The sequence below is a fragment of the Massilia sp. YIM B02763 genome (genome assembly GCF_030412015.1).
In the GTDB taxonomy this organism is placed as follows: Bacteria; Pseudomonadota; Gammaproteobacteria; order Burkholderiales; family Burkholderiaceae_D; genus Telluria.
The window spans coordinates 57,672-171,066 of the sequence record NZ_JASNRD010000003.1 but is presented as its reverse complement, the minus strand read 5'-3'; the positions used below and the strand labels follow the sequence as shown (position 1 = coordinate 171,066).

Here is a 113,395-nt window from a genome sequence, read left to right as displayed (position 1 = left end):
CGAGCCAGATGCTGACGACCGCGCCGAGGTCGCCGCCCTGGGCGCCGAAGCGCTCGTAGCCCAGCTGCGCCATCAGTTCGGCCCACAGCGCCGCCGTCGCCCAGGCACCGACGCCCTTGCCCCGCGGCGCCGGCGAAAAGCCGTAGCCCGGCAGCGAGGGGACGACCACGTGGAAGCTGTCGGCCGGGTCGCCGCCGTGGGCACCGGGATCGGCCAGCAGCGGAATGATGCGCTCCATCTCGATGAAGGAGCCGGGCCAGCCGTGGGTCAGCACGAGCGGCAGCGGAGACGGGCCGGTGCCGGGTCGATGCACGAAATGGATGGTCTGCTCGCCGATGCGCGCCAGGTACTGCGGCAGCGCATTCAAACGCGCCTCGTGGACGCGCCAGTCGAATTCGGACGCCCAGTATTCCAGCAGGTCGCGCAGGAAGCCGGGCTCGATGCCTTCGCTACATCCCTGGTCGTCGATGCCGGATGCGAGGCGGACGCGCAGCAGGCGTTCGTCGAGGTCGACCAGGTCCTTGTCGGAGATGGCGATGCGGAATGGCTCAATGCGAAATGGGTCAATGCGGGATTCGGTATTCATCGGCGCACCTCGCGGTATCGTGGCAGCTCATTGTAGACTGCGTTCCCGCGCGTCTGCGCACGGGACGTCACGCCGTCGGCAGCCAGCGTGGCTTGGTATCCGTATAAATTTCCCGCTCAACAGGCCCGTCATAGTCCGGGTCGAGCGTGCCCAGCGTGACGGAGATGACGTCCGGCTCGGCCTCGCTGCGCCAGTACAGGGTCGAACCGCAGGTGCGGCAGAAGGCGCGCCGCCCGTGCTCCGACGATGCGTATTCCGCCACCAAGTCGGCGCCGCGCTCCAGTGCGAAGCCGGCGCTCGGCACGTTGGCGTAGGCCCCCGCGGCCGCGCCATGCTGCTTGCGGCACATGGTGCAATAACAATGGCTGGCGTCGTTGACCGGAGCGTCGACCCGGTATGCCACCCCACCGCACAGGCAACTGCCTTTCAACATGTCGATTCCCCTCCGCTGGTCCACACCACTGATCGTCTTAGTTTATTCCACTTGGCGACCTTCGAGCCACGCGCTCATGATGTTTGCCAGCACTGGCGCAAATGCTTCAAGCCGCCCCTCTTTGGGTTGCAACAGGTCGGCGATGACGATCCGGATGAGTTCCTCATCCTCGAGCCCCTGTTCCGGATCGATCCCGTTCGTCCACAACAAGGCATTGCACAAAGCCTTGCGCTTTTCTATGAGTGCCTTGTTTGCCTGTTCCGCATCCCCAAGGTTCAAGACACGAATGGCTTCCCTTGCCCTATCCGTCAGACCCTCTACCCTTCCGCTGATCTTGTAGCGAAGTTCGCTCTCGCATTCGGCCATCAGGGGTGTCAGCGGCAAGGCTTGCGAACCATGCGCTTTGTCGCAATGATGCAGGGCTGCGCAACTCGCAATGATATTGCTGAAATCGACAGTACGGTGCGGAGCAAGCTTCTGCGCTTCTACATGCTCGTTGGTAGTATCGCTCGCCTCTCCTGATATCGCATCACAGCAATATCCACACAAGTAGTACTGCTCCAGCGCACAGGCTTGTCGGATGGCTTGCCGTTCCTCCGGAGGGAGATCGGCATAGGTGCCGTGCTGGTGCGCACGCTTCCATGCCGTGAGGCTGCGCGGCTCCACCCCCTTGTCAATTCTTCGCAAGACGCAATTCCTCCTTACGCAAAAGCAGCCTTGCTTTCGCGAGCTCGACATGCTGGGCCGGAAGCTCCGCTTCCAAATCCCGTGCCATCCTCCTGGCGTCGTCCAACTTGCGGTCATGGATTGCATCCAGAAGGTCGTTCAGGCGCTGCGCTACCAAGGCATTCCGCACATGCGTATCCATTGCTTCGAGCAAGACGGTGTTCACGTCCTGCCCGTAGAGCGGTGGCACCTTGACCAGTTCACCGTTTTCCAGCGCATAGACCAATATGTCCTTGCTGTCGCTGATGACGAGTGGAGAATGGGTCGTCAGCACGAACTGGCAGTTCGGGAACGTATTCGTCAATCGCTGAACGATGCTGCGTGCCCATTTTGGATGCAGGTGCATGTCGACTTCGTCGATCAGCACAATACCTTCGCCCTCCAGTGGATTCGCCAGGCCGGGATTCATCATGGCCAATCGACGCGCGATATCTCCCACCAATGCCATCAAGGATTTCTCGCCCTGGGACAGTTGAGATACGTTCAGGGTTTCCGCTCCCTTGTCGATCGACATGTACAGCCGCGGCTTGCGCCGCACTCTCAGGTTGCTGAATCCGGGCATGAAGTGGGCGATCGCTGCACGCACAGCGGTCAACTGACGGTCCCTCGGCGAGATGAGGCCTCCTTTGACCAGTGTGTTCCAAGTATCCGCATCGAGCGTACTTTCAATTGCTTTTAATGTTTCCTCAGGAATGCTGCTTTCATTTTCCGAATCCTCACGTTCTCGAAACCACTCGAAGAAACGACGAAAATCGACGCCTTGACTCAGGGAGTTGTCATACCCATCCAACTGTTGAAACGTATGCTTCTCCCTGATTTTCAGTGGAATATCAAGCACGACACGCTCGACCGGATAAAACGCGATGAGTGGGACATTCGCCTGTTCATTTGAAGACAAGGAAGTGCGATAGACGTCGGCAAGCCGCGTCGCATTGTTCAACTGCGACGGATGACCATTCTTGCGACCGATGCGCGTCTTGGAAAGTGTCCATTCATACGGCTCGCCCCCGTCCACGACTGCCATGGCAACGGAAGCAGCGTTGGCGCCGTTGAGTATCTGTTCCTCGTCGATCGCGCTACCGCTCCCTTTTTCGCTGCGAAAACGTGCAACGAACCAGCTCAGCGAGGTAGCCAAGGATTTGAGGATGGTCGTCTTGCCGGCACCGTTATTTCCGATTAATACGGTCACGGCTGCATCAAGCTCGACCGCAAGCGAACTGAATGGCCCCACATTTTCTAGACGAAGCTGCTTGATTTTCATGCTGATCCTGATCCGTAGTGGCGGACGTCGAAACCAACATTCTAAGTCATCATCAAGTCATCAATACGACATCGTCGGTCGGCCTGCGCCAAAAACCGGGCTGCCGTAAAATATGGCATTTAGACCAGTTTAGCCATACGCCATGCACATCAATCCCGAACGCAGCACCCGCCCCGACTACGACCTGCTGGTACGCCAGGTCGCCAGCGTCCTCGAAGGCGAGCGCGACCTCATCGCGAACGCCTCGCAATTCTCGGCCCTGGTCTACGACACCATCGCCGACCTGAACTGGGCCGGCTTCTACCTCACCGTGCCGAGCAAGAAGGGCGAGGGCCAGGACCTGCTGGTCGGCCCGTTCCAGGGCAAGCCGGCCTGCGCCCGCATCCCATTCGGCCGCGGCGTGTGCGGCACCACGGCCGTCGAGCGCAAGACCATCGTCGTGCCGGACGTGCACGCCTTCCCGGGCCACATCGCCTGCGATTCGGCATCGGCCTCGGAAATCGTGATCCCGCTGGTCAAGAACGACAAGCTGATCGGCGTGTTCGACATCGACAGCCCGACCCCGGACCGCTTCTCGGAAGAAGACAAGGCCGGCCTGGAAGCGATGGTGCAGGCGTTCCTGGACGGGACCGATTGCTGACCGGACTGAATCACCTGACGCTGGCGGTGACGGACGTCGAACGCAGCGTCGGCTTCTACCGCGACCTGCTCGGTTTCCGCTGCGAGGCCGTGTGGGATGCCGGCGCCTACCTGGCGCTCGGCGAATTGTGGCTGTGCCTGTCGCTCGACCCGGCGCGTGCCGCCGCGCCCCCGGGCGCGGACTACACGCATTACGCGTTTTCCATCGCCCAGCAGGATGTCGCGGCCTTCCGCACACGGCTGCTGGCGGCTGGCGTACAGGAATGGCGGCGCAACCGCAGCGAGGGCGAGTCCGTCTATTTCCTCGACCCGGACGGGCACCAGCTCGAAGCGCACGTGGGCGACCTGGCCAGCCGGCTGGCGGCCTGCCGCGAGAAACCGTATCCAGGGATGCTCTTTGCGTAGGGTGGACGGCTCCGCCGTCCACGCGGTGATAGGCACAGGCGCCGATGCCGTGCTCGATCAGGGCGCCGACAACAATCGCCGCATGGACGGCAAGCCGGCCACGAAATGCCGCCGGACCTGCCGAAGGCGTACAATATCGCCCTAATTTCCACCCCTCCCCTTCCCAGCACCATGAATCAACTCGAACAGCTCAAGCAATTCACCACCGTGGTGGCCGATACCGGCGACTTCCAGTCGATCAAGGCCTACGCGCCGCAGGATGCGACCACCAACCCGTCGCTGATCCTGAAGGCCGTCCAGAAGCCGGAATACCGTCCGCTGCTGGAAAAAGCCGTCGCCGATTCGCCCGACGGCTCGATCGAGGACGTCGTCGACCGCCTCCTGATCGCCTTCGGCGTCGAGATCCTGAAGTACGTGCCGGGCCGCGTTTCCACCGAGATCGATGCCGCCCTGTCGTTCGACACCGAGGCGACCGTGGCCAAGGGCCGCGAACTGATCGCCCTGTACGAAGCCGCCGGCATCTCCCGCGAACGCGTGCTGATCAAGATCGCATCGACCTGGGAAGGCATCCGCGCCGCAGAGATCCTGGAAAAGGAAGGCATCCGCTGCAACCTGACCCTGCTGTTCTCGCTGTGCCAGGCGATCGCCTGCGCCGAAGCGAACGTGCAGCTGATCTCGCCGTTCGTCGGCCGCATCTACGACTGGTACAAGAAGTCGACCGGCCTTGAATACACCGGTTCGGACGATCCGGGCGTGCAGTCGGTCAAGCGCATCTACCAGTACTACCGCAAGTTCGGCTACAAGACCGAAGTCATGGGCGCGAGCTTCCGCAATACCTCGCAGATCCTGGAACTGGCCGGCTGCGACCTGCTGACGATCTCGCCGGACCTGCTGCAGAAGCTGGCCGATGCCGACGGCGCCGTCGAGCGCAAGCTGACCGCCGACGCGGGTGCGGACATCGAGAAGATCGCGATGGACGAAAAGACCTTCCGCTTCATGCTGAACGAAGACGCGATGGCCACCGAGAAGCTGGCCGAGGGCATCCGTGCGTTCTGCGCGGATTCGGCCAAGCTGAAGAAGATGATCGAAGAGATGCGTTGATCGCATCATTTTCGATCGTTAAACACCGTCGCCCCCGCGCAGGCGGGGGCCCAATTTGCACGCATTGCGATACGCATGCAGACATTGGCCCCCCCGCCTGCGCGGGGGCGACGTTTCGGGACGCTTTTTCTTACTTGACTGCGTCTGCCAGCTTGCCGCACCCCACCCGCAAGCCATTCAGATAGGGATCGATCATGCACTCGCCCTGCTTGATCAGGTCGAAACCCTGCGGATCGAACATCCAGGTGCGGATCAGGCCGTCGATCATGATCCACATCGACCGCGCCACCGTGCGCGCGTCGCCCGTGCCTTCGATCTGGCCCTTTTCCACGGCGCGCGCGACGCGCCGCTCGGCGCGGCTCATCCAGTCGTTGATGTTGTGCTGGCGCCGCTGGCGCACGGCATCCATCTCGTCGACGAATTCCACTTTCAGCGTGGCGATCTCGAACACGCGCCGCGCCTGCGGGTCGTTCACCGTGCGGCGCAGCACCGCCATCACGTAGTTGCGCAAGTCATCCAGCGGGTCGGCGGACTCGGATTCGTCGAGCACCTGCAGTTCGGCTTCGAGCGGCAACCTCACCCGGTCCATCATTGCATTGAACAACGCGCTTTTGTCGTCGAAATGCCAATAGATCGCGCCACGCGTCGCGCCGGCTTCGCTTGCGATATGCTGTAGCGTGGTGCGTGAAACGCCCTGTTCTACAAACAATTTTTCAGCTGCATCCAGGATGCTGTCGCGGGTGGCAGCCGCCTCTTCTTTCGTTCTGCGGGCCATCAGCCACGTTCTCCAAATGTAGTAGACAGAAACATTTAAACATACACTCGTGATAGTATAGCCGGGTTTTCATGAAGCCAGCGATAAAACCGTATTGCCGTACCAGAGAGTACTGCAGGACGGTTTTATCCTTTTTCTAACAAAAAGGAAGCATTAATGCGCTCTGCCCCATCCTCTTCCCTGTCATTGACCGGATCGCCGGCCGCCCGTCTCGCCGCGAGTACCCTGGTTGCCGTGGCCCTGCTGTCCGCCTGCGGCCCCAAGGATGACGCCAAGGCCGGTGCCGGCGCCGGCGCCAAGATGCCGCCGCCGCAGGTTGGCGTGATCACCACCAAGTTCCAGCCGGTGGCGCTGGAAACCGAACTGCCGGCACGCGTCCAGGCGATCCGTACGGCCGAGGTCCGCGCCCGCGTCAACGGGGTCGTCCTGAAGCGCCTGTTCACCGAGGGCAGCATCGTCAAGCAGGGCCAGTCCCTGTTCCAGATCGATCCGGCACCCTACCAGGCCCAGGTCAATGCCGCCAAGGCGGCAGTGGGCAGCGCAGAAGCCACTCTGGTCTCGACCTCCGCCGTCGTCGAGCGCTACAAGCCGCTGGTCGAGGCCAATGCCGTCAGCAAGCAGGAGTACACGAACGCCGTCGCCGCCGCCAAGCAGGCCGAGGCGGAAGTCAACTCGGCCAAGGCCCAGCTGAAGATCGCCCAGATCAACTACGACTACGCCAACGTCTACGCCCCGATCACGGGCCGCATCGGCCGCGCGCTGGTGACCGAAGGCGCCCTCGTCTCGGCGACCGAGGCGACCCAGATGGCGCTGATCCAGCAGACCGATTCCGTATACCTGAACATTACCCAATCCGCGCTGGAACTGCAGAACCTGCGCAAGAAGGCCGGCGGCAAGGGCATCGACGCGGCGCTGCCGGTCACCGTCGTGCTGGAAGACGGCACCACGCTGAACCGCAAGGGCACCCTGCTGTTCTCCGACGTCACCGTCGACGAGAGCAGCGGCCAGGTGACCCTGCGCGGCCAGGTCGCCAACCCGGACAATGCCCTGCTGCCGGGCCAGTACGTGCGCGTACGCCTGTCCCAGGCCGAGCTGCCGTCGGGCATCCTGGTGCCGCAACAAGCCGTTACCCGCGGCGGCCAGAATGGCGATACCCTGATGGTCGTCGGCGCCGACAACAAGCCGGTCAGCCGCACCGTCAAGATCGCTTCGCAGCAAGGCGAGAACTGGGTCGTCGTGGACGGCCTGAAGGAAGGCGAGAAGGTCATGGTCGACGGCTTCCAGAAATTGCAGATGATGCCGCCGGGCACGCCGGTGCAACCGGTCGCCTGGACCCCGGCCGCCGCGCCGCAAGCCCCGGCAGCCGCCGGTGCGCCGGCGGCCCAGCCGAACGCCGCCGGCGCCCAGGCCACGGCAGCGGCCGGTGGTGCACGCACCCCGGCGACCGGCACTCCGCCGGCCGGCGGCCAGACCCCGGCCAACGGCAACCGGTAAGTTGAAAGGAACAGGACTTTCCAATGGCACGTTTTTTTATTGACCGCCCAATCTTTGCCTGGGTGATCGCACTGTTCATCATGGTGCTTGGTGGCGTTGCCATCAATCAGCTGCCGATCGCGCAATACCCGACCGTGGCGCCGCCGTCGATCGTCGTCAGCGTCACCTACCCGGGTGCGTCGGCCCAGACGCTGGAAGATTCCGTCATCTCGATCATCGAACGCGAGATGAATGGTGCCCAAGGCATGATCTACATGGAATCGACCAGCCAGGCCAACGGCACCGGCTCGATCACCATCTCGTTCGAGACCGGCACGGATCCGGACCTGGCCCAGGTCGACGTCCAGAACCGCCTGTCGCGCGCGACCCCGCGCCTGCCGCCGGCCGTGACCCAGCAGGGCGTGCGCGTGGACAAGGCGCGCTCGAACTTCCTGCTGTTCACTATCCTCTCGTCGGACGACCCGAACACCGACTCGATCGCGCTGGGCGACTATGCCTCGCGCAACGTGCTGCCGGAGATCCAGCGGATCAAGGGCGTGGGCCAGGCCCAGCTGTTCGGTACCGAGCGCGCGATGCGCATCTGGATCGACCCGGCCAAGCTGGTCGGCTTCAACATGTCGCCGGCCGACGTGACCACGGCGATCAGCCAGCAGAATGCCCAGGTGGCTTCCGGCACCATCGGCGATCTGCCGCTGGCCAAGGGCCAGCAGATCAGCGCGACCGTCGTCGTGACGGGCCAGCTGTCGAACATCGAGCAGTTCGGCAACATCGTGCTGCGCGCGAATCCGGACGGCTCCACCGTGCGCCTGAAGGACGTGGCACGCATCGAGATCGGCGGCCAGGCCTATACGACCACCGCGCGCCTGAACGGCAAGCCGTCCGCCGGTATCGGCGTGCAGCTGTCGCCGTCGGGTAACGCGCTGGAAACGGCTAACCTGATCAAGGCGCGCATGAAGGAATTGCAGAAGTACTTCCCGCAAGGCATGAAGTATTCGATTCCCTACGACTCGACCACTTTCATCCAGATCTCGATCGAGCAAGTGGTGCACACCCTGTTCGAGGCGATCGTGCTGGTGTTCATCGTGATGTTCATCTTCCTGCAGAACCTGCGCTACACGATCATCCCGACGATCGTCGTGCCGGTGGCGCTGCTGGGCTCCTTCGCCTGCCTGCTGGCGATGGGCTTCTCGATCAACGTGCTGACCATGTTCGGCATGGTGCTGGTGATCGGTATCGTGGTCGACGACGCCATCGTCGTGGTGGAGAACGTCGAGCGCATCATGTCCGAGGAAGGCCTGCCGCCGCTGGAAGCGACCCGCAAGGCGATGGGCCAGATCTCGGGCGCGATCATCGGCGTGACCGTCGTGCTGATGGCCGTGTTCGTGCCGCTGGCCTTCTTCGCCGGCGCCGTCGGCAACATCTACCGCCAGTTCTCGGCCGTGATGGTGACCTCGATCGGCTTCTCGGCCTTCCTGGCGCTGTCGCTGACCCCGGCGCTGTGCGCGACCCTGCTCAAGCCCGTCGAAGCCGGCCACCACCACGAGAAGAAGGGTTTCTTCGGCTGGTTCAACCGCAACTTCACCGCCGGCGCCAAGCGCTATGAAGGCCTGGTCGCCAGGATCCTCAAGCGCGCCGGCCGCTGGATGGTCGTGTTCGCCGTGCTGGTCGTCGTGGTCGGCTGGATGTTCACCCGCCTGCCGAACTCCTTCCTGCCGAACGAAGACCAAGGCTATGTGATCGCCAACATCCAGCTGCCGCCGGGCGCCACCGCCGAGCGTACCGGCACCGTGCTGCGCGCGATGGAAGACTACGTCATGAAGCAGCCGGAAGTGGCCAACATGGTCGCCGTGACGGGCTTCTCCTTCTCCGGCCAGGGCCAGAACATGGGCCTCGCCTTCATCCCGCTGAAACCGTGGGACGAGCGCAAGGGCAACGGCCATACGGCGCAGGACTTCGCCGGCCGCGTCACCATGCACATGGGCGCGCTGCGCGACTCGTTCATCTTCGTGGTGAGCCCGCCGCCGATCCCGGAACTGGGTACCGGCACCGGCTTCTCGTTCCGCCTGCAGGACCGCGGCGGCAAGGGCCACGAAGCGCTGGTGGCCGCGCGTAACCAGCTGCTGGGCATGGCGATGCAGAGCAAGGTGCTGACCGGCATGCGTCCGGAAGGCCTGGAAGACGCGCCGCAGCTCAAGCTGAACATCGACCGCGACAAGGCGCAAGCCCTGGGCGTGACCTTCGCGGCGATCAATACCGCGCTGTCGACCTCGCTGGGCTCGTCCTACGTGAACGACTTCCCGAACGCCGGCCGCCTGCAGCGCGTGATCGTGCAGGCCGATGCGCCCCAGCGCATGCAGCCGGACGACCTGCTGCGCATCAATGCCCTGAATACCCAGGGCAGGCCGGTGCCGCTGTCCTCGTTCGCCAGCACCTCGTGGGTGACCGGCCCGATGCAGACGATCCGCTACAACGGCTATCCGTCGATGAAGCTGACCGGCGAACCGGCCCCGGGCTATTCGACCGGCCAGGCACTGGACGAGATGCAACGCCTGGCAGCCCAGCTGCCGGCCGGCTTCGCCTACGAGTGGACCGGACAGTCGCGCGAGGAGATCCTGTCGGGCTCCACCGTGTTCATCCTGATCGGCTTCGCCCTGCTGGCCGTGTTCCTGGCCCTGGCCGCGCTGTATGAAAGCTGGTCGATCCCGGTCGCGGTGCTGCTGGTGGTGCCACTGGGCGTGCTCGGCTCGCTGCTGGCGGCCTCGATGCGCGGCCTGTCGAACGACGTGTACTTCAAGGTCGGCCTGATCACCATCATCGGCCTGGCGGCGAAGAACGCGATCCTGATCGTGGAATTCGCCAAGGACCTGCAGGCCGAGGGCAAGTCGCCGTTCGACGCGGCGCTCGAAGCGGCGCACCTGCGTTTCCGCCCGATCATCATGACCTCGCTGGCGTTCATCCTCGGCGTGCTGCCGCTCGCGATCTCGCGCGGCGCCGGCGCGGCGTCCCAGCACGCCATCGGTACGGGCGTGATGGGCGGCATGATCACCGCGACCGTGCTCGGCGTGATCTTCGTTCCCGTGTTCTTCGTCGTGATCCGGGGCTTCTTCAAGGGCAGCAAACGCCAGCAGGCGCTGCACAAGCACCAGGAAGAAGATAAACTTGCTGAATCGAAAGTCTGATCCGGAACATGAAACCAATCGCACTCATCCCCCTGACCCTGGCCCTGACGCTGGCCGGCTGCATCAACCTGGCGCCCAAGTATGAGCGCCCGGCCGCCCCGGTCGCCGCCGGCTTCCCCACCGTGGAAGGCACGGTCAACAGCGGCAACCCCGTTGCCGCCGAGGCCCCGGCCGCCATGGCCTGGCAGCGCTTCTTCACCGATGCGCGCCTGCAGCGCCTGATCGACATCGCCCTGGCCAACAACCGCGACCTGCGCGTGTCGATCCTGAACATCGAACAGGCGCGCGCCCAGTACCGCATCCAGCGTGCCGACCAGCTGCCGACGATCGACGCGGCTGTCACCGGCAACCGCGCCACCACCGGCCGCGACCAGCCGATCACCAGCTCCTACCGGGCCGGCCTGGCGGTATCGGCGTTCGAACTGGACTTCTTCGGCCGCGTGCGCAACCTGACCGAATCGGCACTGGCCCAGTACCTGGCCACCGAGGAAGCCCGCAAGACCACCCAGATCAGCCTGGTCTCGCAGGTGGCCACGACCTACCTGGCCTACCTGGCCGACGAGGAACTGCTGGGCCTGACCCAGCAGACCCTCAAGACCCGCGAGGAATCGCTGCGCCTGACGCAACTGCGCTTCGATAACGGCGTGTCGTCCAAGCTGGACCTGCAGCAGGCCGTGTCGCTCGTCGAACAGGCACGCACGACGCTGGCGCAAGCCCAGCGCCAGCGCGCCCAGGACCTGAACCTGCTCACGCTGCTGATCGGCGCGCCGATCCCGAACGACCTGCCGCAAGGCGCCACGCTGGCGACGACCAACCTGCCGGACCTGCCGGCCGGCATGCCGTCCGACCTGCTGGCCAGCCGTCCGGACATCCGTTCGGCCGAGCAGCAGCTGATCGCCGCCAACGCCAACATCGGCGCGGCGCGCGCGAACTACTTCCCGAACATCACGCTGACCGGCACCGCCGGCAGCGCGAGCACGGAACTGTCGGGCCTGTTCAAGAGCGGCACCTTCGGCTGGACCTTCGCACCGCAGGCGATCGTGCCGATCTTCGACTACGGCCGCGTGCGCGCCGGCGTCGAGAGCGCCCGCGCCGGCCGCGACATCGCCGTGGCCCAGTACGAGCGTTCGATCCAGACGGCGTTCCGCGAAGTGGCGGACGCGCTGGCCGGCCAGGCGACCTACAGCGAGCAGCTGCGCGCCCAGCAGGCCGTGGCGACGGCCGAGTCGGACCGCTTCCAGCTGTCCGACCTGCGCTACCGCAACGGCACGGCCAGCTACCTGGACCTGCTGGACGCCCAGCGCTCCCTGTTTACCGCGCAGCAGCAGGCCATCGAGGCCAACCTGGCGCGCCTGCAGAACCAGGTGGTGCTGTACCGCGTGCTCGGCGGCGGCTGGAGCGAGCCCGTCAACCAGGCGACGGCGGCGCGCTGATCGCAGCCGGCTGCCGTCAGCCGGCTGAAGCACTTTCCGCGCACCATTGCACGACCCCGACCGGGGCCGGCTTCGCGATTTCGGTATGATGGAATCGCGGACCGGCCCCGATCTTTTTCGTGGCCGAGGAACTCGAGCGAGCGGACCCGGTCCATCCGGTGCGGACGCCTTTTGCGCCGCCCGCCACCCATGCGCAGCTTTTTCCGATCACACTGGAAAGCCATCGTCGCCATCATCCTGCTGGTCTTGCTGGCACTCGTCACCGTGAACCCCGGCGCGGCCACGCTCGAGCCGCCGCTGGCCGTGCGCCTGCGCGCCCACGTGATGGCGCTGCAGTCGCCCGGCCCCATCGACGCGCGCCGTGCCGATACCGCCGCCTACATCGGCGGCGTGCTGCGCATGGCGGGCTACCGCGTCAAGCGCCTGTCCCCGCCGGACGGCGGCGGCCACGACCTCGAGGCAACGCTCTCCAACATCCCCGCGCACGGCAAGCCGGAACGCACCTTCGTCATCGGCGCCCGCCTCGATCCGCTCCGGCTGGACCCGCCGCCGGACGGCGCCGGGGACAGCCTTCCGGTGGCCACGCGTGACGATGCCGGCGGCGCCGCGGCCGTGCTGGAACTGGCGCGCCTGCTGAAGGACGTGCGTCCCAGCCCGGGTACGGCAATCCGCTTCGTGTTCTTCCTCGATCCCCGCCCAGCCGCCGCATCGGCCGCGCCCGCGCGCAAGCGCCATGGCCGGCTGGCCGGGCCGCCATCGCAACCGCCGGCCGACAGCGGCAGCTTCGTCGCCTACGTGGGTACGCTGGGTTCGGCACGCCGGGTACAGGATGCGCTGGCGGCGTTCCAGGGCGGCGCCGAGACCGACGATCACGGGCTGGCGGCGCCCGCCTACATGCAGGGCGTGACGCTCTCCGGCGGCGCGGCCTACGGCCAGGCCGGTGCCGGCGCGCCGGCGCTGACGGTGACGGACACGGCGTTCAACCGCTTCCCGTACCGCCCCATCCAGGACGACGACCGGGAAGGCATCGACAACGAAGGACGGCGCGACCCGCGCGACTACGACGGCATCGCGCGCGTGGTGGCGGGAATGGCGCGGACGTTGACCGCCTTGGCGGCGGGGCAGCGGGGTTGATCGAGCCTTCAGCTCAGGTCGTGCAGGTCCTTCTTCAACGCCGCCGTCACCACGAATTCGCTGAACGCGACGTCGAGCCCCTTGCCTTTCGGTGTACAGCACATCGGACCGACGGCGTAGTGGGCCGCCTCCGGAAACGGCGCCAGCCGGAGCATCGGCCAATTCTTCTTGTCGACGGAATATTGGGCACGTACGACGCCGTCGCTGACGGTAATGCGGATCCAGAATCCATCCTTGTTGTCGGGCGCAGGCATTACGCTCCAGTCCGACTTCCCATTCGTCAGCACGGTGCTGAACATGGGTTGTCCGTCCGAAAATTCAGCTCCCACCTTGATCCACGTTGTCTCGTCGATGCGGACCATTAATCCGGCCTGATCGTACAACTCCTTGAAATCAGCATGGATCCGGACCTGCGCCGTAAAGCCTCCGTCGACTTTTTTCGCGAAAAAGTGCCCGTTATCGTGGATGAAACCGTAGCTGGTGATCCGCCAGAAATCGGTATCGTGAGCCGTCGTCACATGAAGCGTGTCGTCGACAATACGCGATTTCGGGGGAGGATTCGTCCACCCGCAGCCTGCGAAGCTGGTTCCGGACGTGTCGAGGTTCTGCGGAGTCGATGATGGCATTGTTTTTTTGCTGGATCGGGCGTGTGCGGAGAAGGCCACAATGGGAAGAACACGTCATATTGTACGACGACGCATGGAAGGTTCCTTCAACCTGGATTGGCTAGCCGCGACCGCATCCGGCGGAGATCAGGTTTTTTCGTAGCGCCCTGCCACGCGCACGTCCTGGTTCGGCCTCGAACTTATCGGCTTCAGTCCCGGGACTTTGGCGAAGCACCGGAAGGATTTATGACCGTCTACATGCGCTCTTTTCTGATAACAAGTAGAAATAGCGACACCGGCTATATCATCAAGTAGATGCGAAGGCTCATTGGGCTGGTGGCGGGCCTCGTGACACTCTGTGATCTTTCCTTGAGTACAACCTGTTATTCTGAGGCTAACGGCCGAGATCGGCCAGGAGCGGACGCTCCCGCCCTAATGGTCTAACGATCCTGTCATTCGAGGAGTCCAATGCAATCTGCCTACGACATAGCTAGTGGATTCGCTCTGCCTGCTGAGTACGTCCACTTTTTAGTTACCCGTAATGGCGGTACCTGTCGACAAGATCGCAGCATCAGACTGAGCGACGGAACCGAGGTGCTATGCGACTGCCTGTTCGGGTTCGATCTTCAACCGAACCTTGACTTCCAATTCTGGCAGAGGGAGCTTGCGGAAGATATCCCAAAAGACGGCGTGGTGATCGGTAATGACCCTGGCGGGGCCTTTTTCATCTTGTTGAAGAAGGGAGAGGCATGGAAGCTCATGTACTACGACCATGCTTATAGGTTGTCCTCATCAAGCGACCAACGAAATACCTACGAGTGCGAAATTAGCTTGCACGACCTACTCGCCTTGGTGACGGAAGAATTTCAGGCCAAGGCTTAGCGGTTCTTCGTCCGCTTCGGGTCGGTTGCTGCCGTACACTAGAGGCAGGAAACGGCCAGAAGCGGACATTGGCTTGCTACGAAACCCGCGCCTTACAAGGGATGTTCGATGAGTGAACTACACATTATCTTCACTAGAAACGAGGAAGTGCTGATCTCTCGGAAGCCTTACGCATCGTGGCGAGAAATCCAAGATGAGTACGATGGGTACATGGCGTCGCTCGGGCCTTGGGAGGTCGACACTGTCGTATCCTGGTTAGAAGATGAATATAGCAATCTTGTCCCGTCAGCACAGGAGCAGGTCGATGTCCTACTCACGAGCGGACAAGTAGTCCGACTTCTTTCTTTCAAAAGAAAAAATTAAATCGAACGCCATCGTCCGCTTTGGGTCGAAAGCGGACGTTGCCGAAGCCCATAAGTCGCCTACATCGCAGCGAGCCCTTTGTTGCAAGCAACGGTGCAATACCGCTCACCGCGATGTTGGAGCAAACATTATTCGCATGAACAATATGCCGGAATTGATCCAGCTCGTACGAGAGCTTGTGGCAAATTTTGTTGTTCTTCCAAAGTCGAGCGATCGATCCATCGGGTGGGCGCAGCCGCTGCAGCCATCACATGCCCGCCACGTTACTCGGACAGGAACATCTCCTGCAAATCGTTGAGGAAGCGCTGGCCCAGCGCCGTCGGCCGGATCACCTTGAAGTCGCGGTACAGCAAGCCCTTGCCTTCCGCCTCATCCAGCGCCTTCTCGATCGCCGTGATCGACAGGCCGGTGCGCTCGCCGAACAGGTTCGGATCGAAGCCGTCCGCCAGGCGCAAGGCGTTGAGCATGAACTCGAAGCCCATGTCGGCGCGCGCGATCTCGTGCTCCTCGGCCACGGCATTGCCCTTCTTCGCCGCCTCGATGAACGAGGCCGGCTGCTTGTAGCGGGCCTGGCGCAGCACGCGGTGCGGGAACGACAGCTTGGAGTGGGCGCCGGCGCCGATGCCGAGGTAGTCGCCGAATTCCCAGTAATTCAGGTTGTGGCGCGCGCGGTGGCCCGGTTTCGCATAGGCCGAGACCTCGTAGTGCTCGTAGCCGGCCCCCGCCATCTTCTCGAAGATCATGTCCTGGATGTCGGCGCTCTCGTCGTCGCTGGGCAGCTGCGGCGGGTACTTGGCGAACACCGTGTTCGGTTCCATCGTCAGGTGGTACAGCGACAGGTGCGGCGGCGCGAACGACAGCGCCTTGTCGAGGTCCTGGCGCGCTTCCAGCAACGTCTGGCCGGGCAGCGCGTACATGAGGTCGAGGTTGAAGTTGTCGAAGTGCGCGTGCGCGATCTCGACGGCGCGCATCGCTTCCGCATCGTCGTGGATGCGGCCCAGCGCCTGCAGGTGCTTGCCGTTGAAGCTCTGGATGCCGATCGACAGGCGGTTGATGCCGCTGGCGCGGAAGGCGCGGAATTTCTCGGACTCGAAGGTGCCGGGATTCGCCTCCATCGTGATCTCCGCCGCCAGGTCGAGCGGCAGCAGCGTGCGCACGTCGGACATCAGGCGGTCCAGCGCCGCGGCCGACATCAGGCTGGGCGTGCCGCCGCCGATGAAGATCGTCTGGATCTTGCGGCCCCAGATCAGCGGCAGCGACATCTCCAGGTCGGCGCGCAGCGCCTCCAGGTATTCCTGCTCGGGAATCGGGCCGTTCGACTCGTGCGAATTGAAATCGCAGTACGGGCACTTGCGCACGCACCACGGCCAGTGGATGTACAGCGACAGCGGCGGCAGCGCCTTCAGGTTCAGCGAACCGGGTTGCAGGTATTGCAGCGCCGCCGTCGCCGGCGAGCGCGGTTCCACGCCCGGCAGGTCGGCGACCGGTTTGATCGGAATCATTTCAGTTTTTCTACCAATGCACGCAGGGCCTGGCCGCGGTGCGACAGCCCGTTCTTTTCGCCCGGCGCCAGCTCGGCCACGGTCTTGCCCAGCGACGGGATCAGGAAATAGGGATCGTAGCCGAAGCCGTTGGCGCCGCGCGGCGTGTCGACGATCTGGCCGCGCCACATGCCGTCGGCGATGACGGGCTGCGGATCGTCCGCATGGCGCACGTACACGAGCACGCAGTAGTAGTACGCGGACTTGTCCGCGTGCGCGGCCAGGTCCTTGACGAGTTTTTCGTTGTTGCGGGCATCCGACTTCGGCTCGCCGGCAAAGCGCGCCGAGTAAACGCCGGGTGCGCCGCCGAGGGCGTTCACGCACACGCCGGAATCGTCGGCCAGGGCCGGCAGCCCCGTCAGGCGCGCCGCGTGGCGGGCCTTCTGCAGCGCGTTCTCGACGAAGGTGCCGAACGGTTCCTCCGCTTCAGGAACGTTGAATTCGCCCTGCGGATGCAGGTCGAAGCCGATCGGGGCAAGCAACTGGGCGAATTCCTTGAGCTTGCCCGCGTTGTTCGAGGCAAGGATGAGGCGTTGGGTCATGGTCGGTATCTGTTCGCGGTATCTGTTCATGACGGCGCAGCGGGCGCCGAAAGGCGTCATTCTACCTGCGCGGCTGCCCGGGTGCTGGCCTTGCCTGCGCTTTCGCGCTTTGTGCACGCTGCGTCGGTTAGTTGCAAAATATTGGACTGTGCCCTGATGGCCTGCGCTGGTATCGGCAGCCGTATCGATCGCAGGCCATCGTCCGCCGTTACAGTGTGTGAGTTTTGACGCGCGTCACCCCGCTAGAATGATCCGATGAGCCAAACCGCCAGCCTGTCCAGTACCATCATCTTGCAGCGGCCTGCGACGCGCCGTTCCATGCTTGGCCTGGGCATCAGCCTGCTGCTCCACGTGCTTGCCGTGGGCTGGCTGTGGCATTCCGGACTCTCCCCGCGCGCCGACGAGGACACCGGCCCGACCAGGCAGATGGAGGTGCGGCTGGTGCCGGCTGCGCCCAAGCCGACTCGCGCTGTGCCTGTGCCTGTGCCTGTGCCTGTGCCCGCGCCCGCACGTGCGTCGAAGGAGGCCGCTCCGCTTTCTAGTCCCACGCAGGCACGCGCTGCGCCCAAGCCGGCGCAGCCACGGCGCCAAGCGCATGCGGATACGCCATCCTCCGGACCGGCAGTGACGGCCATCGAAACGCCGGACGAGGCTGCCAACAGCGCGGACGCCAGCACCCGCCCCGCCACCGATCCCGGCGCCGCCGCGCCGGCCGTCGACCTGGCCGCCGCGCGCGCCACCGCACGCCTGGTCGCGCGCGAACACGGCAACGCCATGCTGGCGGCGCAGAGCCGCAAACCGGTCGTGGATCCGAACGCCGACCGCCGGGTCGTCAGTCCCCTCGAACGCGCGCGCCGCGTCGACTGCCAGACGGCCCGTGCCGAGAGCACCAACCTGCTGGCCAACGTGGTCTTGCTGGCCGTGGACCTGGCGAAAAACGCCGTCGACGACAGCGGGTGCAAGTGGTAGGCGCAATCTTTCCGGCCTTGCATTCGACGGACGAACGGAGAACACCATGGGCCTGTTGACCTTCAGTATCAACGTGACGCTGGACGGCTGCGTCGACCACCAGGAAGGCATCGCCGACGACGAAACGCACGCCTTCTTCACCCGCCTGATGGACGCGTGCGGCGCGATGCTGTGGGGCCGCGTCACCTACGAGATGATGGAGAACTACTGGCCGGCGGTCGCCCGCGGCGACACGGCGGCGCCACCGGCGATGCGCGAATGGGCGCGCAAGCTGGAAGCCAAGCCGAAGTACGTCGTGTCCTCGACGCGACAGGATTTCCCCTGGACGAACAGCTACCACGTCGCCGGGGACCTGTCCGCGGGCGTACGCCGGCTCAAGGATGCGACGCCGGACGGCGTGCTCCTCGGCAGCGGCAAGCTCGCTGCCGCGTTGGACCGGCTGGACCTGGTGGACGAGTACCGGTTTCTCGTGCATCCCAGGATCGCCGGCCACGGCCCCACCCTGTACGCGGGTGGCCTGCCCGGCACGCGGCGGCTCGCCTTGGTCTCGGCGACGCCGCTGCGCAACGGCGCCGTCGCCATGCACTACCGGCGCGCACCGTGAGCTTGCGCTGTCGTGTCAAGCCGGGCGCGCCGCGCCTGCAATGGGAAACACCCGGTCGTAAGCGATGTTGAACAGGAACCCGTACACGAGGTAGAACGTCACGATCGCAATGTCCATCAACAGCGCCGCCCACAGGCCGATGCCCAGGTACCACCCGATCATCGGCACCAGCATGGCGACCAGTCCCGCCTCGAACAGGAAAGTGTGGGCGACCCGGATCGGCATCGTCTTGTGCACGCTGCCGCGCAGGCGCAGCATGGCGCGGTCGAAGCCGACGTTGAACACGAAGTTCCACAGCGTGGCGATGGTCGCCGAGGCGATGCCGATCACGCCCATATGGGCCAGAGGCTCGCCGAACAGCAGGGACGAGCCGGGAATGAAGATGGCGAGGGCAACGGCCTCGAACAGGAGCGCGTGTCGTACGCGATCGCGGAATGGTCGCATGGGTATCCTTAAAGGGTGCCGCGATCACGGTGCCGATGGCCCGGATGCGCGATGAGTCATCGGCACGCATGATCGCATAGCCAAAAATGTATTCATACGGGCAAAATTGAGGCATGATGCTTCAGATATGAAACACCTGAACTGGGATGACCTGCGCCTCCTGTCCTTTATCGCGCAGGAAGGAACGCTGCGCGGCGCCGCCAGGAAGGCCGGCCTGAGCGCGGCCACGCTGTCGCGCCGGCTCGACGACCTCGAGGAAGCGGTCGGGCAGAAGCTCGTCGAGCGTTTCCAGGGCGGCTGCATCCCGACGGCGTTCGGGACCGACGTGTTCGCACTGGCCGAGCAGATGGGCGAGATCGCGCTGGAAGTCGAGCGCACGCGCGACCGCAAGGACGCGCATGCCGTCTCCGGCCTCGTGCGCATCAATACCGACGAGTGGCTGTCCTATTTCCTCACCACCCGCTTCGCGCGCTTCCACGACCGCCATCCCAACGTCGACGTGGAAATCGTCACGTCGCACCGCCCCTACAACCTGGCGCGGCGCGAAGCCGACATCGCGATCCGGCCGTATCGTCCCGAACAGCTCGACCTCGTCGCGCGCCGTATCGGCACCTTGTCGTTCGGCCTGTACGGCAGCCGGGCAGTCACGGTGCGCCATGCCGGCGCCATCGCGCAAGGGGAATGGGCGGGCGTGCCGTTCGTGGGCTTCGACGAGCCGCGCGCGGAGTTCCAGTCGGACCGGTGGCTGCGCGCGCTGCCCGGCGCGCAGGCGCCGTGGATGCGCTGCAGTTACGGACTCGGTATCCTGGACGGCGTCGCCCATGGCGCCGGCCTTGGCGTGCTGGCGACCTTCCTGGCGGACGACCAGCCGCATCTCGCCGCCGCGATTCCCCATATCCCCGAGCTGGACCAGGAGATCTGGCTGTCGATGCACGGCGGCCTGCGCAAGAGCGCGCGCATCCGGGCCGTCGTCGATTTCATGGAAGCGGTGTTCGGCGAGTACGGGCAGGGCCTCGCAGGCAAGGGCGAATTTACTCGCGACACCATGACATGAAAGGACAAACATGATGACAAAAGTGATCTTGATTACCGGCGGCGGCCGCGGCATCGGCGCCGCCTGCGCCCTCCAGGCCGCCGAACAGGGGTACCGGGTGTGCATCAACTATCTGGCCGACGAACGGGCCGCGCGCGGCGTCGTCGACGCCATCGCCGCGCGCGGGGGCGTCGCGATGGCCATCAAGGCCGACGTGTCCGACGAACGCCAGGTCGAGGCAATGTTCCGCACCGTCGACGATGCCCATGGCCGGCTGGACGCGCTGGTCAACAACGCCGGCGTACTGTCGCAGCAGATGCGCGTCGAGCAGATGAGCGCCGCGCGCATCCACCGCATCATGGCGACGAACGTCGTCGGCAGCATGCTGTGCGCGCGCGAAGCGGTGAAACGCATGTCCTTGCGCCATGGCGGCCCGGGCGGCGCCATCGTGAACGTGTCGTCGCGCGCCGGCGTCCTCGGGGCCGCGGGCGAATATGTCGATTACGCCGCGTCGAAGGCGGCGATGGATGCGCTGACGGTGGGCTTGTCCAAGGAAGTCGCCGGGGAAGGCATCCGCGTCAACGGCGTACGGCCTGGCCTCATCCATACCGACATGCATGCGAGCGGCGGCGAGCCGGAACGCGTGGCGCGCCTGGCGGGCTCCGTGCCCATGGGACGCGGAGGGCAGCCGTCCGAAGTCGCGCATGCCATCCTGTGGCTGCTGTCCGATGCCGCCTCGTACACGACCGGGTCGTTTATCGACGTCTCCGGCGGGCGTTAACCGGACCTGATCGTTAGCCCGGAAACCGCATGCTCGCCTCGAGCCCCGGTCCCGCGTTGCGCAGCCTGAACGCGGCGCCGTGCAGCTGGGCGATCGCCGTCACGATCGACAGCCCCAGGCCGTTGCCCGGCAGGTGGCGGCTCTGGTCGACGCGGTAGAAGCGTTCCGTCACTTTTTGCAGGTCTTCTTCGGGCACGCCCGGGCCATAGTCGCGCACGCTGACGACGGCGCCCGCTTCCGCCTGGCGAACGTCGATGTCGACGTACTGACCCGTGCGCGCATACTTGATGGCGTTGTCGATCAGACTGGCGAGGGCGTTGGCCAGCAGGTGGCGGTCGCCCGGCACGCGCACGTTCTCGCCGTCGGTGACGCGCAGTGTGACGCCCTGCTCTTCCGCGGTGGCTTCGTACAGCTCGGCCATGTCGCGTGCGATTTCCCCGAGGTCCAACGGTTCGAAGGACCGGGTGCGCATGCCCGCTTCGGCGGCGGCGATCTGCAGCAGCTTGTCGAACAGGGAGATCAGGCCGTCGATGTCCTCGATGGCCAGGCGCGCGTCGCCCACCAGGGCCTGCGGGTCGGCGCTGGCCTGCAGCGCGCGGTCGAGGCGGTTGCGCACGCGGCCCAGCGGGGTGCGCAGGTCGTGGGCGATGGAGTTCGAGACGTGGCGCACGCCTTCCATCAGCGACTCGATCCGGTCCAGCATGCGGTTGATGTCGGCGCCCAGGCGCGCGAACTCGTCGTCGCCCTGCACGGCGATGCGGCTGGACATGTCGCCGCCGGCGATGCGCGCGGCGGTGCGGCGGATGCGGCCCAGGCGCGATTCCAGGCTGCGCCGGAACACCAGCGCCCCGATGAAGGCCAGCAGCACGGAGACGGCGGCGCTGGCGGCCAGCGCGCGTTCGATCACGCTGCGGATCGCATCCAGCTCGCGCAGGTCGCGTCCCACCAGCAGGCTGCTGCCGTCGTCCAGCGGCAGCGCCACCAGGCGCACCGAGACGGGGGCGCCGTCGCGCTCGATGGTGGCGAAGGCCAGTTCGCCGGATGCCGGCAAGGGCCTCTTCCAGCGCGGGATGTTGCCCGCCATGACGCGGCCGCGGTCGTCCACCAGGCCGACGATCTCCACGTCGCTGTCGATGCTGTCGTTGAGCTGGAGGTCGATCTCGTGGCGCAGCGCCTGCGAACCCTGGCTGTGCCAGGCCTGCGCCATGCGCGTGGCGATCGCCGTGATCTGGTTGTCGATGGCGCGCTCGAACACGCCCACGGTGCCGAGGTAGAACACGAGCGAGACGGCGGCGACGGTGGCCGCCAGCAGCAGGCCGTAGCCGACCGCGAGGCGCGCGGCGATGGAGCCGCGCAGGCTCAGGCGCGCATCAGCGCTTCCCATCAGCGCTCCGCATTGGCATGGCCGAGGACGGGCGTGCTGCTCAGGACGTAGCCGGCTCCGCGCACGGTGTGGATCAGCGGCGTGCCGAAATCCTTGTCGACCTTGCCGCGCAGGCGGCTGATCTGGACGTCGATGACGTTGGTCTGCGGGTCGAAGTGGTATTCCCACACGGATTCCAGCAGCATCGCGCGGGTGACGATTTGTCCCTCGTGGCGCATCAGGTATTCGAGCAGGCGGAATTCGCGCGGCTGCAGGTTGATCACGGTGCCCTGGCGCGACACGCGCTGGGTGCGCAGGTCCAGCTGCAGGTCGGCCACTTGCAGCTGGCTGACGTCGCGCGACCAGGCCGAGCGGCGCGCCAGGTTTTCCACGCGCGCGAGCAGCTCGGACATGACGAAGGGCTTGGACAGGTAGTCGTCGCTGCCGGCGCGCAGGCCGTGCACGCGTTCGTCGACGCTGTTCAGCGCGGACAGGATCAGCACGGGCGTGGTGTCGCCGCGCGCGCGCATCTGTTCGAGGATGTCGACGCCGTCGACCTGGCCCGGCAGCATGCGGTCCAGGACGATCACATCCCACGGTGCCTCCTGGATACGGCGGTTGCCTTCGATGCCGTCGAGGGCGACCGTGACGGCGTAGCCGGCGGCCGCCAGGCCGGTGCAGAGGTAGTCGCGGGTTTCGGTGTCGTCTTCGATGACCAGGCAGGTTGGCATAACGGATAGGGAAATACGGGTGAAATCAGGAGGCGGCTGACGTCCGCCCGACTATAACATGGTGCCCAGGCGCGCCATCGTGTCGACCACGTGGTCGATCTGGGCACGCGTGTGGGCGGCGTTGAGCATGAAGCGCAGGCGCGCCTGGCCGACCGGCACGGCCGGGAACTGGATCGCGTCGACATGGATGCCCTCCGCGCGCAGGGCGCGGGCGAACCGTTGGCAGCGTTCGGCCTCGCCGATCATCACGGGCACGATCGGCGTCTCGGTCGCGGTCAGGGTATAGCCGAGGGGACGCATGCGCTCGACGAAGTAGCGCTGGTTGTCCCACAGGCGCAGGCGCCGCTCCGGCTCTTCCTGCAGCAAATCGAGCGCGGCCAGCAGCGCGTTGGCCTGGTCCGGCGGCGGCGGGCAGGTGAAGCCGTAGGCGGAACTCGTCAGGCGCAATACGTCGGCCATCTCGCGTTCCAGCGCGACGAAGCCGCCGATGGAACCGAGCGCCTTGGACAGGGTCCCCATCTGCATGATGGTCTCGCTGTAGCAGCCGAAGTGTTCCGAGGTGCCGCCGCCGTTGTCGCCCAGGATGCCGGTGGCGTGGGCATCGTCGATGTACAGGATGGCGCCGTATTTCTCGGCGAGGGCGGTCAGCTCGGGCAGCGGCGCGATCGTCCCTTCCATGCTGAACACGCCGTCGCTGACGATGATCGGGCTGACGCCGTCCGCGCTTTTCAGGAGCGACTCCAGGTGATCCATGTCGGCGTGGCGGTAGGTGTGCTTGTCGGCGCCCGACATCAGGATGCCTTCGCGGATGCTGATGTGGTTGTACTCGTCCGTGAAATAGGCGTACTTGCGCCGCTTGCTGGGACGGAAGCCGTGCAGGCGCGCCAGCAGGCCCGCCTTCACCAGCGTCGACAGCACGCCGATGTTCGTCATGTAGCCGGTGACGAACAGCACGGCATCGCTCTTGTGCTTGAGCGCGCCGAGGCGCCGCTCCAGTTCGCGGTACACGGGCAGGTCGCCGCCCAGCAGGCGCGACTCGCAATTGCCGACGCCGTAGCGTTCGAGCCCCGCCTTGGCCGCCGCCACCAGGCGCGGATGGTTGGCCAGCGCCAGGTAGTTGTTGGTGCTGAAGGACACGGCCGGCTCGCCGCCCACGCGGAACACGGGATCGGGCAAGGTATCGTGCACCGCGGACTCGTGGTGGATGGCGTGGCTGTGCAGCCAGTCGGCGATTTCGCTGATGTCGTGCATGGCGGTCATGGCATGGATTCGGGCTGATGGGAAGCGGTAGTGTCAATCCAGTATAGGTGAGGGCCCGCCTCCCGGTTATTACAGTTCGGTAATATCCAGTGCCTGCGCGGCGCGCCTGCATCCCTGCCAAGCCATCATTACCAAACCGTAACCCACTGCAAGGTCCATGCGGACTATCATGGCTTCCATTCCGAATGCGCCGGCACGGTCAGTGTCGGCGCCACCGGCATCGCGCCGGACGGAAGCACCCTTTATCGTTTTTTATGGAGTCCCTTTCATGGGCACTTGTTCGAGTGGCAGTTGTAGCCGGCGTCGTGCCGGCCGCGCCCCGGCAAGATAACGCAGGTTCTCTCCCTGCCGTCGTCTCGCCCCAGCGCGAGTGACGGCATTTGCGTCCCCTTTTCTCCCCGGGGGACGCTTTTCTACACGTCGACCCGGCACACGCCGCCCTCCACGGAGGGCGGCCCGCGGTCGCGCCCCGCAACGGGCGCACTACCGATCGAATCACGCACTGAAAGGGTTCCCGCACCGCCGGAGAACCCGATGTCACGCATCCGTCTTGCCGCCGTTCCGGCGGCCATGCCCAACCGCTGGGACTGGGCGCTGCTGCCGCTCGTGCTGGCGCTGCTGGCGATCGTCGCCTGGGGCGCCATGCAGATGGACCGGCCGTTCGTGCTGGGCCAGCAGGCGCCCATCGTCCTCGATCCGGCCCTGCTGCCCTGGTACCTCATGCGCACCATCCTGCGCATGTTCGCCGCCCTCGCCTGCGCACTGGTCTTCACCTGCGCCTTCGCCGTGGCCGCCACGCGCTGGCGCGCCGCCGAGAAAGTGCTGGTGCCCTTGCTGGACGTGCTGCAGTCGGTGCCGATCCTGGGCTTCCAGGCGATCGCCATCGCTCCGTTCATCGCGCTGTTTCCCGGCCGCCTGCTCGGCGTCGAATGCGCCGCCATCTTCGCGATCTTCACCTCGCAGGCCTGGAACATGGCGTTCAGCCTGTACCAGTCGATGAAGACGATCCCGCCCGAGCTGGCGGAGGCGGCGCGCGTGTTCCGCCTGTCGGCCTGGCAGCGCTTCTGGCGCCTCGAACTGCCGTACGCGCTGCCGGCGCTCCTGTGGAACATGATGATGTCGATGTCGGGCGGCTGGTTCTTCCTCGTCGCCGCCGAGGCGATTTCCGTGGCCGGCCAGGACATCAAGCTGCCCGGCATCGGCGCCTGGATCGCCGTCGCCATCGAGCATCGCGACGGCGCCGCCATCGCCTGGGCCATCGGCGCCATGTTCGCCGGCATCGTGCTGTACGACCAGCTGTTCTTCCGCCCGCTGCTGGCCTGGGCCGACAAATTCCGCTTCGAGGAGGCGGGCGCCGAAGGCGAGGCCGTGCGCCGCTCCTGGCTGCTCGACTGGGGCCGCCGCAGCAAGTGGATGCGCGCCGTCAGCGATGCGGCGTGGGAGCGGCTGGCGCGCACGCTCGCCTGGTTCCCCGGCGCCCGCGCCGTGGCGCCCGCGCGTCCGGCCCCGGCCTGGCAGGCGCGCGCCGTGGACGCGGCACTGGTCGTGCTGGCGCTGCTGGGCGCCTGGCGCTTCCTCGTGTTCATCCACGCGCAGGTAGGCTGGGGCGAGGCGCTGCGCGTCGTCGGCCTGGGCTGCATCACGCTCGCGCGGGTGCTGCTGCTGATCGCGCTGGCGTCGCTGTTCTGGGTGCCCGTATCGGTATGGATCGGCCTGCGCCCGCGCTGGGCCCAGAAGGTGCAGGCCGTGGCCCAGTTCCTGGCCGCCTTCCCCGTGAACCTGATGTTCCCGCTGGTCGTGTACCTGCTGGTGCACCTGCGCCTGACCCCGAACGTGTGGCTGAGCCCCCTCATGGTGTTCGGCACCCAGTGGTACATCCTGTTCAACGTGGTCGCCGGCGCTTCCGTGCTGCCGGGCGAGCTGCGCCTGGCGGCGGCCAACCTGGGCCTGTCGGGCTGGCTCAAGTGGAAGCGCGTCTACCTGCCCGCCGTGTTCCCGAGCTTCGTCACCGGCGCCATCACGGCCAGCGGCGGCTCCTGGAACGCCAGCATCGTGGCCGAATACGTCAGCTGGGGCCAGACCTCGCTGGTGGCCGATGGCCTGGGCAGCTACATCAAGCAGATGACGGATGCCGGCGACTTCCACCGCCTCGCCCTCGGCATCGGGGTCATGTGCGTATTCGTGATGCTGCTGAACCGCTTTTTCTGGCGCCGGCTGTACGAGCTCGCCGAACGCCGCCGCTGAGATCCGAGACAACCAGGAGAACCACCATGCACGACAAACTGATCGAACTGACCGGGGTCGCCAAGACCTTCCGCAGCGCCGACGGCGCCCCCCGCACCGTCCTGGACGGCGTCGACTTCGCGCTGCACGACGGCGAGATCGTCGCGCTGCTGGGCAAGTCCGGTTCCGGCAAGTCGACGCTGCTGCGCATCGTCGCGGGCCTGGCCCGGCCCGATGCGGGCAGCGCCGCCTACCGCGGCCGCCCGATCAACGGCCCCTTGTCGGGCGTGGCGATGGTGTTCCAGTCCTTCGCGCTATTCCCCTGGCTGACCGTGCAGCAGAACGTGGAGCTCGGACTCGAGGCGCAGGGCGTGGCGCCGGCCGAACGGCGCGCCCGCGCCGACGCCATGCTGGAACTGATCGGCCTGGCCGGCTTCGGCGGCGCGCTGCCGCGCGAACTGTCCGGCGGCATGCGCCAGCGGGTCGGCATCGCGCGCGCCCTCGTCACCAATCCGGACGTGCTGCTGATGGACGAAGCCTTCTCGGCGCTCGACGTGCTCACGGGCGAGACGCTGCGCAACGACATCCTGGGCCTGTGGGACGGCGCGAGCATCCCCACGCGCGGCATCCTGGTGGTGTCGCACAATATCGAGGAAGCGGTGATGATGGCGGACCGCATCGTGATCCTGTCCAGCGATCCGGGCCGCGTGCGCAGCGAGATCCGGATCGACCTGCCGCGCCCGCGCGACGCCGACTCCCCGGCCGTGCGCGCGCTGATCGACGAGGTCTACGGCTTGATGACGATGCGCGCGCCGGCGCCCGCGCCGCCGGGCCGCCCATCCGCCGCCGGCGCCGACTGGCGCCTGCCGGCGGCCGACGTCGCGCGCATCGAGAGCGTGCTGGAACTGCTGGCGGGCAGCCCGTTCGACGGCCGCGCCGACCTGCCGCAGCTGTCGGAAGACGCGGCGCTGCCGGACGAGGAACTGTTCCCGGCCTACGAGGCGCTGGCCATGCTGGGCCTGGCCCAGGTCGAGGGCGGCGACATCGCGCTGACGGCGCTGGGGCGCCATTACGTCCATGCCGGCCAGGCGCTGCGCCAGTCGCTGTTCGGGCGCCAGCTCTTGACCGAGGTCCCGCTGACGGCGCGCATCTGCCGCCAGCTGCGCGAGGAACCGGAACGCGTGCTGGCCGAGGAAAGGGTGCTGGCGCTGCTGGAAGAAACGCTGGAGGCCGAGCAGGCCAGGCGGATGCTGGAAGTGGCCGTGGAATGGGGGCGCTACGGGGAGTTGTACGAGTACGATTACCACACGGGGCGCTTGAAGCTGCCCGCGGCCTGATCCGCGTAGGGTGGACGGCTTGGCCGTCCACGCGTTCAACGGAGGCATGCGTTTCCGCGGGGCCGGCATTGGCTGAACGCGGGGCCGGCACTGGCCGAACGCGTGGACGGCACAGCCGTCCACCCTACCGGTGCCCGGGCTCAATCGTAGGGTAGGCACCACGTGCCCACCATGCGTTCCCGCGGCGTCTCAGGCCGCGAGCCCGAGCGCCCGCTTCTGCAGCACCACCAGCTCGCGGATGCCCCCCTCCGCCAGGTCCAGCAGGCGGTTCATGCCGGCGCGGTCGAACGCCTCGCCCTCGGCCGTGCCCTGCACCTCGACGAAGTGGCCCGCTTCCGTCATGACGACGTTCATGTCGGTGTCGCAGCTGGAGTCCTCGACGTAGTCCAGGTCCAGCATCGGTACGCCGCCCACCACGCCGACCGAGATCGCGGCGACGAAGTGCTTGACGGGGACGGCCGGCAGCAGGCCCGCCGCCACCAGGCGCGAGAACGCGTCGTAGGCGGCGACCATCGCGCCCGTGATGGACGCCGTGCGGGTGCCGCCGTCGGCCTGGATCACGTCGCAGTCGAGGTGCAGCGTGCGTTCGCCGAAGGCCTGCAGGTCGAAGGCGGCGCGCAGCGAGCGGCCGATCAGGCGCTGGATTTCCTGGGTGCGGCCGGACTGCTTGCCGCGCGCGGCCTCGCGGTCCATGCGCGTGTGGGTCGAGCGCGGCAGCATGCCGTATTCCGCCGTCATCCAGCCTTGCCCCTTGCCCTTCAGGAAGCCCGGCACCTTCTCTTCGATGCTGGCGGTGCAGATCACCTTGGTATCGCCGCACTCGATGAGGACCGATCCTTCGGCGTGCTTGGTGTAGGCGCGGGTGATGCGGATGACGCGCAGCTGGTCGACGGTGCGGCCGCTGGGGCGGGTGGTGGCGCTCATGGGAATCCTTTGTCCTTGTTGCTTGGTGGGCCAGTATAAATTGTTTATTTGAGCAGCTGCGAGGACTTCTCGATGGCGTCGCGGATCTCGGCGATCGCCTTTTCGATGTCGTCCTCGTCGAACGGGTCCGCTTCGCCATCGCTGCCGTCGCCGCGGCCTGCCATGCGGGTCGTGACCTCGCCTTCCTGCAGCAGCTGGGTCGAGACGACGCCGGCAGCGCCGGCAGCGCCCTGCGCGTGTTCGCCCTGCCACTGGATCGCCAGCGCCGTCGTGTTGTCGGCGCGGCCGCCGGCGATCGACGTCGCCATGGCCACCATCTCCGGTACCGCCTGCACCACGCCGCGGCTGGACAATTGGTGCGCGATCTCGGTGTCGGGCAGGACCGACCACAGGCCGTCGGAGCACAGCAGCAGCATGTCGCCCGGCTGCAGGCTGGCCTGGCGCGACAACTCGACGCGCGGCGCGGCGTTGGCGCCCAGGCAGCTGTACAGCTTGTTGCGGTCGGGGTGGGTATTGCGCTCGGACGGATCGGCCAGGCCCTTGGCGATCAGGTGCTCCAGGTGCGAGTGGTCGCGCGTCCTGGCCAGCACCTGGCCGCGCCGCATCCAGTACAGGCGCGAGTCGCCGCAATGCGCCCACACGGCGCAGTTGTGCTGCACGAGGCAGGCGACGATGGTCGTGCGCGGATTGTCCGGCATGGCGCGCTCGCGCGCATAGCGCACGATGTCCTGGTGCGCCTGCAGAAGCGCATCCTCGAGGAAGCGTTCGGGCTTGCGCACATAGGGCGTGGCCTGGGCGCGGAACAGCGCCGACAGGCTTTGCAGGGCGATGGCGGCGGCGATCTCGCCGCGCGCGTGGCCGCCCATGCCGTCCGCCAGCACCAGCAGCAGCGCCTCGCGCGTGTACACGTAGCCCATGCGGTCCTGGTTGACCGCGCGTCCTCCTATATGGCTTTGCTGGTAAACCGAGAATTGCATCGCACCCTCCGCTGTTCAGGCGCGGCCGCGGCCGAAGCCGATGCGGTCGACCAGGCCGCGCCAGCCCGATGCCGGCGGCTGCTTCTGCTCCTGCTCCTGGTTTTGCTCCTGCTCCTGCTCCGGCAGGCCCCGTTCCTCGTCGCCGCCGCGCGCTTGCGCCAGGCCGGCCTGCAGCGTCTTCTGCACGGCGAACACGCTTTGCGGGCGCGCCAGCGGATCGAGCGCCAGGCAGGACTTCACCAGCGCCACCAGGTCCGGAGAATAGTCCCCGCCGAGCTGCGCGCACTGCGCGTCCATGCGGTCGTCCGTGCGGCGCTGGTCGGCCGGTTGCGGCGGCGTGCCCGCCATGCAGGCATACAGGGCGGCGCCGATGCTGTAGATATCGGTCCACGGCCCCAGCGCGACCGCCTTGCTGGTCAGCTCGGGCGCCGCGAAGCCGGGCGTGTACATGGGCGTGAGCGTCGGGGAATCCGTATGGATGGTCTGGCGCGCCGCGCCGAAGTCGAGCAGCATGGGCGAGCCGTCGGTACGCAGGTAGATATTGGCCGGCTTCAGGTCCAGGTGCAGCAGCTTGTTGGCATGCACTTCGCGCAGGCCGGCGCACACGCCCATGAAGATGCGGCGGATGAAGGCCTCGCCCGCGCGGCTGCCGCGCGCGCCGAGCCGCGCCGCGTATTCCTGCAGCGAATGGCCCGATTCGTAGGCCATGACCATGTACACGGTGTCGTTGGCGCGGAAGAAGTTCAGCACGCGCACGACGTTCGGATGGACGATGCGCGCCAGCGCCCTGCCCTCCTCGAAGAAGCATTTCAGGCCGATGCGGAACACGGGCAGATTGGGCTTGGCGACGGCCGGCACCAGCTCGCCGGGCTGGCGCAGCGCCAGGCCGCTGGGGAGATATTCCTTGACTGCAACTGCATTGCCATCGCAATCATATGCAAGATAAACAATACTGAACCCGCCGGACGCAATTTTCTTTACAATGCGATATCCACCAATTTCCAGCCCATCGGGCAGGGGTGCGTTATTTTGTGCAGCCATGTGGGAAAAGTATTCCTTGCTAAACACGGCGATTGTGTGGATAAATCACCGCTTTGTAAAGAATAAAGGGAGCTCGGCAACCCCTTGTCGGCGCGGGCCAACGGCGGACCGGCAGCGCGGCGCACGGTGGTGAGGCGAGATTCCATGAAACCCGGGGATTCCATTGAGCATTTCTAGCATGACAGGTTATGCGGTAGCCACCAGCGAAGGGGCTGCCGGGACACTGACGATCGAGATCAAGAGCGTCAATTCACGCTTCCTCGACTTGCAGTTCCGCATCAACGACGAGTTGCGCGCGCTGGAACCGGACCTGCGCTCCGCGATCATGGCCGCCATCACGCGCGGCAAAGTCGAAGTCCGCCTGTCGTTCGGCCGCAAGGCCGCGGCCGGGTCGCAAGTCCTGAACCACGAACTGCTGGCCGACCTGGCCCGCCTGCAGGGCGAGGTCACGCGCCACTTCGTGTCGGCGCCGCCGATGACCGTGGCCGAACTGCTGCGCTGGCCCGGCGTCATCGAGGAAGCGCAGGTCGGCCAGGAGTCGCTCCAGGCCGACGTCGCCGCGCTCGCCGCGAAAACGATTGCGGCCTTCGTCGACAGCCGCCGCCGCGAAGGCGCGGCGCTGGAAGCCATGCTGGTCTCGCGCATCGAGTCGATGGAAGCCATCGTCAAGCGCATCACGCCGCTGATCCCGCAAGTCATCTCCCAGTTCCAGCAGAAGGCCGTCGAGCGCATGCAGGATGCGCTGGGCCTGGCCGGCCACGGCAACCCGACCGTGCTCACGCGCCAGGAAGTGTTCGAGCGCATCCGCCAGGAAGTGACCCTGTACGGTATCCGCATCGACGTCTCGGAAGAACTGTCGCGCCTGACCGCGCACCTGAACGAGACCCGTCACATCCTCAAGAAGGGCGGCCAGGTCGGCAAGCGCCTGGACTTCATGATGCAGGAACTGAACCGCGAAGCGAACACGCTGGGCGCCAAGGCGTCGGTGAAGGAGCTGGCGGATGCGTCGATGGAGCTCAAGCTGCTCATCGAGCAGATGCGCGAGCAGGTCCAGAACCTCGAATAAGGTGTGCGGCCAGCAGGCCGTGTTGGACGCGTGGACGGCGGAGCCGTCCACCCTACGTAGGGTGGACAGCTTCGCTGTCCACGCGTTCAATTGCATTCTGCAATACCGGAATGCGACAATACGCGAATCACACGTAATAAAAGGAACCCACCATGCTCACCAACGCCTTCTCCGGCAGCCTGTTCGTCGTCGCCGCCCCTTCCGGCGCCGGCAAATCGACCCTGGTCAATGCGCTGCTGGCGCAGGAACCGGGCATCAAGCTGTCGATCTCGACCACGACGCGTCCGCCGCGCCCGGGCGAACAGGACGGCCGCGAATACCACTTCACGAGCGCCGAGGACTTCGTCGCCCGCGCCGAGCGCGGCGAGTTCCTGGAGTGGGCCGAGGTGCACGGCAATTACTACGGCACGAGCCGCCTGACCGTGGAACAGGAAATGAAGACGGGCACCGACATCCTGCTGGAGATCGACTGGCAGGGCGCGCGCCAGGTGAAGAAGCAGTTCCCGGACGCGGCCGGCATCTTCATCCTGCCGCCGTCGATCGCGGCGCTGGAAGAACGGCTGAACAAGCGCGGCACCGACGAACCGCACATCATCACGCGGCGCCTGCTGGCGGCGGGAGGCGAGATCGCTCACGCTCCCGAGTTCGAATATGCTATCATCAACGAAGAGTTCAACGTCGCCCTATCCGAGCTGCAAGCAATTGTCAAAGCGACACGCCTGCGCTTCGCCCAGCAAGCCGCCCGCAATTGCGAGCTGTTCGCCCAGCTGGGAATCCACGCACTGCAACCAAACACCTGAAATCCGGCTCGGAACATTCGTCCCGCCAGCACCATTTTTCTGATTAGTCCGTCTAGGAGTTAGCACCATGGCCCGTATCACCATCGAAGATTGCCTGAAGAACGTCCCGAACCGTTTCCAGCTGACCCTGGCCGCCACCTACCGCGCGCGCCAGCTGCTGCAGGGCCACACCCCGAAGGTCGAAGCGAAAGACAAGCCGACCGTCGTCGCCCTGCGTGAAATCGCCGCAGGCAAGGTCGGCCTGGAAATGCTGAAGAAAGTCCCGATGTAATAGACCAGGGATGACTCTGGTTTAACCGATCGTCACGATCACCCGTCGTCCCCGCGCAGGCGGGGGCCCAATTTAGCAAGCGTATCGGCAATGCAAATTGGGTCCCCGCCTTCGCGGGGACGACGTCGTTAAGGCCCCTGGCAGCACCCCCCGCCGAGCGACTTCCGGTACCTGGATTCGACCGGCGCGTTATTCTGATATCCTGCTTCCATATACAGCGGCTGATTAAATTGCGTATGAATTTGTCTTCACCGGACTCCGTCCACTCAGGCACCACTTCCCAAGCGAACCGGCCCGGCCGTTCCGCCAAGCCGCAGGAAGCCGATACGGCGAGCGCCCCGGGTGTCGCGTCGATCACCCACCTGGCCAACAAGCTGGCCGAATACCTCACGCCCGTCGAACTCAAGCGCGTCAAGGAAGCCTACCGCTTCTCGGACGAGATGCACCTCGGCCAGGTGCGCAAGTCGGGCGAGCCCTATATTTCGCACCCGATCGCCGTCGCCGAGATCTGCGCCGACTGGAAGCTGGACGCCCAGGCCATCATGGCCGCGCTGCTGCACGATGTGATCGAGGACCAGGACGTCAAGAAGGAAGAGCTGATCGAGCGCTTCGGCCCGCAGGTCGCGAACCTCGTCGACGGCCTGTCCAAGCTGGAAAAGATCGAGTTCCAGAGCGTCGTCGAGGCGCAGGCGGAAAACTTCCGCAAGATGCTGCTGGCGATGGCGTCGGACGTGCGCGTCATCCTCATCAAGCTGGCCGACCGCCTGCACAATATGCGCACGCTGGGCGTGATGGTCCCGGCCAAGAAGCGCCGCATCGCCGGCGAGACGATGGAAGTCTACGTGCCCATCGCCCACCGCCTCGGCCTGAACGACATCTACCGCGAGCTGCAGGACCTGTCCTTCTCGCACCTGTACCCGCTGCGCTACCAGACCTTGTCCAAGGCGATCAAGGCGGCGCGCGGCAACCGCCGCGAAGTGGTCAAGAAGATCCTCGACGCGGTCAAGAACCAGCTGGCCACGGCCGGCATCCAGGCCGAGGTCTACGGCCGCGAAAAGACGCTGTTCGGCATCTACAAGAAGATGCGCAACAAGCACCTGTCGTTCTCGCAGGTGCTGGACGTGTACGGCTTCCGCGTCGTGGTCGACTCGATCCCGAACTGTTACGTGGCGCTGGGCACCCTGCACGCCCTGTACAAGCCCATGCCGGGCAAGTTCAAGGACTACATCGCGATCCGCAAGATCAACGGCTACCAGTCGCTGCACACCACCCTCATCGGCCCCTACGGCACCCCGGTCGAATTCCAGATCCGCACCCAGGACATGCACCGCACGGCGGAATCCGGCGTGGCCGCGCACTGGCTGTACAAGACGGGCGACCAGAACATGTCCGACCTGCAGCAGCGTACTCACGCCTGGCTGCAGTCGCTGCTCGACATCCAGCAGCAGACGGGCGACTCGGCCGAATTCCTCGAACACGTCAAGGTCGACCTGTTCCCGGATTCCGTCTACGTGTTCACGCCCAAGTCGAAGATCATCGCCCTGCCGCGCGGCGCCACCCCGCTGGACTTCGCCTACAGCATCCACACGGGCATCGGCGACCACACGGTGGGCGTCAAGATCAACCACGAACCGGCGTCGCTGCGCACGGAGCTGCACAACGGCGACATCGTCGAGATCGAGACCGACCCGCAATCGCGCCCGAGCCCGACCTGGCTGAGTTTTGTCCGCACCGGCAAGGCGCGCTCGGCGATCCGCCACCACCTGCGCACGGTCAACCTGAACGAATCCGTCGAACTGGGCCAGGAACTGCTGGCCCAGTCGCTGGCCCAGCTGGGCGTCACGGCCGAGCTGACGCCGGCGACCATCGAGCGCCTGCTGGCCGAATCCTCGGCCAAGTCGATGGAAGAGCTGTACGCCGACCTCGGCATCGGCAAGCGCATGCCGGCGCTGGTGGCGCGCCACATCTTCGGCCTGATGGACGGCGACGTCGACGCCCTGCCCGCGCAACCGAGCAGCGGCGGCGAACTGGACCCCGTCACGATCTACGGCAGCGAAGGGGTGGCCGTGCAGCTGGCGCCGTGCTGCCTGCCGATCCCGGGCGACCAGATCATCGGCCAGCTGCGCCGCGACCAGGGCCTGGTCGTGCACACGTCCGACTGCTCGCAGGCCCAGCGCCTGCGCCTGAAGGAACCGGACCGCTGGATCGCCGTGCGCTGGGGCGAGGAACTGAACCGCCGCTTCGACTGCCGCATCCGCCTCCTGATCAACAACGAGAAGGGCATCCTGGCCCGCGTGGCGGCCGAGATCGGCGAATCCGACGCCAACATCACCTATGTGGGCATGGACGAGGACGACGAAGCCATGATGACGCAGCTGCGCTTCACCATCCAGGTGAAGGACCGCGTGCACCTGGCCCACCTGATCCGCAACCTGCGCCGCGTGGCGGGCGTGAACCGCGTGGAGCGCGAGCGGACCTGAACGCCGTAGCGGCTCCGTGTCGGTAGGGTGGACGGCTTGCCGTCCACGCGTTCGACGCAAGCATACATATCGACATAGTCGCCGCTGCCTGCACGCGTGGACGGCAGAGCCGTCCACCCTACCATGTCACGCCATCGTCGTACGTAAAGCCAGAATCCGGTCGAACGCCGCGCACGCGCCCGCGCATGCGTCGGCGATCTCCTCCGGCGAGCGCACGTTCGCGCGCAGCGCCTGCATGAAGGCGCGCCAGCGCGGCCCCGGGCCGGCGTCGTCTCCCTTCAGGTAACGCAGCGGATGCGGCGCCAGCCGCGCATGCAGGCGGCCGTACAGCACGGCGCCGCCCAGCTGCGATCCTTCCACCACGTAGGCCACACCCCAGCGCCATGCAGGGCTGGCATCCTGCGGCCAGGCCGCGGCGTCCGCCGGCAGGGCGGATGGGGGCATGCCCGGCTCGTCCAGATCAGCTTGCAGCAGCGCCAGGCGCTTGTCGTTGTCGAAGCGGGCATCGGCCTGAGGGCCGTCCTCGACATGGCGCAGCCAGTCCTGCAGCGGCGCCAGCCAGGCGCGCAACAGCGTCAGGTGGGCCGCGTAATCGGCCAGCGACGCGTCGTCCTTGCCGATCGGGAGGCCGCTGTCGAGCGCTTCGTGGCGCGTCTGGGTGGCGGCGCGCAGCGCGGCCAGCGGGTCGGGGCCGCATGCGAGATCGGTGGAGCCGTCCATCAGTCCGCAACCGGTTCCGGATACTCGACGGCGACGATTTCCAGCTCGTCGACACCCAGGGGCGTGTTCAGGGTGACGACATCCCCCTCGCGCGCCTTGGTCAGCGCGCGCGCCACCGGCGACACCCAGCTGATGAGGCCGCGCAGCGGATCGAGCTCGTCGATGCCGACGATGGTCACCGTATGCTCTTCCCCCGCCTTGTTGACGTACGTGACGGTGGCGCCGAAGAACACCTGGTCGTTGCCGTAATGCACGGACGGATCGACGACGAAGGCCGAATCGAGGCGCTTGGTGAGGAAGCGGATGCGCCGGTCGATCTCGCGCAGGCGGCGCTTGCCGTAGATGTAGTCGCCGTTTTCCGAGCGGTCGCCGTTCGAGGCGGCCCAGTGCACGATGCGCACGACCTCGGGACGGTCGACGTCGATCAGCTGCAGCAGCTCGTCCTTGATGGCCTTGTGGCCGGCCGGCGTGATGTAGTTCTTGGAGCCGGCGGGAATCGCCTGGGCGAGCGCCAACGCCTCGGCGTCATCGTCGTCGTTGTCCGACTCTTTTACGAATGCTTTGTTCATGCCGCCATTCTAGCGCCAGATGGTCAGCCGGGACGCGAGCACGCTAGGCCGGGTTCCTGTTTCATATTTACCGTATCATTCAGGCATGACTCGCCCCGCCACACGAAGCCTTGTCGCACCGTTGGTCTACCTGGCAGCCCTCGTCCTGCTGCTCGAGGAATGGTGCTGGAATGCCGGCCTGCGCCTGTGCCGCGCTATTGCGCGCTGCTTCGCGCGCTGGCCGCTGCTGGCGGCGCTGGAGCGGCGCGTGCGCGCGCTGCCGCCGTACGCGGCCCTGTGCGCCTTCGTGCTGCCCGGGCTGCTGCTGTTTCCCGTCAAGCTGCTGGCCCTGTGGGCGATCGCCAAGGGCCATGCGGCATCCGGCGTCGCCTGCTTCGTCGCCGCCAAGCTGGGCGGCGCGGCCGTGGTGGCCCGGCTGTATGCGCTGACGCTGCCGACGCTGCTGGCCGTCGGCTGGTTCGCGCGCTGCCATGGCTCCTTCATGCGCATCAAGAACCGCTGCATCGCCTACCTGCGCGCAAGCCGCGCCTATGCCGGCACGACCCGCGCCTTGCGCGCGGCCAGGCTGAACTGGCGCCGCTGGCGCCGCCGCCCCCGTCCCGGACCGGCCTTCGGCAGCCGCGACGGCAGCCACGTGGCGCGCGTGCTGCGCCGTTTCATCGTCCAGTGGCGCGCCCGGCGCCGCTGATCCACCATCCGCCCAGACCAAGAGCCCGACATGAGCCTCAACCTCCCTGTTTCCGGCACCGCCCAGTCGCCCACCCTCGCCCCCGAGCTGCAGTCCGGCATCAGCGACGTCTACCTGTTCGATGCCGCCACCTTGCTGCTGGTCGACGCCAGCGCCGCGGCGCAGGCCAGCCTGGGCTACGATGCTGAGGCGCTGCGCACGATGACCCCGTTCGACCTGGCGCCGGAACTGGAGCGCGGCAAGCTGGAAGACCTGCTGGAAGGCTTGAGCCAGGATGCCGGCGCCCACGACAGCCTGCGCACCCAGTTCCAGCGCGCCGACGGCGGCAGCTATCCGGCCAAGCTGCACTTCCTGCGCGTGGTGCGCGACGGCCGCCGCCTGCTGCTGGCGATCGACGACGACCTGGCGCTGGTGTACGCCGTCGCCACCGCGCTGGAACAGTACCAGGCCCATTTCGACGCCGTGGTCGACCACACGCCGGGCCTGGTCTACCAGTTCGTGCAGTACGACGACGGCCGCGTCGCCTTCCCCTACCTGAGCGAAGGCTGCGGCGCGCTGCTGGGCATGTCGGCGGCCGAACTGCAGGAGGCGCCGCAGCGCTTCCTGGAACTGATCCTGCCGGAAGACCGCAACGACTACCTCGACGAACTGGCCGCCTCGCAATCCGAACTGACCACGCTGAACTGGGAAGGCCGCATCTGGATCGACGCCTGGAAGGACGTCAAGTGGATCAACCTGCGCGCCACCCCGCTGCCGCTGGAAGACGGCACGCAGTGGGACGGCTTCATGACCAATATCACGGCCAGCCGCCTGGAGCAGGAAGAGATCCGCGCCTCGCGCGCGCGCCTGGCCGAGTTGAACGAGCACATCGAGCAGGTGAAGGAACAGGAACGCGCCCGCATCGCGCGCGAGATCCACGACGACCTGGGCGGCAACCTCACGGCGATCAAGATGGCGCTGGCGATGCTGGCCGAACGCCTGCCCGACGACCCCGCCTTGCGCGACAAGGCGCGCTACCTGGACGACCTGGTCGACCGCAGCATCGAGGCCGTGCAGCGCATCGCCCTCGATTTGCGCCCGGCCATGCTGGACCTGGGCATCGTCGCCGCGCTCGGCTGGCAGGCCCAGGAATTCGAGAAGCGCATGGGCATTCCCTGCATCTTCTGCAGCAACACCAAGGAAGTCGCGCTCGACCCGGACCATGCGGCCGCGTTGTTCCGCATCTTCCAGGAAGCGCTGACGAATATCGCCAAGCATGCCGAGGCGACCCGCGTGACGGTGGACCTCGACCGCCAGGGCCGCGACTTGCTCCTCACCATCTGCGATAATGGACGCGGCATCGCGCCTTCCGACCGTCTCAAGCCGCAGTCCTTCGGCCTGCGCGGCATGAGCGAACGGGCCCGGGCCCTGGGCGGCACCCTGACCTTGTCGCCGGCCCCCGGCGGTGGCACGATGGTGGCAGTGAAGATCCGGCTGGACGCGCCGCAGGCGGCCGGCCAACCCTCGACAACGACAGCATGAGCGACAAGACCAGCATCCGCGTTTTTATTGCCGACGACCACGCCATCGTGCGCGAAGGCCTGAAACAGATCCTCGCCGAGCAGCGCGACATTGCCGTCACCGGCGAGGCGGAAACGGGGCTGGATGCCGTCAAGCTGTTCCGCAAGTCGCGCTGCAACGTGCTGTTGCTGGACATCTCCCTGCCCGACCGCAACGGTATCGAGGTCCTCAAGCAGATCAAGAAGGACAAGCCGGAACTGGCCGTGCTGATGCTGTCGATGCACCGCGAGGACCAGTACGCGATCCGCGCCCTGAAGGCCGGCGCCGCCGGCTACCTCACCAAGCAGAGCGCGCCGCGCGAGCTGGTCACGGCGATCCGCCAGGTGGCCTCCGGCCAGCGCTACGTGAGCCCCGTGCTGGCCCAGGTGCTGGCGGCCCAGGTCGGCGACGACCACGAGGCGGCCCCGCACGAAGGCCTGTCCGACCGCGAATACCAGACGCTGACCATGATCGCCTCCGGCAAGACCGTCAGCGAGATCGCGGGCGAATTGTCGCTGTCGGTGAAGACCGTCAGCGAATACCGCTCGCGGCTCTTATCTAAAATGAAACTCAAAACGAGTGCCGAATTGACGCATTACGCCATCCGCAACCAGTTGGTCGATTAATCTTTTGATCACACGCAAGTTGTAAGGACAAGACTACGCGGTAATTCAGTGGTTTTTCCCTGAATCAAGTCTTGCAACTTCCAGTACCATGACGGACATAATTATTCGAAGTTGCATCGTCCATCATGTCCAGCACCACGAACCCGCCAGGCGGCCAGAACCCGGCAGACATTGCCCGCGAAGCCTTCAAGCGCCTGGCCCTGCGCCGCATCGCGCCGACGCCCGAGGCCTACCGCGACATCTATAACGAAATCCTCGGCATCGCCGCCGAACCGGCCCCCGTTCCCGTGCCGGCGCCGGCCCCGGCACCCGACCACGGCGCCGAGAACGTCCTGTCCGGCTTCGCCACCCGCCTCGTCGAGACGCCCGGCGAGCTGGCCGACTTCGGCATGCGCCTGAACCGCGCCGTCAAGCAGCGCGACTGGGAAGGCTACGCGCGCACGCTGTCGCAGCTGGCGGAAAAACACCTGCGCCGCCACACCCACCCGGTGATGGCGCTGGGCGTGGAGGACGCCGAAGCGAAGCTGCTGCGCGACGCCCTCGGCCGTACGCTGACCTTCGCCGTCGCCGCCCTGCTGCCGCCCAAGTCGCCGCTGGCGAACGAAGCGGAAGCGCTGGGCGCGGCGCTCAAGACGGCGCAGGGCGATGACGCGCTGCAGGACATCGCGCGGCGCCTGAAGGAACTGTGCTATCAGATCGAACTCAAGAGCGGCGACCTGGGCGAGCAGCAGGAATTGCTGCTGCGCCTGTTCAAACTGTTGCTGGAAAACGTCAGCGAGCTGCTGGACGACGACAGCTGGATGCGGGGACAGGTCGCCGCCGTGCAGGACCTCATCTCCGGCCCGCTCGACGGGCGCGCGCTGGAAGACGCCACGCGCAGCCTGAAGGACGTGATCTACAAGCAGGGCCAGCTGAAGCACGGCATCGCCGACGTGCGCTCGACCGTCAAGAACATGATGATGACGTTCATCGACCGCCTCGGCTCGGTGGCGGCCTCGACGGGCGACTTCCAGGAAAAGATCGGCCGCTTCTCGGACCGCATCCGCGGCGCCTCGAACATCGAGGAACTGAACGAGGTGCTGGAAGAAGTGCTGCGCGAGACCCGCAGCGTGCAGGCCGAGGCGCTGGATTCGCGCGACCGCATGCTGGCCGCGCACCAGGAAGTGCAGGAAGCCGAGGCGCGCATCCGCGAGCTGGAAGCCAAGCTGCAGCATATGAGCGAACTGGTGCGCGAAGACCAGCTGACGGGCAGCCTGAACCGCCGCGGCCTGGACGATGTGTTCGAACGCGAAACGGCCCGCGCCGACCGCCGCGGCACGCCGCTGTGCGTCGCCCTGCTCGACCTGGACAATTTCAAGAAGCTCAACGACACCTACGGCCACATCGCCGGCGACGGCGCCCTGCGCCACCTGGTGAAGGTGGTCAAGGACACGCTGCGCTCGATGGACGTGATCGCCCGCTTCGGCGGCGAGGAATTCCTGATCCTGCTGCCCGAAACGACGGTCGAAGCCGCCACGGCCGCGATGGTGCGCGTGCAGCGCGAGCTGACGCGGCACTTCTTCCTGCACGATAACGAGAAGATGCTCATTACCTTCTCGTGCGGCGTCGCGTTGCGGCACCAGAACGAGGAGCAGGCGTCGTTGATGGCCAGGGCCGATCGGGCGATGTACCTGGCCAAGCAGAGCGGCAAGAACCGGGTGGTGGTGGCCGACTGAGCCATCCTTGCCCTAACGATTCATACCAGCGGCGCCGCGGCGCCTCCTCCATCCATGGCCATCCTTCATCGTACCCGCAAGCTGACCGCCCTCGTCCCCCGCTACGCCGCACGCTTTTCCTGCATCGGCCCGGCCTGCGAGGATTCCTGCTGCTCCGGCTGGAGCGTTCATCTCGACAAGAAAACCTACAAGGCCTATCGCCAGCAGACCGACACCGTGCTCGGTCCGCTGATGGCGCAGAACGTGATGCGCGAACCTGACACGGCGGGCGCCAAGCGCTATGGCGTAATCCGTCTGCAGGGACCGCAACAGGACTGCTCGCTGCTGGAAGGCCGCCTGTGCGCAGTTCACAAGCACCTCGACGAAAGCTTCCTGTCCGACGTCTGCTTCAGCTTCCCGCGCGCCACCCGCCTCTTCGCCGGTCAGACCGAGCAGGCGCTGACGCTATCCTGCCCCGAGGCCGCGCGCCTGGCCCTGCTGGCCGCGGATGCCTTCGAGTTCACTGAGGCCCCGATCGCGGTGCGCGACAACACCGTCGACACGATCCAGCCCCAGTACGGCCTGTCGCTCGATCAGATGAACGAGACACGCATCCTCTGCCTGAACCTGATGCGTACCGAGGACCTGGCAATCTGGCAAAGGCTGGCCATTCTGGGCGTGTTCTGTGACGAACTCACACGGCTGATCCAAAATGGCAGGCAGGCGGAACTGTCAGCCTTGCTGGAACGTACGGTTGCCACGCTCGAGAACGGCGAACTACTGTCCGCGCTCGACCTGATCCGTCCGAACTACCAGGCCCAAGCCATGGTATTCGCGACTCTGTGGGCCGCGAAAGGATTTACCACGATCTCACCCATGCACGCTGCCATGCTCGACCGTATTGCACAAGGCCTCGGTGCCGACCAGCACGGGCAGGTCGCCGCCGCCGCCCTGGTCGATGCCTATGTGCATGGGTTGGCGCGCCTGGACGAGGCACTGAAACTGGCCCCCTACCTGCTCGGCAATTACCTGTTGAACGATATGTTCCTCAACTGGTTCCCGCTCAACGGCAGCTCGCCTTACCGCAATTACCTGCAGCTAGTTGCCCGTTTCGGCCTGCTGCGCTTCATGCTGGCGGCCCAATGCGCAGCGGATGGCGCGCTAGCGGCCCCTGAAACCCTAGTCTCCACCGTCCAGCTGTATTGCCGTCGCTTCGAGCACGACCCCGTTTTTGGTAAGGAAGTCAACCAGTCGCTTGAGGACAGCGGCTGGGGGGAGCTGGATAAATTGTTCGGTTTCCTGCGCAGCTAGGCCAGCGTCAAAAAAATTTATGGTCGGCCCTAAACTTTTTCCGCAGGGCACCGTTACCCAAAACAACGGCGGTTTGAATGTCACGGAACAGTGTGACAGACCAAAGTGAACCAGTGGCACGTCGCCACACCCCGCAAGACCTAAGTCGAGAGAGACTAACATGGCATCCGTAATCAATACCAATGTCGCATCCCTGAACGCCCAACGTAACCTGTCGTCGTCGCAAGCTTCGCTGAACACCTCGATCCAGCGCCTGTCCTCGGGCCTGCGCATCAACAGCGCAAAAGACGACGCCGCAGGACTGGCGATCTCGGACCGCATGAATTCGCAGATCAAGGGCATGAACCAGGCGACCCGCAATGCGAACGACGGCGTGTCGATGGCCCAAACCGCTGAAGGCGCCCTGGCAAGCTCAGGCAATATCCTGCAGCGTATCCGCGAACTGGCAGTGCAATCGTCGAACTCGTCGAACTCCGCCAGCGACCGCAAGGCGCTGCAGACCGAAGTCACCCAGCTGACCTCGGAACTGAACCGCATCTCGAACACCACCGAATTCAACGGCCAGAAGCTGCTGGACGGCACCATGGGCACCGCCAACTTCCAGGTCGGCGCCAATGCGGGCCAGCTGATCTCGATGAACGGTGCGAACTTCCAGACCAACACCTATGGCGACAACCGCCTGCAGAAGGACGCAGCCGCCATTTCCGCGACTGCCGCCGTTGCTACCGGCAAGGAAATCAAGATCTCGGGCTATCTGGGCACCGGTTCGTACACCACCAAGGCTGGCGACACCGCCAAGGACGTGGCGGCCGGCATCAACGCCGCCTCGGGCGACTCCGGCGTCACTGCCACCGCCCGCACCGACGCGCTGCTGAAAGGTACCGCCAGCACCGCGTACACGATGTCGCTGAAGGGCGACAACGGCACCGCCGTCGACATCTCGTTCTCGATCGGTGCCACCACCGACGCCAACGGCTACGCCGCCGCGATCAGCGCCTTCAACGCGCAGTCGGCCAAGACCGGCGTCACCGCGTCGTTCGCGGATGGCGGCGTGAAGCTGACCCATGAATCGGGCAACACGATCGAGCTCGCGACCGCCGGCACCGGCGCCACCCTGACCAAGTACCTGGGTACCGGCAAGGCAGACACGACCCCTGTGGCTATCGCCGCCGCCGGCGTCAAGGCACTGGGCCGCATCACCATGGACTCGGAAAACAGCTTCGCGGTCACCGATGCCGGCCCCTCGACTCTCGGCCTGGACGGCAACTCGAAGCTGAATGCCGTGTCGGACCTGGACATCAGCACCTTCGACGGCGCCCAGCTCGCCATCAAGATCGCCGATGCAGCCCTGTCGAAGGTCAACGGCCAGCGCGCTGAATACGGTGCACTGCAATCGCGCTTCGATTCGGCAATCTCGAACCTGGCAACCTCGACCGAGAACCTGTCGGCATCGAAGAGCCGCATCACCGACACCGACTTCGCTTCGGAAACCGCGAACATGACCCGCGGCCAGATCCTGCAGCAAGCCGGTACCTCGATGCTGGCCCAGGCGAACTCGCTGCCGAACGGTGTCCTGTCGCTGCTGCGTGGCTAATCATTGAAATAAGTCACAAGTTAGTGCAGTAAGCGGTTCCTCGGCTGAAGAAATTCAGCCGAGGAATTTTTGCTAAGGGAACTCAACATGAACATCCAACCCGTTGGTTCGCCCGTCACCACGAAGATCGAAGAACGTCCGGCCCAGGCTGTCGACCAGCAAGGGGCCGTGTCTTCCGTGGCAAGCAAAGCCAAGTCCGATGGCCCGGAACCGTCGCGCGAAGACGTGACCGACGCCGTCAAGAAGCTCAACGAATCCATGCTGGGTTCGGCGCAGAGCCTGGAATTCTCGATCGACGAAGACACCAAGGACATCGTCGTCAAGGTGATCGACCAGGATACCAAGGAAGTCGTGCGCCAGATGCCGTCCAAGGAAGCGCTGGAAATCGCCAAGTCGCTCGACAAGATGCGTGGCCTGTTGATCAACCAGACTGCCTGATTGCCGGTCGTACCGCATCGGAAAGCCGCTGCCGCCCATGGGGCGCCAGCGGCTTTTTCTTTTCCCGCACCAGCTCAACCGTTCGAATTTGAATTGGATGGGATTTCCTGCTCTCAAGTACGAATTGCCGCTGCCGTTAATGACTTACATTATCGCTTTCACAGGAGAAAGAAGTGGGACTCAGTTCATCCGGTATCGGCTCAGGCCTCCCCGTCGACAGCCTCGTCAGCCAGCTGATGGCGGCCGAGTCCGCGCCTCTGAACAATTACGACTCGAAGACGGCGGCCTACCAGACCAAGCTGCAGGCCTATAGCCAGGTCAGCTCGGCCGTCGGTACCTTCCAGGCCGCCCTGACCTCGCTGAATTCGTCCTCGACCTTCAGCGCGCTGTCGACTTCCTCCACCAACAAGGATCTCGTGTCGGCCACGGCCAGCGCCAGCGCGGTGCCCGGCAAATACACGGTCAACGTGACCCAGCTGGCGCAGGCCCAGAGCCTGATCACGGGCGGCAAGGCCAGCACCAGCGCCATGATCGGCGCCGGCGCGAAAACCACGTTGTCCTTCTCCTTCGGCACGGTGACCGGTGGCACGTTCGGCACCAAGGGCAGCCCGCTCGCGCTCGGCGTAGCGTCGTCCGGCATCGCCAACGGCTCGCTGACCATCAACGGGACCACGATCAGCACCAACGGCACGACGCGCAGCGCGCGCGACCTGGCCGCGGTGATCAACGATGAAAGCGACGTCACCGGCGTGGTCGCCAAGGCCGGTACGACGACGACGTCGGCCGACCTGTTCAAGACCTTCGGCGACGTCACCGTCACCAACGGCAGCTACAAGCTGACGGTCGGCGGTGTCGACCTCGCATCGGCCGTGGACGGCGACACGGTCGGCGCCGCGTCGATCGACGCGTCCCTGGCCAGCACGGCCACCAAGAACGCGCTGGCCGCCGCCAATATCACCGTCACCGGTTCGGCCGCCGACGGCACCCTGCAATTCCTGGCGGCAGACGGCTCCAACATCAGCGTGACCGAATCGGTGACCGGCGCCGTCACGGGCGGTATCGGACTGAGCGATAAGGCCACAAACAAGGGCTCGACGACCACCGCGACGGCCGGCGTCACCCTGAGCTCCGCCGACGGCAGCCAGATCACCGTCGGCGGCACCAATCCGGCCGCCGCCGGCCTGACCGCAGGCAGCGGCGGCAGCTACCTCGACTCCGGGTTCTCGCAAGACGGCTCGCAGAACATGGGCACCGTCACGCTCGATGCCAAGGACCAGTCGCTGCAAGGTATCCGCGACGCCATCAACAAGGCGAACATCGGCATCACCGCGACCGTCGTCTCGGACGGCGGCGCCAACCCGTACCACCTCGTCATCACCTCGAACAAGACGGGCGCCAGCTCGGCGATGAAGATCAGCGTCGGCGGCGTCGACGGCCAGGCGCCGGATGCCGCCATCGCCAGCCTGCTCGGCTACGATCCGGGCGGCGTGCAGAACCTGACGCAGACCTCCGGCGCCCAGGACACCAAGCTGACCATGAACGGCATCGAGGTCACGAGCAAGAGCACCACGGTGTCCGACGCGATCCAGGGCGTCAGCCTCGATGTGAGTGGCCTCGGCAAGAGTACGCTCACCGTGTCGAAGGACACGGCGTCCGTCTCGACCGCGGTCAATGCCTTCGTCAAGGCCTACAACGACCTGAACTCGACGATGTCGAAACTGACCGCCTATAACGCCGACACCAAGACCGGCGCCGTCCTGCAGGGCGACTCGTCGGTACGTTCGATCCAGTCGCAGCTGCGGCGCCAGCTCACGGCGACGGTCGAGGGCCTTGGCGGCAAGCTGACCAACCTGAGCCAGGTGGGCATCTCGTTCCAGAAGGACGGCAGCCTGGCCGTGAATTCGACCAAGCTGAACGACGCCATCACCAACAACTTCGAGGACATCGGCGGACTGTTCGCGGCGATGGGTTCGGCCAGCGACGGCAACATCAGCTTCGACAAGTCGACCGCGGCCACCAAGGCGGGCGAGTACGCGATCAACATCACGAAGATGGCGGCCCAGGGGTCGCTGACCAGCGCCAATGCGCTGAGCGGCTCGACAAAGATCGCGTCCAACACCACCTGGACGGTGACGCTGAACCAGACCGACCCGGCCACGGAGACGAAGGTGCAGAACATCTCGATCCCGGCCGGCACCTACGACAACACCCAGCTCGCGGCCGTCCTGCGCGCGGCGATCAACGGCAATTCAACCTTCTCCGGCGCGGGCGACTCGGTCGAGACGTCCGTCGGCACCGACGGCAAACTGAAGATCTCGTCCAGCAAATTCGGCGACATGTCGAGCCTGTCAATCGCCAGCGTCACCGGCACCAGCGTCAGCGACATCTTCGGCAGCGCCACGCCGGTCAAGGGCAACGACGTCGAAGGCACGATCGGCGGCGTGGCCGCCACCGGCAATGGCCAGACCCTGACCGCCGCCGGCGGGTCGCCGGCCGAGGGCATCCAGCTGACGATCAAGAGCGGCGACGTGGGCGACCGCGGCACCGTCACGTTCTCGCAGGGCTACGCCTACCAGCTGACCAACCTGACGGCGACCTTCACCGGCAAGGACAGCATCCTGCAGGGCAAGACCGACGGCATCAACGCCAGCATCAAGTCCGTGGCCGACCAGCGCGACAAGTTCAGCCAGCGCCTGACCGCCATCGAAGCCCGCTACCGCGCCCAATTCACCGCACTCGACACGATGCTGCAGTCGATGCAAAGCACGCAAGCCTATCTTACCCAGCAACTCGCGGCCATCGCCGCCAACAGCTAACACTGAATCACGGAGAAACCAAGATGTTTGGAACCATGAAACGCGGCGTCAACGCATACGCCAACGTGGGCCTCGAGACCGGCATCGCCTCGGCCTCGCCGCACGCGCTGATCATCATGCTGTACGACGGCGCCCTGGTCGCGCTGCTCAGCGCCAAGACGAATATCGCCGCCAACAACATCGCCGCCAAGGGCCAGGCAATCTCGAAGGCGATCACGATCATCGACAACGGCCTGCGCGCCTCGCTCGACAGGAACGCCGGCGGCGAGATCGCGGCCAACCTGGACGCCCTGTACGACTACATGAGCCGCCGCCTGCTGCACGCCAACCTCAAGAACGACGTCGCCATCATCGACGAGATCCACGGCCTGCTGGCGGACCTGCGCAGCGCCTGGGTCCAGATCGGCGAGAAGGTCAACCAGCCGGCCCTGGCGCCGTCGCCGATGCCGAAAGCCGCCACGCTCGTGAGCGCCTGATTGGGAAACGCAATGATGATGAACGGACAGGAAGTGGTCTCGGTATATGAAGCGATGGTCGGCATCAGCGACCAGATGCTGGCGGCGGCCGCCAGCAGCGACTGGGACCGCCTGGTCCAGCTCGAGCACCAGTGCGCCGCCTGCGTGCGCCAGCTGAAGGACAATGGCGACGGCCAGCCGCTCGCCGCCCAGGAGCGCGTGCGCAAGGTCGATGCGATCCGCAAGATGATGGCCGTGGACCGCAAGATCCGCGACCTGACGCAGCCGTGGATGGCCAACCTGTCCGCCCTGATGAACAACAACCAGACCGAACGCCGCCTGGCGCGCGCCTACGGCCTGTAAGCCCGCCCTCCCTGAACCATGCTGTCGCGCGACCAGTTGTCCATTCCGCAGGTCGCCCGTACCGCACCGGTCGCGGCGGCGCAGGGCGTGGCCGATCCGCGCCAGCAGGACTTCCAGCGCGCGCTCTCGGTCATGCTCGGCCAGTCGATGCAGGCCGAGGTGCTGTCGAAACTCCCCGACGGCAGCTTCATGGTGCGCGTGGCCGACATGGCGGCGCGCATGCCGCTGCCGAACGGCGCGCAGCCGGGCACCCAGGTGCCGCTGACGCTCGTCGCCATCAACCCCCGTCCCACCTTCCAGGTCCAGACCGCCCAGGGCACGCCCGCCTTCGCGGAAGCCGCCGCCGCCGACGCGCAGGGCGCCGCGGCCAATGCGCCGCTGGCCTACCTGGAGGGCAAGGCGGCCGCCGCCATGACGCGCACGGCCGCCCTGCTCGCGAGCGCGCAGACGCTGGCCAGGGTGCCGGGCGGGGCCGCCGACGGCGCCAATGCCTCGATCAGCACGGCCGGCAAGGCGCTGGGCGACGTCATCGCCGCCGCCCAGAAGGCCGAGACGCAGTCGACGGCGGCGCTGGGCCGCACGCCCCTGCTGCCCGCCGCCAGCGCCGACGCGGGCCAGATCGCGGCCGCGCTGCAGGACGGCCTGGGCAAGAGCGGCCTGTTCTACGAGTCGCACGTGGCCGACTGGGCCCAGGGCGCGCGCACGCTGGGCGACCTGGCGGCCGAGCCCCAGGCGCGCGGCACGCCGGCGCCCACCGATCCGGCCACGGCCCAGTTCATCAACCTGCAATTGAACGCGCACGAACAGGGGCGCGTCGCCTGGCAGGGCCAGTTGTGGCCGGGCCAGGACCTGCATTGGGAAGTCGAGCGCGACGCCCATGGAAACGGCCAGGGCGGCCAGGACGGTGGCGATGCCGCCCCCACCTGGCAGAGCAGCCTGCGCCTGCGCTTCGGCGCGCTGGGCGAGATCGCCGCGCGCGTCGTGCTGTCCGGCGACCAGTTGCACATCCAGCTCGACGCCGCCAGCCAGGAAGCGGGCGACGCGATGCAGGCGGCGCGCGACCGCCTGAGCGACGCCTTGGCCGCGGCCGGCACGCCGCTGTCGACGCTGGCCATCAAGGCCGTGCCATCGGCACCGCCCGGGGAAGCGTCCGATGAGCAGCCCTGAGCAGGAAGCACGGAAACGGCAGACGGCCGTCGCCCTCGCCTACGGGACGGGCGACCCGGCGCCGAAGGTGGTGGCCAAGGGCCGCGGCCTGGTGGCCGAGCAGATCATCGGGCGCGCCAAGGAGGCCGGCGTGTTCGTGCACGAATCGAAGGAGCTCGTGTCCCTGCTGATGCAGGTCGACCTCGACAAGCAGATTCCGCCCGGCCTCTACCGCGCCATTGCCGAACTACTGGCGTGGTTATATTATATTGAGTCCGCGCAAGCTACCGGCGGGGCTGCTCCCCCGCCTCCGGAGACGGCGCACCTCCTGCCCCCACAAGAAAAACCGGTTGGAACCGATGCAAGCAATCACTGATGCCGAACTGGCAGCCTGGCACGACTACGAAGTCGAGTCCCGCAGGGAGATCGTCGCGCTGCTGCGCCAGATCGCCGAAAAGAACCAGCTGGTCCGCATGCTGGTCAAGGGAGAGAACGACGTCTGCGTGACGTCGCTGCTGAAAGTCGATCCCGACACCGATACCGTCGTCATCGACCGCTCGGTCAACCTGGAACAGAACCTGCGCATCGTCGCCGCGGCCCAGGTGCGCTGCGAAACCTCGCTCGACAAGATCCGCATCCTGTTCGCGCTGGAAAACCTGAGCGAGATCGCATTCGAAGGCGGCACCGCGCTGCGCGCCGACATCCCGAAGAGCCTGATCCGCCTGCAGCGGCGCGAGTACTACCGCATGCCCACGCCCGTCTCGACGCCCGTGATGGCCACGATTCCCCTGCCAGCCGACCTCGGCGGCGGCACCGCCAGCTTCCCGCTGGGCGACATCAGCGTGGGCGGCATCGCCATCCTGGACAACCAGCACCGCCTGGGCACCACGGTCGGCGCCACCTTCGACGGCTGCCGCATCGACCTGCCGGAGATCGGCCCCGTCACCTGCTCGCTGCAGATCCGCAATTCGCTGGACATGACGCTGCTGAACAACAAGACGACGCGCCGCCTGGGCTGCCAGTTCGTCGACATCTCGCGCGGCAACCTGGCCGGCGTGCAGCGCTACATCACGAAGCTGGAGCGCGAGCGTAACGCGCGGCTGGCGGGATTGGCCTAGACTAGCCTGATCCGTCGTCCCCGCGAAGGCGGGGACCCATGCTGAGCAACCGAATTCCGTATATCAAAGACGCCGCGGTGCTCATATGGATCGACTTCGGAAACTCAGCATGGGTTCCCGCCTACGCGGGAACGACGGTTTTTCAGCACTTGGTTACATCACCCGCAGCCTCACTGCGTACCCCCGCCGCAATGGCCGCCCCCAGCTTGTCCAGCGCCGCCCGGTGCCCCGCCACCAGCGCCTCGTAGCCCGGTCCCACCGTTTCCTTGAACACGCTGCGGCACGTCAGCACCGCATCGGTACTGCCCTGGCGCACGCTCCAGGTCGCGTCGATCAATGCGTACGATCCCGGCGCCGACTCGAAGCGCTGGACGTTGGTGCTGATCCGGTACGTGGTCGCCCCGGCCGGCACCGGCGTGCGGTAGACGTCGATGGCGCCCAGCTCGGCGCTGACCTTCAGCGACAGCGCGCGGCCGATCTCGTCGGACAGCGGCGCCGCCCAGCGGTGCTGCTCCAGCAGGTCGACGCGGCCCGGCCCTTCGCTCACGACGAGCTGGCTGCGCCGCACCTGGGCCGGCACGACGACGCCCATCACTTCGATGTAGACGGGGTTCGCCGCCGGCGCGGCAGCGGCCGCGGGCGCGCCGCCGCCGGCGAGCGTATAGAAATGGTCCGGCGGGGTGCTGGCGCAGGCGGCCAGCAGGGCCGCCGCACCGATCGCGCCGCACCGGCGCAGGATGGTCGCAACATTCATTTCTTCTCCTTCGCTTTGCCCCGGATCAGCGATTCCGGATGGCGTTCGAGGTAGTCGGCCAGGTTGTTCAAGGACTCCATGGTGCGCGACACGTCCTGCAGCGCCTGGCGCAGGTCCGATTGCAGCGGCGAATCCTGTTCCAGCAGGTGCTGGGCGCTGGCGAAGGTCTTGCGGGCCTCGCCCAGCGTCTGCTGCATCTCCGGCAAGACCTTGCCGTCGAGGTCCTTGAGCAGCGCATTGGCCTGCACCAGCGTCGCGTTGAGGTTCTTGCCGATGTCGTCGAACGGGATCTTGTCGAGCTTGCCCGCGATGCTGGACAGCTGGCTCTGCAGTTCATCGAGCTGGCCCGGCACCGTCGGCAGCACGATGTCCTCGCCGCGCTCGGACAGCGCCGCCTTCGGCGCCTTCGGGAAGAAGTCGAGCGCAATGTACAGCTGGCTGGTGAGCAGGTTTCCAGTGCGCAGCTGGCCGCGCAGTCCGCGGCCCACCATGCGGGACAGGATGTCGAGGCGGCCGCGTTCGCCGTAGTTCTCGACGAACGCCCTGCCCAGGCGGTCCGGATACATGTCCACCGTGACCGGCATGCGGAAATCCTTGCTCGCGCGGTCGAATTCCACGCCCACGCTGCGCACCTCGCCCAGCACGATGCCGCGGAAGTCGAGCGGCGCGCCCGGCGCCAGGCCGCGCACCGACTGGTTGAAATACAGGACCGCCGTCACGCCCGGGCCGTCGGGCGGGCGCAGCGCCGCGGCGCGGTCGGCGCTCAGCACGAACTGGGTACCGGCCGGCGCCGGCGCCGCCGGCTTCCTGCCGTTTTCCGATTCGAACGAAATGCCGCCCGTGGCCAGCGCCGCCAGCGACTGGGTGTTCAGCTTGAAGCCGCTGGCGTCCAGGCGCACGTCGACGCCGCTCGCATGCCACCAGCGCGCATTGGTGCCGACGAAGCCGACGTAGGGCTCCTCGATGAATACGGACAAGTCGACGCCGTCGCCGTCGCGGTTCAGTTCCGCCGTCGCCACCTGGCCCACGCGGATGCGCCGGTAGTACACGGGCGAGCCGGCCGACAGCGAGCCGAGGTTGGCGCCGTGCAGGCGGTATTCGCGCCCCTTCAGGCCGGGCGGCACGGGCGGCGGATTCTCGAGGCCCGTGAAGTCGGATTTCGTCACGCCGGACTTGCCCGGCGCCGCGCCGATGTAGGGGCCGGACAGCAGCGTGCCGAGGCCCGACACGCCGCTCGCGCCGATCTGCGGGCGCACCACCCAGAAGCGGGTGTCCTCGGCGGCGAAGCGCTTCGCTTCCTTGGCCATCTCGATGGTCGCCACCACGCGCGTACCGTCCGGGCCGAGCTTGACCGACGTCACCTGGCCGATGTCCACGTCCTTGAACTTGACCTTGGTCTTGCCCGCTTCCAGTCCCTCCCCCGTATTGAAGCTGACGGTGATCTTCGGCCCCTTGTTGGTCATCCAGTTGGCGACCTGCACGGCGCCGACGATGGCGGCCAGCACGGGGATCAGCCAGACCAGCGACGGCAGCCAGCGGCTGGGCCGGTCCACTTCCGGCGATGGCGGCTTGGCCGGCGGGGGCGTGGGAGAAGCGGCGTTGCCGCCTTCCTCGTCATGCATGGTGTTCTCCGTTCGGTTCGATGGGATCCCAGATCAGGCGCGGATCGAACTGCGCCGAGGCGATCATGGTGAGGATGACGACGCAGCCGAAGGCCAGCGCGCCCGGTCCCGGGGTAATGGTCGCCAGCTGCTGGAAGCGCACCAGCGCGACCGTGAGCGTGACGACGAAGATGTCGAGCATGGACCAGCGGCCGATGAATTCGACCACGCGGTACAAGCGGGTGCGGCCGTGCGGCGCCCAGGTCGAGCGCCACTGCGCCGTCGCCGCCAGCAGGGCCAGCGCCAGCAGCTTCATGACGGGCACGGCGATGCTGGCGACGAAGATGATGATGGCCAGGCCCGGCGAGCCCGTGTTCCAGAACAGCGCCACGCCGCTCATGATGGTGTCGCCCTCGGCTCCGCTGCCGAGCGTTTCCGTGACCATCACGGGCAGGATGTTGGCGGGAATGTACAGCAGCGCGGCCGCGGCCAGCAGCGCCCAGGTCCGGACGATGCTGTTGGGGATGCGCCGGTGCAGGCGCGCGCTGCAGCGGGCGCAGCGCTGCCCGTGCGCCGGACCCGGCGCCATGGCATTGACAAGGCCGCAGGCGTGGCAAGCGACGAGCGCGCCGCCGCCCGGGCGGGCCAGGGGCCGGTAGGGATCCTTGCGCAGGTAGCGGTCGCCCAGCGCCCACAGCGCGCGCGGCTCGAAGCGCATGACGAGGGCGGCCAGGATGGTCAGCGCGCCGAAGGCGAACAAGCCCGGATGGGGCACGACGCGTGCCAGGCTCGTCATCTTGATGGCGGTGATCAGGATGCCGAGCATGAACACTTCCGTCATCGCCCAGTGGCGCGCCGCCTGCACGGTGCGCAGGCAGGCGTCGAAGCCGCGCACGCGGCGTCCGCGCCACAGCCCGCCCGCCACGTACAGCAGCGCGCCGAACTCGAGGGCGGGAAACACGAAGGCGAAGAAGAACACCATCACGGCGATCACCTGCATGTGCTCGCGCCACAGCACGCCGATGGATTCGAGCAGGGTCACGCTGGTGGACAGGCCGGACAGTTCCAGCGACACGATGGGGAAGCACTGGGCGATCAGGTAGACCAGCATCGCGCCCAGCGTCACGGCCACCATGGACGAGGGCCGCACGGCCGGCCCGGTCGCGTACCAGCGGTACAGCTCGCGGCGGCACCGGGTGCAGCGCGCCCGCTCGTGCACCCGCAAGGCATGCCACCCGTGCAGGCGGCCGCAGTCGTGGCAAGCGATCGACTCCCCTTCCCTCATGCAGTCACTGCCGGGACAAGGGAAGACGGGTGGATCGAGGATGTGGATGGCAAGGCAACTCCGGCGCAAAGATTGAAACTGGTCTTGTTATTATGACCAGTTTTCCGCATGCTAATGCGCACGATTACGAGCCGCAATGGCCGAAAGTCCAAGGCCGGACCATCACACCTGCATGTTCATGATGCTCTGGTAAGCCGACACCAGCTTGTTGCGCACCTGCACGGTGGCCTGGAAGCTGATGCTGGCCTTCTGCATCGCGATCATCGTGTCCGACAGGCTGACCGAATCGTCGCCCGAGGCGAAGCGCTTGCCCATGTCCTCGGCGCCGAGCTGGGCCTTGCTGACGTTGTCGAGCTGGGCCTTCAAGGCGTCCGAAAAACTGACCTTGCTGGACGCGTCGGCCGCGCCCGGCTTGGCGATGCCGCCGATATTGCCCAGGCCACCCGCCGCGCCCGCCGCGCCGGTGCCCCCGGCCGCGGACGCGCCGGCGGACGGCTTGGTGGCCGCCGCCTTCAGCTGCGCCATCATCGCTTCGATGCGGCTGCTGTCGATGCCGCCAATATTCATAGAATGCCTCCCAAATCTTGCAGCGTGCTTGGCAACCATGTCCACGCACCGGTTTCAGGCTTCCAGAATAGCAGTCGACGGTAAAATGTTGCCCATGAGCAGTGCGGTAAACATGGCCTTATTCGGCCCTTTGAATGTTGCCGCCCGGCTCCATAATGGCGTCCATATTCACCACACCCACCTTCCGACCTTGAACATGGCAACCGTAGCGGATCCTACTCTCGACAGCGACATCGATGCCGGCGCCGAACCGCCGAAGCCGAAGTACTGGGAAACCCCGATGGGCAAGAAGGTCGTCGCCGGCGGCGCGGCCGCCCTGGTGCTGGCCATCGTCGCCGCGATCTGGCTGTGGAGCTCGGCGCCGGAATACCGCGTCCTGTTCTCCAACTACACCGACCGCGACGGCGGCGCGATCACCGCCTCGCTCGACCAGATGGGCGTCAAGTACAAGTTCTCCGACGGCGGCACCGCGATCCTGGTGCCGGCCGACCAGGTCGCGAGCATCCGCCTGAAGCTGGCGTCGCAAGGCTTGCCGCGCGCCGGCAACGTCGGCTTCGAGCTGCTGGAAAACCAGAAGCTGGGCACCTCGCAGTTCGTCGAGCAGGTCAACTACCAGCGTTCGCTGGAAGGCGAGCTGGCCAATTCGATCCAGGCGCTGTCGGCCGTCAGCTCGGCGCGCGTGCACCTGGCGCTGCCCAAGCCGTCCGTGTTCGTGCGCGACCAGCAGAAGCCGACCGCGTCGGTGCTGCTGAACCTCCAGCCGGGCCGCGCGCTGGACCAGTCGCAAGTCAACGCCATCGTGCACCTGGTCGCCTCGTCGATCCCGGAACTGACCGCCGCCAACGTCACGGTGGTCGACCAGAACGGCGCCCTGCTGTCGGATACCGCCAACAAGGCCGGCAAGCAGCTCGATCCGAACCAGCTGAAGTACGTCGAGGCGCTGCAGCAGAACATCGTCAAGCAGGTCGAGTCGATCATCGCCCCGCTGGTGGGCCAGAACAACGTGCGCGCCGAGGCGACCGCCGAAGTGGACTTCGCCCAGGTCGATACCGCCGCCGAGATGTACAAGCCGAATTCGCCGCCGGAACCGCAGGCGATCCGCAGCCAGCAGACGTCGGAATCGACCGGTCCGGGCAGCGCCAATCCGTCCGGCGTGCCGGGCGCGCTGTCGAACCAGCCGCCGGGCGTGGCCACGGCCCCGATCGAAGGCGGCGCGCCGGCCCAGCCGGCCGCGAACACGGCGCCGACGCACAAGGATTCGACCACCAACTACGAAGTCGACAAGACCGTGCGCTTCGAGCAGAAGCCGATGGGCGGCATCAAGCGCCTGACCGTGGGCGTGGTGGTGAACTACCGCCGCATCGTCGACCCGGCTACCGGCAAGGTCTCGATCAAGCCGCTGACGGCCGCCGAAGTGGCCCAGATCAACGAGCTGGTCAAGCAGGCGATGGGCTACAGCCAGCAGCGCGGCGACACGCTGAACGTGACCAACGCTCCGTTCGACGGCGTCGACAAGCCGGCCGACGTCGGTCCGGACTGGTGGAAGGACCCGGCCAACCTGCCGCTGGCCAAGGACATCGCGAAATACCTGTTCATCGCCCTGGTGCTGGCCTTCCTGTACTACCGGATCCTGCGCCCGATCCTGAAGCCGGTGATGAAGACCTTCGACAAGGCGGTCGAGATGCCGGAAGAGCCGGAGCCGGAAGAACCCGAGCCGGAACCGGAACCCGATCCGGAAGAGGAAGCCGAGCTGGCACGCCAGGCGGAAGAAGAGAAGCAAGTGATCCTCTACAAGAACAATCTGGACATGGCGAAGAGCCTCGCACAAAACGACCCGCGCATCGTCGCGAACGTGATCAAGGAATGGTTGGGAGCTGAACAATGAGCGACAAGGACAAGGACACCACCAAGGCAGCCATCCTGATGCTGGCGCTGGGCGAGTCGGAAGCGGCCGAGGTCATGAAGTACCTGGGCCCGCGCGAAGTGCTGAAGCTGGGCGCCGCGATGGCGCAGATGAAGGCCGTGCAGCACGAGGAAGTGACCACCGTGCTGGCCGAGTTCCGCGAGCGCGTGGACCTGCAGTCGACCGTCGGCCTCGATTCGGACGAATACATCCGCCAGGTGCTGACCAAGGCGCTGGGCGACGACAAGGCGGCCGTGCTGCTGAACCGCATCCTGGGCGGCAAGGACGCCTCCGGCATCGAGAGCCTGAAGTGGATGGATTCGCAGTCCGTGGCCGAACTGATCCGCAACGAACACCCGCAGATCATCGCCACCATCCTCGTGCACCTGGAACGCGACCAGGCCTGCGAGATCCTGTCGCACTTCACGGACCGCCTGCGCAACGACGTGGTGCTGCGTATCGCCACGCTGGACGGCGTGCAGCCGGCCGCCTTGCGCGAGCTGAACGACGTGCTGACCAAGCTGCTGTCGGGTAACGAGCACATCAAGAAGTCCTCGCTGGGCGGCGTGCGTACCGCGGCCGAGATCCTGAACTTCATGAGCGGCGACCAGGAAAGCTCGGTGATGGAAAACATCAAGAACTACGACAACGACATGGCGCAGAAGATCATGGACGAGATGTTCGTGTTCGACAACATCATCGACATCGACGACCGCGGCATCCAGTTGCTGCTGCGCGAAGTGCAGTCGGAAATGCTGATCATCGCCCTGAAGGGCGCGTCGCAGGACTTGCGCGAGAAGATTTTCAGGAACATGTCGCAGCGCGCCGCCGAGATGATGCGCGAGGATCTCGAATCGAAAGGCCCCGTGCGCCTGTCCGAAGTAGAATCGCAGCAGAAGCAGATCCTGCAAATCGTGCGCCGCCTCGCCGACGAAGGCCAGATCGTCCTTGGCGGCAAAGGTGAAGACTCGTTCATTTAATGGCTATCTCGAAAGAATCGCAAACCGCCTACCAGCGCTGGGAGATGACGTCGTTCGGCGACGAGCGTCCCAGCGCCGTGGCCCAGCGCCGCGCCGCCGAAGCGGCGGCGGCGGCCGCCGCCGCGCCCCCTCCCCCGCCGCCCGAGCCCGTGGCGCCGGCCATCCCCCTGCCCACCATCGAGGAAATCGAGGCGATCCACGAGGCGGCGCGCCAGGAAGGCTTCGAGCAGGGCCACGCCGAGGGCCTGCAGTCCGGCCATGACGCCGGCTACCAGGACGGCCTGGCCCAGGGCCGCGCGGAAGCGGCCGAGGAAGCGGCGCGCCTGAAGGAGCTCGCGGCCAGCTTCGGCGACGCCGTCACCTACGCCGACGAGGCGATCTCGCACGACGTGCTGGAACTGGCCCTGAACCTGGCCAAGAACATGGTGCGCATCGCGCTGGACGTGAAGCCGGACCTGATCATCCCCATCGTGCGCGAGGCGATCGACTACCTGCCCACGCTGCAGCATCCCGCGATCCTGTTCCTGAATCCGGAAGACGTCCCCATCGTCAAGAACGGCATGGCGCACGAGCTCGAGACGGGCGGCTGGCGCATCGTCGAGGACGAGCACATCGCGCGCGGCGGCTGCCGCGTGGAGACGGCCAGCAACCAGATCGACGCCCAGGTCGCGCAGCGCTGGCAGCGCCTGGCGCATGCGCTGGGCAAGGACACGGAGTGGCTGGAGTGAGCGAGGCGCATGGCGAGGTGTCGGGCCAGGCCCGCCATACCGGCCGCTGGAAGGCCTACCTGAAGGATTGCGGCAACGTGCTCGACATCGTCGAGCCGATGCAGGTCTCGGGCCGCGTCACGCGCGTGGCCGGCCTCGTCATGGAATGCGTCGGCATCAAGCTGGCCGTCGGCGCCGCCTGCGAGATTCCCGTCGCTTCCGGCGCGCGCATCGAGGCCGAAGTGGTCGGCTTCGAGGGCGAGCGCCTGTTCCTGATGCCGCAGAGCGACGTCGAAGGCGTCGTGCCCGGCTCGCGCGTGTTCCCGGTCGAACCCGCCATTCCGAAACCCGGCAGCGTGGCGCACCCGCGCCGCCGCCCGGCCGACCGCGCGCGCCACCTGCCCGTCGGCTGGGGCCTGCTGGGCCGCGTCGTCGACGCCGCCGGCCGGCCGCTCGACAACAAGGGACCGCTCGACACCACCGAGATGGGCCCGCTGAACGCGCGCCCCATCAACCCGCTCGAGCGCGTGCCGATCTCGGAAACGCTGGACGTGGGCGTGCGTGCCATCAACGCCATGCTGACCGTGGGCCGCGGCCAGCGCCTGGGCCTGTTCGCCGGCACCGGCGTGGGCAAGTCGGTGCTGCTGGGGATGATCGCGCGCTATACGACGGCGGACGTGATCGTCGTCGGCCTGATCGGCGAACGGGGACGCGAAGTGAAGGAATTCATCGAGCAGATCCTGGGCCCGGAAGGACTGGCGCGCTCGGCCGTCGTGGCCGCGCCGGCCGACTCGCCGCCGCTGATGCGCCTGCAGGGCGCCGCGTATGCCACCGCCATCGCCGAGCACTTCCGCGACCAGGGCAAGAGCGTCATGCTGATCATGGATTCGCTGACCCGCTACGCGATGGCGCAGCGCGAGATCGCGCTGGCGATCGGCGAGCCGCCGGCGACGAAAGGCTATCCGCCGTCCGTGTTCGCCAAGCTGCCCGTGCTGGTGGAGCGGGCCGGCAACGGCCAGGAGGGCGGCGGCTCGATCACGGCGTTCTATACCGTGCTGTCCGAGGGCGACGACCAGCAGGATCCGATCGCCGACGCGGCGCGCGGCATCCTGGACGGCCACATCGTGCTCAACCGCCGCCTGGCCGAGGCGGGCCACTACCCCGCCATCGACATCGAGCAGTCGATCTCGCGCGCCATGCACAACATCACCTCGCGCGAGCACCAGATGGCGGCGCGCCAGCTCAAGCAGCTGTACTCGCGTTACGAGCGCTCGCGCGACCTGATCACGGTGGGCGCCTATGCCGCCGGCTCGGACCCGGTGCTGGACAAGGCGATCAAGCTGCACGACCGCATCGAGGGCTTCCTGTGCCAGGAAATCCACGACAACACCACCATGCTGCAGAGCTTGGGGGAATTGACCTCGCTATTCGACTGATTGAAAAGTTGCAGGTAGGCATATACTGACTCTCATTATGTCCACCATGTCCGCACTCGAAACACTCATCGACCTGGCGCAGCGCGAATCCGACGCCTGCGCCAAGCGCCTGGCCGCCGCGATGAAGGCGGTCGAGGAAGCCGAACAGAAGCTGCAGATGCTGCACGGCTACCGCGACGATTATGCGAACCGGCTGGACGCGGCCATGGTGGCCGGCATTACCCCCTTTGCGCGCCAGAATTTCGTCGCCTTCCTGGACAAGCTGGACGCGGCCGTCAACGGCCAGGCCGAAGTGATCCAGCATGCGCGGCGCAAGGCGGAAAAGGAAAAGAAGGCCTGGCAGGAAAGCGAACGCAAGCGCCTGTCCTACCGCACGCTGACCGAGCGCGCGGCGGCCCAGGCGCTCGCGCTGGACAACAAGCGCGACCAGAAGATGATGGACGACTACGCGGCGCGTTCGGCGCGCCGCAACAGCAATTAGCACCAGTACCGATCAACGAGCGATACCACCGCGGCGACACACCATGCAGACGAATCTCCCTATCCAGCTCAACACCACCGGCAGCGCCGGCCAGCGCAACGCCGTCAATGGCGGCGCCAACGCCAGCGACGGCGGCCAGTTCGGCGCCATGCTGTCAAACGAGATGGAGCGCAACGCGCCGGCCCCGGCCCCGGCCAAGCCCCAGCAGGCGAGCAAGCCGCAGGAAGCCGCCAAGCCGGCCCAGCCGGACGATGCCAAGCCGGCCGACAGCCAGGCCGGCGCCGCCGATGCGGCCAATCATGCCCAGCAGGCCGACGATGCCGGCAAGGCCGACGCCGCCGACCAGGCCGATGCCCAGGGCGAAGAAGCGGCCGACGGCAGCGCAGCGCCAACCGACCCGGCCAGCGCCATGCTGGCGCTGATGGCCAGCCTGCAGAAGCCGGCCGACGAGGCGGCGACCGGCAAGGCCGCCGCCACCACGGATGCCCCGAGCCAGGCCTGGGATGCCTTGAACGGCGCGCGCGGCAAGCGCAGCGACGCCGGCCAGCTGGCCGCCCTGCAAGCGGCCCTCAAGTCGACGGCCAAGGAAACGGGTGCCGACGGCGGCAAGACCTTCGCCGCCACCGGCACGCCGAAGAACCCGGCGCTGGCGGCGGCCGGCGCCGCCCTGGGCGCCGACGACAAGGCCGGCGCGGGTGCCGCCGTCACCGGCGCCGGCACCGGCAAGGACGGTCCGATCGACCTGCGCGCGCTGCAAGGCGTCGCCAAGGCCGAGGGCCAGGCCCAGCCGGAAGTGGAATTCACGCTGCAGCAGGCGCGCGACGCCGCCCTGCTCGCGGCCCAGAAGGAAGCCGCCCCGGCCGCCGCGGCCCTGGCCCCGGCCCAGCCGGCATCGCTGGCCGCCGTGCAGGCCGCGGCCGCCGCCAGCGAACAGCTGACGGCGCGCGTGGGCACCACGGCCTGGGAAAACCAGGTCGGCCAGAAAGTCGTCTACATGGTCGGCAGCGAAGAGCAGACCGCCTCGCTGACGCTGAACCCGCCGGACCTGGGCCCGCTGCAGGTCGTGCTGTCGGTCAGCAACGACCAGACCAACGTGACCTTCTCCTCGAACGAGCTGGAAGTTCGCCAGGCCCTGCAGGACGCCCTGCCGCGCCTGCGCGAGATGATGGACCAGAGCGGCATCGCGCTCGGCAATGCCACCGTCAACGCCGGCATGCCGGACGGCAGCCAGGCCCGCGACCAGGCGGCGCGCAATGACGGCGGCTTCGGCCGCCGAAACGGTAGCGGCCGCGGTAACAATGGCCGCGACGACGGCGCCATCGTCGGCGAAACCACGGTCCGCCCGGCCCGCGCCGTCGCGGGCGGCGCCCGCGGCGCGGTCGATACCTTCGCATAATCCACGTAACGCAACCGACCGTTGAACGCGTGGACGGCCGAGCCGTCCACCCTACGTAGGGTGGACGGGTTTCCCGTCCACGCGTTCAACCACCGTCGAAACACCAGCCAACAAGCCCCAGCCCCCGGCTTGTTCACAAGGAAATGAGGAGATGACCCTCGTTCCCCCCTCTTTTCAACCGTTGCCGCTGCTCACTTTTTCTCGATAATGCCATAATCACGGCACCATCCAGAACAGCGGGAACAGAGATAACTTGAAAGCGAATCCAAAAGTGAAAGCCGATCCGAAGGCGGAAGCACCAGCGCCGGCAGCAGCCGGTGGCGGCAAGGGCAAATTGATGATGATCGTCGGCGCGGTCGTGCTGGTGCTCGGCCTGGGCGGCGGCGGCGCGGCGTGGTACTTCATGCACGGCAGCGGCGAGGCCGCCGAGGCGGCCGAGGAAGCGCCCAAGAAGGAAACCAAGAAGAAGAAAAAGAAGGAAGAAGCGCCGGCGGAATACATCGCCATCGAGCCGTTCACCGTCAATCTGCAGCCGGAAAACGGCGACCAGTACCTGCAGGTCGCGTTCACGCTGCAGGTCGAGGGCCCGGAACAGGCCGAGCTGGTCAAGACCAACATGGCGAAGGTGCGCAGCCGCGTGCTGCTGCTGCTGTCGGGCAAGAAGGCGTCCGAGATCAGCACGGTCGAGGGCAAGCAGCAGCTCGCCGGCGAGATCCTGGCGGCGGTCAAGGAACCCTTCGACGCGCACGGTGACGAACAGGAAGTTTCCGACGTCTTGTTTACCTCGTTTATCATCCAGTAAACAGCCTTACCCCGGACAAGCAGCATGGCCGATAATTTTCTCTCACAGGAAGAAGTCGATGCCCTCCTCAAGGGGGTCAACGGCGATCAGGACGACATCGCGACGCCTGAAGACGCCTCGGGAGTCCGCACCTACAACCTGGCAACGCAGGAGCGGATCGTCCGCGGCCGCATGCCGACGCTCGAGATCATCAACGAGCGCTTCGCCAGGTACCTGCGCGTCGGCCTGTTCAACTTCCTGCGCCGCAGCGCCGAAGTGTCGGTGGGCTCGGTGCGGGTCTCGAAGTACAGCGAATTCATCCGCAACCTGGTGGTCCCGACCAACCTGAACCTGATCCACATGAAGCCGCTGCGCGGTACCGCGCTGATGGTGTTCGATCCGGGCCTGGTGTTCCTGCTGGTCGACAACCTGTTCGGCGGCGACGGCCGCTTCCACACCCGCGTGGAAGGCCGCGACTTCACCCAGACCGAGCAGCGCATCATCATGCGCATCCTGGACATCGTGTTCGAGGCCTATGCCAAGTCGTGGGAACCGGTGTACCCGATCGAGTTCGAGTACATCCGCTCGGAGATGAACACGCAGTTCGCCAACATCGCGACCCCGAACGAAGTCGTGGTATCGTCCACGTTCACCATCGAGCTCGGTTCCGTCTCCGGCCAGATCCACTTCTGCATGCCGTATTCGATGATCGAACCGATCCGCGATACGCTGACCTCGAGCCTGCAGGGCGAGGCGCTGGAAGTCGACAAGCGCTGGATCCGCCTGCTGACGCAGCAGATCCAGGTGGCCGAAGTGGAACTCGTCGCCGTGCTGGGCCACGGCAAGGCGAACTTCGACGAAATACTGAACATGAAGATCGGCGACGTCATCCCGATCTCGGTGCCGGAGCACATCCAGGGCACCGTCGACGGCGTACCGGTCATGGACTGCAGCTACGGCGTCTTCAACGGACAATACGCGCTGAAGGTCGAGAAGCTGCTGGCCAACAGCGACACGTTCAACAAGGATGGGCCCGGTGCAGGAAGCGCCAATCCCTTCCAGAGTAACCCAGGAGAGTAATCATGTCTGATACCCAAGACGACCAGGAAAACCTCGACGACGACATGTGGGGCGCCGCCATCGCGGAACAGGCCGCCGCCGAAGCGGCCGCGCTGGCCAACCAGCAGCAGGCCGCCACGGCCGCCGTGTTCAAGGATTTCTCGAACAAGGGCCCGCGTCCGGACACCCCGAACGACATCGACTTCATCCTCGACATCCCGGTCCAGCTGACCGTGGAACTGGGGCGCACCAAGATCGCCATCAAGAACCTGCTGCAACTGGCGCAGGGTTCCGTGGTCGAGCTGGACGGCCTGGCGGGCGAACCGATGGACGTGCTCGTCAACGGCTGCCTGATCGCCCAGGGCGAGGTGGTCGTGGTGAACGACAAGTTCGGTATCCGCCTCACCGACATCATCACGCCGTCGGAGCGCATCCGCAAACTCAACAAATGAGGCGCCTGCTGACCATCCTGGCCATGGGCATCGCCTTCCCGCTGGCCGCTTCGGCGGCCCAGCAGGGAGGCGCGACACCGCCCGCCGGACCAACAACGCAAGCGCGCAACGACGATGCCGGCACCAAGCCGGCATCTGTCGTTCCGGCGCCCGATAAAAACACGGCCCCTGTCGCCCCGCCGCAACAGCCTGCGGCCACCACGCCGCGCGCCGCCGCGCCCGATGCCGCGTCCGGCATCACGGCCGGCACCACGGTGGGCGAGCCCGGCACGGGCAGCGCCGCGGGCACGGATCCGAACGCCAACGCGGACACCGCCAACGGGGGCGCGGGCACGAACGCCAACGCGACACTGCCGACCACGCCGGCCCAGCCTGCCGCGACGGCGCCGGTGGCGCCCGCCACGGCCCCGGTGGCGATGCCGTCCGGCTCGGCCACGGGCAGCCTGCTGCAGACGCTGTTCGCGCTGGTCGCCGTGCTGGCCCTGCTCGCGGGCCTGGCCTGGTTCCTGAAACGCTATGGCCCCAAGGTCGGCGGCGGCACGGCCAACCTGCGCATCGTCGGCTCGCTGAACCTGGGCGGGCGCGAGCGCTTGCTGGTGGTCGAGGTGGGCGACCAGTGGATCGTGGTGGGCGCCTCGCCCGGCCGCGTGAACGCGCTGGCGACCATGCCACGCCAGGAAAGTGCCGGCATGCACCCGGGCGCCAGCGAAGGCGCTACACTGGCTCCCCACGCGCCGGCCGCGGGCAACTTCGCGGACTGGCTGAAACAGACGCTCGATAAACGGAAGTAATACGCGGAAGTCATACGCAAGTGATACGCACCAAACAACGAATCCTCCTGGCGGCCGGCCTGACGCTGCTGCTGCCGCTGGCGGCACTGGCCGCGCCGAGCGTCCCCGCCTTCACCACCAGCGCCGGCCCCGGCGGCACCACCTACTCGCTGCCGGTGCAGACGCTGCTGTTCATGACGGCGCTGACCTTCATCCCGGCCGCCCTCTTGATGATGACGAGCTTCACCCGCATCGTCATCGTGCTGTCCCTGCTGCGCCAGGCGTTCGGCACCCAGACGGCGCCGCCGAACCAGGTGATGATCGGCCTGTCGCTGTTCCTGACGCTGTTCGTGATGGGCCCCACGTTCGACCGCATCTACACGGAAGCCTACGTGCCCCTGCAGGAAAACCGCATCCAGTTCGGCGAGGCGATGGACAAGGCCGCCGTGCCGCTGAAGGGCTTCATGCTCAAGCAGACGCGCCAGTCCGACCTCGCCCTGTTCGTCAAGATCTCGCGCACCCCCGCCCTGCAGGGGCCGGAAGACGTGCCGCTGCGCGTGCTGATCCCCGCCTTCATCACGAGCGAGCTGAAGACGGCATTCCAGATCGGCTTCGCCATCTTCATCCCCTTCCTCATCATCGACATGGTGGTGGCGTCGGTGCTGATGTCGATGGGCATGATGATGATGTCGCCGGCCGTGATCTCGCTGCCGTTCAAGCTGATGCTGTTCGTGCTGGTCGACGGCTGGCAACTGCTGCTGGGCTCCCTGTCCCAGAGCTTCTACTAGGAGGCCGCGATGACCCCGGAAAGCGTGATCCAGATGGGCCGCACGGCCATGGAAATATGCCTGATGGTCTCGGCCCCGCTGCTGCTGGTGGCCCTGATCATCGGCCTGGTCGTCAGCATCTTCCAGGCCGCCACCCAGATCAACGAACAGACGCTGTCCTTCATTCCCAAGCTGGTCGGCATCTTCGTCGCCCTCGTCGTGGCCGGGCCGTGGATGATCGGCGTGATGACGGACTACATGCGCACGATCTTCACGGGCATTCCGGGGATGATCGGGTGATTTCCGTGTGATTTCCTTTACCTCGACCGAGCTGTACGCCTGGATCGGCACCATCATCTGGCCGCTGACGCGCATCCTCGCGCTGGTGGCCGCCGCCCCCGTGTTCGGCAATACCGGCGTGCCCCAGACCGTCAAGCTCACGCTGGGCGCGCTGCTGGCCAGCATCGTCGCGCCGAACCTGCCGCCGGTGCCGAACGTGGACCCGATGTCGTGGGCCGGCACGCTGATCCTGATCCAGGAAATCCTGATCGGCGCGGCGATGGGCTTCGCCATGCGCCTCGTGTTCGCCGCCATCGAATTTTCCGGCGAGGTGGCCAGCCAGACGATGGGCCTGTCCTTCGCCAGCTTCTTCGACCCCAACACCTCGGCGCGCACCTCGGCCATCAGCCAGTTCCTGGCGCTGGTGGCCACGCTGGCCTTCCTGGCCACGAACGCCCACCTGGTGATGATCGAGGCGCTGGTCGAGAGTTTCTACACGCTGCCGATCTCGGCGACACCGATGTCGCTGGCGGCGCCGCTGGAAATGGCGCGCTGGGGCGGCCGCATCTTCTCGGCCGGCATGCAGATCGCCATGCCGATCGTCGCCACCCTGCTCGTCACCAACATCGCCCTGGCGATCCTGACCCGCGCCGCACCGCAGCTGAACCTGTTCGGCATCGGCTTCCCGATCACGCTGGGCGCGGGCTTCCTGGTGATCAGCATTACCCTGCCCTACCTGAACACGCCGCTGCAGAACCTGTTCAACCAGGGGATCGAGGCGGGGAGAAGGATTCCGCGGACGGGTGGGGAAAAGCAGAACCAGGCCGCTACGCCACCCGCTCCGGTGCCTGCGCCGGCAAACCGCTGAACGCGTTTCATCGCTAACGAAAAACCGTCGTCCCTGCGCAGGCAGGGACCCATACCGAGCTTCAGAATTCGATGGCTCGATGCCACCGGCTTCGCTTGGTTCAGCATGGGTCCCCGCCTACGCGGGGACGACGGAGTTTTAGGGTAGAAAATTACGAGATGTAGTTGAACAGCGACAGCCCCGACATCGTCTTGAACGACACCTGCGCCGCCTGCAGCGTGGTCTGCTGCTGCGAGAACAGCGAGATGGCCTTCACCATGTCCAGGCCCGTCAGGTCTTCCAGCGTGCTCTGGTACTGGATGTTGAGGTCGTCGCCCGTGCTGTCGAGGTAGTCGAGTTCCTTCTCGCGCGCGCCCACCGAGGCCTGCACGGTCAGCACGTTGTCCAGCGCGTTCTTCATGTTCGAGCCCGCTTCCGCCAGGCGGTTCGCCAGCTCGGCCTTGCCGGTCGAGCCATCGGCCGGCATGCGCAGCGTCTGGATCAGGTCGGTGATCGTGGTGAACACCGACTGGTTCTCGCTCGGCTTGACGGAGAAGGTGTCGCCGTCGGCCGGCTCGCCCTTGATGTCGAGCGACATGCCGCCGAACGTAATGCTGGCGCCGGCCGTGTAGGGCTGGTCTTCCAGCACGTTTTCCACCGGGTTCTTACTCGTTTTGACGACGGTATAGGTTGTCACAGCGGGGTCGCCTACTTTGGTGAAATTGATCGCGAAACTGTCGCCCTTGTAACTCCCACTGTCGACCACCGAGCCCGGCGAGACGATGCCCGAGCCCGTATTGGCATCGCCCTGCAGCGCCTGGAACTTGCCGTTGCCCGTCTTGATGGTCTCGAAGATCGCGCTGCCGCTCTCGCTGATCGGCATCTTGCGGGTCGAGCCCACCTGCAGGCTGCGCTGGCCCTGGTCGCCCTGGTAGGTGGCGCCCGTCGTGGTCTGGGTGAACGGCTGCGTGGTCGACTTGTAGCCGGAGAACAGGTAGCCGCCCGTGCCGTCGGCCGTGTTGGCCAGGCCCAGCATGTCCTTCAGGCGCCCTTCCAGCTCCGTGGCCAGCGCTTCGCGGTCGCTCTGCGTGTAGCCGCCGTTGCCGGCCGTGACGATCAGCGACTGGATGTCCGTCATCTGGGCCGACACGTCCTGCAGCGTCTTGTCCACCAGCGACAGCGAGGCGCGCGCGGCGCTGCGGTTGGTGCCGAACTGGGTGTTCATCGACTGCGACTGCGTGACCTCGAGGGCGCGCGCGGAGGCGATCGGATCGTCCGCCGCCGTCAGGACGCGCTTGTTGGTCGACAGCTGCATCTGGGTCTTGGCGATCTGGCTCTGCAGTGTGTTGATCTGGCTAGTGCCGGTGGCGTAGATGGAAGCGGTACTGAGGCGCAGGGTCATGGTGCGGTTTCCTTGTGGTCAGGCGGCGATCAATGGCCGATCGACAGCAGCGTGTCGAAGATGGTGTCGGCGATCTGCATCACCTTGCCCGAGGCCTGGTAGGCCTGCTGGTACTTGAGCAGGTTGGCCGCTTCCTCGTCCAGGTTGACGCCGGAAACGTTGTTGGCGGCGGTCTGGGCCGCTTGCAGCTGGGCATTCGCGGCCTCGGCGTTGACCTGTACCTCGCGTGCCTTGTTGCCGATCGTGCTGACCATGTTGGCGTAGGCGGACTGGTAGGTGGCCTTGCCGTTGTCCAGGATGTTCTTCGACTGCAGGTCGCCGATCAGGCTGGCATTGCGGGTGTCGCCCGAGCCCGTATTGTGGGCGATCTTGAAGGTGTCGCCGTTGGCCGGCTTGCCCGTCATGCCGACCGTCATGCCGCCGAAGCTGTAGCTGGCGCCGTCCTTGAACGGCACCGTTTCGCCAGGATCGTAGGTCTTGGACTCGCCGTTCCACGTCATGGTGACGGTCTGGCCGGTCGGGAAACCCGTCAGGTTGCCGCTGGTGCCGTCGTAGGTCAGCGTCACCGGCGTGGCGTCCGTCAGCGGCGAGGCCAGGTAGTTCTTGTCGACCGAGCCTTCGCTGATCTTGCCGGTGCCCTTGTTGGTCAGCGGGATGCTGGTGGCGATGGGGGCCGCGGCCGCGATCTGCGACTGGTCGGTCAGCGCCAGCTTCATGTTCGAGGCGCCGTTGATGGTCGGGCGCACCAGGAAGTTGTCGCCGGCAGCGACCTTGGTATTCGAGATCTTGAAGTCGATCCCGTCGATGGTCTGCGCCGTGCCATTCTGCGGGAACGGCGAGATCACCGTCTTCTTGTTGTCCGACTGGCGGATGACGTTGTAATTGGTGCCGTCGAACTCGACCTTGTAGTCGCTGGTGGTGAGCTTGGTCGCGTCGCTGATCGTCGCCGTGATCTTGGTGTCCGACGTGATGTTGTTGTTGACGTTCTTGGTGACCTCGGCCGGCGGCACGGTGAAGAAGTCGGCGCCCGGGTTGCCGTTGGCATCCAGGCCCAGGTGCTGCTGGTCGTTGATCGTGGTGGCCATCGCGATGGCGATGCGGCCCAGCGAATTCTGCGCCAGGTCGAGCGACTTGGTGCGGAATTCCAGTACCGAGCCGAGGGCGCCGCCGGTCAGCGTGCTCTCCGGCAGCGGCGTGGTCTTGGCGCCGTTGATGTAGCCGACCGTGATGCGGGTCTGGTCGGTCGGCGACTGCATCGCCGCCAGCTGGTAGGCCGTGGTGCCCACGACCAGCGGCTGGCCGTTGCCGATCGAGACGGTCAGGCTGTTGTTGTCGCCCGGAACCACGGTGGCCTTGACCTGCTTGTTCAATTCCATGATCAGCTGGTCGCGCTGGTCCAGCAGGTCGTTCGGCACGTCCAGGTCGCTGCCCGCGGACAGCTTGCCGATCTGGTCGTTCAGCTTGGCGATCTGGTTGGCGTAGACGTTGATCGTCTCGACGCTGGCCGTCAGCTGGGTATTGACGCCCTCGCGGATCTCGCCCAGGCGCTTGTCCATGGACTGGAAGCGCGCCGTCAGCGTCTCGGCCGACGTCAGCAGCGAGCCACGCGAAGGCACGCCGGCGCGGTCGCCCGTCAGGTTCTGCACCGAGGCGAAGAAATCCTGCAGCGCCGGCGACAGGCCCGAGGTGCTGTCGGCCAGCAGGTTGTCGATCTGGTTGATCTGGGCTTCGTACGCTTCCAGGCCGCTGGTCTGGGCCTGGGCCGTGCGCACCTGGGCGTTCAGGAACTCGTCCGAATAGCGCTTGACCTGGGCGATCTGGGTGCCGGTGCCGATGAAGCCGCCGCTCGTCTGCATCGCCGTCGTCGTCGCCTGCACCACCGCCTGGCGGCTGTAGCCGGCCACGTTGGCGTTGGTGATGTTGTGGCCCGTGGTCGAGAGGGCCGCCTGGGCCGCGAACAGGCCGGATTTGCCGATGCTGAGGAGGGACATAGTGTTTACCTGTGTGTTGTGTCATTGACGGCAAATTTCGCCGGAACTTTATTGTTTTTTTCAGCGTCCACGCAATGTTGCCGTATTTGCCATCACGGTCAAGCCAGCGAATGCTTGATGATGCGCGACAGCTTGGCGGCGTACTGCGGGTCGGTCGCGTAGCCGGCGCGCTGCAGGCCGTGGGCGAAGGTCGAGGCGTCGCCGCCGTGCTGCAGCACTTTCTCGTAGCGCGGGTTATTGCCGATCATGCGGGCGTAATCCTTGAACGCGTCCGCATGGCTGTCGTAGGCGCGGAACTTCTCGACCTTGCGGTGCGGATGGCCGTTCACGTACTCGGTGGTCACGGCGGTGGCGACCTTGCCCTTCCAGTCCCCGCCTGCCTTGATGCCGAACAGGTTGTTGCTCGAGCTACCGTCGGCGTTGCGGATCATGCGCTTGCCCCAGCCCGTTTCCAGCGCGGCCTGGCCCAGCATGAACTTGGCCGGCACGCCGGTCGCCTGTTCGGCTTCCTCGGCGGCGTCGGCCAGCTTTTCCTGGAAGGCGCGCACGTGGGCCGGCTTGTTCTCGTTGTTGGTGCCGCGCGCGCTGCCGGTAATGCCGGACGCCGCCGAGGCCGCGGGGCGGTCGGTCGACATCGTGTCGGACGAGCGCAGCATGCGCGACGCATCCTGCAGCGCCTGGCTGGTGCCGGTGGCGCCGGAGCTCGCGTCGGCGCCGATCGACAGCGCCTGCTTGTCCATCTGCGCCATCGCCGCCTTGCCCTGCTCCTGGGCGCCCAGCTGGCGCACCAGCACGTCGGCCAGGCCGATGCCGCGCTTGGCCAGCTTCTGGCTCATCTGCTGGTCCAGCATCGTGGTGAAGGTGCGGGTCTCCTGGCTGTCCATGGGACCGTCCTTGGGCGTCGCGTCGCGCATGCTCTTCATCATCATGTTGATGAACATGGATTCGAACTGCGTCGCCGCGCCCTTCAGGGCGTCGGACGAGCCGCTCTTGGCGCCGCGCTTGAGGTCGCCGAGGGCATTGGTGTCGAGCGCGAACTTGCCGGACAGGTCGGGAGTGGAGCCGAGCATGGTATTCCTTCTTTGCTGGGGTCGGTTAGATGATCTCGAGTTCCGCGCGCAGCGAACCGGCGGCCTTCAGTGCCTGCAGGATCGCCAGCAGGTCTTGCGGGGTGGCGCCGATGGCGTTCATCGCCTTGACCACCTCGGCCAGCGAGGCGCCGTTGTTCAGCGCGATCACCTTGCCCGCATCCTTCTTGATCGACACGGACGGGTTCTGGGTGACGACGGTGGCGCCGCGCGAGCCGGCCGGCGGCTGGCTCACCTGCGTGTCGTTGCCGATGCTGACCGACAGGTTGCCGTGCGAGATCGCGCACTGCTCCAGCGTCACGGCGCGGTTCATCACGACCGAACCGGTGCGCGCGTTCAAGATGATCTTGGCTGCCGCCTCGGACGGACGCACGTCCATGTTTTCCAGCGTGCCCAGGAAGGCCACGCGCTGGTCGCTCGACGAGGGCACGCGCACGCGGATCACGCGGCCATCCAGTGCGGTGGCGATGCCGGGGCCGAACTTGTCGTTGATGACTTCCACGACACGGCTGGCGGTGGAGAAGTCGGTCGCGTTCAGTTCCAGCTTGACCTGGTTGTCGGCGCCCAGGTTCGACGCGACGGCGCGCTCGACGGTGGCGCCGGCCGAGATGCGGCCCACGGCCAACTGGTTCACCTGGACCGATGCGCCGCCCGCCTGGGCGCCGGCGCCGCCGACCAGCACGTTGCCCTGGGCCATGGCGTACACCTGGCCGTCCGCGCCCTGCAGCGGGGTCATCAGCAGCGTGCCGCCGCGCAGGCTCTTCGCATTACCCATCGAGGACACGGTCACGTCGATGGTCTGGCCCGGCTGGGCGAACGCCGGCAGCGAGGTCGTGACCATGACGGCCGCGACGTTCTTCAGTTGCAGCTGGGTGCCGGCCGGCAGGCTGATGCCCTTCTGCTGCAGCATCGCCATGATCGACTGCACGGTGAACGGGGTCTGCGTGGTCTGGTCGCCGGTGCCGTCCAGGCCCACGACGATGCCGTAGCCGGACAATTGGTTCTGGCGCACGCCGCCGATGCTGGCGAGGTCCTTGATGCGTTCGGCGTGGGCCGGCATGGCGACGACCGGGCCCAGCAGGGCTGCACAGAGGGCGATCAGTTTCAGGTTCAGGCGCATGGTCTTCAAAGAATCAGAACGGCAGCAAGGATTGGAAGAAACGCGACATCATCGAGGTCATCTCGGCGCGGTCGATCTGGCTGTTGGTGCGGTACTCGACGCGGGCATCGGCCACCAGCGTGGAGGACACGATGTTGCCGGCCTGGATGGTGTCCGGATTGACCATGCCCGAGAAGCGGATGAACTCGACGCCCTTGTTCATGGCGATCTGCTTTTCGCCGACCACGATCAGGTTACCGTTCGGCAGCACCTCGGAGACGGTCACGCCGATCGTGCCGGTGAAGGCGTTCGACGCGCTCTGGGTGTCGCCGTCGGCGTACTTGGTGCCCGAGCTGGTGCCGATATTGGCGCCCAGCCTGCCCTGCAGCGGCCCCGGGATGCCCATGTCGACGCTGCCCGACTTGTTGCCGCTGCTGGCGCCGCTCTTGTTGGCCGAGGTCTTCTCGACGATGCTCACGGTCAGGACGTCGCCGATGTGGCGCGCGCGGCGGTCTTCGAACATCGGACGGTAGGTGTTGACGTTGAAGATCGCGCCTTCCGTCGGCGTGCCGGTGTCGGCCAGCATCGGGCGGACGGAAGTCGGCTGTTTCACGATCGAGGTCGGGGTCGAAGCGCACCCGGTCACGAGAATCAACGTCGCCCCTGCGAAGGCAGGGGCCCAATTGCGAATGTTAAAAAACATTTTCATTACAGTTGAGCGAGTTTCTGCAGCATCTGGTCGGACGTCGTGATCGCCTTCGAATTGATCTCGTAGGCGCGCTGGGTCTCGATCATGTTGACCATTTCCTCGACCACGTTGACGTTCGAGGTTTCGACGTAACCCTGCATCAGCACGCCGGAACCGTTGGTGCCCGGCACGTTGGCGTTCGGGGTGCCCGAGGCGCCGGTCTCGGCGTACAGGTTCTCGCCCAGCGATTCGAGGCCGGCCGGGTTGATGAAGGTGTGCAGCTGGATCGCGCCGATCTGGGTGGCGGCGGCCTGGCCCGGGGTGGTCACGGACACGGTGCCGTCGCGGCCCACGGTCAGCGACAGCGCGTTCGGCGGCACGGTGATCGGCGGCTGCAGCACGTAGCCGCTGGAGGTGACCAGCTGGCCGTTGGAATCGGTCTGGAACGAGCCGTCACGGGTGTAGGCCTGGGTGCCGTCGGGCATCGCCACCTGGAAGTAGCCGGCGCCGTTGACCATCACGTCCTTCGAGTTGCCGGTCTGTTGCGGGTTGCCCTGGGTGTGGATGCGCTCGGTGGCGACGGTGCGCACACCGGTACCGATCTGCAGGCCGGACGGCAGCTGCGTCTGTTGCGAGGATTGCGCGCCGGGCTGGCGCACGTTCTGGTAAAGCAGGTCCTCGAACACGGCACGCGACTTCTTGAAGCCGTTGGTGCTGACGTTGGCGAGGTTGTTCGAGATGACGTCGAGGTTGGTCTGCTGCGCCTCGAGGCCGGTTTTTGCGATGTGAAGCGAACGGATCATGGTGTCCTCCAAACGGCAACGAGAACACCTCGTCGCCCACCATGAAATTATGTCCCAGGGGCAATCAAGTCAAAGAGAGGATCTGAGCGGCTTTCGCCGCGTTATTCTCGGCGTTCTTCAACAGGCTCATCTGTGTCTCGAAGGACCGGCCCAGCGAGATCATGTCGACCATCGCTTCCACGGCCGAGACGTTGCTGCCTTCCAGCGCCCCGCCCGTCACCGTCACGGACGCGTCGGCCTGGGCGGCGCTGCCGTCCTTCAGGCGGAACAGGCCGTCGTCGCCGCGCACCAGGTCGGCCCCGTTCGGATTGACGAGCTTGATGCGGCCCAGCACGGTCGAGGCGGCCGGGCGGTCGGTGGTCGGCATCGTGGCGATGGTGCCGTCCGAGCCCACCGAGATGGTGACGTCGGGCGGAATCGTGATCGGACCGCCCTCGCCCGCCACGGTCTGGCCGCCGCTCGTCTGCAGCAGGCCGTTGGGGCTGACCTGGAACGCGCCGTTGCGGGTATAGGCTTCGGAGCCGTCCGGATTCTGCACGGCGATCCAGCCGCTGCCCTTGACGGCGACGTCGAGGTCGCGGCCCGTGACCTGGATGGGGCCGGCAGAAAAATCGGCGCCGACCGTGTTGTCGACCACGAAGGCGCGCGTCGGCATGCCTTCGCTCCGGACCGGCACGGCACGGAAGGTATCCAGCTGGGCACGGAAGCCCGTGGTGCTGACGTTGGCCAGATTGTTCGACGTCGTCGCCTGCTTTTCCAGGATGTGCTTGGCGCCGCTGGCTGCCGTGTAAATCAACCGATCCATGTTTGTTCTCCGAACTACTGATTTACTACCGTCGTTCCCGCGAAGGCGGGAACCCATACTGAGCTTCAGAATTCGATATCTCCAAGCTACCGACTTCGGTCATTCAGCATGGATCCCTGCCTTCGCAGGGACGACGAACTAACGACGATTAACGCAGGTTCACCAGCGTCTGCAGCACGGAGTCCTGGGTCTTGATGGTCTGCGCATTCGCCTGGTAGACGCGCTGCGCCGTGATCATGTTGACCAGTTCCGCCGTCAGGTCGACGTTCGACGCTTCCGTCGCGGCCGACTGCAGCACGCCGAAGCTGCCCGAGTCCGGCGTGCCCACTTGCGGCGTGCCCGATTCGGCCGATTCGGCCCAGGCGTTGTTGCCCAGCGGCTCGAGGCCGTTCGGGTTGGTGAAGTTGGCGAGCACGACCTGGCCCAGGGCCTTGGTCTGGCCGTTGCTGTACTGGCCCAGGATGGTGCCGTCGTCGGCCGTCGAGAAGCGCTGCAGGCGGCCGGCCGTGTAGCCGTCCTGGACCGTCTTCTTCTCGCTGGTGTCGCTGCCGTACTGCGTCGTGCCGGCGAAGTTCAGCGTGAACGTCATCGTGTCCTTGGCGCCGGTCGGCGGATTGATCGGCAGGTTGATGGTCAGCGGCAGGGTCTGCGGAGGATCGAGCTTGCCCATCAGGGCGGTCGACAGTGCGCCGTTCGAGTCGAACTTCAGCGTACCGACTGGCTTGCCCGGCACCGAAACCACTGCGGAAATCTGGGCATCGATCTGCTCCGGCGTGATGCCCGGCGTGGTGCCGGCGCTGCCAGCGGCGGCCGTGATGGCGGCCTGGGCGGCGTCACGGGCGGCCTGGCTGTTCGGACCGTTGCCGATAGCGGCCAGGGCGGCCGTGGTAACTGCCTTGCCCGCCGCGTCCGCGTACGCCTTGGCGGCAGCGTCCACGTCGGCCTGGACCAGCGGCGACGCCTTGGTGGCAGCGAGCCAGTCGGCGCGCGCCTTGACCGAATCGGCATCCGCCTGGCTGGCCGAGGCCGCCTCGGCGGATGTGATCTCGACGCCGTCGCTGCCCGCATACACGTCCCAGGTGCCGGCATCGGTCTTGACGTAGTACATCGACATCGTGTGCGCATTGCCCAGCGTGTCGTAGACCTGCACGGGGATCTGCTTGTTGTAGGTTTCCGGGTCGTCGGCGTTGAACGGCACCTTGGTGGGCGGCTTGGTGCGCGAGTCCAGGTTCATCGCGGTCTCGACCTTGGTGGTGGTCACCGGCTTCAGGTCGGCCGTGTTGATCTGCAGCGGCTGCGGGGTGCCGGCCAGGATCTGGTTGTTGGCGCCCACGCCATAGCCGGTCAGCTTGGCGCCCTGGGCATTGACGATGTAGCCGTTCCGGTCGAGCGAGAACTGGCCGTTGCGGCTGTACTGCACGAGGCCGTCGGTTTCCATGCGGAAGAAGCCGGAACCGTTGATGGCGATGTCGAGCGGGTTGTTCGAGGTTTCGATATTGCCCTGGGTGAATTGCTGGGCGATGTCGGCGACCGACACGCCGATGCCGGCGGTCTTGCCGCCCGCGCCATTCAGCGAACGGGCGTAGACGTCGGCGAACTGGGTCGTCGAGCCCTTGAAGCCGACGGTGCTCGCGTTGGCGATGTTGTTACCGATGACGTCCAGCGATTTCGCCGCGCCGTTCAAGCCGCTCAGGCCTTGTTGGAAAGACATGTGATGCTCCTGTGTTCGAGATTCGGATGCTGCGGTTTAAAGGTTCTGTAGCGGCGCGCTTACAGGACTTGCTTGATGTCGGCCAGCGTGAGCGTGCCCGACACGGGCAGGTTCAGCTTGACGCCATCGGTGGAATTGGTGGTGACGCTCAGCACGCTGTCGAAGGACAGGGTCTTGGCATCCTTCAGCGCCTCGCCGCCGCGGGTGGCGGCGACGGAGATGGTGTAGGTGCCGTCGGCCACGGTGACGGGCTTGCCGTCGCTGCCCAGCTTGGTCGGGTCGGGGACGCCGTCCCAGGCAAGCGGAACGATGCCGGCCTTGGTCGCGCCCAGGTCCATGGTCTGCACCACGTTGCCGGCCTTGTCCGTGATCGTCACCTGCACGGCGTCGGCATCGCTGCCCAGCTCGACGCCCAGGATGCCCTTGCTGCTGGACAGCGTCACGGTGCTGCCCTCGACCAGCACGCCGTGGCCGATCAGGTTCGTGGCCTGCAGCGCTTCCGAGCTCTGGTAGCTCGACTTGAGCGATTCCAGCGTCGTGTTCAGCTTGTTCACGCCGGTCACGGTCTGCAGCTGGGCCAGCTGGCTCGTCACCTGGGCGTTGTCCAGCGGGTTCAGCGGATCCTGGTTCTTCAGCTGGGTGACCAGCAGGGTCATGAACTTGTCGGTGTCGGCCTGCACGCTGTCGGTCGCGGTGGCCGGCTTGGCGTTCATGGTCGACATCAGGTCGGTGATGTTCGAGGTGGTGTTGTTGGTTACGGTCGTCGCCATGGGAGCGTCTCGGGTCTGGGCTTGAAGGAAAGGGTTACTGGCCGATGGTCAGCGTCTTGAGCAGCATGGTCTTGGCCGCGTTCATCGTCTCGACGTTGTTCTGGTAGGAACGCGAGGCCGACAGCATGTTCACCATCTCGTCGACCACGTTGACGTTGGGCATGCTGACATAGCCCTTGTCGTCGGCGAGCGGGTTCTTGGGGTCGTATACCTGCTTCAGCGGCGACGGGTCCTCGACCACTTCGCGCACCTTGACGGCGGTGGCGCTGCCGTTCGCGCCGCTCATCGGGACGGCCTCGAACACGACCTGCTTGGCGCGGTAGGCTTCGCCGGTGGCGCTGGTGGCGCTGTCGGCGTTGGCCAGGTTGCTGGCCGTGGTGTTCAGGCGCATCGACTGGGCCGTCATGGCCGAGCCGGCGACGCCGAAGACATTAAACAGGGACATGGTTACTGGCCTCCGGACTGGATCGCGGTCATCAGCTCGCGGATCTGGTGGTTGATCATCGAAATGCCCGCTTCGTAGCGCAGCGCGTTGTCGGCGAACTGGGTGCGTTCGGTATCCATCTCGACCGTGTTGCCGTCGACGGCGCCCTGGGTGATCGTGCGGTACAGCACCGGGGTGCCGTCGGCCAGCGCCTTGCCGTCGGCCGCGCCGTTCGGGTAATGCGCCTTGGCCGTGGTCGACAGCGGGCCGCCGCCCTGGCCGCCCTTCGCGACGGCATTCTGCAGGGCGCTGGCGAAATCGATGTCGCGCGCCTTGTAGTTGGGCGTGTCCGCATTGGCGATGTTCGACGCCAGCACTTCCTGGCGCTGTGCGCGCAGGCTCAGCGCCGTCTCGTTGAAACGCAGGTAGTCGTCGAGTTTGCCGATCATGGTGCTCTCCGGTGGATGGACAGCATGGATCATACGGACCCCGAGACTCTTCCCATCGGGCAATAAGGGGCCCCAAAACCAGTCTATTCGATGTTTCAGCACGGCATCAACAAGCCTAAGATGGCAACCGTCGTAAAAACCACACCATCGCCATCCATGAAACGCACGTTGTTCACCATTGCGCTGCTGGCCGCCTCCTTCATCGGCGTTCCGGCTTTCGCGCAGAGCGCGCAACCCGCCGGCGCGGGGGCACGCCAGAACCTGAATGCGCTCAAGCCCGTGATCGAGCAATTCCTCAAGACCCAGGCGGCCGGCCTGCCGGGCACCGTGACGGTCAAGGTCGGCGCGATCGATCCGCGCACCGCCGTCGCCTCCTGCCCGGCCCCGGAAGCCTTTTTGCAGCCGGGCGCCCGTCCCTGGGGCAAGACCACGGTGGGCGTGCGCTGCACGGCGCCGTCGAACTGGACGCTGTTCGTCCAGGCCCAGGTGAGCGTCCAGGCCGAGTATGTGGCGGCCGCCCTCCCCCTGGCCCAGGGCCAGGCGATCGAGGAAGCCCAGCTCGTGTTGGTAAAAGGCGACATCGCGGCAATGCCGAACGGCATCATCACGGACATGGCCCAGGCCGTTGGACGCACGCCGACCGTGTCGCTGGCGGCCGGCACGCCGCTGCGCCTGGACACGCTCAAGAGCAAGCCCGTCGTGCAGGCCAACCAGGCCGTACGCCTGGTGTTGAACGGCAATGGTTTCTCGGTATCGGCCGACGGCAAGGCCATCGGCACGGCCGGCGACGGCCAGGTGGTGCAGGTGCGGACTCCGTCGGGATCGATCGTCAGCGGCACTGCGCGCAGCGGCGGCATGGTCGAGGTGGCGTTCTGACCGGATAGGCCACGGCATCGACCGGTGGTTACAGATAGTTGCAGGAGATGCTAAAGTTTTCGGCGGAGACGCCGATAACCCAGGCAGATCCCGGGCTTTCTGCTCGACCTGAGAAGGATGATGCTGTGAAAATCAACGATACATTAAAAGGCAACGCTGGTATTCCGGCCCCCAACACGCCGGCAACCACCAATGCAAAAGCGAACGATGCGGCCGCTGCGAGCAAGACCACGCCCGCGGCGACCGACACGGTAAGGCTGTCTTCGCAAGGCCAGGCACTGGCCGGCACGGGCAGCACGAGCCAGGTGTTCGACACCAAGAAAGTCGAACGCATCAAGGCGGCCATCGCCGATGGCCAGTTCCAGGTAAATTCGGAGAAAGTGGCGGACGGCCTGCTGGAAACGGTACGCGACCTGCTGCATTCCCGCCAACGATAGATCATTTATGGCCATAGCATCCCCTGGCGCGACCCTGCGCGACGAACAGCAACTGATCGGTTCCATGGTGGAACTGATGAAGACGGAGCAGCAGCTCCTTGTCAGTGCGGATGCCGATGGCCTCTCGACCCTCACGCCGGAAAAGCTGAAGCTGGCGCAACAGGCGGCCGAACTGTCGCGCCTGCGCCACCGCGCCCTCGGCACCGCGGGATTCGTCGCCGGCGAAGCGGGCATGGAGCCCTGGCTGGCCGTCGCCGGCAATGCCGAGGCGCGCGGCGACTGGGACCGCCTGCTGGACCTGACGCGCGAAGCCAAGGAGCTCAACCGCGTCAACGGCATGCTGCTCAACAAGCAGCTGGCCCATACCCAGGGCGTGCTGAGCGCCCTGCGCGGCCCGGCCAACGGCAATGCCAGCGTCTACGGCAAGAGCGGCCAGACCATGGCGGCCGGTCCCTCGAAGCGCTTCGTGGTCGGTTGATGCGGAGGGGTCAGAGTCCGGTGTTGCCGGTTGGACGCTGACCCCGGTGTTCCGCCGCGAACGATTATTTCACCGTAACCCCGTTCCCGACGGATTCCTTCGCCAGCATGGCTTCCAGCTGCTCCGCCCACACGGGCGGACTGAAGTAATAACCCTGGATCTCGTCGCAGCCGTGCGCCTTCAGGAATTCCATCTGCTCGCGGGTTTCCACGCCCTCGGCCACCGCCTCCAGATTCAGCCCGTGCGCCAGCGCGATGATGGCGCAGGTGATGGCGGCGTCGTTCGGATCGTCGATCACGTCCTTCACGAACGAGCGGTCGATCTTGAGCACGTCCAGCGGGAAGCGCTTCAGGTAGCTCAGCGACGAGTAGCCGGTGCCGAAGTCGTCGATCGACAGGGCGACCCCCAGCGCCTTCAGCGAACGCAGCACGCTGGCCGCCTCGCCCGTGTCGCGCATCACGGTGCTTTCCGTGATCTCCAGTTCCAGCGCGGAGGGCGGCAGGCCGCTGTATTCCAGCGCCGCGCGCACGCGCTTGTCCAGGCCGGCCTGCTGGAACTGGCGTGCCGACAGGTTCACCGATACCCGCACCGGCGGCAAGCCCCGCTCCCGCCAGCCGGCCGCCCGCACGCAGGCTTCGCGCAGCACCCATAGATCGAGTTCCTCGATCATCCCCGTCTCTTCGGCGATGGGGATGAAGCGCCCCGGCGGCACCAGTCCCAGCACCGGGTGGCGCCAGCGCACCAGCGCTTCCACACCGACGATCGCACCGTCCTGCGTCGCGCCGCCGGCCACGCGGATGCGCGGCTGGAACTGCAGCACCAGCTGGCCGCGCTCGAGCGCATGGCGCAGCAGCGCCTCCATGTCGACGCGCTCGCGGATCGCCTCGGCGATCTCGGCCGTGTAGAAGCGGTACTGGGCGTGGCCCTCGGCGCGCGCGCTGCCCATCGCCACCTGGGCCATCTGCAGCAGCGCCTCGGCATCGCACGGCTGCTGCGGCAGCAGCGCCACGCCGACGCCGGCCGACAGGAACACGCGCTGGCCGCGCAGCACATACGGTTCGCGCAGGCAGCCGAGCAGCTTCTCGGCCAGCGCCGCGGCGGCCGCGGCGTCCGAGTTCTTCTGCACGACGATGAATTCGTTGCCGCCCTGGCGCGCCAGCATGTCGCCCGGCTGCAGCAGCGCGGACAGGCGCTCGGCGCATTCGCGCAGCACGTCGTCGCCGCCGGCCCAGCCGTAGCCGCTGTTGATCTTCCTGAACTCGTCCAGGTCGAGCACCAGCACGGCCAGCGTGCGTCCCAGGCGGCGCGCGCCGTCGATCGCCTCGTCCAGCGCTTCCAGGATGCGCGAGCGGTTCGGCAACCCCGTCAGCGCGTCGCAGGTCAGCTGTTCGAGCACGGCGCGCTCCAGGCGGCGGCGCTCGGAAACGTCGCGCACCACGGCCACCTGCTGCCCGGTCGGCATGGCGGCGCGCCGCACCTCGGCCGGGAACGCACCGGCGTGCGGGCGCCGGCAGCTGGTCTCGTCCTGGCCCGCGCCCGGCGGCACCAGCGCTTCCAGCGGCATCCCGGCCGCCGCCTCGCGCGACACCCCGAACATCTGCTCGGCGCGCGCGTTCATCATGGCGATGCGGCCGTCGGCGCCCGCCAGCACGATGGCGTCCGGCGCCGCTTCCATCAGGCCGCGGAACTTGTTCTCGCTTTCGACCAGCGAGCGCTCGGAGCGCTGCAGGAGCAGGTAGGGTGCCTGCACGGCGGCCACGTAGACGGCGCGGTACAGGAACAGGTAGGCGATCACCTTGTAGACGTGGCCGATCATGTTGAACACGTCGTCCGGGGCGTCGTACATGGCGAAGCCCACGCCCGACAGCGCCAGCACCGCGGCCGCCGCGGCCAGGTAGCGGTCGGTGCGCAGGCCCGTCCGGAACGCGCGCGCCAGCAGCAGGCCGGCCGCCAGCGCGTTGATGGCGACCAGCGCCAGCTCGCAGCCGATCTTGAACGGCGTCAGGCCGCGGCCCGGGACCCAGGTCGCCGGCAACGCGAGCGGACCGCCCAGCGCCTGCCAGGACGCCAGCAGCACCAGGGCCAGCGCCGTGGCGAACGCCGCGCGGTGCAGCGCGCGTCCCACGGTGCGCTCGCGCGGCGCCAGCGCGGCGCCCAGCAGGGCCAGGGCACCGATGGCGCGCGCGGCCAGCCAGAACGCGATGCCGGTCGCCACGTTCCCCGGTCCGCCGATGCCCGGCATGCCCTGCACCGTCATCAGGTGGCCCAGGTCGAGCAGGCCCACCGCCAGCGCGGCCGGCGCCAGCAGCGCCACGCGCACGGGGATGCGCCGGCCGATGCCATGCCAGCCGGTGCTGAACACCAGCAGGGCCACCACCACCGCGAACACTTCGACCGCCGTGTGCAGCGACAGGTACCAGCGCGGCTGCCACGGCAGCACGGCCTCGCCGCCGAGCGCCAGCCAGGCCGCGAACGCGGCCAGCACGGCGACCAGCAGCGCCAGGCGGCGGCCCGTGGAGATGCGGCGCAGCCACAAGTGCGCGCGGAACGTGGCGCCGCCGCTCATGCCGCCCGTCCGTTCGCCTCGGCCAGCCGGGCGCGCAGCAGCAGTTCGAGCTCGGCCGCGCCGAGCGGCCGCGCGAACCAGTAGCCCTGCATCAGGCGGCAGCCGTGGGCATCGAGGAAGGCCTGCTGGGCCGCGTCCTCGACGCCTTCCGCGATCACCTCCAGCTTGAGCGAGCGGGCCAGCGCGATCACGGCCTTGGCGATGGCCGCGTCCTCGCCGTCGCCGATGTCGGCGATGATCGAGCGGTCGATCTTGAGCGCATGGATCGGGAAGCGCTTCAGGTTCGACAGGCTGGCCGGGCCGGTGCCGAAGTCGTCGATGGCCAGCCGCACGCCCAGCGCCGCCAGGCGCGCCATGGCGGCGGCCGCGACGTCGGAATTTTCCATCAGCACGCTCTCGGTGATCTCCAGCGTGAGCATGGCCGGATCGACGCCCTCCTGCGCCAGCAGGCGCGCCGCCAGGCCGGCCACGTCCTGCTGGCGGAACTGGCGCGCCGACAGGTTCACGCTCATGCGCAGGGGCAGTCCCATGCGCGCGAGCAAAGCCTGCTGGCGCAGCGCCTGGGCCAGCGCCCACTCGCCGATCGGCACGATCAGGCCGGTCTCCTCGGCCAGCGGGATGAAGTCGGACGGCTGGATCAGGCCGCCGTCCTGCGGCTGCCAGCGCAGCAGCGCCTCGACGCCGACGATCTCGCCCCGTACGGCATCGACCTGGGGCTGGTAGTGCAGCACGAACTCCTCGCGCTGCAGCGCGTGCTGCAGGCCCGTCTCCAGGCGCAGGTGCTCCTCGGCGCGCGCCAGCATGTCGGCCGCGTAGAAATGGAAGCCGTTGCCGCCGCCCGCCTTGGCGTGGTACATGGCGCTGTCGGCGGCGCGCAGCAGCGCGTGGCTGTCCTGGCCGTCGCGCGGGTACATGGCGATGCCGATGCTACCGCTCGGGAACACTTCCTGGCCGGCCAGCATCAGCGGCTGGAACAGCCCGCCCTGCACCTTGCGCGCGACGGTGGCCGCATCGTCCGGGCCTTCCAGGTCGGCCAGCACGACGACGAATTCGTCGCCGCCCTGGCGCGCCACCGTGTCGCTCTCGCGCAGGGCCGAGGACAGGCGCCGCCCGATCTCGACGATCAGCCGGTCGCCGGCCTCGTGGCCGAGGCTGTCGTTGATGTGCTTGAAGCGGTCCAGGTCGACGAACATCACGCCGACCTGGCGCCCGCTGCGCTGGGCCTGGACGATCGCCTGCGCCAGGCGGTCCTGCAACAGCAGGCGGTTCGGCAGCCCGGTCAGCGCGTCGTGGTTGGCCATGCGCAGCAGCGCTTCCTCGGCCTGCTTGCGGCGCGAGATGTCCTCGACGGCGAAGATCAGGCGCAGCTGGCCGCTGGACGCCTCGCGCATGGTCGAGGCGCTGACGGCAACCCAGACCAGCGTGCCGTCCTTGCGCCGGTAGCGCGTCTCGCGCTGGTAGTCGCGCAGCTCCCCGGCGACCAGGCGCGCGACCAGGGCGCGGTCTTCGGGCAGGTCCTCGGGACAGGTGATCTGGTGGAAGAAGCGCTGCAGCAGCTCGATCTCGCTGTAGCCGACGATCTGCGACAGCTTGCGGTTCACGCGCAGGAAGTGGCCTTCGCGCGACAGCAGCGCGATGCCGACGGCGGCCTGGCTGAACGTGAGGCGGAAGAATTCCTCGCTCTCCTGCAGGCGCAGGCGCGTCTGGCGCCGGTAGGTGACGTCCTGGCCGATCAGCAGCAGCAGCCAGCCGCCGGCCTGGCGCGTGCGCCGGATGTTGAATTCGAACCAGCGCACGCCTTCGTCCCCGATCGCGACGGCGGCGGCAATGCCGTCCTGCGGCGCGCCCGAGGCCAGCGCCGCGGCCGCGCGTTCGGCCAGTTCGGGATTCGCAATCAGCGTGGCGAGCGGCGGATGGGCGGCCAGCGCCTCGTCCGGGATCGCCAGCATGTCGCTCATCGCCTTGTTCATCGACAGCACGCGGCCGTCGGCGTCCACGACGATCAGGCCGGCCGGCATCGCGCCGATCACCTGCTCCAGGTAGTTCTGGTGCTGTACCAACTGGCGCCGGCCGGCGTGCGCATAAGTGTCGAGCGCCAGGCCCATGTCGAACGCGACGACCTTCAGCACGGCGTCGCAGGCGGCGGGAAAGCGTTCGGGCGTTTCGCGCATGCGGCGCCACAGCAAGGCCATCAGGTCGGACAGGCACTTGCGGTAGGCACCGATGTACCACTTCGGTTCCAGGCCGATGCGCTCGTGCGCCACGCCCACGCGCAGGCGGTTGCGCACATAGTCCTCACCGTAATTGCCGGCCAGCAGGCTCGACAGGTAGGCCCCCTGGGTACGGCGCAGGCCTGCCTCGACGGCGTCGTCGGCAACCAGCGCGCGCGGCGCGGGAAAGCTCAGCACGTGCGCGTAGAAGCTCTCGGCGAAGGCCTCGGCATCGTCTGCCAGCAACGCGTGCATCTCGCGCAGCCGCGCCAGGTCGTCCTCGCCCAATTCCAGGAACGCCTTGCGCGCGACGATTTCTTCCTCGTCCAGGCCGATCTCGCGCGCGATCGTTTCGATGGAATCGGGCGCCTCGAGCATCCCGCCGACCGTGCCCCGGCCTTCGCCCGGACAACCAGGCTTCCCGCTATATGTATTCGTCAAGATCGTCTTCGTCCGTTCCAGGATGCTCGTGCCGACATCCGTCGCGGCCAGCGGCACGGTCTCATTGAGAAAGGAAAAGTGCTGTCGCGAAATTATGATGTTTTTGCAGAATCATTTCATTCTATCAATACAGTATCTTTTGATCGAGAATTTCCCACGACCTGCAATCAAACTGTTGTGGCAATACAGCATGTGGACGGCTTCTGCATGCTGTTTCATTGTGATTATGCAATGTGGGCAATGACGGCAAGCGGTACAACGAAGCTTTCGACACGCGCGAGCGGAGGAAGCCATGAGCATGGAACGCAAGAGCATCGGCAAGGCAGTCGCGGCAGCACTGGCGCTGGGCATGAACGCGGCCTGGGCGGCATCCGGGGTGACGGTCAGCGTGACGCCCGAGCGCCCGAGCCTGGCCAGGAGCGAGGACGTGATGGTGACCGTCACGGTGACCAATACGACGGGCGAGACGCAATACCTGCTGGCCTGGCAGACGCCGTTCGCCCTCGGTTCATCCGGCGCGCCCACGGCGCCGCTGTTCGACGTCACGCGCGACGGCCTGGCCGTGTCCTACGTCGGGCGCCAAATCAAGCGCGCGGCGCCGACGGCGGCCGACTACATTGCGCTGGCGCCCGGCAGTTCGCGCAGCGCCAACGTCAACCTGGGCGCGCTGTACGACCTGAGCGCGAGCGGGACCTACAGCGTGCGCTGGCGCCCGGGGGCCCCGCTGTACAGCCGCCCAGGCGTGCCGCGCGCCAGGGCCACGGCCGAGGCGGCGCCGGGCGCCACGATGCGCGTCGAGGGCCGTCCTTCGGCCCGCCAGGCGGCGCTGCAGGCGCCGGCGGCCGGCGCGGGCCTGACGTACCGCAGCTGCTCGGCCACCCAGCAGGGCCAGATCGCCCTGGCCAGCGAAGCGGCGCTGGCCATGTCCGCGGACGCGGACGCCTACCTGCACAAGAAGACGCGCGGGCCCCGCTACACCCGGTGGTTCGGCACCTTCGACGCGACCCGCTGGACCACGGTGATGGGCCACTTCGTCGCCATCAAGGATGCCTTCGCCACCAGGCCGGTGACGGTCGACTGCAGCTGCGACGAGCCCTATTACGCCTACGTCTACCCGAACCAGCCCTACGAGATCTACGTGTGCCAGGCCTTCTGGGCCGCGCCGCTGACGGGCACCGATTCGAAGGGCGGCACGCTGGTGCACGAGATGAGCCACTTCACCGTGGTCGCCGGCACCGACGACTGGGCCTACGGGCAATCGGCGGCGGCGGCGCTGGCCGTCAGCAATCCGGCGCGCGCGATCGAGAACGCGGACTCGCACGAATATTTTGCCGAGAACACGCCGCCGCTCGAATGACGGTGAAGGGATGACCGGTGGGCACGTGGTGCCCACCCTACGGTGTGCATCGGCGTCAAGGCGCCGTGTGCGTGAACGTCACCGGCTCGGTGGACGCTTCCGTATAGGCCTCGAGCTGCTTGACGTCGGCCAGCACCAGGCCCCACCAGCTGATGCGGTACTGGTGCTGCCCCGGCGCGAAGGCGTAGTAGCGGGTGATGTCGATCGTGTGCGCATGCGCCGAATGCGGCGCCAGTTCCACGTAGTCGGCCGCCGTGAACGGCAGGCGCTTGACCATCGGGCCCTGGTAGGCGACCTCGCCGCCATCCGGCCCGCGCAGGTCGAACAGGCGGCCCGTCAGGCGCTCGTCGGCCGCCACCGCGCGCGGCAGCCAGACGCGGCGCTCGCCGCGGTTCTCGAAGCGGACGGTGACGAGCACCTTGTCGTGCTGGGCATCGACGCTCAGGCTCGCATGCAGGTTCATCGGTTCCTCTCCCCGTGGTGTTGCGGCACAGCCTGCTGCCAGCACGGCACCCAGGGCGGCGCACAGTATCGTTCGTCGTTGCATATGGCTCCATTCATGGGATCGATTATGCGCAGGAACGGCCGGGCGCAGCGCCCGCCTCGTCGCGCGTGAAATCATGGCCATCATTTTATCCGACGCGGCGGATGACGATTTACTCCGCGGCTGCGGTGCCCGAGAGGATGGTGACGGCCACACGCCGGTTGCGCGCGCGTCCCGCGTCGTCCGTGTTCGGCGCGATCGGGACATTGGACGCGCGGCCGACGGCGGCCAGGCGGCGCGCGGCCACGCCGTTCTCGGCGAACAGGCGCACCACGGTGCTGGCGCGCGCCGAAGACAGTTCCCAGTTGGAGGGGAACAAGGGACTGGCGATGGGCGTATCGTCCGTATGGCCTTCGACCTCGATGGCGTGCGGGTCGTCCTTCAGCAGGTCGCCGACGGCGGCCAGCGTCTCGCGCGCATTGCCGGACAGGCCGGCCTGCCCTTCCTGGAACAGCACGCTGGCATTGATCTCGATGGTCACGCCGCGCGCCGTCTGCATCACGCGTACCTTCCCGCTGCGCACCAGCGGCGCCATCACGCTGTCGAGCTTCCTGGCCAGCAGGTCGAGGCGCTCGCGGTCGCGCTTGGCCGCCTCGGCGCGCTTGCGCGCGAGGATGTGCGACAGCGGCAGCGCCTCCAGCTCGACTTGCGTATTCGACTTGACGGAGGCGCCGCGCCCGCCGAAGGCATCGCCCAGCGCTTCCGACAGCACCGTGTACTTGCCGATGTTGACGACCGAGATCGCGTACATCACGACGAAGAAGGCGAACAGCAGCGTGATGAAGTCGGCGTAGGAGATCAGCCAGCGCTCGTGGTTCTCGTCGTCCTGCTGGTAGGGCTTGCGGCGCGCCATGGCGGTCTCCTCAGTGCTCCGACAGCAGGCAGCCGATGCGCTCCTCGATGACGCGGGTATAGTCGCCCGTGGCGAGGTCGTGGAACACGTCGGCCAGGATCTCGTACTGGGCCACGCGCTCGGTGACGATGCCCTTGATCTTGTTGCCGGCCGGGTAGAAGAACAGGTTGGCCAGGCCCACGCCGTACACGGTGGAGACGAAGGCCACGGCGATGCCGGCGCCCAGGCGCGACGGATCCGTGAGGTTTTCCATCACGTGGATCAGGCCCAGCACGGCGCCGATGATGCCCACCGTGGGCGCGTAGCCGGCGGCCGACTCCCAGACCCTTGCGGCCTGGCGCTCGCGGAATTCGTAGGTATTGATCTCGGTGTGCATCAGGCTGCGCACCTTGTCCGGGGCGATGCCGTCGACGACGAGGCGCAAGCCCTTCTGGATGAACGGGTCGGCCTTCGCCATGTACTGTTCCAGCGACAGCAGGCCGTCGCGGCGCGCCGACAGGCTCCACAGATTGATCTCGCGCGCCAGCTGCTGGCGGCGGTCGGGCGGCGGAAAGAACACCCAGCGCAGCATCTTGACGCCGCGCCAGAAGGCCTTGCGCTTCGTCTGCAGCAGCACGGCGCCGAAGGTGCCGACGACGACGATGAGGAAGGCGGCCGGCTGGACCAGCGAGGCGAACTTGCCGCCGTCGAGCGTGAAGCCGACGACGATGCCCACCAGGGCGAGCGCGAGGCCGAGCAGGCTCGTCAGGTCCAAGCGCGCTCCTTCAGGTAGCTGCGCAGGCGCGCCACGGCCTGCGTGTGCAACTGCGACACGCGCGACTCGGACACGCCCATGACGGCGCCGATTTCCTTCAGGTTGAGCTCTTCCTCGTAGTACAGGCCCATCAGCATCTTCTCGCGCGGCGGCAGCGCATCGATGGCGTCGATGACGGCCTGGCGGAAGTCCGTGTCGAGCAGGCTCTTCAAGGGATCGTCGTCGTCCACGGCATAACGGTCGAGGAAGCTGTCGTTGCCGTCGGCGTCGTCGTGGAAGTCTTCGTAGTAGACCAGCTGGTGGCCGCCGGAATCGCCCAGCATTTCCTGGTAGTCGGCCAGCGACAGCTTGAGCGACTGCGCCACTTCCGACTCGCTCGGCGGCCGGCCCAGCGATTGCTGCAGCGAGGCCATCGCCTGTTCGACCTTGCGCATGTTGGAACGGGTCGAGCGCGGCATCCAGTCGCTGCTGCGCAGCTCGTCCAGCATGGCGCCGCGGATGCGCAGCACCGCATAGGTCTCGAACTGGGCGCCCTGGTTTTCCTCGTAGCGGTTGATGGCGTCGAGCAGGCCCATCATGCCGGCCTGGATCAGGTCGTCGACTTCGACGGACGGCGGGAGCTTGGCCTTCATGTGATGGGCGAGACGCTTCACCAACGGCATGTGCTCCGTCAGCAAAGAGTTCTTGTCCGCTGTCCCTTTAACCGTGTACATGGTTCCTGTATCCGTTCGTTCATCGCGCCGCTCACGCGGCCCGTCCCTGCTGCATGCCCGCGCCCGCGAAGCGGCCGGCCAGGCGGCGGAATGCCACCGAGGCCCCGGCCAGCGGGAACGCATCGACCACGGCGCGGCCGAGGCGCGCGGCGCGCTGCAGGTATTCGTCGGCGGGGACCGAGCCCATGGAGCTCAGCGTTACCGCCAGGTAACGAGTTGCTGCAGATGACATATTATCGTATACGACCTTGGCCTCGGCTTCGCTTGCTCCCGTGACCAGGATGCCGAACGGACGGCGGCCCAGGTGCTGCGCCAGGCGCTTGACCAGCGCATACGCATTCGTGATCGACGTCGCACCCGTCGACACCTGCACGACGATCTCCGATCCGGCCATGGCCGCCACGGGGAAACTGTCGTACTGCGCGCCGTGCTCGAGGAATTCGCCGTCGACGATGACGATGCTGCCGGCCGACTGCTTGACCAGCACGTCGAAGGCATTCGACAGGCGGCGCGCCTCGTCCTGCGAGCGCACGCCATGGCCCATCTCCACCACCGAGAAGCCCTGCGGCACCTGGTGCATCACCTGGTTCAGCGCGCACTCCTGGCGCGCCACGCCCAGCAGGTTGCCGCGGCCGTCCACGCCCAGGCGCCGGGCGACGCCGTAGTCGTATTCGCAGGCGTCGACGATCACCACGTCATGGCCGGACTGGACCAGCGAGGCGGCCAGGTTGACCAGCATGGCGCCCTTGTCGTCCGACGGCGTGGCCGACAGGAAGGTCACGATGCGCGGCTTGGGGCCGGACAGCATCCGGCGCAGGCCTTCGGCCTGGTCGAAGTCGAAACTAGCCAACATGCACCTCGCGCAGCGAACGGTCGTTGTTCAGGTTGCCCACGCCGGCCATCAGCGTCGGCAACTCGGCATCCTGGACCTGGGCGGCGGCGTCGCGCTTGTTGCGGAAGGCGCGGTCCACCAGCATCGCACGGTCGGCCAGGTACAGGTCTTCCGGCACGCGCTGGCCGTTCGACACATAGTGCAGGTTCAGCTTCTGGCGGATCATCACGTCCAGCACGCCGCCGATCGACGCCGCTTCGTCCAGCTTGGTCATGATGCAGCCGGCCAGGCCGCTGCCCTGGTAGGAGCGCACCACTTCGTTGAGCGTCTCGCTGGTCGCCGTCGCGTTCAGGCACAGCAGGCGCTGCACGTTGGCGCCGCTGTTCGTCAGCATGGCGACCTGCTCGGTGACCATCTGGTCGCGCTGCGACATGCCGATGGTGTCGATCAGCACGGTGTGCTTGTTGCGCAGCTCCTTCAGGGCGATGCGCAGGTCGGCCTCGTCCTTCACCGAGTGCACCATCACGCCCAGGATCTTGCCGTAGATGCGCAGCTGCTCGTGGCCGCCGATACGGTAGGCATCGGTGGTGATCAGGGCCAGCTTGTCCGGGCCGTGGCGCATCACGCAGCGCGCGGCCAGCTTGGCGGTGGTGGTGGTCTTGCCCACGCCGGTCGGGCCGACCAGGGCGAACACGCCGCCGCGGTCCAGGATCGCGTCTTCGTTGGCCATCGTGGTCAGGTTACGTGCCAGCACGGTCTTGACCCAGCGCATCGCCTCGGCCGCATCCTTGCCGGCCGGGAGCTTGTCGATCAGGTAGCGCGCCAGGCTGGCCGAGAAACCGGCCGCCAGCATCTCGCGCAGCACGGCCGCCTTCTGCGGCTCGCGCTGCTGGGTCGTGCCCCACGACAGTTCGGCCAACTGGCTTTCCATCATGCCGCGCATGGCGCGCAGCTCGTTCATCATGCCGTTCATCTCGGCGGCAGCCGATTCCTTGGCCTGGGCAATCGCGGCCGACATCATCGCCGTCATCGCGCTCATGTCGACGGGGGCCGCTTCCGCCTGGGGGGCGCGGCGCTCGGCATAGGTTTCGGGTGCGGCGGCCGGCGCAGGGATCGGTGCCGGGATCGGCGCCGGGATCGGGGCCGCGGCGGGCAGTTCTTCCTGGGCGCTGTACAGGCGGTCCAGCAGCTGGCGCGCCTGCGGCATGGCCGGCTGGGCGGCCGGGCGGCTGGCACGGGCCGGGGAGGCCGGGACGTCGTCCTGGCGCAGGTTCAGCTGCGGACGCGGTGCGGCCATCTCGGAGTCCGGAGCCGGCGACGCCAGCGACGCGACGTCGTCGTTGTCCAGTGCCAGGATCTCGACGACGCCGTCGACCGGACGGTTGGAAAGAATGACCGCATCCGGCCCCAGGGCGTCGCGCACCTTGCGCAAGGCCTCACGGGACGTAGGGGCAGTAAATTTCTTCACATTCATCGTTGCTCTCCGCTGTTGCTTCGCTTCGCCGGTTGGTCGGCTATTTCAAGAGCGCAGTGCGCTCATCACGAATAGGATTATTGACGATGCCGGGAGGAAACGATCGAGGGAATAAGACGGGGAAAAAGGCCTATTTCAGTCCAGGCCGTTGCGGGGGAATGGGATGATGGGGGGCATGCATGGTGGGCACGTGGTGCCTACGCCGGCCGCGCCCACCCTACATGGAATCGGCCGTGAACGCTCCCGTAGGGTGAGCATCACAGGCCCACCTTGGCGGCGCATACCGTGGTGGCGCATACCGTGGTGGCGAGCACACCGGGGTCAGAGTCCAACCGGCAAAACCGGACTCTGACCCCTGCCTGCCTTAAGCGCCGACCAGGCTCGTGACGCGGATCGTCTTCGACTCCGGGATCTCGGAATGCGACAGCACCTTCAGTTGCGGCAGCGCGCGGCGCAGGAAGCGCGACAGCAGCGTGCGCAGCGGTCCCGGCACCAGCAGTACCGGGGTCAGGCCCATGGCTTCCTGCTGCTGCGAGGCATTCGCCGCCTGCTGGACGATGGTGTCGGCCAGGCCCGGCTCGATGCCGGTGCCGTCGCCGCCCGCGTTCAGGGCCTGCACCAGCAGGCGCTCGAGGCGGTTGTCCAGGGTCATCACCGACAATTCGTTGGTGCCCGGGAACAGCTGCTGGACGATGGCGCGGCCCAGCGCGATGCGCACCAGCGTGGTCAGGTCGTTGGCGTCCTGGGTGCTGCCGCCGTGTTCCGACAGGGTTTCGATGATGGTGCGCATGTCGCGGATGTGCACGCCTTCGTTCAGCAGGTTCTGCAGCACTTTCTGCAGCGTCGACAGCGACACGACCTTCGGCACCAGGTCCTCGACCAGCTTCGGCGATTCCTTGCCCAGGTGGTCCAGCAGCGCCTGCACTTCCATGCGGCCCAGCAGTTCCGCCGCGTGGGTGGTGATCAGGTGGTTCAGGTGGGTGGCGATGACGGTGCCGGCGTCGACCACGGTATAGCCCATGCTCTGCGCCTCGTCCTTCAGGCCGGCGTCGATCCAGATCGCCGGCAGGTCGAACGCGGGATCGGTGGTCACCAGGCCCGGCAGCGTGCCGCTGGCCATGCCCGGGTTGATCGCCAGGAACTGGCCGTTCATCGCCTCGCCGCTGCCCACTTCCACGCCCTTCAGGGTGATGCGGTAGGCCGAGGGCTTCAGTTCCAGGTTGTCGCGGATGTGCACGGGCGGTGCCAGAAAGCCGACTTCCTGGGCGAACTTCTTGCGGATGCCCTTGATGCGCTTGAGCAGCTCGCCGCTCTGGCCCTTGTCGACCAGCGGGATCAGGCGGTAGCCCACTTCCAGGCCGAGCGTGTCGACCGGCATGACGTCCTGCCAGCTCGCCTCTTCCTGCTCGGCCGGCGTGGTCGCCGCCGCCGCGCCACCCGCCGCGCCCTGGGCACCGGCCGCGCCAACGGCGCCGCCGGCCGCACGGGCCGCTTCCTGGGCCGGGGCGTCCTTCTGGCGTTTTTCCAGCAGGTAGCCGGCGCCGAACAGCAGGCTGCCCAGCAGCAGGAACACGAGGTTCGGCATGCCCGGGATCAGGCCCATGCCGCCGATGATGCCGCCGGTGATGTACATGACCATCGGACGGGCGAACAGCTGGCCGATGACCTGCTGGCCGACGTCCTTGTCGCTGGCGACGCGCGAGACGACCATGCCGGCCGCGATCGAGATGATCAGCGAGGGAATCTGCGCGACCAGGCCGTCGCCGATGGCCAGCAGCGTGTAGTTCTTGACGGCGTCGCCGAAGGCCATGTCGTGCTGGACCATGCCGACGATGAGGCCGCCGATGACGTTGATGACGGTGACGAGGATACCGGCGACGGCGTCGCCGTGGACGTACTTCGAGGCACCGTCCATCGAACCGTAGAATTCCGCTTCCTGGGCGGTCTCGGCGCGGCGCTTCTTGGCTTCGTCCTCGCCGATCAGGCCGGCGTTCAGGTCGGCGTCGATCGCCATCTGCTTGCCCGGCATCGCGTCCAGGGCGAAGCGCGCGCCCACCTCGGCGATACGGCCCGCGCCCTTGGTGACGACGGTGAAGTTGATGATGGTCAGGATGATGAACACGACCAGGCCGACCGTGTAGTTGCCGCCGATCAGGAAGTGACCGAAGGCCTCGATCACCTTGCCGGCCGCGGCGCCGCCCGTGTGGCCCTCGGTCAGCACGACGCGGGTCGAGGCCACGTTCAGCGCCAGGCGCAGCATGGTGGTGACCAGCAGCACGGCCGGGAAGGCCATGAAGTCGAGCGGCTTGACCGTGTACAGCGCGGTCAGCAGCACGATCACGGACATCGCGATATTGAAACTGAAGAACAGGTCGAGTGCGAACGCCGGCAGCGGCAGGATCATCATCGACAACAGCAGGATGATGAGGATCGGCGCCGCCAGCGCATTGCCGCGCGAGGTGATCGCTCCCATCCATCCTGGCAGTTTGAATCCGTTCATGCGTGCTCCGTCGTTCCGTGTGCGTTGTTGGTGTCGGCAAGCGGCGATAGCTTACCCAGGCACAACATTATTGCTGATGCCCAGAGGAAACCATTGGGGGAAGAGACGGGAAAAAGCGCCGTAATTCGTGCGCAGACGCGAAAATGGCCGGCGCCAGGCGCCGGCCATCGATGGAATCAGTGCAGATTGTTTGGCGGGGTGCCCGCCTTTTGCGATGCCGGGTTGAACGGGTCCATCTCCGGCGGCACGGGCAGCCTGGTCGGGCGGTCCGGGTAGTGCTCGGTGGTGCCCTTGCTGTAGGCACGCAGCTGGTAGACGTAGGCCAGCACCTCGGCGACGGCGGAGTACAGCGCCTCGGGAATCTCGTCGTCGATGTCCGTGTGCTTGTACAGCGCACGCGCCAGCGCCGGCGCTTCCAGCAGCGCGACCTTGTTCTCCTTTGCAATTTCTCGGATCTTGGCAGCCACGGCGTCGGTACCCTTGGCCACCACGCGCGGGGCGCCGCGGCCGCCTTCGGCATACTTCAGCGCCACCGCGAAGTGGGTCGGGTTGGTCACGACCACGTCGGCCGTCGGCACGTTCGACATCATGCGCTTCCTCGCCATCTCGCGCTGCAGCTGGCGGATCTTGCCCTTGATCTGGGGGTTGCCGTCCGATTCCTTCGATTCCTGGATGACTTCCTGGCGCGTCATCTTCATCTTGTCCGCGTAGTGCCAGAGCTGGTACGGCGCGTCCAGCAAGGCGATCGCACCGAGCGCGCCCACCATGACGAGGAAGGCCTTGGCCAGCAGGCCGCCCAGGTGCGGAGCGGCCGTGCCGACGGGCTCGACGGCCAGGCCGATCAGCGCATCCTTCTGTCCCATGATGACGATCCAGGCCACGGCGCCGACCAGCAGCGTCTTGGCGATCGCCTTGAGCAGCTCGACCAGTGCATTCTTGGAAATCATGTTGCCGATGCCGCTGATCGGGTTCAATTTCCCGAATTTCGGCACGAAAGCCTTGGCCGAGAAATTCCAGCCGCCGATGACGAGGGGCGACGCCAGCATCACCAGCATGACGGCGGCGGCCAGCGGCAGGCAAGCCAGCAGCACGCCGACGACGTCGCTGCCGATGCGCTCGAACAGCAGCGCCGGGTTGTGGATCTGCTCGCGGTCCAGCGCCAGGCCGCGGTGCAGCGTGGTCGTCAGCTTGTCGACGAGGCCGCCGCCCAGCATCCACAGGCCGGCGCCGGCCGTCATCAGGACGACGAACGTGGCGACTTCGCGCGAACGGGGAATGTCGCCGTTCTCGCGTGCCTGCTTCAGCCGTCTCTCCGATGCTGGTTCGGTCTTGTCCTGGCCGCCTGCTTCCGCCATGTCTGCTCCCGGGTTGATTTCAGGTGAGCATTATTCCAGATGTTGCCCGTGGGCCATTCAAAAAGCAGCGCGGGAAAGGCAGCGCATTTTTCGTGCCCTCGCCTGTCCAACTTGCCGAGCTGCCGGATGGGCAGCGCAAAAGCGCAATAATTCCATTTGATGGAAATTTATATTGCCATTACATAGAAGTTAACGATACCTTTCATAGGAATCAATATTCAATGACATCATGATGGAGGTGGCGCATGAACAAGAAGCCGAGTATCTCCGCTGTCCTTCTCTACGCGGCGCTCCACGCCGCGCATGCGGACGAGCCAGGCAAGGACCGCGACCCACCGGCGCAGCAGCTCCGGCTCGACGACATCAGGGGCCAGTACGCCTTTCCGGGAGGACGCCTGCTGACGATGACCGGCAGCGCATACAGGATTCGCGCCCAGCTCGACGGCCACGGCGAGATGGGCGTGACGCGCGTGGGCCCGGCCGCGTTTCGTGCCGCGGACGGTAGCTTCACGCTGCGTTTCCGGCCCCAGGGGAACGGCACCGTCCTCATCGTCGACCTCGCGGAGGCCGCCGGAGGGGCGCAGGCAACGGACGCGGCGCCGGATACCGGACGCTAGGCGGCAGGGGCCGCGATACGCGGGCGGTTGGCATCCCGGGGCGCCGCCAGGCGGGCGCCGCCGGTCTGTTCCAGGCGGAACACGCGCAAGGCCGACGCGACGTTTTCCGCCTGCTGGGCGAGCGAACCGGCCGCGGCGGCGGCTTCCTCGACCAGCGCCGCGTTCTGCTGGGTGATCGCATCGAGCTGGCTCACGGCCTGGTTGACCTGGCCGATGCCGCCGTTCTGCTCGACCGTGGCGCCGGCGATCCCCTCCACCACCTTGCGCACGCTCTCGACGGCCGCGATGATCTCGCCCATCGTCTGCCCCGCGAGCGCGGTCAGCTTGCTGCCGCTGTCGACGGTGGCGATCGACACGTCGATGAGCTGCTTGACTTCCTTGGCCGCCGCGGCGGTGCGCTGGGACAGGTTGCGTACCTCGCTCGCCACGACCGCGAAGCCGCGGCCCTGCTCGCCCGCGCGCGCCGCCTCGACGGCCGCGTTCAGCGCGAGGATGTTGGTCTGGAACGCGATCGCGTCGATCATGCCGATGATGTTCAGCACCTGGTGCGACGACGTGCTGATCGCCTGCATCGTCTTGACGGCTTCGTCGACGGTACCGCCGCCGCGCACGGCCATGCCGGCGGCACGCACGGCCAGTTCGTTCGCCGTCTTCACGTTGTCCCCGTTCTGCAGCACGTTCCGGGTCAGCTGTTCCATGCTGGCCGCCGTCTCCTGCAGGCTCGAGGCCTGCGATTCCGTACGGCTGGAGAGGTCCATGTTGCCGCTGGCGATTTCACCGGTCGCATGGCGGATCTCGTCGAAATTGCCGCGCACGTCGCCGATCACGCTGAACAGGTTGACCGAGGTCTGGCGCAGCGCCGCGACGAGCTGGCCCATTTCGTTGTCGACGTTGCTGTCGACGCGGGCCGTGAGGTCGCCACCGGCCAGGCGCCGCGTGAACGACGTGACGCTGTCGAGCGGCGCCAGCACGTTGCGGCGCAGGCTGAGCCAGAGCATGGCGGCAACGCCGATCGTGAGCGCCAGCGACAGCAGCACCCACGACGACACCCCGGCCTGCCAGGCTTCCACGAGCACCGCCAGCAGGATCGCCGCCATGGCGCCCATGCCGCCGTCGATCTGCACACGCAAGGGCAGGTGGCGCAGCTGCGCCAGCCGGCCCGCCATGCCGGTGCGGTGCAGGCGGCCATGCTTGAGGACGAGCTTGCGCGGGTTGCCGGCCTTGAACTCGGCATACAGCGCACTGGCCGCCGCCACCTGCTCGCGCGACGGCTTGGTGCGCACGGACATGTAGCCGACCGCCCTGCCGGATTCGATGACGGGCGTGACGTTCGCATACACCCAGTAGTGGTCGCCGTTCTTGCAGCGGTTCTTGACCATGCCGCTCCAGGGACGGCCCGAGCGGATCGTCGACCACAGGTCGGCAAACGCCTCGACGGGCATGTCGGGGTGGCGCACGAGGTTCTGCGGCGCCGATCAGCTCTTCCTCGGTGAAGCCGCTGACCTCGATGAAATACGGATTGGCGTACTGGATATTGCCGTGCAGGTCGGTCGTGGACACGATCGTGCGGCCATCGGCAAGCATGGCTTCGTTGCCGGTAACGGGGGAATTGATACGCATGCGCGCTCCTTCGACGACGAGGAATGGATGTCGTTAGTTGTTTGAAAAGACGATGTGCGGAGACCGGCGCATAGCCGGCCACCCATCAGTTGCGGGCCAGGCGCGCCTCCGGATACGCGCCCCGCACGCGCTCGCGCTGGCCCGGCGCGGCCAGGGCGCTTGCAGCGCCCTCCGCCCTGTCGAGCTTGAAGTGGCCGACCAGCGTGGCGAGGCCGGATGCCTGCTCCTTCAGTTCCTGCGCCGCCGCCGAGGTTTCCTCGACGAGGGCCGTGTCCTGCTGGGTCATGCCATCCATTTCGCCGATCGCATTGCTCACCTCGCCGATGCCCTGGCTCTGTTCGGCGCTCGCGATGCTGATCTCTTCCATGATTTCGGTCACGCGTTGCACGCTTTCCACGAGGGTCTGCATCGTCGATCCGGCACGGTCGACCAGTTCCGAGCCCATGTCGACCTTGCCCACGGAATCCTCGATCAGGGTCTTGATTTCCTTGGCGGCGCCGGCCGAGCGCTGCGCCAGGCTGCGCACCTCGCTCGCCACGACGGCGAAGCCGCGGCCCTGTTCTCCCGCGCGGGCCGCCTCGACGGCCGCGTTCAGCGCCAGGATATTGGTCTGGAACGCGATGCCGTCGATGACGGAAATGATGTCGACGATCTTCTTGGACGAATCGTTGATCGCCGCCATCGTATGCGTCACCTGGCGCATGACCGCCCCGCCCTCCTGCGATACCGTGGATGCCGATTGCGCCAGCGTATTGGCCTGCTTGGCATTGCCGGCGTTCTGCTGCACCGTCGTCGTCAGCTCTTCCATCGCCGACGCGATGCGTTCCAGCGAGGATGCCTGTGCGGCACTGCGCGAGGACAGGTCGCTGCTGCCGTGCGCGATATCGGACGACGCATGGGTGATCGCATCGACGCCGTGGCGCACCTGGCCGACGATGGACGCCAGGCTGTCGCGCATCGTCTTCACGGAAAACAGCAGGCTGGCACGGTCGTCCGCGCGCACGTCGACGGACGTCGCGAGGTCGCCTTGCGCGATGCGGTTGGCGACGGCGGCCGTGTACGCGGGCTCGCCGCCCAGCTGGCGCAGCAGCAGGCGCGTGATGGTGCTGGCGACCAGCGCGCTCAGCACGACGGCGGCGACGGCGAGCGCGATCGCCCATTTGTGCGCGACCTCCTCGGCATGCTGCGACGACGCTTCCGCCTGTGCCACTTCCCGCTCCGCCTCCGCCACGAGCACGGCGATGTCGGCCACGATCTGGTGGCGCAGCGGGCTGCACTCCTCGACGAGGAATTTCCCGTATGCCTCCATTTCCTTCGCCTCGCGGTACTTGCGCGGGCGCTCGAGCGCACTGGCCATGGCCAACAGCCCAGTGCGGACCTTGTCGAACTGGCGATTGCCGGCGAACGCCGGCGTCATTTTTTCCAGCGCATCCAGGTAGATCGCCTTCTGCTGGTCGACCAGGTCCAGCTCGTTGCGCGCCTTGCCTTCATCGGTGAAGATGTAGGCGTTGCGCGCCGCCAGGCCGGTCTGCGCCAGCGCTTCGCGCGCCACGTACAGGGGTTTCAGGTGCAGGCCGTTGGCATTGTGCTGGCGTTGGAACGCCTCGCGAATGGATGACAGTCCGACGATCGACACCGTGACCATCACCAGCATCAAGACCGTCAGGATGCCGAATCCCAGCGTCAGCTGGGTACCGATCCTCAGATGTTTAAACATGTTCATTCATTGCCTCCGGCGCGCGATTGGTTTTGCTGACAAACGCATGGGGTATCGGGCTCCCGCACGGGAACTGGAAGGCGATCGCAGGGATGGAGCGAAGCCGGGCCGTATCGACCAGCGCGACCGTCATGCATCGTGCGACGGTGGCGGCAAGGTGACCATCGGATTTGGGGATGGTCGACAGCAACGACTGCCGGGAACGTAAAGCCGGCAGGGTTTGGTGGTGTAGCGGAACTGCTTTGTCAGTACATACGGGCAGTGTAGGCAACTCTTCCGTTCCGCGGACAAAGAAAATCGAAAAATTCCGCAACCGTTGCCGCACAACAACGAAAATAAGCGCAAGAATATTTCTTTGTTAAAGCATGAGGCCCGCGTTCCTGGCTGCCGGACGGCAGCCGCTGTCAGTCGAACAAGTCGGCCGCGTCCAGCGTCCGCCCGGCCGCGTCCTTCGCGGCCATCGCCGGCACGCCGTCGACGGGCCAGGCGATGCCCACCGCCGGGTCGTTCCACAGCAGGCAGCGCTCGTGCTCGGGATACCAGTAGTCGGTGGTCTTGTACAGGCACTCGGCCGCCTCGTCGCCCAGCACGACGAAACCGTGGGCGAAGCCGGGCGGCACCCAGATCTGGCGCCGGTTTTCCGCGCTGAGGACGGCGCCGACCCAGCGCCCGAAGGTGGGAGAGGAACGGCGCAGGTCGACGACGGCGTCGAACACGCTGCCGCGCACGACCCGCACCAGCTTGCCCTGGGCATGGTCGACCTGGTAGTGCATGCCGCGCAGCACGCCGGGACCCGAACGGCTATGGTTGTCCTGCACGAACGTCGCGTCCAGGCCCGTCGCCGCGCGGAAATCGCGCGCGTTGAAGCTTTCGAAAAAGAAGCCGCGGTCGTCCTCGAACACCCGGGGTTCGAGCATCAGGACGTCGGGGATCGCGGTGCGGGTGGCGGTGTACGGCATGGCGGGGTCACGTCATTTCAACAGGCTGAGCAGGTAGGCACCATACCCGTTCTTGGCCAGCGGCGCCGCCAGCCTCTCGACGTCGGCCGCGCTGATCCAGCCCTGGCGGTAGGCGATCTCTTCCGGGCAGGACACTTGCAGGCCCTGGCGCTTCTGCAGGGTGGCGATGAAGCTGGCCGCTTCCAGCAGGCTGTCGTGCGTGCCCGTGTCGAGCCAGGCGAAGCCGCGCCCCATGATCTCCACGTCCAGCCTGCCCGCTTCGAGGTAGCGGCGGTTGACGTCCGTGATTTCCAGTTCGCCGCGCGCCGACGGCCGGATGTCGGCGGCGATGTCGCACACGTCCTTGTCGTAGAAATACAGCCCCGTCACGGCATAGTTCGACTTCGGCACGCGCGGCTTTTCTTCGATGCTGATGGCGCGGTGGTCGCCGTCGAACTCGACCACGCCGTAGCGCTCCGGATCCTGCACGTGGTAGGCGAACACGGTGGCGCTCTCGGTGCGCGCGCTGGCGCGCAGCAACTGGCCGGCCAGGTTGTGGCCATAGAAAATGTTATCGCCCAGCACCAGCGCACTCGGGTCGCGGCCGATGAAGTCGCGCCCGATGAGGAAGGCTTGCGCCAGCCCGTCCGGCGACGGCTGCACGGCGTACTGGATGTTCATCGCCCAGCGGCTGCCGTCGCCCAGCAGTTCGGCGAAGCGCGGCGTGTCTTCCGGCGTGCTGATCACGAGCACGTCGCGGATGCCGCTCAGCATGAGCGTGCTGAGCGGGTAGTACACCATCGGCTTGTCGTAGACAGGCATCAATTGCTTGCTGACGGCCTGGGTCACCGGATACAGCCGGGTGCCGGAACCTCCCGCGAGGATGATGCCTTTTCGTGTGGTGTCGGACATGATGGTCTTTCGAACGTTCAAAGAAGATGGGCCAGCACCCCGTCCACGCCGTCCTTCCAGGACGGCAGGACGAAGCCGAAGGTCTGGCGCAGCCGGGTGGTGTCGAGGCAGGAGTTGGCCGGGCGCCGCGCCGGCGCCGGATAGTCCGCCGTGGTCACGGGCAGCACGCGGTCCGGCGTCGTGGCCAGCGCGTGGCCGGCCGCCAGCGCGGCGGCCAGCACGTGGCGGGCATAGCCGTGCCAGCTGGTGACGCCGGACGATGTCAGATGATACGTCCCGTAGGGAAAATGTTCGCCGCCTTCGCGCGCATATTGCCGCACCAGGTGGGCCGTCACGTCGGCCAGCAGCGCCGCCGGCGTCGGCGCGCCGTACTGGTCGGCGACCACGCGCAAGCTGTCGCGTTCGCGCGCCAGGCGCAGCATCGTCTTCGCGAAATTGCCGCCGTGCACGCCGAGCACCCAGCTCGTGCGCAGGATCAGGTGGCGCGGCGTGGCGGCGGCCAGCGCCCGCTCCCCGGCCAGCTTGCCGGCGCCGTAGGCGTTCAAGGGCGCGGGAAGATCGTCTTCCGTGTAGGCGCCTTCCTTGGCGCCATCGAACACGTAGTCGGTCGAGTAATGCACGACGAGCGCGCCCAGCCGTGCGGCCTCTTCGCCCAGCACGCCGGGCGCGGCGGCGTTCACGGCCCAGGCCAGGTCGCGCTCGCTTTCGGCGCGGTCGACGGCCGTGTAGGCGGCGGCGTTCACGACGACGTCCGGCCGCGCGCGGCGCACCAGCGCGCGCACGGCGTCCGCGTCGGCCAGGTCGCAGTCGGCGCGGCCCGCGGCCGTCACCTCGCCCAGCGGTGCCAGCGCACGGCGCAGCTCGGCGCCCAGCTGGCCGTCCTTGCCGGTGAGCAGGATGTTCATCTAGGCCCCGTACTGGCGCAGCGTCCAGTCGCGGTAGGCGCCGCTGGTCACGTCCCGTACCCAGTCCTGGTGCTCGAGATACCAGCGCACGGTCTTTTCGATGCCCGTCTCGAAGGTCTCGGCCGGCTTCCAGCCGAGCTCGCGTTCCAGCTTGCCGGCGTCGATCGCGTAGCGGCGGTCGTGGCCGGGGCGGTCGGCGACGAAGGCAATCTGCTCCTGGTAGGAACGGCCGTCGGCGCGCGGCTGCAGGTCGTCCAGGATCGCGCACAGGATGCGGACGACGTCCAGGTTCGCCTGTTCGTTCCAGCCGCCGACGTTGTAGACCTCGCCGACGCGTCCCGCGTCGAGCACGCGCCGGATCGCCGCGCAGTGGTCCTTCACGTACAGCCAGTCGCGCACCTGCTGGCCGTCGCCGTAGATGGGCAGCGGCTTGCCGGCCAATGCGTTGTGGATGCACAGGGGGATCAGCTTTTCCGGAAAGTGATAGGGACCGTAGTTGTTCGAGCAATTCGTCGTCAACACCGGCAAGCCATAGGTATGGCAGTACGCGCGCACCAGGTGGTCGCTGGCGGCCTTGCTGGCCGAGTACGGGCTGTTCGGTGCGTAGCGGTCCGTTTCGCGGAAGGCGGGATCGTCCGCCTGCAGGGAACCGTAGACCTCGTCCGTGGACACGTGCAGGAAGCGGAAGGCGGTCTTGTCGTCCCCCGTCAATGTCCCCCAATACTCGCGCACGGCCTCCAGCAGCTGGAAGGTGCCGACGATATTGGTCTGGATGAAGTCGCCGGGGCCGTGGATGCTGCGGTCGACGTGGCTCTCGGCGGCAAAATTCAATACCGCACGCGGCCGGTGGGTGCGCAGCAGCGTGCGCACCAGCTCGAAGTCGCCGATGTCGCCGCGCACGAACACGTGGCGCGCGTCGCCTTCCAGGTCCGCCAGGTTGGCCAGGTTGCCCGCATAGGTCAGCTTGTCCAGGTTGACCACCGGCTCGTCGGTGCCGGCGCACCAGTCGAGCACAAAATTACTGCCGATAAAGCCGGCACCACCTGTGACCAAAATCATTTCCACTCCTTCATCACCGGCGCGTGTCGCCGGATTCGCCACTATACAGACTCGCGCAAAAGTTGCGCATTTTCAACTTCTCGCGACGGTCGCCCTGCAAGAATATCGCCTTCGTCCCCTCCATGGGAAGCCAGGGAATGCGCATGAGTCCGTTCACACGATGCCTGCTGGCCGCTGCGCTGGCGACGGCCGCACCGGCCCACGCCCTGCAGGACACGGCGGCAAGCGCCCTGGCCGAGGCCCAGGCGCGCGCGCGCGAAGCGGAGGCGCGCGCCGCGCTTGCCGAGGCGCAGCAGGCCGAGCTGCTGGCGCGCCTGCCGCCGTCGACGTCGAAGGCGCTGGCCGGCACCAGCAATGTGGGCGCTATCGGCGCGGCCGGCCTCGTCCGCGCCTTCGACCTGGCGCAGCAGCTGGCGGCCGAGGTCTGCGCCGTGCTGCCGGCCGAGCGCCCGGTGGTGCTGTACGATCCCGCCGCTACGCAAGGCATGCTGGCCGCGCGCCTCGTCGACGACGCCATCGCCCGCCTGGATGCCGACCTGGTCCGGCAGAACGAGGAACTGCAGGCCGTCATCGACGCCCGCCTGCCGCGGGGCGGGAAGGCGGGCGCCGCCGTCTTCACCGTGCTGACCGTCGTCCCCGCCACGCTCAAGGCGGCGGCCGACGTGGCGGCCCTGTTCAAGACCAATGTGGCAGCCGAAGGCCTGGCCTACGGCGAGGGCGCCCGCGCCCTGTTCGCGACGTTTCTCCAACGCGACTGCCCTGCCCGCATCGGCGGACTGGGCAGCGGCTATCTCGGCGAACTGGACAAGACGCGCCACGACGCCCTGCTGGCCCGCGTGCGCCGGCTGGGAAACAGGCGCGGCGAATTCGCCCACCGCATCGCCATCGTGCAGCAGCTCGCGGACGGCGCCAAGGGCGACGAGAAGAAAACGCTGGCGGCCGTCGCCGCCGCCGCCGGCGCGGTACTGAAAAGCGTCGACGCCTTCGTCGAGTCGCTCCGGGCCGGCGAAGCGGGCGACAAGAGCCCCTTGTACAACGCGGCCCGCTACCTGGGCTATGCGGCGCGCACGGAACACATGCTGGTGCTGGACGTCGACCTGCGCCTGGAGGGATTGAGCATCGTGAAGGACGGCCTGTTCACGGGCCTGTTCAAGGGCCAGCGCGTGCGCCTGGCCGGCGTCGCCTTCCTGTGGTACCGGCTGCACGCGCCGGACGGCACCGTGCTGCGCGCCGACGCGCTGCGCCGCGTCAGCCGGCCGGTCGAGGTGGACCTGCGCGGCAGCGCCGCTGGCGACGATTTCTGGAACGGACGTTGACGCGTGGCCGGCGCCATCACCGTTCCAGCTTCTTGACCGTCTGCTCGATCGCGCCGAAGATCGACTTGCCCTTCTCGTCCAGCATCTCGATGCGGATCGTGTCGCCGAAACGCATATAGGCCGTCACCGCTTCGCCTGTCTCGATCGTCTCCAGGCTGCGCTGCTCGGCGATGCACGAGTACCCCCGCGAGGCGTCGCGGTTCGACACGGTGCCCGAGCCGACGATGGCGCCGGCCCGCACGTTGCGGGTCTTGCACAGGTGCGCGACCAGCTGGGCGAAATGGAAGACCATGTCGGTGCCCGCATCCGGCTGGCCGACGAGGCGGCCGTTCCAGGTCAAGCGCAGCGGCAGGTGGACCTTGCCGTCGCGCCAGGCGTCGCCCAGTTCGTCCGGCGTGACCGCCACCGGCGAGAAGGCCGTCGCCGGCTTCGATTGCAGGAAGCCGAAGCCTTTCGCCAGTTCCGGCGGGATCAGGTTGCGCAGCGAGACATCGTTGGCCAGCATGACCAGGCGCAGCTGGCGCAGCGCCTCGTCGGGCGTGGCGCCCATCGGCACGTCGCCCGTGACGACGGCCACTTCGGACGCGAAGTCGATGCCCCACTCCTCGTGCGCCAGCACGATGTCGTCCATGGGGCCGAGCAGGTCGTCGCTGCCGCCCTGATAGATCAAGGGTTCTTCCCAAAAGGAAGCCGGCATGTCGGCGCCGCGCGCGCGGCGCACCAGTTCCACGTGGTTGACGTAGGCCGAGCCGTCGGCCCGCTGGAAGGCGCGCGGCAGCGGCGCCATGCAGCGCACCGGGTCGAAGTCGAAAGGCCGGCGCGCGCGGCCGGCATTCAATTCCGCGTACAGCGCCTCGAGCTGCGGGGCGATGAAGGCCCAGTCGTCGAGCGCGGCCTGCAGCGTGGGCGCGATGCCGTCGGCGATGTGGGCGGTCTTGAGGTCGCGCGCCACGACGGCCAGCTGGCCGTCGCGCGCACCGTCGTTGAGGGTGGCTAGCTTCATGGCGGAAATCGAATCGTCGATCCGCCATTGTACCCGGCCGCCGGGGAGGTCAGAACGTTCCCAGGATGCCGATGCCGGCCGAGTTCTGGTAGTAGTCGTAGTCGATCAGGCTCTGGCCGTAGCCGGAGAAGTACTGGACGTAGCCCTTGAAGTGGCCGGCCAGCGGGAAGGCCCAGCTCAGCTGCACGGCGCCCCTGTCGGTCGAGAAGTTCCGGCGGATCAGCGCGGAATAATCGTGGCCGTTGTTGCGGTAGGTGACGTTCAGGTCGCCCCGCCCCATGTAGTCGACGATGTTCGGGTTGTTGTCGTCGGCGGCGGATTCGTTGATGCGCTTCCACACGCGCCCGCTCACGGTCCAGCCGCCCCGCTCCAGGCCCAGCTGGGCATAGACGCGGTTCCAGCTGCGCGACAACGTCGACGCCTGTCCGTTCGATTGGTGGACGATACCCAGATTAAGGAAGCGTGCCCGCATCCCGAGTACATTGAAGTCCAGCGGCGTCACCGCCATCAGCTCGGGCTGGTAATTGGTCTCGCGGAAGGGGCTCGACGCCTTGCGGTTACCGGCCTGCCAGAAGCTGTTCTGCGTATAGCCGAACCAGACATCCACCGGCTTGCCGAAGGCGCTTTCGACCAGCTTGGTCTTGAAGCCCAGCTGGAACACGAGTTCGGAATGCGACAAATCGGTGGCCAGGTCCGAGATGTCGCGGAACGGCCGGTACGGTGCATTGTTCGGATGGGCGGTGCGCGTCACCATCAGGTAGTTCACGTTGTGCGGGCGGAAATTGAAAATGCCGCGCTTGTCGCCCTGGTCCAGTTCCCAATGGTCGGACAGGCTGAAGCCGCGCAGGCGGTCCGGGGAAAGGTCGAGGGCGGCCTCGACTTCCGGATCCGTACGCGCGGCGGGCGAACCCGGCTGGGGCGTGGTCGATGCCTGGGCGGCACTGCCGGCCGTGGCGGCGACGGCGCTGGGCGTGACGCCGGCAGCCGTCGGCGCGGGCTGGACGGTGGACGCGCCGGTGGTCGCGCCGGCAATCGCGCCGGCAGTCGGCGCTACGCCGGCGGCGCGGTCGTAGCAGGCCAGGCGCTGGGCCGCGTCCGCGATGCTCGTACAAGCGGCCAGTGGCGCCGCGCCCTGTTGGGCGAAAGCCGGGTGAAGAACGAGTAGGGGTAATAGCGCAAGGAATCGGGTGTGGGTCGCGGACATGGTTTCTTCGAAGTTGATCTGGTCTTGTGCAACTTTGACAAGAGCTCGACGAGAGTGTCGCGGAAAATCGTCGCGCATGGCGCACGCCAACGGCACCGCGCTCGCGTTCCGTGGCGCGCCGCGAGGAAAGCTGGAAAAACGGCCGCAAGGAGCGGCCGCCGAAGAGGAAACGGTGGGGAAACAGCCTGCGTCGAGATCAGCCGGGGACCAGCAAGTCCAGCTGGGCCGGCTCCAGGAAGCACCACTCGCCTTCCTTCAGGCCGAGCGCTTCCAGCGTCAGGCCGCCGATCTGGGAACGGTGCAGCGCCGCGCAGTGGTTCCCGGCCGCCGCCAGCATGCGCTTGACCTGGTGGTACTTCCCCTGTTCCAGCACGATCTCGAGCTGGTGCTCGCCGCGCTGCACGCAATGCAGGGCCGCCAATGGCGCCGGTTCATCGTGCAATTGCACTCCCGCCAGCAGCTGGTCGACCAGGGCCTGGGTCACGGGATCCTGCGTGGTCGCCTGGTACACCTTGGGAATATGGCGCTTGGGCGACGACTGGGCGTGGATGAAGGGACCGTCGTCCGACATCAGCAGCAGCCCCGTCGTGTCGTGGTCGAGTCGGCCCACGGGCTGGACTTCGCGCCACGTAAATTGTTCCGGCAACAGGGTCAGGACACCCGGATGGTGGCTCGGCTTGCGCGAGCACTCGAAGTTCGCCGGTTTGTACAAGGCGAGATAGACGTGTTCGCGGTAGACCCACTCTTCGTCGAAGACGGTCAGGACCAGTCCGTCGGTCTCCACCAGGGTCTTGTAGCTCGTCTGGACGTCGCCGCCGATGGCGACATCGCCGTCTTCGATCAAGGCACGGCAGTACTTGCGCGTGCCAAAGCCCTGCGATTGCAGCACGCGGTCAAGGGAAAGTTTGCTCATAGGCGCCACTGTAACAGATGGCTCACACCCGGCAAAATTCCGTGCAGTATTTACGAAATTTCTAAAATACGGCGTTTCAACTCTGAGCAAGAACTCGTTTGACACACCTCAAGAGACACTAAAAAGCCATTGCTACACTGAATCCCGCGTTAGGAATCGACCTACATGTATTGAGTGTAGGACTACCAACCTAGACTCTGTAGGACTGACGCCGACGATTACCAACCGAAACGAGGCCAACGTGCAGATCGAAAAAAAACAACACCGCAACATCCCTCTTGCGCCGGCGGCCACAAGCCGCAATGCGCAAGTGGCCCAGGAACACGCCGCGCTCTTCCCCACCCGCCTGGCGCTGGCGCGCTGGACCCGCGGCGGCGACATTCCTCATGTATTCGCTGCCGAAAACAAGCCCTTGCGCGCTGCCTGGTTCGACCATGCGCAGCGCGCGCTCCAATCGTGGTTCGAGGACGGCGGCTTTCACCAGGCACTGCCGGAAATGCGCCTCTGTCCGCTGCACGAGGGCGGCGATCCGACCCTCGTCTGCCCCTACCCGCGCTGAACTTGCCGCGTACAAATGAAAACGACGGCTTGCGCCGTCGTTTCCGTCCCACGGGGGGATACCAGCTCGAGGAATGGCGTTCTCTCTAAACCGCACGCATGCGGGTCTGCAACCGTCTCGACATGGCATGAACCGGATTCCTGCCGTCTTCGCGCCGATCACACACCAACTATAGACGACGGCACGCGAGTTTCAAGGCAAATATCGAGGCCGCTCGGGGTGCTCGGAATTCAACGCAGCGCAGGTACGGCGCCCTTGTAGATGGAGTGCACCGCGCCGGCACCGACCGAGGCACCGAATTTCTTCAGCACGCGTTCCGGCAAGCCTTCGTGCGCCGTGTAGTCGATGATGTCCTCGGCCTTGACGACGTCGCGGGCAACCGTGTCGACCGTGCCGAAGCCGTCCGCCAGGCCCATTTCCACCGCCTTGGCCCCGGTCCAGTACAGGCCCGAGAAGATCTCCGGCGTTTCCTTCAGGCGCTTGCCGCGGCCGGCACGCACGACGGCGATGAACTGCTGGTGGATTTCGCTCAGCATCGACAAGGCGTGCTGCTTCTGTTTCTCCGTCTGGGGACTGAAAGGATCGAGGAAACCCTTGTTCTCGCCGGCCGTCAGCAGGCGGCGCTCGACGCCGAGCTTGTCCATCAGGCCCGTGAAGCCGAAGCCATCCATCAAGACGCCGACCGAGCCGACGATGCTGGCCTTGTTGACGTAGATTTTGTCGGCCGCCGCGGCGATGTAGTAGCCGCCCGACGCGCAGATCTCGTCCACGACCACGTACAGGGGCTTGTTCGGATACAGCTTCTTCATGCGCAACATCTCGTCGACGATGATGCCGGCCTGTACCGGGCTGCCGCCCGGGCTGTCGATGCGCAGGATGACCGCGGCCGAGCCGGGGTCGGCGAAGGCCTTGTCCAGCGACGGGATCACGCTGTCGGCGGAGCCGCTGCCTTCCGTGTCGATGGCGCCGTCGATCTCGATCAGGGCCGTGTGGCGCCCCATCGCGTCGGCGTCGGTTCCGCTGAAGTTGAAGTCGAAATACGCCCAGATCGCGAAAAATGCCAGCACCAGGAAGGAAAGCTTGAAGAAGATGCTCCAGCGCCGGGCGGCCCGCTGCTCGCGCACCGTGGCGAACACGAGACGCTCGAGGGTCTCGCGTTCCCAGTTGTTGAAGGTGGCCGGGGCGGAAGTACGGGTGTGCTCGTCCGGATGGTCCTGCCTGCTGTCGTCGCTCATAAATACCTGGTGATGCTCGCTGATGATGTTTAGCCTGTTTGCCCATCCTGCGCGGCCGGCGCCTGGACATGCTGGTCGGGCTGCCAGTACACGCGCGAGCCCTCCTCGAGGACGGCGATCGGGCGCAGCTTGCCGCCGCGGCATGGGCCGCCGGCGCAGGCTCCCGTGTCGGGCGCATAGATCGCGCCATGCGTCGAGCACATCAGGTGCTGCTTGCCGGACTCGAAAAACTCGCCCTTGAACCAGTCCAGCTCGACCGGGACATGGGCGCAGCGGTTCAGATAGGCATATACCTTCCCCTCGTAACGCACCACGAAACCGGTTGCATCTGCGCCGAACGCGCGCACCGGGAAGCGCGCGCCCTTGCCGCCGTCTTCGATGTCGGCGGCTTCGCAGACATAAATGCCGACGCCGCTCATGCGTTCTCGACCAGCCACTGATGCAGCTCGGGCACGCTCTTTGCGGTAAAGATCGGCGCACATGCCTGCAGTTGCTGCAAGGGGTGCGCACCGTACTCGACCGCGATACCGGATGCCCCGGCATTGTTTGCCATAAGCAAGTCATGCGTCGTGTCGCCGATCATAACGGTGCGGCGCATGTCTTGCCCCAGCTCTCTTGTCAATTCTTGCAACATTGCCGGGTGCGGCTTGGAAAATGTCTCGTCGGCGCAACGGGTCGCGTCGAACATCGACAGCAGCCCGGCCGCGTTCAGCGCGCGGTTCAGCCCGACACGGCTCTTGCCCGTCGCCACGGCCAGGAAATAGCCTTGCTGCGACAGATCCTCGAGCATGGCATGCACGCCCTTGAACAGGACCAGTTCATGGTCCTTGGTCAGGAAATGGTAGCGATAGCGCTCTATCATGCGCGGATACAGCGCCGGATCGAGGTTGGGCACGACCGCCTGCATGGCTTCGGACATGCCCAGCCCGATGACGTGGGCGGCGGCGGCATCGCTGGGAACCGCCAGGCCCAGGTCGCGGGCGGCGGACTGGATACATTTGACGATGGTGGCGGTACTGTCCATCAGGGTACCGTCCCAATCGAAGACGATCAGGTCGAATAACTTTCTTGCCATGTCTCCCGGCGCACGCCGGCTCCTCGTTCCCGCCTGTGCGGCGATCCATTATTGAATAGGTTGCCCCAAGCTTACCAAGAATCGCTCGCACTCCGGCGGCAGCGGCGCCTGCAAGGTCAGCGGCTGGCCCGACTCCGGGTGCGCGAACGTGATCTGCCAGGCATGCAGGAACATGCGGCGCAGTGCCCCGCGCTCGTCGTTTGCCTTCTGAAGCTGCTTGTTGAGCGCAAAATCGCCGTATTTCTCGTCGCCGGCGATCGGGAAGCCGGACGAGGCCAGGTGCACGCGGATCTGGTGCGTGCGTCCCGTCTTGAGCTCGGCCTCGAGCAGGGCGAAATCCTTCCACTTGCGTTTCAGGTTGAAGATCGTGTGCGCTTCCTGGCCGCCCTCCTGGACGACGACGACGCGTTTCTCGCCTTCCGCCGTGTTGTACTTGTGCAGGCGCAGGCGCACGTGCTGGCGCGCATTCTTCCAGTCGCCGGCCACGAGCGCAAAATAGCGCTTGTCCGTCGTGCCGTCGCGCATCTGGTCGTGCAGGTTCGTCAATGCCGAACGCTTCTTCGCGATCAGCAGCAGGCCGGACGTCTCGCGGTCCAGGCGGTGCACCAGTTCCAGGAACTTGGCGTCCGGGCGGGCGGCGCGCAACTGCTCGATGACGCCGTAGGACACGCCCGAGCCGCCGTGCACGGCCACGCCGGCCGGCTTGTCGATGACGAGCAGGTGGCTGTCCTCGTGCACGACATGGAATTCCGTGCCCGGCACCGGGGCCGGGCCGGCCGGGCGCTCGGCGATGCGGATCGGCGGGATGCGCACGAGGTCGCCCTCGGCCAGGCGGTACAGTTGATCGATGCGGCCTTTGTTCACGCGCACTTCGCCGGAACGCAGGATGCGGTAAATATGGCTCTTGGGGACGCCTTTACAAACGCGCAACAGGTAGTTATCGATACGCTGTCCGGCGTCTTCTTCGGCGATTGTGACAAACTGGGCGGCTGCTGCGGGGCGGTGATCCGTCTGCGATGAAGGGGGAACGACATCGTTTTGCAAGGCCGTTCGCTTTGTCTTGCCAGAAATTCTCTCTAAGTCCTTCATTTTGAATATATAATCGACAGGCGGCGGTCAAACCTCTGCAGGTGTAAGAATTAAAACGATATTTTACACAGGGGCGTCTCCATCGGCCTCGCCAAAATGCAAATTCGATGGAAAAAAGCGGAATCGCAAGAAGCCTTCGCGAGCGGCGGCCGGATCGGCCTGAAAGCGCTGTCATGCCGGTGGCAGGACAGGCTCCACAAGCCCGTAAGGCAAAGCGCAGCTGGGTTTTGCGCGGTTCCTGAACGTGTACGCACATTCCTGTGCGGGCCAGGGTTGCACCGCAGTTGCAATCGGGTTGCTCACAGGACTGCAGGATTGGATTGTTTGGATTTATCAGGATAAGTACCGGCAAGCCGGCGTAAAGGCACTTCAGGTGTCCGCAGGCTGGCTTGCCGGGTGATGGCGTCGATAACGCTTGTCGTTTTCGCCCGACCGATGCAGGAGTCTCTGAAGCCGTCGCGAGCGGCACGTGGTGGGATACATGAGTTCGGGGAATGCGGCTGCCATGCAGCGAGCACGGCGCATGAGTGCGCGCTCCGGAACAGGCGTCTCCGCCACCATGCAGGAAGCAGGTTGCAGAGATTTCGCGGAAGTCATGCGACGGTAACCGGACCCAAGGCTGACAATCGCCTGGCCGCTGCCGTGTCATCCCTTCTGCTGCAGGTCAGGCTTTTGCCGCACCTTCCCACGGTCTGCGTGCCGCCCCGATCGGGCCACGAGATTTGCCGGGACGCCCGTGCGCGCGACAATCAGGTTCGATGCCATCGGCGCCCTTGTGGCCGGCCCAGCCGTGCCACGCCCCGGGCATACCCCCGCCAACACTCCCTTCCCCGCGTACATCCCTGTACCTGCGTCATCCTGCAAAGGATGGCAATGACACGGCCCACGGGTCGCGGAGTTAATAAAAATGAAACGTATGTTGTTTAACGCTACGCAGCAAGAGGAGCTGCGCGTAGCGATTGTCGACGGCCAGAAACTGATCGACATCGATATCGAAACCGCTGGCCGCGAGCAGCGCAAATCGAATATCTACAAAGGCGTCATCACCCGCATCGAACCCTCCCTCGAAGCCTGCTTCGTCAGCTACGGCGAAGACCGCCACGGCTTCCTCCCCTTCAAGGAAGTTGCCCGCTCCTATTTCCGCGACGGCGTCGACGTGCGCAACTGCACCATCAAGGAAGCGCTGCGCGAAGGCCAGGAAATCATGGTCCAGGTCGAGAAGGAAGAACGCGGCAACAAGGGCGCTGCCCTGACCTCGTTCATCTCCCTGGCCGGCCGCTACCTGGTCCTGATGCCGAACAACCCGCGCGGCGGCGGCGTGTCGCGCCGCGTCGAAGGCGAGGAACGCCAGGAACTGCGCGAGACGATGGACAAGCTGGACCTGCCACAAGGCATGTCGGTCATCGCCCGCACCGCCGGCATCGGCCGCAACGTCGAAGAACTGCAGTGGGACCTGAACTACCTGATGCAGCTGTGGCGCGCGATCGAAGGCGCCGGCAAGTCGGCCCCGGGCCCGTTCCTGATCTACCAGGAATCCTCGCTCGTCATCCGCGCGATCCGCGACTATTACCAGCCCGATATCGGCGAGATCCTGATCGATACCGACGAGATCTACGACCAGGCGCACCAGTTCATGAGCCACGTGATGCCCGACATGGTGCACCGCGTGAAGCGCTACAGCGACGACGTGCCCCTGTTCTCGCGTTTCCAGATCGAACACCAGATCGAGACCGCCTACTCGCGCACCGTCCCGCTGCCGTCGGGCGGCGCCATCGTCATCGACCACACCGAAGCCCTGGTCTCCATCGACGTCAACTCGGCCCGCGCCACGCGCGGCTCGGACATCGAGACCACCGCCTTCAACACCAACTGCGAAGCCGCCGACGAAGTGGCGCGCCAGCTGCGCCTGCGCGACCTGGGCGGCCTGATCGTCATCGACTTCATCGACATGGAAGTCGCCAAGAACCAGCGCGAAGTCGAACAGCGCCTGAAGGACGCCCTGCACCATGACCGTGCCCGCGTCCAGATGGGCAAGATCTCGCGCTTCGGCCTGATGGAGCTGTCGCGC

General features: G+C 66.5%; 106 protein-coding genes and 1 pseudogene (2 of these 107 only partly in view). 52 read left to right on the top strand and 55 right to left on the bottom strand.

Going from position 1 to position 113,395, the window contains the following annotated elements; genetic code table 11:
- From QPK32_RS06420 to QPK32_RS06405, 4 genes are all read right to left on the bottom strand, one after another.
- Positions 1-586, bottom strand: the 5' portion of a protein-coding gene (locus QPK32_RS06420) for an epoxide hydrolase family protein (protein WP_290411951.1). Its footprint begins 584 nt before the window's first position; 586 of the gene's 1,170 nt are visible here — the first part of the coding sequence; it begins with the start codon at positions 584-586; the stop codon falls past the left edge of the window.
- Positions 587-653: 67 nt separating this feature from the next.
- On the bottom strand, positions 654-1,019 hold the full coding sequence (locus QPK32_RS06415; protein WP_290411950.1) for a GFA family protein: 366 nt from the start codon (positions 1,017-1,019) through the stop codon (positions 654-656).
- Between the two features lie 42 nt (positions 1,020-1,061).
- Positions 1,062-1,706 carry a hypothetical protein gene (locus QPK32_RS06410; RefSeq protein ID WP_290411949.1) on the bottom strand — a complete coding sequence of 215 codons (645 nt, stop codon included), beginning with the start codon at positions 1,704-1,706 and terminating at the stop codon, positions 1,062-1,064.
- Positions 1,693-3,006: an AAA family ATPase gene (locus QPK32_RS06405; protein WP_290411948.1), complete on the bottom strand. Its 1,314-nt coding sequence runs from the start codon at positions 3,004-3,006 to the stop codon at positions 1,693-1,695. Before QPK32_RS06405 ends, QPK32_RS06410 begins: the two co-directional genes overlap by 14 nt.
- Before the next feature lie 142 nt (positions 3,007-3,148).
- On the opposite strand from QPK32_RS06405, the gene QPK32_RS06400 reads away from it, so the two are divergent.
- From QPK32_RS06400 to tal, 3 genes are all read left to right on the top strand, one after another.
- The gene (locus QPK32_RS06400) at positions 3,149-3,646 is read left to right on the top strand and encodes a GAF domain-containing protein (protein WP_290411947.1); all 498 of its coding nucleotides are present in this window, start codon (positions 3,149-3,151) and stop codon (positions 3,644-3,646) included.
- A complete protein-coding gene (gene fos, locus QPK32_RS06395; protein WP_290411946.1) occupies positions 3,640-4,050 on the top strand; it encodes a fosfomycin resistance glutathione transferase in 411 nt (136 codons plus the stop codon). Before QPK32_RS06400 ends, fos begins: the two co-directional genes overlap by 7 nt.
- 171 nt (positions 4,051-4,221) lie before the next feature.
- The gene (gene tal / locus QPK32_RS06390; protein WP_290411945.1) at positions 4,222-5,151 is read left to right on the top strand and encodes a transaldolase; all 930 of its coding nucleotides are present in this window, start codon (positions 4,222-4,224) and stop codon (positions 5,149-5,151) included.
- A 130-nt stretch (positions 5,152-5,281) separates the two neighbouring features.
- Here tal and QPK32_RS06385 read toward each other — a convergent pair whose 3' ends face one another.
- A complete protein-coding gene (locus tag QPK32_RS06385) occupies positions 5,282-5,926 on the bottom strand; it encodes a TetR family transcriptional regulator (protein WP_290411944.1) in 645 nt (214 codons plus the stop codon).
- 156 nt (positions 5,927-6,082) lie between these two features.
- Between QPK32_RS06385 and QPK32_RS06380 the strand changes: the two genes are divergently transcribed.
- The 4 genes from QPK32_RS06380 (at position 6,083) to QPK32_RS06365 (ending at position 13,166) form a co-directional block, all read left to right on the top strand.
- Positions 6,083-7,420, top strand: a complete 1,338-nt coding sequence (locus QPK32_RS06380; RefSeq protein WP_290411943.1) for an efflux RND transporter periplasmic adaptor subunit — start codon at positions 6,083-6,085, stop codon at positions 7,418-7,420.
- A gap of 23 nt (positions 7,421-7,443) precedes the next feature.
- Positions 7,444-10,599 (top strand): efflux RND transporter permease subunit, encoded by a 3,156-nt coding sequence (locus tag QPK32_RS06375; RefSeq protein ID WP_290411942.1) that lies wholly within the window; start codon positions 7,444-7,446, stop codon positions 10,597-10,599.
- 8 nt (positions 10,600-10,607) lie between these two features.
- Positions 10,608-12,032: an efflux transporter outer membrane subunit gene (locus tag QPK32_RS06370; protein ID WP_290411941.1), complete on the top strand. Its 1,425-nt coding sequence runs from the start codon at positions 10,608-10,610 to the stop codon at positions 12,030-12,032.
- A 189-nt stretch (positions 12,033-12,221) separates the two neighbouring features.
- Positions 12,222-13,166, top strand: a complete 945-nt coding sequence (locus tag QPK32_RS06365) for a hypothetical protein (RefSeq protein WP_290411940.1) — start codon at positions 12,222-12,224, stop codon at positions 13,164-13,166.
- Positions 13,167-13,174: 8 nt separating this feature from the next.
- On the opposite strand, the gene QPK32_RS06360 is transcribed toward QPK32_RS06365, so the two are convergent.
- Positions 13,175-13,792, bottom strand: coding sequence for a DUF1349 domain-containing protein (locus QPK32_RS06360; protein WP_290411939.1), 618 nt, complete (start codon positions 13,790-13,792; stop codon positions 13,175-13,177).
- 447 nt (positions 13,793-14,239) lie between these two features.
- Between QPK32_RS06360 and QPK32_RS06355 the strand changes: the two genes are divergently transcribed.
- A complete protein-coding gene (locus QPK32_RS06355) occupies positions 14,240-14,653 on the top strand; it encodes an SMI1/KNR4 family protein (RefSeq protein ID WP_290411938.1) in 414 nt (137 codons plus the stop codon).
- A 626-nt stretch (positions 14,654-15,279) separates the two neighbouring features.
- On the opposite strand, the gene hemW is transcribed toward QPK32_RS06355, so the two are convergent.
- Entirely contained in the window at positions 15,280-16,518 is a 1,239-nt protein-coding gene (hemW, locus tag QPK32_RS06350) for a radical SAM family heme chaperone HemW (RefSeq protein ID WP_290411937.1), read from the bottom strand.
- On the bottom strand, positions 16,515-17,099 hold the full coding sequence (gene rdgB, locus QPK32_RS06345) for an RdgB/HAM1 family non-canonical purine NTP pyrophosphatase (protein ID WP_290411936.1): 585 nt from the start codon (positions 17,097-17,099) through the stop codon (positions 16,515-16,517). The genes hemW and rdgB overlap by 4 nt, the downstream gene beginning before the upstream one ends.
- A gap of 624 nt (positions 17,100-17,723) precedes the next feature.
- On the opposite strand from rdgB, the gene QPK32_RS06340 reads away from it, so the two are divergent.
- Both QPK32_RS06340 and QPK32_RS06335 read left to right on the top strand, forming a co-directional pair.
- Entirely contained in the window at positions 17,724-18,068 is a 345-nt protein-coding gene (locus tag QPK32_RS06340; RefSeq protein ID WP_290411935.1) for a hypothetical protein, read from the top strand.
- Positions 18,069-18,114: 46 nt separating this feature from the next.
- The gene (locus QPK32_RS06335; RefSeq protein WP_290411934.1) at positions 18,115-18,672 is read left to right on the top strand and encodes a dihydrofolate reductase family protein; all 558 of its coding nucleotides are present in this window, start codon (positions 18,115-18,117) and stop codon (positions 18,670-18,672) included.
- Between the two features lie 15 nt (positions 18,673-18,687).
- Here QPK32_RS06335 and QPK32_RS06330 read toward each other — a convergent pair whose 3' ends face one another.
- The gene (locus QPK32_RS06330; RefSeq protein ID WP_290411933.1) at positions 18,688-19,116 is read right to left on the bottom strand and encodes a PACE efflux transporter; all 429 of its coding nucleotides are present in this window, start codon (positions 19,114-19,116) and stop codon (positions 18,688-18,690) included.
- 127 nt (positions 19,117-19,243) lie between these two features.
- Here QPK32_RS06330 and QPK32_RS06325 point away from each other — a divergent pair, with 127 nt between their 5' ends.
- Together QPK32_RS06325 and QPK32_RS06320 are read left to right on the top strand one after the other, a co-directional pair.
- Positions 19,244-20,170 (top strand): LysR family transcriptional regulator, encoded by a 927-nt coding sequence (locus QPK32_RS06325; protein WP_290411932.1) that lies wholly within the window; start codon positions 19,244-19,246, stop codon positions 20,168-20,170.
- A gap of 10 nt (positions 20,171-20,180) precedes the next feature.
- Positions 20,181-20,930 carry an SDR family oxidoreductase gene (locus tag QPK32_RS06320; protein WP_290411931.1) on the top strand — a complete coding sequence of 250 codons (750 nt, stop codon included), beginning with the start codon at positions 20,181-20,183 and terminating at the stop codon, positions 20,928-20,930.
- Between the two features lie 13 nt (positions 20,931-20,943).
- On the opposite strand, the gene QPK32_RS06315 is transcribed toward QPK32_RS06320, so the two are convergent.
- The 3 genes from QPK32_RS06315 to QPK32_RS06305 are packed head-to-tail and all read right to left on the bottom strand — an operon-like array spanning position 20,944 to position 24,284.
- A complete protein-coding gene (locus QPK32_RS06315; protein WP_290411930.1) occupies positions 20,944-22,314 on the bottom strand; it encodes a cell wall metabolism sensor histidine kinase WalK in 1,371 nt (456 codons plus the stop codon).
- Positions 22,314-23,024 (bottom strand): response regulator transcription factor, encoded by a 711-nt coding sequence (locus tag QPK32_RS06310; RefSeq protein WP_290411929.1) that lies wholly within the window; start codon positions 23,022-23,024, stop codon positions 22,314-22,316. The genes QPK32_RS06315 and QPK32_RS06310 overlap by 1 nt, the downstream gene beginning before the upstream one ends.
- A 51-nt stretch (positions 23,025-23,075) precedes the next feature.
- Positions 23,076-24,284 (bottom strand): pyridoxal phosphate-dependent aminotransferase family protein, encoded by a 1,209-nt coding sequence (locus tag QPK32_RS06305; RefSeq protein ID WP_290411928.1) that lies wholly within the window; start codon positions 24,282-24,284, stop codon positions 23,076-23,078.
- Positions 24,285-24,818: 534 nt separating this feature from the next.
- Between QPK32_RS06305 and QPK32_RS06300 the strand changes: the two genes are divergently transcribed.
- Both QPK32_RS06300 and QPK32_RS06295 read left to right on the top strand, forming a co-directional pair.
- Positions 24,819-26,528, top strand: a complete 1,710-nt coding sequence (locus QPK32_RS06300) for an ABC transporter permease subunit (RefSeq protein ID WP_290411927.1) — start codon at positions 24,819-24,821, stop codon at positions 26,526-26,528.
- Between the two features lie 26 nt (positions 26,529-26,554).
- A complete protein-coding gene (locus QPK32_RS06295; RefSeq protein ID WP_290411926.1) occupies positions 26,555-27,844 on the top strand; it encodes a nitrate/sulfonate/bicarbonate ABC transporter ATP-binding protein in 1,290 nt (429 codons plus the stop codon).
- 189 nt (positions 27,845-28,033) lie between these two features.
- Here QPK32_RS06295 and rph read toward each other — a convergent pair whose 3' ends face one another.
- From rph to QPK32_RS06280, 3 genes are read right to left on the bottom strand one after another with little or no spacing between them, the layout of a single operon-like run.
- A complete protein-coding gene (gene rph, locus QPK32_RS06290; RefSeq protein ID WP_290411925.1) occupies positions 28,034-28,768 on the bottom strand; it encodes a ribonuclease PH in 735 nt (244 codons plus the stop codon).
- Between the two features lie 44 nt (positions 28,769-28,812).
- Positions 28,813-29,745 carry a PP2C family serine/threonine-protein phosphatase gene (locus QPK32_RS06285; RefSeq protein WP_290411924.1) on the bottom strand — a complete coding sequence of 311 codons (933 nt, stop codon included), beginning with the start codon at positions 29,743-29,745 and terminating at the stop codon, positions 28,813-28,815.
- A 15-nt stretch (positions 29,746-29,760) separates the two neighbouring features.
- Entirely contained in the window at positions 29,761-30,786 is a 1,026-nt protein-coding gene (locus tag QPK32_RS06280) for a serine/threonine-protein kinase (protein WP_290411923.1), read from the bottom strand.
- A 178-nt stretch (positions 30,787-30,964) separates the two neighbouring features.
- Between QPK32_RS06280 and QPK32_RS06275 the strand changes: the two genes are divergently transcribed.
- From QPK32_RS06275 to QPK32_RS06260, 4 genes are all read left to right on the top strand, one after another.
- Positions 30,965-31,852 (top strand): YicC/YloC family endoribonuclease, encoded by an 888-nt coding sequence (locus QPK32_RS06275; protein ID WP_290411922.1) that lies wholly within the window; start codon positions 30,965-30,967, stop codon positions 31,850-31,852.
- A gap of 152 nt (positions 31,853-32,004) precedes the next feature.
- Complete coding sequence (gene gmk, locus QPK32_RS06270; RefSeq protein ID WP_290411921.1) at positions 32,005-32,652, top strand: guanylate kinase; 648 nt, start codon at positions 32,005-32,007, stop codon at positions 32,650-32,652.
- 67 nt (positions 32,653-32,719) lie between these two features.
- Positions 32,720-32,923 carry a DNA-directed RNA polymerase subunit omega gene (gene rpoZ / locus QPK32_RS06265; RefSeq protein ID WP_005665923.1) on the top strand — a complete coding sequence of 68 codons (204 nt, stop codon included), beginning with the start codon at positions 32,720-32,722 and terminating at the stop codon, positions 32,921-32,923.
- A 236-nt stretch (positions 32,924-33,159) separates the two neighbouring features.
- Complete coding sequence (locus QPK32_RS06260; protein WP_290411920.1) at positions 33,160-35,403, top strand: bifunctional (p)ppGpp synthetase/guanosine-3',5'-bis(diphosphate) 3'-pyrophosphohydrolase; 2,244 nt, start codon at positions 33,160-33,162, stop codon at positions 35,401-35,403.
- Positions 35,404-35,529: 126 nt separating this feature from the next.
- On the opposite strand, the gene QPK32_RS06255 is transcribed toward QPK32_RS06260, so the two are convergent.
- Together QPK32_RS06255 and greB are read right to left on the bottom strand one after the other, a co-directional pair.
- Entirely contained in the window at positions 35,530-36,123 is a 594-nt protein-coding gene (locus QPK32_RS06255; RefSeq protein WP_290411919.1) for a biliverdin-producing heme oxygenase, read from the bottom strand.
- A complete protein-coding gene (greB, locus tag QPK32_RS06250; protein ID WP_290411918.1) occupies positions 36,123-36,692 on the bottom strand; it encodes a transcription elongation factor GreB in 570 nt (189 codons plus the stop codon). Before greB ends, QPK32_RS06255 begins: the two co-directional genes overlap by 1 nt.
- A 121-nt stretch (positions 36,693-36,813) precedes the next feature.
- Between greB and QPK32_RS06245 the strand changes: the two genes are divergently transcribed.
- From QPK32_RS06245 to QPK32_RS06185, 13 genes are all read left to right on the top strand, one after another.
- Positions 36,814-37,380 (top strand): hypothetical protein, encoded by a 567-nt coding sequence (locus tag QPK32_RS06245; RefSeq protein ID WP_290411917.1) that lies wholly within the window; start codon positions 36,814-36,816, stop codon positions 37,378-37,380.
- A 30-nt stretch (positions 37,381-37,410) separates the two neighbouring features.
- Positions 37,411-38,901, top strand: coding sequence for a PAS domain-containing sensor histidine kinase (locus QPK32_RS06240; RefSeq protein ID WP_290411916.1), 1,491 nt, complete (start codon positions 37,411-37,413; stop codon positions 38,899-38,901).
- Positions 38,898-39,545, top strand: a complete 648-nt coding sequence (locus QPK32_RS06235; protein WP_290411915.1) for a response regulator transcription factor — start codon at positions 38,898-38,900, stop codon at positions 39,543-39,545. The genes QPK32_RS06240 and QPK32_RS06235 overlap by 4 nt, the downstream gene beginning before the upstream one ends.
- Before the next feature lie 125 nt (positions 39,546-39,670).
- Positions 39,671-41,260 carry a GGDEF domain-containing protein gene (locus tag QPK32_RS06230; RefSeq protein ID WP_290411914.1) on the top strand — a complete coding sequence of 530 codons (1,590 nt, stop codon included), beginning with the start codon at positions 39,671-39,673 and terminating at the stop codon, positions 41,258-41,260.
- A 54-nt stretch (positions 41,261-41,314) separates the two neighbouring features.
- Positions 41,315-42,550 carry a flagellin lysine-N-methylase gene (fliB, locus tag QPK32_RS06225; protein ID WP_290411913.1) on the top strand — a complete coding sequence of 412 codons (1,236 nt, stop codon included), beginning with the start codon at positions 41,315-41,317 and terminating at the stop codon, positions 42,548-42,550.
- Positions 42,551-42,710: 160 nt separating this feature from the next.
- On the top strand, positions 42,711-44,144 hold the full coding sequence (locus tag QPK32_RS06220) for a flagellin (protein WP_290411912.1): 1,434 nt from the start codon (positions 42,711-42,713) through the stop codon (positions 44,142-44,144).
- Between the two features lie 87 nt (positions 44,145-44,231).
- Positions 44,232-44,582, top strand: coding sequence for a flagellar protein FlaG (locus QPK32_RS06215; RefSeq protein WP_290411911.1), 351 nt, complete (start codon positions 44,232-44,234; stop codon positions 44,580-44,582).
- Between the two features lie 173 nt (positions 44,583-44,755).
- Positions 44,756-47,398 carry a flagellar filament capping protein FliD gene (fliD, locus tag QPK32_RS06210; protein WP_290411910.1) on the top strand — a complete coding sequence of 881 codons (2,643 nt, stop codon included), beginning with the start codon at positions 44,756-44,758 and terminating at the stop codon, positions 47,396-47,398.
- A gap of 23 nt (positions 47,399-47,421) precedes the next feature.
- Complete coding sequence (gene fliS / locus QPK32_RS06205) at positions 47,422-47,874, top strand: flagellar export chaperone FliS (protein ID WP_290411909.1); 453 nt, start codon at positions 47,422-47,424, stop codon at positions 47,872-47,874.
- A gap of 12 nt (positions 47,875-47,886) precedes the next feature.
- Positions 47,887-48,216, top strand: coding sequence for a flagellar protein FliT (locus QPK32_RS06200; protein ID WP_308632457.1), 330 nt, complete (start codon positions 47,887-47,889; stop codon positions 48,214-48,216).
- An 18-nt stretch (positions 48,217-48,234) separates the two neighbouring features.
- Positions 48,235-49,383: a flagellar hook-length control protein FliK gene (locus QPK32_RS06195; protein WP_290411908.1), complete on the top strand. Its 1,149-nt coding sequence runs from the start codon at positions 48,235-48,237 to the stop codon at positions 49,381-49,383.
- Positions 49,370-49,738, top strand: coding sequence for an EscU/YscU/HrcU family type III secretion system export apparatus switch protein (locus QPK32_RS06190; protein ID WP_290411907.1), 369 nt, complete (start codon positions 49,370-49,372; stop codon positions 49,736-49,738). Before QPK32_RS06195 ends, QPK32_RS06190 begins: the two co-directional genes overlap by 14 nt.
- Positions 49,722-50,480, top strand: a complete 759-nt coding sequence (locus tag QPK32_RS06185; RefSeq protein WP_290411906.1) for a flagellar brake protein — start codon at positions 49,722-49,724, stop codon at positions 50,478-50,480. Before QPK32_RS06190 ends, QPK32_RS06185 begins: the two co-directional genes overlap by 17 nt.
- Before the next feature lie 142 nt (positions 50,481-50,622).
- On the opposite strand, the gene QPK32_RS06180 is transcribed toward QPK32_RS06185, so the two are convergent.
- The 4 genes from QPK32_RS06180 to fliE all read right to left on the bottom strand — a co-directional run bounded on the left by QPK32_RS06180 (position 50,623) and on the right by fliE (position 54,687).
- A complete protein-coding gene (locus QPK32_RS06180; RefSeq protein ID WP_290411905.1) occupies positions 50,623-51,234 on the bottom strand; it encodes a membrane integrity-associated transporter subunit PqiC in 612 nt (203 codons plus the stop codon).
- A complete protein-coding gene (locus tag QPK32_RS06175) occupies positions 51,231-52,856 on the bottom strand; it encodes an intermembrane transport protein PqiB (protein WP_290411904.1) in 1,626 nt (541 codons plus the stop codon). Before QPK32_RS06175 ends, QPK32_RS06180 begins: the two co-directional genes overlap by 4 nt.
- Positions 52,849-54,120, bottom strand: a complete 1,272-nt coding sequence (locus tag QPK32_RS06170) for a PqiA/YebS family transporter subunit (RefSeq protein WP_290411903.1) — start codon at positions 54,118-54,120, stop codon at positions 52,849-52,851. The genes QPK32_RS06175 and QPK32_RS06170 overlap by 8 nt, the downstream gene beginning before the upstream one ends.
- A gap of 162 nt (positions 54,121-54,282) precedes the next feature.
- Complete coding sequence (fliE, locus tag QPK32_RS06165; RefSeq protein ID WP_290411902.1) at positions 54,283-54,687, bottom strand: flagellar hook-basal body complex protein FliE; 405 nt, start codon at positions 54,685-54,687, stop codon at positions 54,283-54,285.
- 196 nt (positions 54,688-54,883) lie between these two features.
- On the opposite strand from fliE, the gene fliF reads away from it, so the two are divergent.
- The 13 genes from fliF to fliR all read left to right on the top strand — a co-directional run bounded on the left by fliF (position 54,884) and on the right by fliR (position 66,566).
- Positions 54,884-56,572 carry a flagellar basal-body MS-ring/collar protein FliF gene (gene fliF, locus QPK32_RS06160; RefSeq protein ID WP_290411901.1) on the top strand — a complete coding sequence of 563 codons (1,689 nt, stop codon included), beginning with the start codon at positions 54,884-54,886 and terminating at the stop codon, positions 56,570-56,572.
- Positions 56,569-57,570, top strand: coding sequence for a flagellar motor switch protein FliG (gene fliG, locus QPK32_RS06155; protein WP_290411900.1), 1,002 nt, complete (start codon positions 56,569-56,571; stop codon positions 57,568-57,570). Before fliF ends, fliG begins: the two co-directional genes overlap by 4 nt.
- Positions 57,570-58,298 carry a flagellar assembly protein FliH gene (gene fliH / locus QPK32_RS06150; protein WP_290411899.1) on the top strand — a complete coding sequence of 243 codons (729 nt, stop codon included), beginning with the start codon at positions 57,570-57,572 and terminating at the stop codon, positions 58,296-58,298. The genes fliG and fliH overlap by 1 nt, the downstream gene beginning before the upstream one ends.
- Before the next feature lie 98 nt (positions 58,299-58,396).
- Positions 58,397-59,713, top strand: a complete 1,317-nt coding sequence (fliI, locus tag QPK32_RS06145) for a flagellar protein export ATPase FliI (protein ID WP_290412183.1) — start codon at positions 58,397-58,399, stop codon at positions 59,711-59,713.
- 37 nt (positions 59,714-59,750) lie between these two features.
- On the top strand, positions 59,751-60,194 hold the full coding sequence (gene fliJ / locus QPK32_RS06140; protein WP_290411898.1) for a flagellar export protein FliJ: 444 nt from the start codon (positions 59,751-59,753) through the stop codon (positions 60,192-60,194).
- Between the two features lie 43 nt (positions 60,195-60,237).
- A complete protein-coding gene (locus QPK32_RS06135) occupies positions 60,238-61,590 on the top strand; it encodes a flagellar hook-length control protein FliK (protein WP_290411897.1) in 1,353 nt (450 codons plus the stop codon).
- A 253-nt stretch (positions 61,591-61,843) separates the two neighbouring features.
- Complete coding sequence (fliL, locus tag QPK32_RS06130; RefSeq protein ID WP_290411896.1) at positions 61,844-62,392, top strand: flagellar basal body-associated protein FliL; 549 nt, start codon at positions 61,844-61,846, stop codon at positions 62,390-62,392.
- A 24-nt stretch (positions 62,393-62,416) separates the two neighbouring features.
- On the top strand, positions 62,417-63,451 hold the full coding sequence (fliM, locus tag QPK32_RS06125) for a flagellar motor switch protein FliM (protein WP_290411895.1): 1,035 nt from the start codon (positions 62,417-62,419) through the stop codon (positions 63,449-63,451).
- A gap of 2 nt (positions 63,452-63,453) precedes the next feature.
- Positions 63,454-63,882, top strand: coding sequence for a flagellar motor switch protein FliN (fliN, locus tag QPK32_RS06120; protein ID WP_290411894.1), 429 nt, complete (start codon positions 63,454-63,456; stop codon positions 63,880-63,882).
- Positions 63,879-64,673 (top strand): flagellar biosynthetic protein FliO, encoded by a 795-nt coding sequence (gene fliO / locus QPK32_RS06115; protein ID WP_290411893.1) that lies wholly within the window; start codon positions 63,879-63,881, stop codon positions 64,671-64,673. Before fliN ends, fliO begins: the two co-directional genes overlap by 4 nt.
- Positions 64,674-64,693: 20 nt before the next feature.
- Positions 64,694-65,440, top strand: coding sequence for a flagellar type III secretion system pore protein FliP (gene fliP / locus QPK32_RS06110; protein WP_374046704.1), 747 nt, complete (start codon positions 64,694-64,696; stop codon positions 65,438-65,440).
- Positions 65,441-65,449: 9 nt separating this feature from the next.
- On the top strand, positions 65,450-65,719 hold the full coding sequence (gene fliQ / locus QPK32_RS06105; RefSeq protein WP_290411892.1) for a flagellar biosynthesis protein FliQ: 270 nt from the start codon (positions 65,450-65,452) through the stop codon (positions 65,717-65,719).
- Between the two features lie 7 nt (positions 65,720-65,726).
- Positions 65,727-66,566: a flagellar biosynthetic protein FliR gene (gene fliR, locus QPK32_RS06100; RefSeq protein ID WP_290411891.1), complete on the top strand. Its 840-nt coding sequence runs from the start codon at positions 65,727-65,729 to the stop codon at positions 66,564-66,566.
- 151 nt (positions 66,567-66,717) lie between these two features.
- Here the strand turns inward: fliR and flgL are convergent, their stop codons facing one another.
- The 11 genes from flgL to flgB all read right to left on the bottom strand — a co-directional run bounded on the left by flgL (position 66,718) and on the right by flgB (position 77,775).
- Positions 66,718-67,947 carry a flagellar hook-associated protein FlgL gene (flgL, locus tag QPK32_RS06095; RefSeq protein ID WP_290411890.1) on the bottom strand — a complete coding sequence of 410 codons (1,230 nt, stop codon included), beginning with the start codon at positions 67,945-67,947 and terminating at the stop codon, positions 66,718-66,720.
- Positions 67,948-67,976: 29 nt separating this feature from the next.
- Positions 67,977-69,938, bottom strand: a complete 1,962-nt coding sequence (flgK, locus tag QPK32_RS06090) for a flagellar hook-associated protein FlgK (RefSeq protein ID WP_290411889.1) — start codon at positions 69,936-69,938, stop codon at positions 67,977-67,979.
- A gap of 98 nt (positions 69,939-70,036) precedes the next feature.
- Positions 70,037-71,008, bottom strand: a complete 972-nt coding sequence (gene flgJ, locus QPK32_RS06085) for a flagellar assembly peptidoglycan hydrolase FlgJ (protein WP_290411888.1) — start codon at positions 71,006-71,008, stop codon at positions 70,037-70,039.
- 25 nt (positions 71,009-71,033) lie between these two features.
- The gene (locus QPK32_RS06080; RefSeq protein WP_374046703.1) at positions 71,034-72,146 is read right to left on the bottom strand and encodes a flagellar basal body P-ring protein FlgI; all 1,113 of its coding nucleotides are present in this window, start codon (positions 72,144-72,146) and stop codon (positions 71,034-71,036) included.
- Positions 72,147-72,159: 13 nt separating this feature from the next.
- Positions 72,160-72,828: a flagellar basal body L-ring protein FlgH gene (locus QPK32_RS06075; protein WP_290411887.1), complete on the bottom strand. Its 669-nt coding sequence runs from the start codon at positions 72,826-72,828 to the stop codon at positions 72,160-72,162.
- A gap of 5 nt (positions 72,829-72,833) precedes the next feature.
- Positions 72,834-73,616 (bottom strand): flagellar basal-body rod protein FlgG, encoded by a 783-nt coding sequence (flgG, locus tag QPK32_RS06070; RefSeq protein ID WP_290411886.1) that lies wholly within the window; start codon positions 73,614-73,616, stop codon positions 72,834-72,836.
- Between the two features lie 64 nt (positions 73,617-73,680).
- The gene (gene flgF / locus QPK32_RS06065) at positions 73,681-74,421 is read right to left on the bottom strand and encodes a flagellar basal-body rod protein FlgF (protein WP_290411885.1); all 741 of its coding nucleotides are present in this window, start codon (positions 74,419-74,421) and stop codon (positions 73,681-73,683) included.
- A gap of 148 nt (positions 74,422-74,569) precedes the next feature.
- Positions 74,570-76,132 carry a flagellar hook protein FlgE gene (locus QPK32_RS06060; protein WP_290411884.1) on the bottom strand — a complete coding sequence of 521 codons (1,563 nt, stop codon included), beginning with the start codon at positions 76,130-76,132 and terminating at the stop codon, positions 74,570-74,572.
- A 59-nt stretch (positions 76,133-76,191) separates the two neighbouring features.
- On the bottom strand, positions 76,192-76,902 hold the full coding sequence (locus tag QPK32_RS06055; RefSeq protein ID WP_290411883.1) for a flagellar hook assembly protein FlgD: 711 nt from the start codon (positions 76,900-76,902) through the stop codon (positions 76,192-76,194).
- Positions 76,903-76,936: 34 nt separating this feature from the next.
- Positions 76,937-77,347, bottom strand: a complete 411-nt coding sequence (flgC, locus tag QPK32_RS06050; RefSeq protein WP_290411882.1) for a flagellar basal body rod protein FlgC — start codon at positions 77,345-77,347, stop codon at positions 76,937-76,939.
- A 2-nt stretch (positions 77,348-77,349) separates the two neighbouring features.
- Entirely contained in the window at positions 77,350-77,775 is a 426-nt protein-coding gene (gene flgB / locus QPK32_RS06045) for a flagellar basal body rod protein FlgB (protein ID WP_290411881.1), read from the bottom strand.
- 156 nt (positions 77,776-77,931) lie between these two features.
- Between flgB and flgA the strand changes: the two genes are divergently transcribed.
- The 3 genes from flgA (at position 77,932) to QPK32_RS06030 (ending at position 79,566) form a co-directional block, all read left to right on the top strand.
- Entirely contained in the window at positions 77,932-78,651 is a 720-nt protein-coding gene (gene flgA, locus QPK32_RS06040) for a flagellar basal body P-ring formation chaperone FlgA (RefSeq protein WP_290411880.1), read from the top strand.
- A 125-nt stretch (positions 78,652-78,776) separates the two neighbouring features.
- Complete coding sequence (gene flgM, locus QPK32_RS06035; RefSeq protein ID WP_290411879.1) at positions 78,777-79,088, top strand: flagellar biosynthesis anti-sigma factor FlgM; 312 nt, start codon at positions 78,777-78,779, stop codon at positions 79,086-79,088.
- A 7-nt stretch (positions 79,089-79,095) separates the two neighbouring features.
- Positions 79,096-79,566: a flagella synthesis protein FlgN gene (locus QPK32_RS06030; protein ID WP_290411878.1), complete on the top strand. Its 471-nt coding sequence runs from the start codon at positions 79,096-79,098 to the stop codon at positions 79,564-79,566.
- A gap of 64 nt (positions 79,567-79,630) precedes the next feature.
- Here QPK32_RS06030 and QPK32_RS06025 read toward each other — a convergent pair whose 3' ends face one another.
- Both QPK32_RS06025 and QPK32_RS06020 read right to left on the bottom strand, forming a co-directional pair.
- Positions 79,631-82,132: a bifunctional diguanylate cyclase/phosphodiesterase gene (locus tag QPK32_RS06025; protein WP_290411877.1), complete on the bottom strand. Its 2,502-nt coding sequence runs from the start codon at positions 82,130-82,132 to the stop codon at positions 79,631-79,633.
- A complete protein-coding gene (locus tag QPK32_RS06020; RefSeq protein WP_290411876.1) occupies positions 82,129-84,783 on the bottom strand; it encodes an EAL domain-containing protein in 2,655 nt (884 codons plus the stop codon). The genes QPK32_RS06025 and QPK32_RS06020 overlap by 4 nt, the downstream gene beginning before the upstream one ends.
- Positions 84,784-85,075: 292 nt before the next feature.
- On the opposite strand from QPK32_RS06020, the gene QPK32_RS06015 reads away from it, so the two are divergent.
- On the top strand, positions 85,076-86,140 hold the full coding sequence (locus tag QPK32_RS06015) for a M35 family metallo-endopeptidase (RefSeq protein ID WP_290411875.1): 1,065 nt from the start codon (positions 85,076-85,078) through the stop codon (positions 86,138-86,140).
- 55 nt (positions 86,141-86,195) lie between these two features.
- Here the strand turns inward: QPK32_RS06015 and QPK32_RS06010 are convergent, their stop codons facing one another.
- The 8 genes from QPK32_RS06010 to flhB all read right to left on the bottom strand — a co-directional run bounded on the left by QPK32_RS06010 (position 86,196) and on the right by flhB (position 95,165).
- Positions 86,196-86,603: a hypothetical protein gene (locus tag QPK32_RS06010; protein ID WP_290411874.1), complete on the bottom strand. Its 408-nt coding sequence runs from the start codon at positions 86,601-86,603 to the stop codon at positions 86,196-86,198.
- A 193-nt stretch (positions 86,604-86,796) separates the two neighbouring features.
- Complete coding sequence (gene motD / locus QPK32_RS06005) at positions 86,797-87,537, bottom strand: flagellar motor protein MotD (RefSeq protein ID WP_290411873.1); 741 nt, start codon at positions 87,535-87,537, stop codon at positions 86,797-86,799.
- A gap of 10 nt (positions 87,538-87,547) precedes the next feature.
- Positions 87,548-88,291, bottom strand: a complete 744-nt coding sequence (locus QPK32_RS06000; protein WP_290411872.1) for a flagellar motor protein — start codon at positions 88,289-88,291, stop codon at positions 87,548-87,550.
- Positions 88,282-89,004: an RNA polymerase sigma factor FliA gene (locus tag QPK32_RS05995; RefSeq protein ID WP_290411871.1), complete on the bottom strand. Its 723-nt coding sequence runs from the start codon at positions 89,002-89,004 to the stop codon at positions 88,282-88,284. The genes QPK32_RS06000 and QPK32_RS05995 overlap by 10 nt, the downstream gene beginning before the upstream one ends.
- A 31-nt stretch (positions 89,005-89,035) precedes the next feature.
- Positions 89,036-89,854, bottom strand: a complete 819-nt coding sequence (locus QPK32_RS05990) for an antiactivator of flagellar biosynthesis FleN protein (RefSeq protein ID WP_290412180.1) — start codon at positions 89,852-89,854, stop codon at positions 89,036-89,038.
- Complete coding sequence (gene flhF, locus QPK32_RS05985; RefSeq protein WP_290411870.1) at positions 89,847-91,310, bottom strand: flagellar biosynthesis protein FlhF; 1,464 nt, start codon at positions 91,308-91,310, stop codon at positions 89,847-89,849. The genes QPK32_RS05990 and flhF overlap by 8 nt, the downstream gene beginning before the upstream one ends.
- Positions 91,311-91,674: 364 nt before the next feature.
- The gene (flhA, locus tag QPK32_RS05980) at positions 91,675-93,810 is read right to left on the bottom strand and encodes a flagellar biosynthesis protein FlhA (RefSeq protein ID WP_290411869.1); all 2,136 of its coding nucleotides are present in this window, start codon (positions 93,808-93,810) and stop codon (positions 91,675-91,677) included.
- 176 nt (positions 93,811-93,986) lie between these two features.
- The gene (flhB, locus tag QPK32_RS05975; protein WP_290411868.1) at positions 93,987-95,165 is read right to left on the bottom strand and encodes a flagellar biosynthesis protein FlhB; all 1,179 of its coding nucleotides are present in this window, start codon (positions 95,163-95,165) and stop codon (positions 93,987-93,989) included.
- 245 nt (positions 95,166-95,410) lie between these two features.
- On the opposite strand from flhB, the gene QPK32_RS05970 reads away from it, so the two are divergent.
- Complete coding sequence (locus tag QPK32_RS05970; protein ID WP_290411867.1) at positions 95,411-95,782, top strand: hypothetical protein; 372 nt, start codon at positions 95,411-95,413, stop codon at positions 95,780-95,782.
- On the opposite strand, the pseudogene QPK32_RS05965 reads toward QPK32_RS05970, so the two are convergent.
- The 6 genes and pseudogenes from QPK32_RS05965 to rfbB all read right to left on the bottom strand — a co-directional run bounded on the left by QPK32_RS05965 (position 95,779) and on the right by rfbB (position 102,933).
- A pseudogene (locus QPK32_RS05965) lies at positions 95,779-97,402 on the bottom strand (methyl-accepting chemotaxis protein). The gene QPK32_RS05970 and the pseudogene QPK32_RS05965 sit on opposite strands and share 4 nt — an antisense overlap.
- An 85-nt stretch (positions 97,403-97,487) precedes the next feature.
- Complete coding sequence (locus QPK32_RS05960) at positions 97,488-99,125, bottom strand: methyl-accepting chemotaxis protein (protein ID WP_290411866.1); 1,638 nt, start codon at positions 99,123-99,125, stop codon at positions 97,488-97,490.
- Between the two features lie 398 nt (positions 99,126-99,523).
- On the bottom strand, positions 99,524-100,078 hold the full coding sequence (gene rfbC, locus QPK32_RS05955) for a dTDP-4-dehydrorhamnose 3,5-epimerase (RefSeq protein ID WP_290411865.1): 555 nt from the start codon (positions 100,076-100,078) through the stop codon (positions 99,524-99,526).
- 12 nt (positions 100,079-100,090) lie between these two features.
- Positions 100,091-100,969: a glucose-1-phosphate thymidylyltransferase RfbA gene (rfbA, locus tag QPK32_RS05950; RefSeq protein WP_290411864.1), complete on the bottom strand. Its 879-nt coding sequence runs from the start codon at positions 100,967-100,969 to the stop codon at positions 100,091-100,093.
- Positions 100,970-100,986: 17 nt separating this feature from the next.
- Positions 100,987-101,874, bottom strand: coding sequence for a dTDP-4-dehydrorhamnose reductase (gene rfbD, locus QPK32_RS05945; RefSeq protein ID WP_290411863.1), 888 nt, complete (start codon positions 101,872-101,874; stop codon positions 100,987-100,989).
- Positions 101,875-102,933 carry a dTDP-glucose 4,6-dehydratase gene (gene rfbB / locus QPK32_RS05940; protein WP_290411862.1) on the bottom strand — a complete coding sequence of 353 codons (1,059 nt, stop codon included), beginning with the start codon at positions 102,931-102,933 and terminating at the stop codon, positions 101,875-101,877.
- Positions 102,934-103,076: 143 nt separating this feature from the next.
- Between rfbB and QPK32_RS05935 the strand changes: the two genes are divergently transcribed.
- Positions 103,077-104,249, top strand: a complete 1,173-nt coding sequence (locus QPK32_RS05935; protein ID WP_290411861.1) for a hypothetical protein — start codon at positions 103,077-103,079, stop codon at positions 104,247-104,249.
- A 16-nt stretch (positions 104,250-104,265) separates the two neighbouring features.
- Here QPK32_RS05935 and QPK32_RS05930 read toward each other — a convergent pair whose 3' ends face one another.
- The 3 genes from QPK32_RS05930 to QPK32_RS05920 form a co-directional block, all read right to left on the bottom strand.
- Positions 104,266-105,252, bottom strand: a complete 987-nt coding sequence (locus QPK32_RS05930; RefSeq protein WP_290411860.1) for a fumarylacetoacetate hydrolase family protein — start codon at positions 105,250-105,252, stop codon at positions 104,266-104,268.
- 49 nt (positions 105,253-105,301) lie between these two features.
- The gene (locus QPK32_RS05925; RefSeq protein WP_290411859.1) at positions 105,302-106,456 is read right to left on the bottom strand and encodes a phospholipase A; all 1,155 of its coding nucleotides are present in this window, start codon (positions 106,454-106,456) and stop codon (positions 105,302-105,304) included.
- A 196-nt stretch (positions 106,457-106,652) separates the two neighbouring features.
- Positions 106,653-107,369, bottom strand: coding sequence for a pseudouridine synthase (locus tag QPK32_RS05920; protein ID WP_290411858.1), 717 nt, complete (start codon positions 107,367-107,369; stop codon positions 106,653-106,655).
- Positions 107,370-107,610: 241 nt separating this feature from the next.
- Here QPK32_RS05920 and QPK32_RS05915 point away from each other — a divergent pair, with 241 nt between their 5' ends.
- The gene (locus tag QPK32_RS05915; RefSeq protein ID WP_290411857.1) at positions 107,611-107,928 is read left to right on the top strand and encodes a hypothetical protein; all 318 of its coding nucleotides are present in this window, start codon (positions 107,611-107,613) and stop codon (positions 107,926-107,928) included.
- A 230-nt stretch (positions 107,929-108,158) separates the two neighbouring features.
- Here the strand turns inward: QPK32_RS05915 and QPK32_RS05910 are convergent, their stop codons facing one another.
- The 4 genes from QPK32_RS05910 to QPK32_RS05895 are packed head-to-tail and all read right to left on the bottom strand — an operon-like array spanning position 108,159 to position 111,327.
- Complete coding sequence (locus tag QPK32_RS05910) at positions 108,159-109,163, bottom strand: S49 family peptidase (RefSeq protein WP_290411856.1); 1,005 nt, start codon at positions 109,161-109,163, stop codon at positions 108,159-108,161.
- Positions 109,164-109,192: 29 nt separating this feature from the next.
- Entirely contained in the window at positions 109,193-109,582 is a 390-nt protein-coding gene (locus tag QPK32_RS05905; RefSeq protein ID WP_290411855.1) for a Rieske 2Fe-2S domain-containing protein, read from the bottom strand.
- On the bottom strand, positions 109,579-110,238 hold the full coding sequence (locus tag QPK32_RS05900) for an HAD-IIIA family hydrolase (protein WP_290411854.1): 660 nt from the start codon (positions 110,236-110,238) through the stop codon (positions 109,579-109,581). Before QPK32_RS05900 ends, QPK32_RS05905 begins: the two co-directional genes overlap by 4 nt.
- A gap of 48 nt (positions 110,239-110,286) precedes the next feature.
- Entirely contained in the window at positions 110,287-111,327 is a 1,041-nt protein-coding gene (locus tag QPK32_RS05895; protein WP_290411853.1) for an RluA family pseudouridine synthase, read from the bottom strand.
- A gap of 907 nt (positions 111,328-112,234) precedes the next feature.
- On the opposite strand from QPK32_RS05895, the gene QPK32_RS05890 reads away from it, so the two are divergent.
- Positions 112,235-113,395, top strand: partial view of an Rne/Rng family ribonuclease gene (locus tag QPK32_RS05890; RefSeq protein ID WP_290411852.1) — the 5' end (the start) only. Its footprint extends 2,019 nt past the window's final position; the window shows 1,161 of its 3,180 coding nt (coding positions 1-1,161); it begins with the start codon at positions 112,235-112,237; its stop codon lies beyond the right edge, outside the window.

Coding starts and splice junctions, on each gene's coding strand:
- QPK32_RS06230 (WP_290411914.1), top strand. CDS start 39,671: ATGTCCAGCACCACGAACCCGCCAGGCGGCCAGAACCCGGCAGACATT.
- fliJ (WP_290411898.1), top strand. CDS start 59,751: ATGTCCACCATGTCCGCACTCGAAACACTCATCGACCTGGCGCAGCGC.
- greB (WP_290411918.1), bottom strand. CDS start 36,692: ATGAACAAAGCATTCGTAAAAGAGTCGGACAACGACGACGATGACGCC.
- QPK32_RS06385 (WP_290411944.1), bottom strand. CDS start 5,926: ATGGCCCGCAGAACGAAAGAAGAGGCGGCTGCCACCCGCGACAGCATC.
- QPK32_RS06025 (WP_290411877.1), bottom strand. CDS start 82,132: ATGAGCGGCGGCGCCACGTTCCGCGCGCACTTGTGGCTGCGCCGCATC.
- QPK32_RS06330 (WP_290411933.1), bottom strand. CDS start 19,116: ATGCGACCATTCCGCGATCGCGTACGACACGCGCTCCTGTTCGAGGCC.
- QPK32_RS05920 (WP_290411858.1), bottom strand. CDS start 107,369: ATGAGCAAACTTTCCCTTGACCGCGTGCTGCAATCGCAGGGCTTTGGC.
- QPK32_RS05995 (WP_290411871.1), bottom strand. CDS start 89,004: ATGTACACGGTTAAAGGGACAGCGGACAAGAACTCTTTGCTGACGGAG.
- tal (WP_290411945.1), top strand. CDS start 4,222: ATGAATCAACTCGAACAGCTCAAGCAATTCACCACCGTGGTGGCCGAT.
- QPK32_RS05900 (WP_290411854.1), bottom strand. CDS start 110,238: ATGGCAAGAAAGTTATTCGACCTGATCGTCTTCGATTGGGACGGTACC.
- QPK32_RS06295 (WP_290411926.1), top strand. CDS start 26,555: ATGCACGACAAACTGATCGAACTGACCGGGGTCGCCAAGACCTTCCGC.
- QPK32_RS06185 (WP_290411906.1), top strand. CDS start 49,722: ATGCAAGCAATCACTGATGCCGAACTGGCAGCCTGGCACGACTACGAA.
- QPK32_RS06365 (WP_290411940.1), top strand. CDS start 12,222: ATGCGCAGCTTTTTCCGATCACACTGGAAAGCCATCGTCGCCATCATC.
- QPK32_RS06405 (WP_290411948.1), bottom strand. CDS start 3,006: ATGAAAATCAAGCAGCTTCGTCTAGAAAATGTGGGGCCATTCAGTTCG.
- fliG (WP_290411900.1), top strand. CDS start 56,569: ATGAGCGACAAGGACAAGGACACCACCAAGGCAGCCATCCTGATGCTG.
- QPK32_RS05910 (WP_290411856.1), bottom strand. CDS start 109,163: ATGAGCGACGACAGCAGGCAGGACCATCCGGACGAGCACACCCGTACT.
- fliE (WP_290411902.1), bottom strand. CDS start 54,687: ATGAATATTGGCGGCATCGACAGCAGCCGCATCGAAGCGATGATGGCG.
- QPK32_RS06180 (WP_290411905.1), bottom strand. CDS start 51,234: ATGAATGTTGCGACCATCCTGCGCCGGTGCGGCGCGATCGGTGCGGCG.
- gmk (WP_290411921.1), top strand. CDS start 32,005: ATGCTCACCAACGCCTTCTCCGGCAGCCTGTTCGTCGTCGCCGCCCCT.
- QPK32_RS06375 (WP_290411942.1), top strand. CDS start 7,444: ATGGCACGTTTTTTTATTGACCGCCCAATCTTTGCCTGGGTGATCGCA.
- QPK32_RS06315 (WP_290411930.1), bottom strand. CDS start 22,314: ATGGGAAGCGCTGATGCGCGCCTGAGCCTGCGCGGCTCCATCGCCGCG.
- QPK32_RS05905 (WP_290411855.1), bottom strand. CDS start 109,582: ATGAGCGGCGTCGGCATTTATGTCTGCGAAGCCGCCGACATCGAAGAC.
- QPK32_RS05960 (WP_290411866.1), bottom strand. CDS start 99,125: ATGAACATGTTTAAACATCTGAGGATCGGTACCCAGCTGACGCTGGGA.
- QPK32_RS06310 (WP_290411929.1), bottom strand. CDS start 23,024: ATGCCAACCTGCCTGGTCATCGAAGACGACACCGAAACCCGCGACTAC.
- fliH (WP_290411899.1), top strand. CDS start 57,570: ATGGCTATCTCGAAAGAATCGCAAACCGCCTACCAGCGCTGGGAGATG.
- flhB (WP_290411868.1), bottom strand. CDS start 95,165: ATGGCGGAAGCAGGCGGCCAGGACAAGACCGAACCAGCATCGGAGAGA.
- QPK32_RS06260 (WP_290411920.1), top strand. CDS start 33,160: ATGAATTTGTCTTCACCGGACTCCGTCCACTCAGGCACCACTTCCCAA.
- QPK32_RS06285 (WP_290411924.1), bottom strand. CDS start 29,745: ATGCAATTCTCGGTTTACCAGCAAAGCCATATAGGAGGACGCGCGGTC.
- QPK32_RS06370 (WP_290411941.1), top strand. CDS start 10,608: ATGAAACCAATCGCACTCATCCCCCTGACCCTGGCCCTGACGCTGGCC.
- QPK32_RS05895 (WP_290411853.1), bottom strand. CDS start 111,327: ATGAAGGACTTAGAGAGAATTTCTGGCAAGACAAAGCGAACGGCCTTG.
- QPK32_RS06170 (WP_290411903.1), bottom strand. CDS start 54,120: ATGAGGGAAGGGGAGTCGATCGCTTGCCACGACTGCGGCCGCCTGCAC.
- QPK32_RS06325 (WP_290411932.1), top strand. CDS start 19,244: ATGAAACACCTGAACTGGGATGACCTGCGCCTCCTGTCCTTTATCGCG.
- rdgB (WP_290411936.1), bottom strand. CDS start 17,099: ATGACCCAACGCCTCATCCTTGCCTCGAACAACGCGGGCAAGCTCAAG.
- QPK32_RS06235 (WP_290411915.1), top strand. CDS start 38,898: ATGAGCGACAAGACCAGCATCCGCGTTTTTATTGCCGACGACCACGCC.
- flgA (WP_290411880.1), top strand. CDS start 77,932: ATGAAACGCACGTTGTTCACCATTGCGCTGCTGGCCGCCTCCTTCATC.
- rfbD (WP_290411863.1), bottom strand. CDS start 101,874: ATGAACATCCTGCTCACCGGCAAGGACGGCCAGCTGGGCGCCGAGCTG.
- rfbB (WP_290411862.1), bottom strand. CDS start 102,933: ATGATTTTGGTCACAGGTGGTGCCGGCTTTATCGGCAGTAATTTTGTG.
- QPK32_RS05925 (WP_290411859.1), bottom strand. CDS start 106,456: ATGTCCGCGACCCACACCCGATTCCTTGCGCTATTACCCCTACTCGTT.
- QPK32_RS05935 (WP_290411861.1), top strand. CDS start 103,077: ATGAGTCCGTTCACACGATGCCTGCTGGCCGCTGCGCTGGCGACGGCC.
- QPK32_RS06010 (WP_290411874.1), bottom strand. CDS start 86,603: ATGAACCTGCATGCGAGCCTGAGCGTCGATGCCCAGCACGACAAGGTG.
- QPK32_RS06275 (WP_290411922.1), top strand. CDS start 30,965: ATGACAGGTTATGCGGTAGCCACCAGCGAAGGGGCTGCCGGGACACTG.
- fliQ (WP_290411892.1), top strand. CDS start 65,450: ATGACCCCGGAAAGCGTGATCCAGATGGGCCGCACGGCCATGGAAATA.
- QPK32_RS06190 (WP_290411907.1), top strand. CDS start 49,370: ATGAGCAGCCCTGAGCAGGAAGCACGGAAACGGCAGACGGCCGTCGCC.
- flhA (WP_290411869.1), bottom strand. CDS start 93,810: ATGAACGGATTCAAACTGCCAGGATGGATGGGAGCGATCACCTCGCGC.
- fliB (WP_290411913.1), top strand. CDS start 41,315: ATGGCCATCCTTCATCGTACCCGCAAGCTGACCGCCCTCGTCCCCCGC.
- QPK32_RS06015 (WP_290411875.1), top strand. CDS start 85,076: ATGAGCATGGAACGCAAGAGCATCGGCAAGGCAGTCGCGGCAGCACTG.
- flgB (WP_290411881.1), bottom strand. CDS start 77,775: ATGATCGGCAAACTCGACGACTACCTGCGTTTCAACGAGACGGCGCTG.
- QPK32_RS06135 (WP_290411897.1), top strand. CDS start 60,238: ATGCAGACGAATCTCCCTATCCAGCTCAACACCACCGGCAGCGCCGGC.
- flgJ (WP_290411888.1), bottom strand. CDS start 71,008: ATGCTCGGCTCCACTCCCGACCTGTCCGGCAAGTTCGCGCTCGACACC.
- rfbC (WP_290411865.1), bottom strand. CDS start 100,078: ATGCCGTACACCGCCACCCGCACCGCGATCCCCGACGTCCTGATGCTC.
- QPK32_RS06255 (WP_290411919.1), bottom strand. CDS start 36,123: ATGGACGGCTCCACCGATCTCGCATGCGGCCCCGACCCGCTGGCCGCG.
- flgK (WP_290411889.1), bottom strand. CDS start 69,938: ATGTCCCTCCTCAGCATCGGCAAATCCGGCCTGTTCGCGGCCCAGGCG.
- motD (WP_290411873.1), bottom strand. CDS start 87,537: ATGGCGCGCCGCAAGCCCTACCAGCAGGACGACGAGAACCACGAGCGC.
- QPK32_RS06060 (WP_290411884.1), bottom strand. CDS start 76,132: ATGTCTTTCCAACAAGGCCTGAGCGGCTTGAACGGCGCGGCGAAATCG.
- flgF (WP_290411885.1), bottom strand. CDS start 74,421: ATGGATCGGTTGATTTACACGGCAGCCAGCGGCGCCAAGCACATCCTG.
- QPK32_RS06220 (WP_290411912.1), top strand. CDS start 42,711: ATGGCATCCGTAATCAATACCAATGTCGCATCCCTGAACGCCCAACGT.
- QPK32_RS06415 (WP_290411950.1), bottom strand. CDS start 1,019: ATGTTGAAAGGCAGTTGCCTGTGCGGTGGGGTGGCATACCGGGTCGAC.
- fliO (WP_290411893.1), top strand. CDS start 63,879: ATGAGGCGCCTGCTGACCATCCTGGCCATGGGCATCGCCTTCCCGCTG.
- QPK32_RS06280 (WP_290411923.1), bottom strand. CDS start 30,786: ATGGCTGCACAAAATAACGCACCCCTGCCCGATGGGCTGGAAATTGGT.
- rfbA (WP_290411864.1), bottom strand. CDS start 100,969: ATGTCCGACACCACACGAAAAGGCATCATCCTCGCGGGAGGTTCCGGC.
- QPK32_RS06175 (WP_290411904.1), bottom strand. CDS start 52,856: ATGCATGACGAGGAAGGCGGCAACGCCGCTTCTCCCACGCCCCCGCCG.
- QPK32_RS06305 (WP_290411928.1), bottom strand. CDS start 24,284: ATGACCGCCATGCACGACATCAGCGAAATCGCCGACTGGCTGCACAGC.
- QPK32_RS06320 (WP_290411931.1), top strand. CDS start 20,181: ATGATGACAAAAGTGATCTTGATTACCGGCGGCGGCCGCGGCATCGGC.
- flgL (WP_290411890.1), bottom strand. CDS start 67,947: ATGACCCTGCGCCTCAGTACCGCTTCCATCTACGCCACCGGCACTAGC.
- QPK32_RS06200 (WP_308632457.1), top strand. CDS start 47,887: ATGATGATGAACGGACAGGAAGTGGTCTCGGTATATGAAGCGATGGTC.
- QPK32_RS06075 (WP_290411887.1), bottom strand. CDS start 72,828: ATGTTTTTTAACATTCGCAATTGGGCCCCTGCCTTCGCAGGGGCGACG.
- hemW (WP_290411937.1), bottom strand. CDS start 16,518: ATGATTCCGATCAAACCGGTCGCCGACCTGCCGGGCGTGGAACCGCGC.
- flgC (WP_290411882.1), bottom strand. CDS start 77,347: ATGTCCCTGTTTAATGTCTTCGGCGTCGCCGGCTCGGCCATGACGGCC.
- flhF (WP_290411870.1), bottom strand. CDS start 91,310: ATGAATGTGAAGAAATTTACTGCCCCTACGTCCCGTGAGGCCTTGCGC.
- QPK32_RS06215 (WP_290411911.1), top strand. CDS start 44,232: ATGAACATCCAACCCGTTGGTTCGCCCGTCACCACGAAGATCGAAGAA.
- rph (WP_290411925.1), bottom strand. CDS start 28,768: ATGAGCGCCACCACCCGCCCCAGCGGCCGCACCGTCGACCAGCTGCGC.
- QPK32_RS06355 (WP_290411938.1), top strand. CDS start 14,240: ATGCAATCTGCCTACGACATAGCTAGTGGATTCGCTCTGCCTGCTGAG.
- QPK32_RS05970 (WP_290411867.1), top strand. CDS start 95,411: ATGAACAAGAAGCCGAGTATCTCCGCTGTCCTTCTCTACGCGGCGCTC.
- flgG (WP_290411886.1), bottom strand. CDS start 73,616: ATGATCCGTTCGCTTCACATCGCAAAAACCGGCCTCGAGGCGCAGCAG.
- fliS (WP_290411909.1), top strand. CDS start 47,422: ATGTTTGGAACCATGAAACGCGGCGTCAACGCATACGCCAACGTGGGC.
- QPK32_RS06195 (WP_290411908.1), top strand. CDS start 48,235: ATGCTGTCGCGCGACCAGTTGTCCATTCCGCAGGTCGCCCGTACCGCA.
- fliI (WP_290412183.1), top strand. CDS start 58,397: ATGCAGGTCTCGGGCCGCGTCACGCGCGTGGCCGGCCTCGTCATGGAA.
- QPK32_RS06300 (WP_290411927.1), top strand. CDS start 24,819: ATGTCACGCATCCGTCTTGCCGCCGTTCCGGCGGCCATGCCCAACCGC.
- QPK32_RS06335 (WP_290411934.1), top strand. CDS start 18,115: ATGGGCCTGTTGACCTTCAGTATCAACGTGACGCTGGACGGCTGCGTC.
- fliN (WP_290411894.1), top strand. CDS start 63,454: ATGTCTGATACCCAAGACGACCAGGAAAACCTCGACGACGACATGTGG.
- QPK32_RS06400 (WP_290411947.1), top strand. CDS start 3,149: ATGCACATCAATCCCGAACGCAGCACCCGCCCCGACTACGACCTGCTG.
- QPK32_RS06080 (WP_374046703.1), bottom strand. CDS start 72,146: ATGCGCCTGAACCTGAAACTGATCGCCCTCTGTGCAGCCCTGCTGGGC.
- fliM (WP_290411895.1), top strand. CDS start 62,417: ATGGCCGATAATTTTCTCTCACAGGAAGAAGTCGATGCCCTCCTCAAG.
- rpoZ (WP_005665923.1), top strand. CDS start 32,720: ATGGCCCGTATCACCATCGAAGATTGCCTGAAGAACGTCCCGAACCGT.
- QPK32_RS06030 (WP_290411878.1), top strand. CDS start 79,096: ATGGCCATAGCATCCCCTGGCGCGACCCTGCGCGACGAACAGCAACTG.
- QPK32_RS05930 (WP_290411860.1), bottom strand. CDS start 105,252: ATGAAGCTAGCCACCCTCAACGACGGTGCGCGCGACGGCCAGCTGGCC.
- QPK32_RS06380 (WP_290411943.1), top strand. CDS start 6,083: ATGCGCTCTGCCCCATCCTCTTCCCTGTCATTGACCGGATCGCCGGCC.
- QPK32_RS06240 (WP_290411916.1), top strand. CDS start 37,411: ATGAGCCTCAACCTCCCTGTTTCCGGCACCGCCCAGTCGCCCACCCTC.
- fliF (WP_290411901.1), top strand. CDS start 54,884: ATGGCAACCGTAGCGGATCCTACTCTCGACAGCGACATCGATGCCGGC.
- QPK32_RS06055 (WP_290411883.1), bottom strand. CDS start 76,902: ATGGCGACGACCGTAACCAACAACACCACCTCGAACATCACCGACCTG.
- QPK32_RS06360 (WP_290411939.1), bottom strand. CDS start 13,792: ATGCCATCATCGACTCCGCAGAACCTCGACACGTCCGGAACCAGCTTC.